The organism is Myxococcales bacterium (assembly GCA_016703425.1).
Lineage (GTDB): Bacteria > Myxococcota_A > Polyangia > Polyangiales > Polyangiaceae > JADJCA01.
In genome coordinates, this window is the sequence record JADJCA010000002.1 from 1,089,609 (window position 1) to 1,182,516 (window position 92,908).

The 92,908-nt window shown below is 67.6% G+C and carries 70 protein-coding genes and 1 pseudogene (1 of these 71 running past the window's edge); 26 read left to right on the plus strand and 45 right to left on the minus strand.

Annotated elements, in window-relative coordinates; translation table 11 throughout:
* The 15 genes and pseudogenes from IPG50_11095 to IPG50_11165 all read right to left on the minus strand — a co-directional run.
* On the minus strand, positions 1–2,075 hold the 5' portion of the coding sequence (locus IPG50_11095) for a hypothetical protein (protein MBK6692739.1). The gene continues 1,330 nt to the left of window position 1, outside the view; the window shows 2,075 of its 3,405 coding nt (coding positions 1–2,075); the start codon lies at positions 2,073–2,075; the stop codon falls past the left edge of the window.
* 113 nt (positions 2,076–2,188) lie between these two features.
* Positions 2,189–2,788, minus strand: a complete 600-nt coding sequence (locus IPG50_11100) for a DUF4276 family protein (GenBank protein MBK6692740.1) — start codon at positions 2,786–2,788, stop codon at positions 2,189–2,191.
* Positions 2,785–3,870 (minus strand): AAA family ATPase, encoded by a 1,086-nt coding sequence (locus tag IPG50_11105; protein ID MBK6692741.1) that lies wholly within the window; start codon positions 3,868–3,870, stop codon positions 2,785–2,787. Before IPG50_11105 ends, IPG50_11100 begins: the two co-directional genes overlap by 4 nt.
* A gap of 170 nt (positions 3,871–4,040) precedes the next feature.
* Positions 4,041–5,870 (minus strand): AAA family ATPase, encoded by a 1,830-nt coding sequence (locus tag IPG50_11110; protein MBK6692742.1) that lies wholly within the window; start codon positions 5,868–5,870, stop codon positions 4,041–4,043.
* A complete protein-coding gene (locus tag IPG50_11115) occupies positions 5,867–8,680 on the minus strand; it encodes a hypothetical protein (protein ID MBK6692743.1) in 2,814 nt (937 codons plus the stop codon). Before IPG50_11115 ends, IPG50_11110 begins: the two co-directional genes overlap by 4 nt.
* A gap of 8 nt (positions 8,681–8,688) precedes the next feature.
* Entirely contained in the window at positions 8,689–13,725 is a 5,037-nt protein-coding gene (locus IPG50_11120; protein MBK6692744.1) for a glycosyltransferase, read from the minus strand.
* A 41-nt stretch (positions 13,726–13,766) separates the two neighbouring features.
* Positions 13,767–18,001 (minus strand): annotated as a pseudogene (locus IPG50_11125) (N-6 DNA methylase).
* A 38-nt stretch (positions 18,002–18,039) separates the two neighbouring features.
* A complete protein-coding gene (locus IPG50_11130) occupies positions 18,040–21,210 on the minus strand; it encodes a DEAD/DEAH box helicase (GenBank protein ID MBK6692745.1) in 3,171 nt (1,056 codons plus the stop codon).
* 304 nt (positions 21,211–21,514) lie between these two features.
* Positions 21,515–21,874: a hypothetical protein gene (locus IPG50_11135; GenBank protein ID MBK6692746.1), complete on the minus strand. Its 360-nt coding sequence runs from the start codon at positions 21,872–21,874 to the stop codon at positions 21,515–21,517.
* Positions 21,875–22,025: 151 nt separating this feature from the next.
* A complete protein-coding gene (locus IPG50_11140; GenBank protein MBK6692747.1) occupies positions 22,026–23,063 on the minus strand; it encodes a hypothetical protein in 1,038 nt (345 codons plus the stop codon).
* 587 nt (positions 23,064–23,650) lie between these two features.
* Positions 23,651–25,414 (minus strand): S8 family serine peptidase, encoded by a 1,764-nt coding sequence (locus IPG50_11145; GenBank protein ID MBK6692748.1) that lies wholly within the window; start codon positions 25,412–25,414, stop codon positions 23,651–23,653.
* A gap of 459 nt (positions 25,415–25,873) precedes the next feature.
* Positions 25,874–27,667 carry a DUF2723 domain-containing protein gene (locus IPG50_11150; protein ID MBK6692749.1) on the minus strand — a complete coding sequence of 598 codons (1,794 nt, stop codon included), beginning with the start codon at positions 27,665–27,667 and terminating at the stop codon, positions 25,874–25,876.
* A gap of 4 nt (positions 27,668–27,671) precedes the next feature.
* Positions 27,672–28,433, minus strand: a complete 762-nt coding sequence (locus IPG50_11155; GenBank protein ID MBK6692750.1) for a hypothetical protein — start codon at positions 28,431–28,433, stop codon at positions 27,672–27,674.
* Between the two features lie 149 nt (positions 28,434–28,582).
* The gene (locus IPG50_11160; protein ID MBK6692751.1) at positions 28,583–30,022 is read right to left on the minus strand and encodes a B12-binding domain-containing radical SAM protein; all 1,440 of its coding nucleotides are present in this window, start codon (positions 30,020–30,022) and stop codon (positions 28,583–28,585) included.
* An 86-nt stretch (positions 30,023–30,108) separates the two neighbouring features.
* Entirely contained in the window at positions 30,109–30,690 is a 582-nt protein-coding gene (locus tag IPG50_11165; protein ID MBK6692752.1) for a hypothetical protein, read from the minus strand.
* 340 nt (positions 30,691–31,030) lie between these two features.
* On the opposite strand from IPG50_11165, the gene IPG50_11170 reads away from it, so the two are divergent.
* The 4 genes from IPG50_11170 to IPG50_11185 all read left to right on the plus strand — a co-directional run bounded on the left by IPG50_11170 (position 31,031) and on the right by IPG50_11185 (position 36,571).
* On the plus strand, positions 31,031–33,235 hold the full coding sequence (locus IPG50_11170) for a hypothetical protein (GenBank protein ID MBK6692753.1): 2,205 nt from the start codon (positions 31,031–31,033) through the stop codon (positions 33,233–33,235).
* Between the two features lie 405 nt (positions 33,236–33,640).
* Positions 33,641–35,014 carry a CotH kinase family protein gene (locus tag IPG50_11175; GenBank protein MBK6692754.1) on the plus strand — a complete coding sequence of 458 codons (1,374 nt, stop codon included), beginning with the start codon at positions 33,641–33,643 and terminating at the stop codon, positions 35,012–35,014.
* A 47-nt stretch (positions 35,015–35,061) separates the two neighbouring features.
* Complete coding sequence (locus tag IPG50_11180; GenBank protein MBK6692755.1) at positions 35,062–35,409, plus strand: hypothetical protein; 348 nt, start codon at positions 35,062–35,064, stop codon at positions 35,407–35,409.
* Positions 35,372–36,571, plus strand: a complete 1,200-nt coding sequence (locus IPG50_11185) for a metallophosphoesterase (GenBank protein MBK6692756.1) — start codon at positions 35,372–35,374, stop codon at positions 36,569–36,571. The genes IPG50_11180 and IPG50_11185 overlap by 38 nt, the downstream gene beginning before the upstream one ends.
* Before the next feature lie 53 nt (positions 36,572–36,624).
* On the opposite strand, the gene IPG50_11190 is transcribed toward IPG50_11185, so the two are convergent.
* The 3 genes from IPG50_11190 to IPG50_11200 form a co-directional block, all read right to left on the minus strand.
* Positions 36,625–38,034 carry a hypothetical protein gene (locus IPG50_11190; GenBank protein ID MBK6692757.1) on the minus strand — a complete coding sequence of 470 codons (1,410 nt, stop codon included), beginning with the start codon at positions 38,032–38,034 and terminating at the stop codon, positions 36,625–36,627.
* Between the two features lie 135 nt (positions 38,035–38,169).
* Positions 38,170–38,958, minus strand: coding sequence for a hypothetical protein (locus IPG50_11195; GenBank protein MBK6692758.1), 789 nt, complete (start codon positions 38,956–38,958; stop codon positions 38,170–38,172).
* 147 nt (positions 38,959–39,105) lie between these two features.
* Positions 39,106–40,017 carry a hypothetical protein gene (locus IPG50_11200; GenBank protein ID MBK6692759.1) on the minus strand — a complete coding sequence of 304 codons (912 nt, stop codon included), beginning with the start codon at positions 40,015–40,017 and terminating at the stop codon, positions 39,106–39,108.
* Between the two features lie 98 nt (positions 40,018–40,115).
* Here IPG50_11200 and IPG50_11205 point away from each other — a divergent pair, with 98 nt between their 5' ends.
* The 4 genes from IPG50_11205 (at position 40,116) to IPG50_11220 (ending at position 42,904) form a co-directional block, all read left to right on the plus strand.
* Positions 40,116–40,799 carry a redoxin family protein gene (locus IPG50_11205; GenBank protein MBK6692760.1) on the plus strand — a complete coding sequence of 228 codons (684 nt, stop codon included), beginning with the start codon at positions 40,116–40,118 and terminating at the stop codon, positions 40,797–40,799.
* A 143-nt stretch (positions 40,800–40,942) separates the two neighbouring features.
* Positions 40,943–41,245 (plus strand): hypothetical protein, encoded by a 303-nt coding sequence (locus tag IPG50_11210; protein MBK6692761.1) that lies wholly within the window; start codon positions 40,943–40,945, stop codon positions 41,243–41,245.
* Between the two features lie 55 nt (positions 41,246–41,300).
* Positions 41,301–42,128 (plus strand): DUF692 domain-containing protein, encoded by an 828-nt coding sequence (locus tag IPG50_11215; protein MBK6692762.1) that lies wholly within the window; start codon positions 41,301–41,303, stop codon positions 42,126–42,128.
* On the plus strand, positions 42,128–42,904 hold the full coding sequence (locus tag IPG50_11220; GenBank protein MBK6692763.1) for a putative DNA-binding domain-containing protein: 777 nt from the start codon (positions 42,128–42,130) through the stop codon (positions 42,902–42,904). Before IPG50_11215 ends, IPG50_11220 begins: the two co-directional genes overlap by 1 nt.
* A gap of 39 nt (positions 42,905–42,943) precedes the next feature.
* On the opposite strand, the gene IPG50_11225 is transcribed toward IPG50_11220, so the two are convergent.
* The 7 genes from IPG50_11225 to IPG50_11255 all read right to left on the minus strand — a co-directional run bounded on the left by IPG50_11225 (position 42,944) and on the right by IPG50_11255 (position 50,963).
* Positions 42,944–43,939: a ketoacyl-ACP synthase III gene (locus IPG50_11225; GenBank protein MBK6692764.1), complete on the minus strand. Its 996-nt coding sequence runs from the start codon at positions 43,937–43,939 to the stop codon at positions 42,944–42,946.
* Positions 43,940–44,068: 129 nt separating this feature from the next.
* The gene (locus tag IPG50_11230) at positions 44,069–45,655 is read right to left on the minus strand and encodes a hypothetical protein (protein MBK6692765.1); all 1,587 of its coding nucleotides are present in this window, start codon (positions 45,653–45,655) and stop codon (positions 44,069–44,071) included.
* Positions 45,656–45,844: 189 nt separating this feature from the next.
* Entirely contained in the window at positions 45,845–46,438 is a 594-nt protein-coding gene (locus IPG50_11235) for a hypothetical protein (protein MBK6692766.1), read from the minus strand.
* A gap of 1,444 nt (positions 46,439–47,882) precedes the next feature.
* Positions 47,883–48,080 carry a hypothetical protein gene (locus tag IPG50_11240; GenBank protein MBK6692767.1) on the minus strand — a complete coding sequence of 66 codons (198 nt, stop codon included), beginning with the start codon at positions 48,078–48,080 and terminating at the stop codon, positions 47,883–47,885.
* Positions 48,081–48,218: 138 nt separating this feature from the next.
* A complete protein-coding gene (locus IPG50_11245; protein ID MBK6692768.1) occupies positions 48,219–48,830 on the minus strand; it encodes a hypothetical protein in 612 nt (203 codons plus the stop codon).
* Positions 48,831–48,928: 98 nt separating this feature from the next.
* Positions 48,929–50,104 carry a choice-of-anchor L domain-containing protein gene (locus IPG50_11250; GenBank protein MBK6692769.1) on the minus strand — a complete coding sequence of 392 codons (1,176 nt, stop codon included), beginning with the start codon at positions 50,102–50,104 and terminating at the stop codon, positions 48,929–48,931.
* 202 nt (positions 50,105–50,306) lie between these two features.
* Positions 50,307–50,963 (minus strand): hypothetical protein, encoded by a 657-nt coding sequence (locus tag IPG50_11255; GenBank protein ID MBK6692770.1) that lies wholly within the window; start codon positions 50,961–50,963, stop codon positions 50,307–50,309.
* Between the two features lie 279 nt (positions 50,964–51,242).
* Here IPG50_11255 and IPG50_11260 point away from each other — a divergent pair, with 279 nt between their 5' ends.
* The 3 genes from IPG50_11260 (at position 51,243) to IPG50_11270 (ending at position 53,543) form a co-directional block, all read left to right on the plus strand.
* Positions 51,243–51,956, plus strand: a complete 714-nt coding sequence (locus tag IPG50_11260) for a sigma-70 family RNA polymerase sigma factor (protein ID MBK6692771.1) — start codon at positions 51,243–51,245, stop codon at positions 51,954–51,956.
* On the plus strand, positions 51,953–52,255 hold the full coding sequence (locus tag IPG50_11265) for a hypothetical protein (protein MBK6692772.1): 303 nt from the start codon (positions 51,953–51,955) through the stop codon (positions 52,253–52,255). The genes IPG50_11260 and IPG50_11265 overlap by 4 nt, the downstream gene beginning before the upstream one ends.
* Positions 52,256–52,445: 190 nt before the next feature.
* Positions 52,446–53,543 carry a hypothetical protein gene (locus tag IPG50_11270; GenBank protein MBK6692773.1) on the plus strand — a complete coding sequence of 366 codons (1,098 nt, stop codon included), beginning with the start codon at positions 52,446–52,448 and terminating at the stop codon, positions 53,541–53,543.
* A gap of 64 nt (positions 53,544–53,607) precedes the next feature.
* Here the strand turns inward: IPG50_11270 and IPG50_11275 are convergent, their stop codons facing one another.
* Positions 53,608–54,369 carry a Stp1/IreP family PP2C-type Ser/Thr phosphatase gene (locus IPG50_11275; protein ID MBK6692774.1) on the minus strand — a complete coding sequence of 254 codons (762 nt, stop codon included), beginning with the start codon at positions 54,367–54,369 and terminating at the stop codon, positions 53,608–53,610.
* Between the two features lie 119 nt (positions 54,370–54,488).
* Positions 54,489–54,743: a hypothetical protein gene (locus IPG50_11280; protein MBK6692775.1), complete on the minus strand. Its 255-nt coding sequence runs from the start codon at positions 54,741–54,743 to the stop codon at positions 54,489–54,491.
* 167 nt (positions 54,744–54,910) lie between these two features.
* On the opposite strand from IPG50_11280, the gene IPG50_11285 reads away from it, so the two are divergent.
* Positions 54,911–56,101 carry a serine protease gene (locus IPG50_11285; protein MBK6692776.1) on the plus strand — a complete coding sequence of 397 codons (1,191 nt, stop codon included), beginning with the start codon at positions 54,911–54,913 and terminating at the stop codon, positions 56,099–56,101.
* An 82-nt stretch (positions 56,102–56,183) separates the two neighbouring features.
* On the opposite strand, the gene IPG50_11290 is transcribed toward IPG50_11285, so the two are convergent.
* Positions 56,184–57,563, minus strand: coding sequence for a hypothetical protein (locus IPG50_11290; protein ID MBK6692777.1), 1,380 nt, complete (start codon positions 57,561–57,563; stop codon positions 56,184–56,186).
* A gap of 170 nt (positions 57,564–57,733) precedes the next feature.
* Here IPG50_11290 and gluQ point away from each other — a divergent pair, with 170 nt between their 5' ends.
* Complete coding sequence (gluQ, locus tag IPG50_11295) at positions 57,734–58,690, plus strand: tRNA glutamyl-Q(34) synthetase GluQRS (protein MBK6692778.1); 957 nt, start codon at positions 57,734–57,736, stop codon at positions 58,688–58,690.
* 3 nt (positions 58,691–58,693) lie between these two features.
* On the opposite strand, the gene IPG50_11300 is transcribed toward gluQ, so the two are convergent.
* From IPG50_11300 to IPG50_11320, 5 genes are read right to left on the minus strand one after another with little or no spacing between them, the layout of a single operon-like run.
* The gene (locus IPG50_11300) at positions 58,694–59,815 is read right to left on the minus strand and encodes a serine/threonine protein kinase (protein MBK6692779.1); all 1,122 of its coding nucleotides are present in this window, start codon (positions 59,813–59,815) and stop codon (positions 58,694–58,696) included.
* Between the two features lie 18 nt (positions 59,816–59,833).
* On the minus strand, positions 59,834–60,745 hold the full coding sequence (locus tag IPG50_11305; GenBank protein MBK6692780.1) for a LysM peptidoglycan-binding domain-containing protein: 912 nt from the start codon (positions 60,743–60,745) through the stop codon (positions 59,834–59,836).
* Positions 60,742–62,037, minus strand: coding sequence for a serine/threonine protein kinase (locus IPG50_11310; protein MBK6692781.1), 1,296 nt, complete (start codon positions 62,035–62,037; stop codon positions 60,742–60,744). The genes IPG50_11305 and IPG50_11310 overlap by 4 nt, the downstream gene beginning before the upstream one ends.
* Before the next feature lie 14 nt (positions 62,038–62,051).
* Entirely contained in the window at positions 62,052–63,590 is a 1,539-nt protein-coding gene (locus IPG50_11315) for a 2,3-bisphosphoglycerate-independent phosphoglycerate mutase (GenBank protein ID MBK6692782.1), read from the minus strand.
* Positions 63,591–63,602: 12 nt separating this feature from the next.
* Positions 63,603–64,610 (minus strand): formamidopyrimidine-DNA glycosylase, encoded by a 1,008-nt coding sequence (locus IPG50_11320; protein MBK6692783.1) that lies wholly within the window; start codon positions 64,608–64,610, stop codon positions 63,603–63,605.
* Positions 64,611–64,657: 47 nt separating this feature from the next.
* On the opposite strand from IPG50_11320, the gene IPG50_11325 reads away from it, so the two are divergent.
* The 4 genes from IPG50_11325 (at position 64,658) to IPG50_11340 (ending at position 68,318) form a co-directional block, all read left to right on the plus strand.
* Positions 64,658–65,401, plus strand: a complete 744-nt coding sequence (locus IPG50_11325; protein ID MBK6692784.1) for a ribonuclease HI — start codon at positions 64,658–64,660, stop codon at positions 65,399–65,401.
* A gap of 46 nt (positions 65,402–65,447) precedes the next feature.
* Positions 65,448–66,530 (plus strand): hypothetical protein, encoded by a 1,083-nt coding sequence (locus tag IPG50_11330; GenBank protein MBK6692785.1) that lies wholly within the window; start codon positions 65,448–65,450, stop codon positions 66,528–66,530.
* A 95-nt stretch (positions 66,531–66,625) separates the two neighbouring features.
* On the plus strand, positions 66,626–67,423 hold the full coding sequence (locus tag IPG50_11335; GenBank protein ID MBK6692786.1) for an SDR family oxidoreductase: 798 nt from the start codon (positions 66,626–66,628) through the stop codon (positions 67,421–67,423).
* 19 nt (positions 67,424–67,442) lie between these two features.
* Entirely contained in the window at positions 67,443–68,318 is an 876-nt protein-coding gene (locus tag IPG50_11340; protein MBK6692787.1) for a hypothetical protein, read from the plus strand.
* Between the two features lie 4 nt (positions 68,319–68,322).
* On the opposite strand, the gene IPG50_11345 is transcribed toward IPG50_11340, so the two are convergent.
* Both IPG50_11345 and IPG50_11350 read right to left on the minus strand, forming a co-directional pair.
* Positions 68,323–68,979, minus strand: a complete 657-nt coding sequence (locus tag IPG50_11345) for a hypothetical protein (GenBank protein MBK6692788.1) — start codon at positions 68,977–68,979, stop codon at positions 68,323–68,325.
* A 1,345-nt stretch (positions 68,980–70,324) separates the two neighbouring features.
* Entirely contained in the window at positions 70,325–70,498 is a 174-nt protein-coding gene (locus IPG50_11350; protein ID MBK6692789.1) for a hypothetical protein, read from the minus strand.
* Positions 70,499–70,590: 92 nt separating this feature from the next.
* Between IPG50_11350 and IPG50_11355 the strand changes: the two genes are divergently transcribed.
* The 3 genes from IPG50_11355 to IPG50_11365 all read left to right on the plus strand — a co-directional run bounded on the left by IPG50_11355 (position 70,591) and on the right by IPG50_11365 (position 74,507).
* Positions 70,591–70,935 (plus strand): hypothetical protein, encoded by a 345-nt coding sequence (locus tag IPG50_11355; protein MBK6692790.1) that lies wholly within the window; start codon positions 70,591–70,593, stop codon positions 70,933–70,935.
* A gap of 428 nt (positions 70,936–71,363) precedes the next feature.
* Complete coding sequence (locus tag IPG50_11360) at positions 71,364–73,205, plus strand: tetratricopeptide repeat protein (protein ID MBK6692791.1); 1,842 nt, start codon at positions 71,364–71,366, stop codon at positions 73,203–73,205.
* Positions 73,206–73,400: 195 nt separating this feature from the next.
* Positions 73,401–74,507, plus strand: a complete 1,107-nt coding sequence (locus tag IPG50_11365) for a hypothetical protein (protein ID MBK6692792.1) — start codon at positions 73,401–73,403, stop codon at positions 74,505–74,507.
* 8 nt (positions 74,508–74,515) lie between these two features.
* Here IPG50_11365 and IPG50_11370 read toward each other — a convergent pair whose 3' ends face one another.
* Positions 74,516–75,010: a 2TM domain-containing protein gene (locus IPG50_11370; protein ID MBK6692793.1), complete on the minus strand. Its 495-nt coding sequence runs from the start codon at positions 75,008–75,010 to the stop codon at positions 74,516–74,518.
* A gap of 177 nt (positions 75,011–75,187) precedes the next feature.
* On the opposite strand from IPG50_11370, the gene rfbG reads away from it, so the two are divergent.
* The gene (gene rfbG / locus IPG50_11375; GenBank protein ID MBK6692794.1) at positions 75,188–76,462 is read left to right on the plus strand and encodes a CDP-glucose 4,6-dehydratase; all 1,275 of its coding nucleotides are present in this window, start codon (positions 75,188–75,190) and stop codon (positions 76,460–76,462) included.
* Between the two features lie 52 nt (positions 76,463–76,514).
* Here the strand turns inward: rfbG and IPG50_11380 are convergent, their stop codons facing one another.
* Together IPG50_11380 and IPG50_11385 are read right to left on the minus strand one after the other, a co-directional pair.
* Positions 76,515–77,492, minus strand: coding sequence for a galactokinase (locus IPG50_11380; protein MBK6692795.1), 978 nt, complete (start codon positions 77,490–77,492; stop codon positions 76,515–76,517).
* A 316-nt stretch (positions 77,493–77,808) separates the two neighbouring features.
* The gene (locus IPG50_11385; protein ID MBK6692796.1) at positions 77,809–78,912 is read right to left on the minus strand and encodes a serine hydrolase; all 1,104 of its coding nucleotides are present in this window, start codon (positions 78,910–78,912) and stop codon (positions 77,809–77,811) included.
* A gap of 351 nt (positions 78,913–79,263) precedes the next feature.
* Here IPG50_11385 and IPG50_11390 point away from each other — a divergent pair, with 351 nt between their 5' ends.
* Complete coding sequence (locus IPG50_11390; GenBank protein ID MBK6692797.1) at positions 79,264–80,070, plus strand: cytochrome c; 807 nt, start codon at positions 79,264–79,266, stop codon at positions 80,068–80,070.
* Between the two features lie 439 nt (positions 80,071–80,509).
* On the opposite strand, the gene IPG50_11395 is transcribed toward IPG50_11390, so the two are convergent.
* Together IPG50_11395 and IPG50_11400 are read right to left on the minus strand one after the other, a co-directional pair.
* A complete protein-coding gene (locus IPG50_11395) occupies positions 80,510–81,241 on the minus strand; it encodes a hypothetical protein (protein MBK6692798.1) in 732 nt (243 codons plus the stop codon).
* 58 nt (positions 81,242–81,299) lie between these two features.
* Entirely contained in the window at positions 81,300–81,497 is a 198-nt protein-coding gene (locus IPG50_11400) for a hypothetical protein (protein MBK6692799.1), read from the minus strand.
* An 85-nt stretch (positions 81,498–81,582) separates the two neighbouring features.
* Here IPG50_11400 and IPG50_11405 point away from each other — a divergent pair, with 85 nt between their 5' ends.
* From IPG50_11405 to IPG50_11415, 3 genes are all read left to right on the plus strand, one after another.
* Positions 81,583–82,221 (plus strand): metallophosphatase domain-containing protein, encoded by a 639-nt coding sequence (locus IPG50_11405; protein MBK6692800.1) that lies wholly within the window; start codon positions 81,583–81,585, stop codon positions 82,219–82,221.
* A 96-nt stretch (positions 82,222–82,317) separates the two neighbouring features.
* Positions 82,318–83,754, plus strand: coding sequence for a malate dehydrogenase (quinone) (gene mqo / locus IPG50_11410; protein MBK6692801.1), 1,437 nt, complete (start codon positions 82,318–82,320; stop codon positions 83,752–83,754).
* Positions 83,755–83,983: 229 nt separating this feature from the next.
* Entirely contained in the window at positions 83,984–85,414 is a 1,431-nt protein-coding gene (locus IPG50_11415; protein MBK6692802.1) for a hypothetical protein, read from the plus strand.
* Positions 85,415–85,439: 25 nt separating this feature from the next.
* Here the strand turns inward: IPG50_11415 and IPG50_11420 are convergent, their stop codons facing one another.
* The 3 genes from IPG50_11420 to IPG50_11430 form a co-directional block, all read right to left on the minus strand.
* Positions 85,440–85,922: a hypothetical protein gene (locus IPG50_11420; GenBank protein ID MBK6692803.1), complete on the minus strand. Its 483-nt coding sequence runs from the start codon at positions 85,920–85,922 to the stop codon at positions 85,440–85,442.
* 83 nt (positions 85,923–86,005) lie between these two features.
* On the minus strand, positions 86,006–86,461 hold the full coding sequence (locus IPG50_11425) for a nucleotidyl transferase AbiEii/AbiGii toxin family protein (GenBank protein MBK6692804.1): 456 nt from the start codon (positions 86,459–86,461) through the stop codon (positions 86,006–86,008).
* Positions 86,462–86,755: 294 nt separating this feature from the next.
* On the minus strand, positions 86,756–88,747 hold the full coding sequence (locus IPG50_11430) for a hypothetical protein (protein ID MBK6692805.1): 1,992 nt from the start codon (positions 88,745–88,747) through the stop codon (positions 86,756–86,758).
* A 167-nt stretch (positions 88,748–88,914) separates the two neighbouring features.
* Between IPG50_11430 and IPG50_11435 the strand changes: the two genes are divergently transcribed.
* Positions 88,915–89,694 carry a class I SAM-dependent methyltransferase gene (locus IPG50_11435; GenBank protein ID MBK6692806.1) on the plus strand — a complete coding sequence of 260 codons (780 nt, stop codon included), beginning with the start codon at positions 88,915–88,917 and terminating at the stop codon, positions 89,692–89,694.
* Positions 89,695–89,701: 7 nt separating this feature from the next.
* Here the strand turns inward: IPG50_11435 and IPG50_11440 are convergent, their stop codons facing one another.
* Together IPG50_11440 and IPG50_11445 are read right to left on the minus strand one after the other, a co-directional pair.
* Positions 89,702–91,741 carry a hypothetical protein gene (locus tag IPG50_11440; GenBank protein ID MBK6692807.1) on the minus strand — a complete coding sequence of 680 codons (2,040 nt, stop codon included), beginning with the start codon at positions 91,739–91,741 and terminating at the stop codon, positions 89,702–89,704.
* 2 nt (positions 91,742–91,743) lie between these two features.
* Positions 91,744–92,908 (minus strand): hypothetical protein (locus IPG50_11445; protein MBK6692808.1); only part of this gene is annotated, 1,165 nt, incomplete at its 5' end.

Genomic DNA, 92,908 nt, shown 5'->3' on the forward strand with positions numbered 1-92,908 from the left:
GTCCCGAGCGGACCTGAAATGAGGTGAAGCTCGTCCTGAACGATGAGCTCGGGAGGCCGAAACCCGGAGGGAACCAGCGTGGCGCCCTTTGGCGCCTTGTCCATCGGGCCGAAGCAGCGCTTGTCGTCGCGAGCGTGGACTCGGCCGAAGAGCATGCCCGTCTCGCCGCGCCAGGGCAGCATCGCGAACTTGTCGACGGTCGCCACGATGAAGCACGGCAGCTCGCGGTAGATCTGCTCGTCGACGAACACGACGGGAATGCCTTCGCGGTTCTTCTTCGGACTGAACTCGCACGTGCTGGGCGCCTCGCCGGCCGGCGACACGCAGCTCACCACGACTTCCTCGGGTGAGCTTCGGTTGGGCCCCAAGACGAGGCTGTCCTTGCCGAGCGCCCCGCCACACCACGGGCAAGTCGAGAGCGGGAAAGGCGACGACGCGCTCTTCGAGGCGCTGTTCTTGTATTCGATGACGAGCTTCTTCACTTGCTCCATCGTGTTGGCCGTCGCCGAACGGCCGACCCAAAGACCCACGGAGAAGCGAACGTCGCCGAGCTTCTTTGGCTCCGCTTGCCTCAAGAGTTCGAGCGCGCAGATGAGCGTCGCCGCGCGGCCGAGTTGGTCGAGCGTGAGGAGTCGGAGCGTGTAGCGGAGGAGAACGGCGACGCCGAGGCCGCCGTCGGGTCGCTCTTGCCCGCGGAGGCGTCGAAGAAGGAGCGAGAAGCCGATGACGCCGAGGTACGCCTCGGTCTTGCCACCGCCCGTCGGGAAGAAGATGAGCTCGACCTCTTCCCGATCAGGATGCGTCTCGTTCGCGACGCCCACGAGGTTCATCAGCACGAACGCGAGCTGAAAAAGGCGCCACGACGGCTTCTTGTCGCCCACGTACCGATGGGGACTTCGCTTTCGCGCGGCCGACGCCATCGCGCGGTTCATCAGCTGGAACGCCTCGCGGACCTCGGCATCGTCCGCGAGGAGCGCAATGCCCGCGCGAATGCGTTCGTTGGCGCGCTTCGCGTTCTGGAGCAGCGACTTGCGCCGAGCGTTGCGCGCGTCACCCTCGAGGGCGATCGTCGCCTGGCCCTCGATCCATGCGCCGTAGGCCATCACGAGCGGCGTGAGTCGCGCCGTCAACTCGGACGGCGGTAGCTCCGCGAGGTCGTCCATGTTGGTGACGACCTCGGGCTCGTCGTGGGTCACGACGGGCGCGACGGCGCTCTCGGGCAGCCACGTCGTCCGAAGCCGCGTGACGCGGCCGTCGCCATCGACGGCTGGCGCTTCCACGGCGACACCATGTCCGACGCCCCACTCGAAGTGATTGCGGAACTGCAGATCCGACGTCTCGTCGTCGGCTTCGCCTGTGCCTTCGCCTTGGCGGTTGGGGCGCGCGAGAAAGCCGCTCTCGCAGCTCAGCTCCATCGCCACCTGAAACATGAACTGCTCGTCGACCCTGCCCTTCTCACCGGGCTGGCGTTCGTTGACGACGAAGACGGACAAGGCGCGCGCGCCTGACATTTCGGAGAGCCCGGGCGCGTCGACGAGCTCGAGCTTGCCGCAGACACGAATCGACGGCGTGTCGGGCAGACTGATCCCTTTTTCGATGCTCGCGCTGTCGAGTGCCAATCGGACGGTGCGGGGTGGCTGCGGCACACGGCGCCACGCGTAGCGCCGCCTCGGCGCGTCGTCCGTCTGCGCGCCTTGGTCCCGGTCTTCTCGGATGTACTCGGCGAAGGAGACGGTGACGGTGACGTGGTCCGCCGCCGCGCGCCCCTTCGCCCCGGCGGGGAGCAGCACCGATAGGCCCATGGAGGCAGGGAAGGTGGCCTTCTGCTTTGGCTCCTGCTCGGCGGCGGGTTCGTTCTCGTCTTCGTCGGTAAGGGTCGAGCCCGGCGTGTCGTCCTGATCTTCCGGGTCTTTCGTGTCGCGGTCGGCCTGCGGCGCGAGGAACCCCGTCAGGTACCAACGCGAGGGCGCGATCGGGAGAAGCTCAACGCCAGACCCCGCCACATCGAAAGGACCGATGAGATCGGCCTTGAGCGCGGCCACAAGAGACGCACGGATTTCGGTCGACGTCGGCATTCGGGCAAGCGTCGCCCAGGTGGCGGGGAAGGACAATGCTTGCGAGGGGCCTTCGCGGGCCTACGCAGCCTCGAGCGCCGCTACCCAGTCGCCAAAATGCGGGCACTCGGCCCTTAGCTTGGGGAGTCCAATCGCCTGCGTCCCCTGCACGCCGTGGAGGACCTTCTGGTAGTCCGGAAAGGCCGCCAGGATTCGCTTCGATGGCGCGGTCGAGGACTGTCGTTGATGTGCTCGGGCGTCAACGCCCCCGCGCGGGCGGAGGCCAAGCGTTTCGCTGCTCGTGCCTCCAAGAACGGGCAACGTTCGAGGTCCGCGAATAGTGCGGCTTCGAACTCGTATATCGAGAGATAGGCTCGAAACCTTGGATGCTTGAGATCCGCCTCAAGCTCCGCCTCCACATGGCGCGCACGGTCAAAGGATGGCAGACCGGTTGGCCGATTGGCCATGCCTGGAAACGTTGGGGGCAGCGCGTAGTAGTCGAACATCGTCGTCACGAGCGCCGCGCTCGAATCGTTCAGAAGCCGCTGGAGGTCCCTTTTCACCTTCTCGTACGAAGGAAAGCCGCCCCTGCGACTGGCTTGGCCTCGCACCACCTTGGTCACGACCACCGTCGGTATCACACTGACATTCACGGGCAGCAGCGCGGGGGCGAGCACCTGATTGACGAAGGCCTCTTCCGTCTGCCCTTCGACGAGCAACAGAACCTTTCTCACTTCGGTCGGCCCCCAAGGAGATTCTTCTCCCAGAGTTCGTCCAAGGCGTAGTCCTCGAGCCATGCCGCGAGCTCGGCCTCATTCGGTCGGCGGAACGTGGACCCGTGAGGCTCCCGATCGACGACGATGAGGTCTTCCGGCACGAGCTGATTCACGAGTGTGACCGACTGCGTCGACACGATGATCTGCGAGTGATGTGACGCCGTCTCCAGCAAAGCGGCCAAGACGTTGATGGCGTAGGGGTGGAGGCCGAGCTCCGGCTCGTCGATAAGAATGACGCTCGGCGGCTCGGGCTGAAGAAGGAGCGTGGCGAGGCACATGAAGCGAAGGGTGCCGTCGGACAGCGAGCTGGCGTTGAAATACGCATCCGTGCCCACGGCGGCCCACTCGAGCCGGATCTGCTCGTCAGCCGACAGCCGATCGGGCTCAAGGCTAAAGTCGTCGAAGAATGGTGCGACCTGGCGGATGGTCTCCACGATCTGGCGGTAGTCCTTGGGCTTCGTCTTCTGGAGCTTATAGAGGACCGCGGCAAGGTTGCCCGCGTCGGCGCGAAGCGCCTTGTTGTCGTGAAGCGAACCAGCAAGCTTCACGCTGGCAAACGCCGACGTGTCGTGGAAGTGAAAGACGCGCCATTCGCGCATCCTGTGGAGCGCGATTGCAGCGATTTTTCGTTCCGTTGCGAGCAGCGCGCTTTCGGTGTGACCTGCGCCGAGGTCCACAACGAATGGCGCCAGACCGGGCGTCCGGTGCCACCTCGCCGATTCGTGCTCAAAGTGCAGGCTCCCGTCCGCCTCGCCGGCGAGACGAGCCTTGTACTCGTCCCTCGCAAACGAAACGTCGATCTCCAGGTGTTGTGTGCGCTTGAGTCCGTTCGTGAGGATGGCGTCTGCGCCGCCCTGCGCTTTGATGCACGACTGAAGTTTGCCCTCGACGAGCTGACCCAGCAACGCAAAGAGGCCGACGAAGTTGCTCTTGCCGGCACCGTTCGCGCCGATGAGAACGTTCAGCGGCCGCAACTCCAGGTCGACCGACGCGATCGACTTGAACCCCTTGGCGCGGAGGCGGTTCACGGTGGCGGGCATGGGTGACTCTTCGTCGTCGAGGCGGGCTGCGAGGTTGTCCACAGTCCTCTCCTTCGGCGGTGCCGCGGGAAAGGTTGCGTGGATTCGTCACGGTAGCATGGCGAGCCGGGGCGGCGGCCGGGTGGGCGAGCAGGGAACGCGCGCGCCAAGCCGGCAGGGGTCGCCCGCCTTCACACGCCGCGTAGGGCCTTGAGGGCCTGTTCCAACGGTTCCAGACGGGTGCGCACAGTCGCCGCATGGGCCGCTTCGGGACTCTTCAGGTAGAACGCCATCAGCTTCTCGAGGTCGTCGAGCTTGGTGCCGTCGTTGTCGTTTTCGCCGAGGAGCTTGGCGTGCAGCGCCCGGATCGCGGTGCAGCCCTTGCTCGCCTTGTCACCCGTCTCCTTGATCCGCGCGAGGAACTTGCGGATCACTCGGACCGACGAACTTGAGCTAGTGCCGCCGCCAGCGAAGTAGGCCGAGAGAAACCGCGCGTCGCAAAAGCACGATTCGAGGTCGTTGCCATCTTGCCCCGCAAACACAACCCCCAGCGGACTCATCTTGCGAGGGTCGCGGTCGCGTTCCAGCTTGTCCCACGCGGCCTCGTACGTCGCCTTCTTGTCGGCGTCCAAGACGAGGACCGCAGGGGTATGGATCCCTGGCCCGCGTGCCTGCGCGATCACGGAGAAGTAGCGCCCAAGCTCCGACTTCATCGCGTCCGCCTCGCGCAGTGGAACGAAACGAACGTCGGGCGGCGCACCGACATGCCGCGCCAGCATGCGAAGTGCGCCGACGTCCGACGGCCCCTCAACGAAGACGACGGCTGACGCGTAGAGGACGTCGCTGGGTCGTACGAACGGACCGAGCACGCTCTCGATCCCCGCCCCCGCAGGCAGCGTCTTGAACTCAAGCTCGCCCTTCGCTCGGTCGCGCCATCCGAGGACGTGCAGGGTTCCCTGCTCGGCGGCCGCGTTCACGAAGGTCGGCGAGTGCGTGCTCATGACGATCTGCAGCGGCTCGTCGTCCCACTTCTTGGGGTCCACTAGCTCCTCGACGAGCAAACGTTCGAGCCCTGGGTGAAGGTGGAGGTGCGGCTCGTCGAGGAAGAGAACGCGAGCGCCCGTGGCCTTCGCCGAGCGCGCTGCTGCCATGATGCAGAGGAAGGACCACACGCCGGCACCGACGCTTTCGCGCGCTAACGGAGCACGCGGCCGCGTCGGCAGAACAAACCCTGGTCGGTAGGCAAAGGACGACCCGGAATCCAAGAAATCGATTCCGTTCAGCTCGGGCAACGCGCGGCGGACAGCATCGTCGATCCGCGTGAACTCTCCGGGGAACTTGAGGCGCAAGAACGTCAGAACCTCCTGAAGCCGGTCCTCCCGAGTCCCAAGACAGCGGCGGGTCACGGGTTGCTGCAACCAGTCGTCGTTCACGGGGTTGTGTTCCCAGTACGCGAACGTTGCTGCAGGCAAGCGGCCGCTCTCGAGCGTCTGCCATGCTGCGTCGAACCAGCCGTGGTCTGCGCGCGCCTGTCCGCTGCGTTTCCCAACGACTGCCGTTGGCACGTTCCCGGGGGTGATCTCGACGTACGCGCCGGGGTCGCCAAGCAAGCGCAGTACGCGCTCGACCGAGCCGCCAGCCCATCGCATTCCCAGCTCTACTCGGGGCGCCTGCTTCCAGTTCGTGAACTGACCGCAATGATGGAGGGGCACATCCCTGCCTCCATTGGGCACGAGAATGTCGTCCACTCGCGCCAGCGTGAAGCCGAGGAGCCCCGGGACCTCGTCCGCGCTCAGCTCAAGTTGCACGGCGACAGCGCACGATCCGCCGGCGCTCCGGGCGAAACCAGCAATGCCACCCATCGCGCGCGATGGCGGGACACCGAGGAACGGCGCACGCAGGAGGGTGGTCTTCCCGACGTTATTGGGCCCCATGAGCACGGTGAGCCCGGCGTCTATGGGGACAACGTGCTCGCCTGCGAAGCCGCGGATGTCGACCAATCGAATCGCGGTGAGCCTCATTGCTCGCTCCCTTCCTTGTCGTCTGGCGATTGCGAGGGGATGGAGGCTTTCGCCGCAGACGGCCCGACGTACTTGGCTGCATTGAACAACGCCTCAACGCGGGCCTTCAGCTCGGGCGTGGCGTCGTCCATTGAAAGCTCCTCGCTCGGGAGCGCACCAAGCACACTCGCCGCATGGCCAAAGAGCTTTTGCGCCTTTTGCACCGAAAACTGGCCAGTCGGCTTTGCCGCATCGGTGAGGACGCGACTCTCGACGTCCGTGACGAGATATGCGACCTGCCTGACCATCGTCTGTGGCGCAACGCGCACCGCCTCTACGACAGTGGACGCAAACGCGGGCCACTCGGCGAACGGGAGCGAGTCGTCGGGGATCCGAACCCGGTCGATTCCCCACGTGAGGTATGCCAGGAGCACATCGCCGCGCTTCGCTAGCGCCGCCGCGAGCAAGGCGGGTTCGCCCCGAAAGTGCCGAACGAACTCCTCTTCGAACCCGCGTCGAACCAGCGAACGACCGGCGGGCGTCAACAAGGGTCGAACTGTCTCCTCCTCCGTGGCGAAACGGTAGAGAAGCTCGTGCGCCAGCAAGAGGTCGGACGGAACCGCGGCACGAACCCGGGAGCAAAGGACTGTAGCCGCTGCTGTCTGGTCCCAGGCGCCGGAGGTGCGCTCGGCCCGAAGACACAGGCGCCACGCTGCGAGCAGTGCGCGCTGGTCGCGTCGCTCTTCAACGAGCGGCTTCGGCAGCGCGTCCAGCACGCACTCGAGGAACCGAAGGGTCGTCGCCCCGTCGAACCGGGCGAAGTGCTCGAACTGGTCCGCCATCGGGCCGCCCGCTAGTGCGACAGCGGGCGCGGCCTTGGCCGGGAACGCTGCGACCGCTTGCAACACGGCCTGGTCAAAGAGACCCCCGTCCGAGCCTTGAGCAAGGTAGCGGCGCCAATAGTCCACCGGCTCGAGCACGTGAAATCCTTGAGGCACCCCGTCGGGGGACCTGAAGATCCTGGAGACTAACTGCACTAGACCCGCGCTCATCGCAGGCGGAGCGACGCTAGTGAGTTCCTGCAACGCCACCGAGCCGACGTCATCCGGGCGCGACGAAAAAGCCGAGTCGCGACGCGTGCGCAGCCGGTCCACGCGTACGGAGACCTCCCCGAAGAAGTGCGGTGCTACGTGCCGCACTAGACTCACCGCGAGACAGTGGTCGATGTCCACTTCACCGGGTAGCGCGGCAGATGCCTCCGCAAAGGCCCGAAGTCCTTGCTTGAGTGCCCTCGGAGTCCTAGCCAATGAAGCCAGCATGCCAGCCCACTCATCTCGGCCCCGAAGGTCGACCCCCCAGCGCGCCGCAGTTGCCGAATCCATCCGGAGGGCCAACTCGAACTTCGCGCGAACCTCGGCGGAGGCTGGATCGATTACCCCCTTCTGCTCCCACTCCTTCAGCACCATCTTGCGGACACCGCGAATGACCTCGAGCGCCTTCTCGGGCGCGATGCCGTCGATGTCCTCGATGTAGCGGGCGATCTTCTCCAAGTCGAAGCCACCCAAAAGTGAGGTCGTGGCCACGACGACACCGATGCGTTGGGTCTCCTGGAGCTGGTGGAGCAGGGCTCGCACGGGCGCTAGGCGTTCTCGCGCCTTTTCGTCTTCCTTCGCTCCTCCGTCGGCGCCGACGCCGGCGAACCGTTCAAGGTCCTCGATCCAGAGGATGACTGTGTGATCGACGGCAACAAGCACCTCGTCGACGGCTGCGAGCAACCGGTCAGGCCGGACGGGCTTGCTCCAAGCTCTGAGAAGTGAGCCCAGCCCCTTCAAGGCGTCGAAGCGCTCCGACACGCCAACCACGGCGGTGACGTACTCCTCCGAGAGAGTCCCGAACGCGGGTGTGCCCACCGTCGCCTGCACCGCGTTGGACAGCTCTTGGAGCGCTCCGGCCAACAGCGCTGACGTCGTCTCGTACGGCCATGCCGAAATCCGGACGACCCGAACGCGCGCATGGTTCTTGAGGTCAGCTTCCACGAGCGCGCGCACCGTCGACTTGCCCGCCCCAAGGCTACCCACGACGGCAATCGACGGCGGTTGACCCGGCCCTGAGAGACGGCGCGCAATGCGCCGAGCGACGGCTACGTGACCGAATGCGTCCTCGCCTGCGGTGCCGACGGGGGTGTCGAGCATGAGCCAGCGGCGCAGTTCGTCGGGCGCTGCGGGCAGTTGCCAGACCCCAGGGCTCGCCGTGCCCGCCAATTGGTTGGCTCCGCGGGACCGAAGACGTTCGCGCGCTACTGCAATGAGGACGCCGGCGATGACGCAACCACCCACGATCAGAAGGAAGACCACGGGGGCGATGGCGTCCCAGCCACCTCCAACCCCAGGCTTCCCCAATCCCGGGTAGTGCGCGCGAACCATCTGCGAGGCCGCGTAGAACCCAAAGACGAATGCGAGACCGAGCGCCACAGCGATCCAGGTAGGCGGGTACGCACGAATGGACCTTGAGGTGCCGACAACACGGCGAGCGCGGATGGCTAGACCGACCAATGCGGCGCCGCCGACAAGCATGGCAACGGCCCGGTCAATTGGCGAGCTCGCCCACAAGGCCTGCGACACAACGTTGTAGATGGGCTCCACGATGCGAGGGAGCACCACGAGGCTCACGCTCGCGGCGACCGTCGCTTGCACCAGAACATCGAGCCAACGCTTCAGGGTGGTCTTATGGCGCGCGAGCCAGGCGACCACGCGGCCTGCAGTTGCTTGCGCGCGACCTTGCGTCGCCTTGGCGGCCTCGTCGGCCTTCGCGTTCGAGATGTGCTCCTCCACGCCGCCCTCTACGCCCATCGCCGGCGGCGCCGCGGGGGCGCAGCGCCTGGCGCTCTCCGCCCGTCGATCGCTGCGAGTGCGTCACGCGCGCCGTACGCGTTGTGCTCCAGCAACTTCTCGAAGAGCAAGAGCGCGCCTTCGCGAACCTGCTCGCCGAGTCGACCCAAGGTAAGTGCAAGATCGACCAGCGAGCGCCCATTCGCGAACAGGACGCCTTGGTGGCGCTGGGCCGTCTCATCCACTAAGGCGTTCGCAACCTTAACGACCAGCTCCGGCTCGCACACCATGAGGTCGCGGAGTGTGTCGACGACCCAGCCGCCGGTGGCGAAGCCAAGCGCGCGCGGCGCCGCGCAGAACGCGTTGAGGACCTGTCGCGACGCGGCGTCACAATACGCGGGCTCGGCGAACATTCGATGCAGCGCGCCAGCGATATCTTCGTGGTCTACGCGGGGCAGGAGCGCGACGATGTGACGCGTCGCGATGGCTCGACGTTCAGGCATGTGCCAGATCTCGCCGAGAACGTAGGCCACCCCCAGAATGACCTCGTGTTGGGCATGGTCGTCATCAACAGCCGCTCCGACCACCCTTGCGAGCTCATCGGTCATCGCGTTTGGCGCCCCGGGCCGGGTGGCCGCCCAAGTCAGCAGCTCACCGTACGCCTGGCCCGCAAGTGGCCACTCCGCCGCGCGCAGTTGGGCGAGCCATTCAGAGAAGCGCTCGACGGAAAGCGTTGGCGCCAAGCGCGCGATCTGACGCACCCCCGACTTACTTGCAAGGACGGCCGGAAATGCCTCAAAAACGCCGGCGAGCAGGTCGCCGGCGCTGTCGTGACGGACAAACGCTCGCCATTCGTCGCGCACGACGCACTTCCAAACGTGCGGGTCTTCGCGGCGCGCCAAGTGTTGGCGGACGAACTGAGCCCACTCATCGGGCCGGGGTTCTGGCGTAGACAGGTAGCTGCGCGTCAAGAGTTCGAAGAGGGGGTAGTTCCCTTCCGGGAGGCGCCCACCGGAAGGCCCAAACAGAATCGGGGCGGGGCGCTCCGGTTGCGCGGGCCCCCGAATGTCGGGAGGAGGCGCATCACCATCGCGAACCCAGCTTCTGACGAGGGTCTCGGTTTCCGGCGCAAGGCGCCCGCCATTCCAGATGCGACGTGCCAGCGTTCTCGCTGCGTCCACGCGAAAACGCTCAGACGCACCAAAGCCGCGCTCAGCCAGCGAGCGAACCAGCTCCTCCAACCGAGCTTGCTCGATCACCTCGCCCAGCCCGGTGATCGCATGAGCCACGGGCTGGACATGGGTGGCGGGGTGGAAGGCCTGGAGCAGCGGGATCGCACGCTCCGGATTGGCCTTCGCAAAGTCAGCGAGTGCCTGCGACAGCTGGATGCTTCCGCCGACCGTCCAGTCGTCTGGGTCGTGCCAGCCCGTGCTGTCCGGCAGCCGCGCAAAGGTAGCGACGATCCGGTCGTTCGGGAGCTTTGCCAGCTCATCAGCGGTCAGCGGCGAACCAATAGCGCTGGCGCGAACCGATGGACTCGGCTCGAGGAGGTCCGCGGGCAGCCGAGCGCTCTGGACGGCAACGAAGGTTTGGCTCGATTGCGAGAGGCGAGCCGAGCCGAGGGCGCGGAGGAGGCGCACGCGATGCGCGGCGTTGCTTTCCTCGGCGTAGACATTCCTCTGCTCGTCCGAGCCAGGCAGAGCTTCGTCGATCTTCGACTCGAGTACCTTGGCTTCGAGCCGACCGACTGCATCCGCCGACAACCGTTGCGCGAGCGAGCCCAACAGCTCGACCGACTGCTCCTCGCGGTTCTGGTGGTTGCCAACAACGAGCCGTCGCGGATCTTTCTCAAGGTATGCCAGCGCAACTTCCGACTCGCTGGACGGCGCAGCGAGCAACGCGATTTGAAGGAAGCGATGAACGGCGAGTGCGCTGCTGGATTGGTACTTAGCCAGGATGGCCTGCAGCGTCATCGGCTCGCGGCCGACGGCCTCGGCGCCGACGTGCAAGGCGGCAGCAAGCTCGTGAACCGCACCGAACTCCGACGTGGGGCGAGTCTCGTCTAGCTCGTCATCCGCATAGCTGAGATCACTCCGAGCCTCCTCCACAAATGCCTCGACCGCCCTCGCGAAGATGGGAAACACCCTCTCGAAGAAGAGAGCGGGCGCCGCGTTCGCCGCGTCCACGAGAAAGTGAAGCCGTCCACTCTGCTCAATCGCGCGTCGATAGGCCTTAGCGGTGTCGGACGGCAGCTCCGCACAAGCCTTCGCGACGAGCGTAGACACCTGATGCTCCACGATGTCGATGGCGGCCTCAGGACAACGCTTGATCGCAGTGTAGAGCAGCCTCTCAACCATGTCGGCGTCGACGCCGCCAGCCTTGAGGATCGCGCCGAGCCACGGGACAAATTGGGCGGGCCAGGGGTCCTCGCACACCCATAGGAGCGTAGCGATCGCCCTGTGTCGCCCCGTTTCGCGGAGCCAGTGTTCCTCAACCAAAAAGGCCACGCGCGGCAAGGAATGCGTAAGCCCAGCAAGGAGCAGCCCGCCTGCAAGATACGGATCCGGGCCGCTCATCATCGTGGGAAGTTGAACGTCGTAGAAGGCATCGAACCAGCCGCGCTTCTTCTCGACGGTGCGCAGCAACACCTCTCGAGCCCAACCGGCCTCCCCCAGAGTGGCCGTTGCGAGGACGAGTTCGTCGGGTGTCGGTGCGTCCGCGGCCCCCACGACTTCGAGCAGCAGCGCGCGGACATGCGCTCGCGGCGGCATAGAGAGGAGAGCACGCAACTCCTCGTGGTAGCGCGCCGGAGCCGCAGCACGAAGATGCGTCAATGTTGCGCGAAGGTGGCCGCGCACCCCAAGGCTTTGCTCACGCCCGGTCACGAAGTTCACCAAGCGCCCGCCGGTCCGGAGGCAGTCCCGGGCGAGGGCAAACTCGAAGACGGTTTGATGCACGAAGCTGATGCGCCCGTCATCACCGCGCGCGAGGATGTTGGCCCGTTCGAGTGCAAAGACCTGCGGCTCGGTCAGTTCGGCGACGGCTGGGTCAATCCGCAGCTCCTCGCGGGCACTCATCTCTCGTGCGACGGCGCAAGCGACCGCTTCCAGAGCCAAGTCGGTGTCACCGGGTGAGCCAAGCTCGCTGGCCCACAGGCGAGCAAGCATCAGCTGATACGTCTCGACCGGCGGCTGCGCCGCCGCGCCGCGACGAATTTGCAGAAACACGGTGAGAGCTTGCGGCGACCGCAGGTGTTCGAGCAGTTCGGCGGAAACCGGTGCCACGCCCGCTCGTTCGAGCACCCGCGCCACTTCACTTGCGGGAGGCAGGGCGAGGGTCACGCGTGGCGCGGACTGCAGTCTGTCGAAGCGTATGTCGTGAGCGAGATCGACCGGACGCGACGACACCACAACCCGGACCCCGGCACGCGCAACGTGTTCGATGAGGTCGAGGCATACGCTCAGCCGCTCGGTGCGGTGGTCGACGAGGTCGGCCAGCGCGTCAAGTTGGTCGAGAATCAGAATCGTGGGCCCGGTCCCCACGAGACCCGCGAGCGTGGCGCCGACATCGCCGACGAAGCCGATTGCCGTCGCGAGCGTAGTCGCGTCATGCACCGTTGACGGCAGACGATCCGCCTTGATGGCCAAGACCGTCGCGCCAGCGTCGAGCTCTTCCGCCGCGAACTTCGACAGCAGTGCAGATTTTCCGCTACCGGGATCACCAACCAATACGACGATTGGGTGGTCGGGGCTCAGAAGCGCCGCGAACTCTGGGCGTTTCAACCAGCTTTCGCCGTCCGCCATTTGACGCCACATCAGCAGGGGCGCGGACGCGCGTCGGAGGTCCACCTTGCACTTGTCTAAGAAGCTCTCCACAACGGGCGCCGCGCTGCCCCCATCGCGGCGGGGGAGCGACGCCTCGCCGCCCTCGATAACCCGCAACATCTCGCGGACCGAGCGGGCCCAACTGAAATGTGACTCCATGTCGTTGCGCAATCGGCGCACGCGATCATCTGCGCCTGCCGGGTCCCTCATGATGCGAGCGATGGCGCTTGCAAGAACTTCCGGGCCGTCCTCCGGGTCGACCACGTATTCGCCGGCGGATTCTCGGAGGACGCGCTGCAGCTCTTGCGCCAGACCGCTCGTCTTGCCCAGGAGAACGGGTACACCTTCGGAGATGGCCTCCAGCCCCGTCAATCCGAACCCCTCCTCACGCGAGGTTGCCAACACGACCGTCGCGGCACGGATGTCACCAAGGAGGACGTTCGCGTCGCTCGTGTACGTCAAAACTCGGACCCTCGCCCTTCCGGCGAGCTGTTGGACTCTCTCTCGCACCTGATGCTCGGTGCCGGGCGCGGCGCCTCGCAATCGGAAGGTGCTGTTTCCGAGGTCTGGGTGCTTGACGACCTCCTTCATAGCGAGGGCCGCGAGGTCGCAACCTTTCAAGTTGAAGTCTTCGAGTCGGCCGAACAGTAGGCAGTCGAGCTCGGCTGGTGCCCTGTCGGCCAACGTGCGTGGGAAGAGCCCAGGAACAAAGGTGTGAAGGTGATGCTCTCGTGCGGCCAGGCAAGCGCTGAACGCCCTCCGAAGCTCAGGTCCGACCGCGAAGACGACGTCGGCGTGCTGGCTAAGGTTGCGTTCGAGGTCGTACCGCGTTTGCGCGCGGGACTCCTGCTCGGGTCCGGCCACTCCCTTCAAGGGTTCAATCGCGCCCGGGTCCATGTGAAGGAAGTGCACGTAGCGGGCATTCGGAAAGTGGTCTTGCTTCAAGACCAGCGCCGCAGGCCCGGTGATACGGGCATGGCCAACGATCACATCGACGTCCGCGAGGTCGTCCGGCTTCCGGCTAAGCGCGAGCAGGTCGTCGCCGAGGGTGCGTCGAGCGCCGACGAGGCGCACGTTGACGGCACGCGCGCGCTCTTGCTCATCCGAGGTCGGCCGCGGCACGAGACAAACGACGTCTTGCCCCTCCTCCGCGAGGGTGCGCGCGAGGTGGCGATTGAACGTACTGATGCCGCCATGGGATGAGTCCCATTCGGTGGCGACCAACAGGAATCTCTTCCCGCTATTCGCTTTGCCCCCCGCCTCGCTCATTCCTCGTCGCCCTCACTCCCCAAGAGCGACGCCTGCGCTGGGTCGACCTTCTTGCCCTTCCGCTTCTTCGCCGGCGTCGCGCCCACCACTGCGGCCGGCGCATCGGTCGCGGTCGCCGCCGCCGCGTCGCTCGCCGGTGCCTTCCCCGCTGCCTTCGTCTCCTTGCCCGTGTTCGCCGCGGACTTCGTCCCCTTCGACGCGGGCTCCTTCGCCTTTGCGCCTTTTTGCTTTGGGCCGAGGCCGGCGAGTTTCTCTTCTTCGGCGCGTTTGGCGTTGAGCACGAAGAGGCGGTCGATCACCCCGTCTTCGAAGGCCTCGAGCTTCTTCTTGTCGGCGTCGTTCATTGGGCAGAACGGTGGCACGGCGAGATCGAGCCAGCGGCCGTCGGCGTCGCCCTCGGCGTACGCCTCGAGGACTTTCTGGTCCATCTCTTCGTGGAGCTTTCGCAGCTCGAGGATCCGCGGCTCGGTGCACGCGGGATCTTTCAGCCGGTTGTACGTGACGGTTAGGCCGACGTTCTCGTCGACCATGTACTTCGCACGGAAGTCATAGAGCCGCTGCCCGATGTCCTCGAGCGCAGGGATGACGGCGCGCGGATCGGGCTTGGGAATGGGAAGGTCTCGAAGCAAGATGAAGCCCTGTAGGTTGGCCGGTCCTCAAGTGACGAACCTTGCATAAGCGCCCACGCGCAGTGAGCGCGCGACTGCAAGACGGCAAACGGACCGCAGGTCTCAAAGGGAAACACAAACAGGCGTTGATCGAAGACGGCACCGCACGGCGAGAAGCTAAAGCAGCGGTGCTTGGAGACTGCACTCGTAACCAAACATCGAGCGAGCGAACCGATCGCCTCGTAGAGTTCGGGGCGAATGCCGTCAAACTGCCACCAGATCCGCTTCCGTCTGAGGCTGGTGGAGTTATTGCCCTGCTGCCGGTCTCGCTCAGGTTTGACCCGCTCCCGGACGATTTGGATTAGGTCGCGCCACTGCTCCGCCGTCTCTAGCCCAAGCGCCCCGAAGTTGATGACGTACCTGCTGGGCTCGTGCGTCGGACTTGAATTCACGTCCTCCCCGCCCAGGTAGGGCGATATTCGCTCCTTGTTCTGAGCTGATGCCATGAGGCGCTTCGTCTCCGCGTTGTCGAGCACGAAGCCCGCTCCGAGCACGATGGTGCCCTGGTGAACGAGCCCCGAGCTATTGCTCGCCAAACAGGAAGCGTCTTGGCGTTCAAGCCCCTCACGAAGCCGCGAATCAATCGATCCGACGTCAACCCCGTCGAGGCGAGCGAGCCCTGTTCGGGCCACAGGCGCCCCGACCGCAAGGTGCACGACCGCCACGCTCACGGCGGCCTCGCCAGGCCAGGGCAACGAACTGGTTGCTTCATAAATGCGGGCCCCGTTGTCGCACAGAGCTTTGAGCCCCACTGCTCGGGTGTCGCCCTGGCCAATAGTGTTGGTCGCAATGAACCCAAGACAGCCGTGAAATCCGAGGAGTGCGTGTCCGCGCCGGAAGAAATAGGCCGAAAGGTCGCAATTTCCGCGCACCCCCGTGTCCCCCTCAAACACTTCGCGGAGCCAAGCCGGATACCCGGGACCGTTCTCCTCAACAATCCTCGTCTTTCCCGCGAAAGGCGGATTGCCTAGAAGGGCGTCCATGTACGCCCCGCGGTTCACTTGGCCGTCATCTAGCGGGTCCGGCCGCTCCGCGTAGAACACTTCTGGGAACTCGGCCATCCAGTGGAACACCGGCAGCTTCGCGCGCACGTCGCGCTGCATGGCGAGGAGCTCATCGCTCGGCGGGCCGCCGCTACCGAGCCAGTAGCGCACCAAGTCTTCGCGTCGTCGCCGCTCGGCCTCGCGATCCTTGTCCTTCTCGTGCGCGAAGAAGGCGCCCACGACGAGATCGCCGATGAGCCGCACGCGATCGAGCGCATCTTGCGCGTCCCAGAAGAGGCGCGCCTTCTCGCGATCGTCGACCGGTGAATCGCCCAGATCGCCGATCTTCTGCCTTAGCAAAATCGCTTCGTCGAGGGCTACGGCGATCTCGCGACCAAAGAGCTCGAGCTGCTTCGGCGCGCCCTTGCCCTTGGCGCTGCCCAGACCGGCACCCTCGCCGTCCGCGCGCTTCCAGTGGAACGCGCGAATCTGCTCGAAATCGAGCCCCACCAGCGAGTCGCCGTGGCGAAGCGAGTGGTCCAAGAACGTGAACGGCAACGTCTTCGACAACGTCACGAGCCACAGCGAGAGTTTCGCCAGCTCGACGGCCGCGTCGTTCTTGTCGACGCCGTAGAGGCACCGCTGCGCCACGAGTCGCCGCGCGTGCAAGAGCACGTCGCCGTGCTCCTCCGCGAGCGCGATGATCTTTCCTTCCCGCGTCCACGCCGCCACGACGTGATCCGCCAGAAACCGACACGCCTCCACCAGGAACGCCCCCGAGCCCATGGCCGGATCGCACACCTTGAGGTTTAAGATGCGCTCCGATGCGGGCGCCTCGCCCATCACCGCGAGCAGCGGCTCGAGCGTGCGGCACACGATGGGCGCCGAGAGGCTGCGCGGCGTGTAGTGCGAGCTCGTGCGCCTCCGCTCGGTGCCCGGCTGGAGCACGAGCTGCCCGGCCTTCGCGCGCGAGAGCGACGGATCGCCCCTCTTGGTGCCCGCCTTCCCGCCCGCCGCAAACGCCGACAGCGCTTCGAGCACCGCGTCGTCGTCGCCAGCGTCCTTGAGCGCGTCGTTCAGCTTTTCGGCCTGCGCGGTCGAGAGACCGATGGTCTCCTTGAGCCACTTCGCGCGGCGCGCCGCAGGAACCTCCGTCACCTCGGCAGCCGAGATCCACAACCGATCGGGCTTGGTGCACACAGCCGCCGTCGGCACGCGCACCACGTGGTAGCCCATGAGGGCCTCATAGACGCTGCCGATCTGCTCGACATCGAGCGCGCGGTACGAGAGGCGCTGGCCTTCAAAGACGAGCAGTTTCTCGAGCATGTGAAACACGGTCTCGTCATCGACGCTCGGCACGCGCACCGCCGCGCGATCTTCCGCTTGGGTGATGGGAGCGCTTCCGCCGGGGCCCCAGCCCTCGAGGAACGGGTATTCGTGCGGGTTGAAGAGCGAGCCGCGTCGCGCGGGCATGTGCACGTCGCACGTGGCGCTCGCGTGAGAGACGCCGAGGTAGATGGCGCGAAAGAGCGCGACGAGGCGGCCCCACGCGCCGAAGCGGCGAGACATCGAGTCGGGGTACGCGCCGACGTCGGCCTGAAGCTCCTCGAAGAGCCCGAGCGCCGAGAGGTTCTTGGCATAAAACGCCCGATCCGTCGGCAAGAGCCCGCGATCCTCTGCGTAGAGCACGAAGACCAAGCGGAGGAGCACCGTGAGCAGGCCCTTGGTGACGTGATCGGCGCCCCGCGCGAGCGCGTCGTCCATGAGCGCCTTGGCGTGCTCGCCGTCGCGCTCGGCGGCGGCCTCGAAGCCGCGGAGCAAGATCTGAAGGGCGGCGAAGACCTGATCGGCCAAGTCGTTCGTGACGTTCGCCTGGCGCTTGCGGCTCTCGGCGAGCAGGGCGGGCAGGGCGCGCTCCTCGGCCACGCCGAAGAAGCGGCTCGCCGAGAGCAGCATCACGAAGGCGTCGAGGATGGGCCGGCCGCCCACGCTCGCCATGTCGTCGATGCGAAACGTGATGGCGCCGGACGACTCGCCGTGAGGCGCGTACACGAGCCGCACCACCTCGCGGTTCGTGAGGAGGCCCACCGGCACGCGCGCATGGCGCAAGAGCCGCTCGAACTTCGCGCTCGGCGGGTAGTCCCACGGGCCGGTCACCGTCTCGGGCTTGTCGAGATCGAGGCTGCGCGCCTGGCCAGCCCCGGCGCCGGCGCCGATGTCCCAAACGAGCATCTCGTAGGTGGTCTCGCCCGCGGCCGCCGAACCGCTCGCGGCGTCCGCGCCCAGCTTTCTGAGTCCCAGCGTGGCGCGCACGGTCTGCCTGCCCTCGGGCACGTAGAGCGAGAGCGCCTCCGGCAGCGCGTCGCCGACGTCGAAGGCATCGGGCGCGTAGCCGAGGAGACCGGTGAAGAGCGCCAAGAGGTCGGCCACGGCGTAGCCCTCGGGGCCCGCTTCGCCTTGCCGCGTTGGCGGGCAGAGTTCGAGGAGCGTCGCCTGCACGTGGGGCGGCTGCCGCTCCATGCATTGGGCATCCACGAGGACGGGGATCGAGACGACGAGCCCATCAATGGGCTGCACCATCCCGAGCCAGGTCTCATGAAAGCGGCGATCGAGATCGGTCATCCCCTCGTCTCCGGCCACAGGAACACCAAGCCAACGGGCTCGAGGCGGCGTAGCGCCACGCGGTAGAGCGCTTGAATTTGCTGGGGCTCGCGCTCTAGCTCCAGCTGGATGTCGACGAGGCGATCGCCCATGAAGGCCTGCTCCTTCTTGAACTGATCTTGCTCGCGCTTGTCGAGGTTCAGGTCGTCGAAGGAGAGCTGGGCGCGCCGTTCGATCTCCGCGATGATCGCGGCGCGCTGCGTCGCCAAGATGCCGCGTAGGGCTTCCGACTCTTCGGTACCGCGCTGCGTCAGCTTGCGCTCGGCGTCGTGTGCGACGGCATCGGCCTCATCGCGGATCTGCTTCCACAAGCTCGAGAAGACCTTCGGGCTCGCGGCGAGCAGCTTGTTCTGCACGGCGTCAGACACGCCGTCCAGCGTGGGTGACTCGGCCAAGACCTGTTCGAGCATGTCGACGGCCTTGCGATCGGCGTCCTCGGCGAACGGCTTGAGCTCGTCTTCTTTCCCGTCCACGAAGCGCGCCGCCACGCTGATGAGCTGATCGTGGAGCCTCGTCGCGCCGGGTCCGAAGAGCGATAGCCGGCCGAAGGCGATGACCCGCGTGAGGGCGTCGTGCCTCGTGCGCACGACGGTGACACGGCTTAGATCGTGCGCGCTGAAGCCCTGCGAGAGAAAGCGCCCCAACACGCGCTGCACGAACGGGTGCTGCAAGTGCAGGTGCGAAAGCTCGCTGTTCACCTTGGGCGGTGGCCGGAAGACAACGGGCTGCGGCGCCTTCTTGCGAAACTCCCATAGGTATTCGTTTCGGCCGCGCGCCGGCCGCAAGCTGTCCAGCGTGGGCTGCCACGAGGCCGGGAGTTCGGGCACGGTCCACGCGTCGGCACCATCGACCTTGCTCGCCACTAGGCGCGGCGCGCCAAGCAGCTCGAGGCCGACGTCGAGCGCGTCTCGCAAGAGCGCCGGGTCGAAGTCCATCACCTTGCTCGATCGGTTGAGGAGCACCCCGGCCTCTTCGATCTCCTCCTTCACGCGCGCAAGCTCGCCCCGTTGCGACTCCAGCTCGTCGGTCGCGGCCTTTTTCAAGGCGCCGGCTTCTTCGGCCGCTTCGAGCTTTCGCGCGGTCTTGTCGTCGATGCCCGCGTCCATCACTTCACCGAAGCGATCGAGGAGGACCGAGCCGATGGACCCTAGCTCGCGCTGAATGACGTCGACCTTGGCGACGAGCTTCTCGAGGACGATGTCTTCGGTGCGGTCAGGATAGAGAAAGTAGTGGCAGCGCACCTCCGGCTCCGGCTGGAGCGTGCGGTCGATGCGGCCGTTTCGTTGCTCGATGCGCGCCGGGTTCCACGGCACGTCAAAGTGAAAGAGATCGGCGCAGTGCCCCTGAAGATTCACACCCTCGCGCGCGGCGTCGGTCGCCAGGAGGATCCGCACCGGGTGCTTGTCTGGCGGCGAATTGAACGCGCGCTGCACCTCGTCGCGCTGCTCGTCCGACATTCCACCGTGAAGCTCCATGATGCGAGCGTCCCCATCCTGGGTGCCGTCAACGGCGCCGTTGAGGAGTGTCCGGAGGTAGCGCTTCGTATCGCCGTACTCCGTGAAAATAAGGACCCGCCGATCGCTCCACTGGCGCTCCGTCTTGGTCGCCTTGGCCGACGGCCCGCCGACGGCCACGGCCGAGCACTGATTCTCTCGAATCCACGACACCAAGCGCTCCACCTTCGCGTCGGCGGCGCCGCGACGTTGTCTCCCAGCGGTGAGCATTTGCTCGAGGAGCGCTTTGGCCTTGTCCGTCGGACTCAACTCCCGCGACGCGGCGGCCACGCGCGCGCCGTCGGCCTCGTCGATGTCGTCGTCGTCGATGCCGTATTCGTCGTCGTCGACGAGGAGTGGGACCTGAATCGCGACCTTCGCGCGCCCCTCGAGGACCGCGCGGTGATGTGCCTCGAGGGTCCGGTAGAAGGCCTCAACGCTCGAGAGCAGGCGCTTCTGAAGGTTGATGAAGACGAGCTTGCCTCCCAGCCCGCCGCGCTCGGGTTTCACGAGCGAGGTGTACTCGGCGAGCTGGCGCGCCAACTCGAGCTCCGGCGAGGCGGGCTCGCCGACGGCATGCCGCACAAGGAGGCGCTTCGGGAATTGCTCGACCCCGAGCTGGCGCAAGTCCTCCTTGAGGCGGCGGACCATGATCGCGTCGAGCTCCCGCCGACCCCGAACGGGCACGCCGCGCGTGAAGCGCTGCGGATCGAGCAGCTCGAGGAGCGCGGAGAAGCTGTTCGAGTGGCCGTTGTGCGGCGTCGCGCTGAGGAAGAGGCGATTCTCAAAGCGCCTCGCGACGTCGCGGATCACGTCGGTGATCTTCGAATCGACCGCGTAGCGAGTCGCGCCAGCCGGAGCGGCCACGTGCGCCTCATCGAGGATGAGAAGGCTCTTGGTCGCCTTCTCGCCGATGTGTTGGATAAGCGGGTCGCGATACTCGGGTCGCCTAAGGATGGGGTGCGAGACGATGAAGCGCGTGTGCGTGCTCCAAGGGTTCACGCCGAAGCCGCGCTCCTGGCGACGCCGCCCGATGAAGGCGCGGTTCATGACCTCGAAGTGCAGGCCGAAGCGCTTCTGCATTTCGTCGCGCCATTGGAGACAGACGGAGGCCGGGCAGACGATGAGAATGAACTCCACGCGCTGGCGCAAGAGCAACTCTTGCGCGATGAGGCCCGCTTCGATGGTCTTGCCGAGGCCGACGTCGTCGGCGATGAAGATGTTGGCACGTGGGAGCGAGAGCGCCTTACGAAGCGGCGTGAGCTGATGGTTCATCAGCTTGATGCCGGCGCGAAAGGGCGACTGAAAGAGCTTCGCGTCGGTGGCCGAGACGCCGCTCCACTTGAGGGCGTGCAGGTACGCGGCGAAGTGACGCGGCGGATCGATGCCGGCGCCCGCGCGCGCGCCGAGCCCGTGCGCCTCGGGCTGAAGGACCTTCGCGCCAAGCTCGAGCTCCCAGGCGACCTCGAGGTTCCGCCCCTGGTTGTCATCGTCGAGGCACACGAGCTTAACGAGAGTTGCGTGGCCTTCTTCGGGAGGCGGCACGACGCCCTCAACCAGCCACTGCCGGTGCCGCACACGAACAATGTCGCCGGGACGCGGTGCATAGCGAGGCACGGCGTTCGCCGTGAAGATGGGCTTGGGCGGCGCAGTCTCGGTGGCGCCGTGCGCCTGAAGGAGGCGTGCCGCGAGCTGGGGACGCGCGCGGCCCGAGTCGTCGAGGCCATGGGAGCGACACGCGGCCTTGAGCTCGTCGCGCCCGAGCGCCGCCAGCAAGTCGCGAAAGCGGATGACGCCGGCCTCTACAAGGGAGGCTACCTGCGCCTCACGCGTCGCGCTCGGCGGCACCGTGACCGCAAACGAGCGACCGAGCTCCTCGAGCCGAGGCTTCGGGAGGGTTTCGAGGATGGTGCGAGTGGAGGGGGTCACGAGGCACGCTTCAAGAGAGAGCGCCAACCTCGCCGCGACCTTGCCGCACGCCGACCGCAACGTAGCCTTCGGTCTCCACCAAGAGCACGATGGGGAGCTGGTCGGGCGGCGTCGTTTGGCATGCCTCGCTCACGGCCTTCCGCTTGTCAGCGGCGAGTCGCGGATCGCCTCCGAATTGGCGTGCGACGTCGATGCGCCGCGCGCACCCCATCCGGACGCGCCCGTCAAAAGCGCGCTGAACGACGACGGCGAGATCACCGAGCGCATGACCGTTGTGGAGCGCGCTCGTGACCATATCGCTGATGGTCTCGGCGGTGGCGTTGAGCGTGGCGTCGATCAAGGCCTCGTCGTGCGTGGTGCCTGCGTTCATCGTGTGTCCTCCCGGGCGTTGGCGTTCGGAAGGTATCGCTTCGGGCGCCGTTGTCGACGGTCGGGGCTCTGGGGCGACCCGGAGGAGCGGCGAAGTCGCGAAGGATGAGAGATGACGGGGTCGATCGCGTCGGCCATACCTTCGTGCCCCCTCACCGCGCCTGGCTGATGCGCTCTTCGCTCACGAGCTCGGCGCGCACTTGCCGCGAAGCACGCGTGCCGATCATCTCGGGAGCGCAGCCGCCGGAGATGGGCGCGGGGCCAACGCCCAACGTGAGCGCGAGGCTGCAAACCTTCCCCTCGAACTTGAGGGTCGCCTCGGGCAAGACGAGCTTGGACTCCCCCGCTCCCGCATCCGCGCGCAGCGCAAGCCTCGTCGACACCGCACCGTGCACCCCAAGGTCTTTCGCAGGGCGGCCATCGGGGAGGCGCAGCTCGGCTTCGACGCGGACGACGACGCGCAGACCTTCGCCGGACGGCGGCAACCGGACCGTCTTGGCGCGCGCGAGCGAGTCGATCGTCTTGGCGAGGCTCGCCCAACCGGCCGCATCGGAGGAGGCCTCGACGAGCCGCGTTTGCGCCGGTGTCTTTGGGCCGACGGTGATCTCGAAGAGCGCGACGCCAGCCATGGGCGCCGACGCGCCGCGCGCGGCCTCGGCCACGGCAGAACGCAGCGGAACACCGCGACCGTGCCCGGCTTCGCGCTCGACTCGGTCGAGCGCCTCGAAGAGCGGGCGCATCGGAGGAGCCGGCTCTGCGCCGGCCGTTTCATTCACGATGCCGCTTTGGCGAGCGAGCGCGCCGGTGCGTTCTCCGAGACCGAGCGCGCCGAGTGATGCGGGAGCGGGACCAAGGGCGCCGAGCGACCACGACTCGTCGTCCGGCGAGCTCGGCGCCGGAGGCACGACGGGCGGCACGATCGGCGACGCCTCTGGGCCGGTCTCCGCCACGCGGCGCGCCGCCAGGCCGGACGCATGAAGCGGCGAAGGCGCCCGCAGCGTCGCGAGCCGAGCCGCCGTCGGACCTGGAGTCGGACCGCTGGCGGGCGGCAACAGCTCGACCTCGAAGGTGGACTCCGTCGCGAGCGCGCGCCGCGGCTCCAGCTCCGACGGCGGCCCAGTCGGCGCGACGGAAAGCGCCACCGCCGCGACGGCGTGGGCCGCCAGGGCCAAGGCGAACGGCCGTCGCATCGCGTTCATCGCATGAACGTTGCCCCGGCGCTCGCCAGCATTCAACCCCGACGCGCTCGCGGGCCGTCTCATCGGCGAGCCCTCACCGCGGCGCGAGCCTCTCGACTCTCAACCGGGCCGGCGCGGAGAGTTCTAGGGGCAGAATCCAACGCTGCGTATCTCAAGGTCTTCCGCGTCCGTGCACGGGCGATTCCCCGCGACCTCGAGCGGCGGGGGCCGACTCACGCTGGTGCGAAATAGCATCAACTGGCCGTCTCGCTCTCTCACGCTGCAATTTCCCTCGGGTGGTACCCCGACATTCTGAGGTGGTCCACACCACGCGCGAACCCTGCGAAGGCAGTTGGCCGCGCGGTCGAGGAGATCAGCGGGCTGCTCAACACAGCCCGGCGGGCAGGCGCTGGTTGCCGGTGCGTTCCAGCAGACGTGAGAGCTGGCCGGTGCCGAGTCGACCGCGGCGTCAACGCTTCCATCAAGTGAGCCCGCGTCGGCGGTAGAAGCGTCGGCGAGATTCGGGGCGGTAGCGGACGTGCAGTTCGCGCACTGGATGAGCCCAAGGCTCGCGACGGCGAGCCCGACGCGTGCCCGCCTCACGGGTCCACCCCGTTGTGCCAGAGCCACGCGTCGTACAGACGCAGCGTCTTGCCGGGGGGGAAGGCGACAGGAGCGACCTTCACCCGCAACGTGCAACCGGGCGGAACGTCGGTCCCGAGTGTGTGGAGTCGCTTGCGGGGGTCGAAGTCGGCGTGCGCGCGAATGAGAGTCTCGGTTCCCCCGCAAACCCTGTAGGCGGCAACATCGACGTCCGAAAGCGCATCCGTCGATTCGCCGTACCAGGTCAGCGCGTACCGATGGTGAGTAAACGGCGTAGCAAGCTCGCCGATGCGGACGTCAGTACTTCGGAGGTCAAAGCTACCTGCGTCGAACTGCCACGCTTGCCCGGGAAACGCGGCATTCGAAGGAAGGCGCATTCGCAATCGGCCGGCCCCCGAAACGTCACTCATGTCGGCACGGATGTAGGTATTGGCAACCCCGTCAGCCACGTGCGCGAAGGAATCACCCATGACGAGGGCTAGCGGAATGAGTTCTTTTGCGCTGAGCTGCCGGCCTCGCAGCCCGTAGAACCCCGACTTGAGCAGCGCAAGGGCGCCCGTCAAGACGGGAGCGGATGCCGACGTACCGGAGAAGGGATAGTAGACCTTCAACGGGTCGGCGGGGTTGCCATAGGCGTACCCGACGTGATAGGGGCCGAGAATATCCACGCCTGCGTACGCGCTTGACGTACCAGCGAAGGTGCGCATCGCCACACCGCCTCGAGCAGTGCCGGTGATCCCCCCTCCGTCAGGGTAGTAGTTTCCGGCTACCGGCTTATCAGCCAGCACCGTTTGCCCGTTCCAGGACGAATCGTATCCGCCAACGGCAAGGGTCTCCGGCAAGATTGCCGGGTAGCCTTGCGTGCAGGCGATGCCCGCGTGACCGTCATTTCCGGCCGCAGCAACGACAAGCAGACCGTTGTTGAGGGCATTTCGAATTGCGCCGTTGATGAACCCGCAGTCATAGCCGGGCGTGTTCGCGCCGCACCGATCGCAAATGGTGAACGACATGTTCATTAGGTCGAGCGCGAGCGTGCCCACCCCATCCTCTAGGCCTCGAATGAGTGCCTCGGTCGTTCCAACCAGGTAGTAGTGCATGGTCGCGCCTGAGGAGACTCCGCTGCGGGCGACTTCGTCTTCTGGCGTGTAGATGAACGGGCCGCCAAACCCTTCGATCGACCCCGCAACGAAGCCAGTCGTCGCTGTCCCGTGACTCGAGTAGCTCGGTAGCCAGCCCGAGCTCTCCGCGCACAGCGCCGCAGAGCAAATCCGCGCGTTCAGCAAGCGGCCCGTGACCAATCCGGGATGGTTCCAAGAGACCCAGTTGAGCGCGCTGATGTCCTGCCGTTGGAACTCCATGATTCCAACTCTGACGGGGGCCTGGCCGGCATACGCTCGCGACCCCGACTGACCTCGATAGCCGGCGTCTATGTAGTCGTTGAAGCCGGCCGCCGCACGAACGTGCGTCATGTCCCAGTACACGGTCGCGTCGCGACCGTCGGAGCGAACTTCGTCCCAGTCCAGAACGCCAGGAATACTCAGCGCCGCGCCAAGGCGCCCTGCGGGCAACGTGAGCCCAACCAAGTTGTCGATCCAAAATTTCGAAATGTCTTTTGCGCCGTGCGCGCGGACCGCTGCCTCGAACCCATCCTGAATCGGACGCAGGCGCGAGGCTCGCCCCTGCACCGAAGTCGCCCGCTCGATGTCGCTCAGGTCTTTCGCCATGGCGAACACTTCGGGGTCGGGCAACTTGGCGATCACGCGAACGAGGGTACTGGGCGGGAGGCCTTGCGCCTTGTCGCGAAGGGCCTCGACACTCCGGCGCACCGGCCAGGTGCCTGGTGGCAACCCGGTACCTTCCGGGCCAGGATTTCTGCCCGGTGTGCCGCGCTGAGCGTCGACGTGGAAGCGGTCCACGCCGAACTCCCCGAGTCGAGTAGCCGCGGCCCAACCGAGAGCGTGGCCGTGGTTCCAGAGTTCCCTACGGGCCCCGAACTTTCATCGACGGGCCCACATCCGCCGAGAAGTCGCAAAAAGCCCCCCCCGAGAACGCCAGTCCACGCCCGAATCAATTGACCCATTTCGACCCCCTCTGGACCGCCAGTTCAGCATTGGACCGCTCCACGCGCAACGCTGAAGCATCGCGATGATGACCTGCCTCACGCACGTTCTCTTGGACCGCGGGGGCGCGCATCGCAGGCAACGGTGCCTCGATGGTCCTCACCGCGGCGCGAGCCTCTCTGCGCGCTCGGCGCATTCAGCCGCGAGTCGCGGGGATTGCGCGAACGCCAACGCGAGCGCGCGCCAAGGCCGCGCGTAGTCGTCCGCCAGGGAGCCCGCCCAGGTTCCACGAAGAGGCGGCGCGTCCTCGAGCCGCATGCGCCCCATCAGCTCGTCGTTGTAGCGAAGCACCTCGAGCGGCGGCGGAACGTCGGCGCGGTCCTTCACCAGACGAAGCACCGGGCCAATGGGAAAGCTCGGGAACTGCTCCGCGAGACCGGGAGCCGGCCAATCGGTCACGAAGATGGGACGCTCCGACCGGACGAGCTGCATCAGAAGCGCGTGAGCGTCGAGGGTCCCGTTCACGGGCCCCACCAGCGGCATGCGAAGGCGCTCGCTCATGCGGCGATGAATCGCGGGCGAGAGCAGGAGCGACGGTTGAAGAAAGACGACGTCGCGTCGGATGCCGCGGGCCTCGGCGTAAAGGAAGCTCCCGGCGCGGTGGTCGCCGCCGCCCACGACGATCGCGCCCTCGGGGAGCGTCATGAGAATGTTCTCTGCGTAGCGCTCGACGGTCGGCCGATGATGCTCGGGGAGCGCGAGGAGCGCGAACGTCGACGATGACGCGAGCGCCACGGCGAGCGCGATGCGCGCATAGAGCGGCCTTAGCGCGTCGAGCCATCCGTTGAAGGCCGATGCGACGAAGACGAACAAGAGCGCCGCCGGCAAGAGATGAAACCGCTCGACGATGAGCGCCCCGACGCCCTTGGGCGGGATGTTGAAGCGCGCGACGAAGAGCGGCCCCGACACGACGATCGCGAGAAGAAGTGCCAGGCGTGGACGACGGAGCGACGAGGCCGCTGGAAGGACGACGGCGCGAGCGACGAAGAGCGACGCCGCAAAGACGAGCGGCAGCGCGACGAAGGCGGTCATGAGGGTCTTGGCCAGGAACGTGAGTTGCGCCAGAGGCTCGCTCGCGCGGCCGCTGGCGCCGAGGCTCGTGGTGCCGTAGTCGCGACGCAGGAAGTGGTGCACGAGACCGGACCAAGTGCCTGTGTCACCCCAACCGATGACGTCGGCGCCGAGCGCGCCGCGGCCCGCGAGCCACGGATACGCGTAAGGGAGAAGGCCCAGCGAGAACCCGAGAGTCGAGCCCACCACGAGGCGGGCGAGGCTTTGCGTCTCGCGAACGGCGGCGAGCAACGCCACGACGCCGAGCGGAAACACGAGGACAATGGAGTGGTGGTGCGAGACGCCGAGGCCCGCCGAAAGCGCGAGGAGGAAGGCGCGCTCCGAGCCGCGGAAGCGCGCGGACGGTGCCGCTAGCCAAGCGATGGCGAGCGCAAGGCACGCGTTGCCAACAAACACCTCGGGGTAGGTCGACAGGGCCCACGTGAGCGGCGACGCCGCAAAGAGCGCGGTCACGAGGAGAGCCGCCCGCACGCTGGCGCCGTAGGCGACGCTCACGCGGAAGAGGAGCCACGCGGCGAGGCCTCCAAGGAGCGCCGCGGCCAGTGACGCCTTGTGCGCCGCGCTCACGCTCGGGATCCACGCGAAGAGGGTCGCGAAGGCGCGCAGGTACAAGACGAAGAGCGGGTAGCCGGGCGGGTGCGCCACGCCACCGCTCAGCGAGAGCGCGGCGAACTCGCCGCCGTCACCGCCGAGGGCGCTCTTCGAGGCCGTGGCCATGTAGGCGCCCGTGGCTGCGACCCAGACGAACGCTCCGGCGCGACGGAAACCGGCGGCGGTCGCGTCAGAGGCTTCGGCGCTCCGTTCCTCGCGGCGCTCGTTCACTCGCTCAGTAGTACTGCCATTGGAGGATCGTCGACATGCCGAAGGTGGTGCGATCGCTGTAGAAGCCTGGGAAGGCCTCGAGCACCACGCCAACCCAGTGGTGGCCACGCGCGAAGAAGCCGAAGCCCGCGCGGCCCGTCATGGCGAACCCCGCTTCGAGCTTGGGCAAAGGTCCCGTCCGCTCGAAGAGCGGGCTGACGCCAAAGAGGCCAAGGCCAGCTCCACCACCGACGAACACATGGTCGTTGACGAAGACCTGAATCGTGGGGCCGTAGAAGCCATTGAGAATCTGAACGAGATCGGAGTGCGAGCGAAGGGAGGCCCCCGCGCCCGCGATCTGCAGGCTCGGTGGCGCATCGACGAAGAAGCTCGTGCCAGCCATGCGAGCCGCGAGGGCAACGCGCGACGAGACGAAGCCGCCGAGCGAGAGCGAGAGCGGCGCCAGGCCGAAGCCGCCGTCGGCGGCGGGCGTGTTCGACACGGTCGTGTAAGAGGCGCCCACGCCGAGCTCGAGGGTGAAGCCCCGACGCTGAGGCCAACTCGGCGGCGGCGCCGGCTCGGCGACGTAGGCCGGTGGCGGCGGCGCGGGCGCGTTGGCGCTTGCGGGCGCGGGCGCTTCTGCCGCGGCCGGCGGCGCGCTCTCGACCGCGGCCGGCGTCGGTGCGGCGCTCGAGGGCAGCGGCGGCGGCGCGTCGGCCGCCGCGGCGAGGGAAGCGACGAGGGCAGCGGCGAGCGCGAACGGCAGGGAGAGCGTCATGCGAGCCATGGGCTTGGCGTAGCACAAGGACGCTCGCCGCTCCGCTCAATCCGTCGCGTCGTCGCCGTGTCCGAGGGCGGGAGTGGAGGCGGGGCGCAAAGCGGTGCCGACCGCCGAGGCGGCTGCCGCAGCTAGCGCCACGTGCATTCTGCATGCACTCACAAAGCGCGACGGGGAGATGAGACCCGAAGGGGAATGACCTCCCCTTCGCCACCGCGGGCGCTCTCGCCGCGGAGCGTGCTCGGACGAACGTCATCGGGCGCGGCGTGCGCGATCGCCTTGCCCCCGACCGGCGCGTCACGCGGTCCGTTTCCCATGAAAGCCTTGGCGCCGTAGAACCCGTTCATCGCGAGGGCGAGTCGAAACGCCCCGGGACGAAGCTTCGCCGCCCGCGCGAGCCGCTCCGCCACGAGGCTCGGCGAAAACGCTCGGCGCCACATCGCGCGATGCGCACCAAGGAGCGCCTCGGGGCTCATGCGGGCAGGCCGAAACGCCACGTTGTACCCGTTGTAGTGGCCCCAATCACGATCGCGAAGGATGCGATCGCTGCGGAGGAGATCGTCGTAGAGCGGCGTGCCGCGAAACGGCGTCATGATGCTGAGGAACGGCACGTCGACGCCGATCGCATTGAGCCGGTCGGCCGTGTCGGCGATCGACGCCTCGGTTTGCGCGTCGAAGCCGGAGATGAACCCCGCCATCACCGCGATGCCGCGGTCGTGGAGCTTCTGGATGGCTCGCGCGTATTCGTTCACGTGGTTCTGCCGCTTGTCGACGCTCTCCAAGTTGACGGCGTCGAGGCTCTCGATGCCCAGGAAGATCCCGATGCAACCTGAGCGCTCCATGAGATCGAGCAGCTCATCGTCATGGGTGATGTCGATGGACGCTTGCGTGAGCCACTCGCGACCGAGCCCGCGCATGGCGCCGAGGAGCTCCTTCGCCCATCGCCGCTTGACGAGCAGGTTGTCGTCCCAGAACCAAGCGAGACGCTCGTGCCAAGGCGCGTCTTCTGGTGCCGTCGACAGGTCGCGCAGCACATCGTCGATGGGGCGGACGCGAAAGCCCGGATTCAAGTCGGGAACCGTGCAGAAGCGGCACGAAAAGGGGCACCCGCGCGTCGCCTGCAGCACGTGACGAACCACGAACGAGTCCTCGAGGAGGTCGTAGCGCGGCGTGGGCAATCCACGCATCGAGTGAGGCCCGCCTCGGTAGACGCGCTTCAGGCATCCGCGCGCCGCGTCCTCGAGCACCCGAGGCCAGATGTCGTCGGCCTCGCCGATGACCACGGCGTCGACGTGCTCGAGCGCCTCGTCAACCCAATAGGAGACGTGAGGCCCGCCGGCCACGACGGGCAGGCCGCGCGCGCGTGCTCGGTCGGCGTGCGCGTAGGCCGAGCGGGCGAAGCCGGAGAAGAACGAGAGCGCGAGCAGGTCCGCGTTCCCGTCGTCGGGCACGGCGCGCACCTGCTCATGAACGAGCTCAACGGAGTGCTCTTGGGGCGTGAGAGCCGCGAGGTGGATCCCGGTGATGGGAGGTACGAAGTCGACCCCATGACCGCGGCGGTAGCGAGGCTGGTAGGCCACGACGATGCGCACCTTCATGACTGACCACTAACGCGCGCAGGGTTGCTTCTCTTCCGCGGCGCGCGCTCAAGGTAACACGCGCGCCTCGCCTCGGGCCGCGTGGCTCAGGTGTAGACAGCCTGCGTCGAAATCGCGATGAGCTTGCCCGTCGTCCGCGAGATGCCCACGTAGACGTAGACCACGGGGCCGTCTTCGTCCTGATCACCGGACGCGTTGGTGCCGAAGGTGTAGCCCACGACGCCGCGAAGCTGCTCCTTCATGTATTTGACCGCGAGGCCAGCCTGCCTTGCATCCCGCTCATCGGGATCGGTCAGGGCAGCGTCGGCGAGCACGTCCGCCAAGGAGAGCTTCTCAGCGCGGCAGGTGCGCTTGCTGATGTCGCGCTCAGCCTGGGTCTGGATCTCTGCCTTGAGACGCGTGCGCAGCACCGTCGACGTGAGCTTGCGTGCACCACCGCTGTCGGCCTCGAAGACGGTGTACGGATAGTCGCCTTCGCTCATGAAGACCACGTCGCGAAGGAGGTCCGTGAGCTTCGCCTTGATTTGCGCGTCGCTCTCCTGGTTGCGGCGTTCGAGGGCGCCTTCGGCGGTCTCCGCGCCGCTCGCCTCTTCGCCTTGCCCAGAAGCGCAGCCCTGAAGGCAAGCGACAGCACCCATGACAGCAACCCAGGTACCCCATCGATTCATCGTCATCACCTCGTGCCGGCGACGTAAGCGAGGAGCGTGCCGAGAGCGACCTCATCAGATTTCCCGGCGGGGTGAGAGCACGTCACACGTCCGTCACGGTCGACGGTGACTCTCGGATCCACGATCGGATCACGCCGAGGTGAGCGCGCCAGGGTCGCGAGGGGAGCCAATCCGTCGCTGTCGCTCGCGCGAGACGGTGGCGGAAGGCGATCCACACCCCCATCGGCCCACGCGGCGGATCTTTCCAGCAGCGTCACCGGTGAGACAAGGAATCGGTCACTTGCGGGCGCCTCGCGCCGCGACGCTCCGTGGGCACGACGTGTGCGATGCACCTCTCGCCATGAAAAAGTCGCTGCCCCGTTTCGCGATCGTCGTCGCCATGCTCACAGCTTTTGCCCCCGGCTGCTCATCGGGAACAGAAGCCGAGGAAGAAGACTCGGAAGACGCGCTCACGGACGCGAGCAAAGAAGGTCAATGGGTCGTCGACCTCGCGAAGGTCACGCAGCAGTACTGCGGAGGCACCGCGTGCACGTCGCCCCAGTTCTTCGGCTTCGACGCGAGCAGCATGCAAGGGCTGCCACCCAACGCGGGCGTCGTGTGGGATCAGGCCTTCGCCTATGACCTCAACAAGCAGCCAATCGCGAAGGACAAGAAGTACTTGGCGGTGAAGAACGGCAGCGCGCTCGACGGCCCGACGGGCAAGCGCATCAACATCATCCCGTTGCTCAAGAACACCGACCCGTCGAAGCAAAAGCACATCATCGAGTGGCTCGAGGACGGCGACGTCCTCTCGTACTTTCATCCTGAATACCTCCGGGCCGACACGCTGAACGAGCGTCGCGCGAGCCACGTCGCCATGCACTACGAGGTCGAGGTCGGTGGCAAGACTCACGTCCACCACATCGACAACCCGAACAACTACGGCCCCCGCTACAACCACCCGCCGTCGAAGCAGATGCCCTTCCACGTGTTCCGCTACCGTCCCAAGGGGATGGCCGCCGAGACCTCGAAGAAGTTTGGTCTCTCGGCGCGCAACTGGGGCCTCATCACCGACGACATCTCGCCGTTCGCGAGCTTCCACGATCTGCGCCTCACCAACGTCGACGACCTCGACAAGAAGTTCTTCAAGCCGGCGCTCCTGGGCCAGAACATCGATCAGCTCTATTGCTCGGGCCTCGCCTACGCGAACCTCAACCTCGGCGTGAACTACCCCCTCAACGCAGCCACGCTCGGCGCAGACTGGAGCGGTTTTCTCTCCCGCTCCTTTGCCCGCGCCGAGTCCGGCGGCAGCGTCAGCGGCTCCGACCTCGTCGCCGCCGAAGAGCTCCGGGCGCCAAAGCGGGCGCTCGTCTTCGAGCCCTTCACCCCCAGCGACATGATGACGGCGTGGCTCGACAACACCTTCCAGAACCTCCCGGTGCCGGTGCGAAAGGCCATCGCGAGCCAACCGCAGACCCATCAGTCCATCGCAGGCGGCTTCTCGGCGCTCCGGTTCAGCGACCAAGCCGAAAAGGGCGGCTCCGCCGCGACGCCCGCGACGGGCACGTCGCAAGCGGTGGCGACGGCGAACAACGTCAAGGTGTGGAGCGAGGCCTACGGTCTCACCCCCGAAGCCACGGCGGCGTTCGTCGCCGACGCGACGCGACGCCTCGACACACCGGCGGGGCCGAAGTCCCTCGCGGACCTGGTCCGCGAATCGGGCATCGACACGGCGAAGCTCAGCCCCATGCAGGTGCTCCGCGCCCTCGAGGTCAAGTACGTCAAAAACCAGTACACGCCGCCGCGCATCTGGCTCGACGAGGCCGACCGCGCCGACTCGCCCATGGTCTACGTGGGGACGGTCCTTCACTGCGAGCTGCTCTCGGCGGCCGACGGCTCGAACGCCGACGCGTGCGCCGACGGCGATCGCGGCACGAGCGAGTTCTCTGAAGGGGCAGCCGACACGTCGACGTACCCGCACTACTTGGTGAGGAACGGCGGGGAGCGGACCCACCGGCGCTTCGACAGCACACCGGGCCCCGAGACGATGGGCCAAGGCACGACGGTCAGCGTGCGCGCGACGGCGGCCGACGTCTCCGACGTGCTCTTCTTGTTTCACACGCCCGAGATGTACGCGGGGCAGGCGACGGAGCTGCGCTCGCTGGAGATGATGGCCTACGACGGTCGGTGCACCGAACTGGCCAGCGAAGGCAAGAGCTGCGCGCCGGAGCAGGGCATCGTCCTCGATCCGAAGGCCTTCGCCGCGCAAGGCACCATCGAAGATCGTCCGTTCCGGTTCCCGATCTTAGGCGAAGGCGGCGTCTGCCGGATCCAAGACGCGGACACCATGCTCTGCCCCGTGGCCGAGCGCTCGGGCCAAGGCTGGCGCACCGTGGGCGAAAAGGCCGTGTCACGAAGGGGTCGCGGTCTGGTCGCCTCGACGATGATCGACCTGGCCGCCAAGACGGAACCGGCCGCGTCACTCGCGAACGCCGACCGCTGCACCCAGTGCAGCACCGGCGGCGCGCACTTCAACAACTGGCACGTCGCCATTCGAAACGAGTGACGAGCTCGGGGCATCGCATTCAGTCGAAGGTGGCTCGTGTAGCGCACGGGGAACACCGCTTCGAATGAGCTGTGCGGTGCGGCGATTCAGGTGGACAGGCGATCCTCGGCGCTGGATCGGAAGTGCCGTGGTCCACGGGCGCTCCCGCCCGAGAGGGAGCGTGTGAGGGCACGCCGCGCCCGCAAGACGCACGAAGCGGGGGTGAACGCGTTGCCGTGACCCTCTGCTTCGATCGGAAAAGACCTGCGGCGGTCGACCGTAAACGGCACACCGATTGCTCACCGGCACGGCATGCCCCCGACCTTACGCTCTCGTGCGACCGCCCTCCTGGGCCTTTTTGCCGTCATGGCGCTCGCTGGTTGCGCTCCCGCAGACGAGGTCGTGCCGGATTCGGAAGGGTCCGCGGTGACCTCGACCGCGACTGGCGAGCAGCTCTGGAGCGACTCGCAGACGACGGTCTTCAACGAGAAGACGCATGCCATCTCGATCAAGCTCAACAGGGCTACGTGGGAGCAACTTCACAACGACGAGAGCGCGAACGGGTGCGTCAAGGGCGACGACGTCAAATGGTGGCACGCACGAGGCTTCACGGTGGACGGCAAGGAGTTCCCCGATGCGGCCATCAAGGTGAAGGGCAACACGTCGCGCTGCGTGCCTCGCTTGCAGTTCTCCGTTCGCCTCGACAAGACCAAGGGCGTCTTCACGAAGACCGGGCGTGGCGTCGAAGAGCTTCAATTCGACGCGCCGACGAAGCGCCTGCTCGAGGAGAGAACCCTCGCCGGAATGACCTCCTTCAGCCTGCGTCGAAGCGCCAACGACTCGAGCGCAAAGGACGACTATCAGCAGGGCATGCTCGCGCGTGAGTCGGTAGCGACGTGGGCGATGGCGCAGACAGAGGACGTCCGCCGCACGACGAAGCGCGGCGCCCCCGTCTACCGAACGGCCTACACGACCGTCGAGTTTCGCCTTTGCGATGGCGACCGTGACAGCGCGTGCGCGGGCGCAGGAAACTTCACGCGCGCCTACCTCATCGCGGAGGACATCAACCCGGACTTCTTCAAGCAGCGCTACGACGACAGTGAGCCGACGGCCTTCAGCATGAGCCTCGGATGTGCGCTCAAGCTCGACGGCCAGGGCAAACACGCGTGGAGCGCGAAGTGCCTCGAGCCCGAGTTCGTCGACGGGAAGAAGTGGAAGAGCGACGACGCCGGCGCGGTCCAGGCGGCGGCGGCCATGTTCGACGGGCCGAACGGGCTCGTGACCCGACTTCAGGCGGCCCGCTCGAAGGAAGACGTCGAGCAGGTCGTCGAGTTGGACAGCATCCTCAACTACGCAGCCGGCGCGACGGTCACGGGGCACTGGGACAGCGCCTACGGCAACTTCAACAACGACGTCCTCTATTTCAACAAGTCGACCAAGCGCTGGCGAATCGTTACCTGGGACATGGACAACACCTTCGACTTCGACAACGCCATGGGCGCGCCCTCGAGGAGCTACTCCTACAAGGACGGCGAGGGCCACCGCGCGCTCTTCGACCGCATATTCGCGATTCCCGAAGTGGACGGGCTCCTCAAGCAACGCATCCGCGACTACCTCGCTCGGCTGCACATCAACCGGGATTCAGGACCGCTCCACGCGAGGCTCGCTACGACCGTCGCGACGGTCAAGTCGCTCAACGACAAGCTCCACCCAGCGGAGACACAGAACCTCGCGCTGTCGCGCGAGATGGGAGACTACGCGCGTGTGCGCTTCGACGAGCTGACGAGGCAGGTCCGCTAGCGGAGGCCCGCTGGCCACTCCACGCACTGCGTGCTAAGCGACGCGGAATGCCGACGCCGTCGAAGAGCTGGCTTGGCGCCATTGCCGGCGGGCTCCTCGCCGCTGGTCTGAGCGTCGCAGCGTGCGGCGACGACCCCGCCACGACCGACTCGCCTCCCCCCGACGCGGCGCCGCGCGCCGTCACCGTCCCCCCCGCTGACGGCGCCCCCGGGCCCGCCGACGCCGCCGACGGCGGGGACGCCACCGACGCCGCCCCCCACGCCAAGCCTACGCGGTTCGTCCTCCTCGGCGACTTCGGCTTCGACGACGCCAACGAACTGGCCGTGGCCGCCCTCGTGAAGTCGGGGCCCCGACTTCATCGTCACGCTCGGCGACAACAGTTACCCCGCGAGTAACGCGACCACGATCGACGAGACCATCGGCAAGTACTACGGCGACTACATATTTCCCTACCGCGGCAAGTACGGCGCCGGCGCCACCGAGCAGCGCTTCTACGCCTGCCTCGGCAACCACGATTGGCAGAGCGGCTCGATACAGGCGCACCTCGACTACTTCGACTTGCCAGGCAACGAGCGCTACTGGCAGCTCGCGAAGGGGGCGGTCCGCTTCTTCTGCCTAGACAGCGACACCAAAGAGCCCGACGGGACGACGGCGACCTCCGTGCAAGGTCAGTGGCTCCAAAAGGAGCTCACCGCGGCCGCGGACCCTTACCGCATCGTGGTCTTTCACCATCCGGCCCACTCGTCGGGACAACACGGCTCGCAGGCGTACATGCAGTGGCCCTTCCAGGCGTGGGGAGCCAGCGCCGTCTACAGTGGCCACGATCACGACTACGAGCGCTTCGACTTCGGACCGGGCACGATCCCATACGTCGTGCAGGGGACCGGGGGCGCCGACCTCCGACCGATGTCGACCTCTCGTGCGGGGAGCGTCATCGCGTACTCGGAGAAACACGGGGCGACGTTCGTAGAGGCCGACGAGTATTACGCGGACTTTGCGGCGGTCACGGTGGCCGGCGAGCGCATCGATGAGCACGTCGTGCCTTCCAAGGCGGAGGCGGCACGCGCGACGGAGGTCCTCTTGCCCAGCGGCTCGGCGCTCCGCTACCTCGACGACAGCGCTCCGCCAGCGGGGTGGACGGCTCCGTTCTTCGATGCAACGGCTTGGAAGGTCGGAGCGGCGCCGCTCGGGTACGGACAAGGCGGCGAGGCAACGACGCTCGCCAAGGGCCTCGCTCACTACTTCCGTGCCACGTTCACGCTCGTCGCTCCGAGCGCAATCGATCATGTGGTCGTGTGGCTGCAGCGCGACGACGGCGCAGCTGTCTACGTCAACGGCCAAGAGGTCTCGCGCTCGAACCTCCCGGCGGGGTCGCTATTGCCGACGACCCTCGCGCTCCAGACCGTTGGCTATAGCGCCGAGCAAACATGGGTGCCCGTCGTGGTCCCGCGACAGCTCCTTCTCGCAGGGCAGAACGTCGTCGCCGTGGAGTTGCACCAAGCGACCGCCGTGAGCTCCGACGCGACCCTCCATTTGAGGATCGAGGCGAAGAAGTAGGCGCGAGCCGTGGCGAACAACGCAGGCGCATTCCGAGACGATGGGTCAGCGGCTCATTCGCACGCCGTCGCGTCACGCGTGATGCACAAGGCGCCGGCTTGATCGCGGAGCACGAGCCGGCCGTCCGCCAAGAGCGCGAGATCGCGCGCCTTGCGGCCCGTGTCGTGCACCGTTTCGCTGGCCAGATCCAGCATGCGCAACGGTGCATCGGGCCCAGCCGCGGCCAGCGTGTAGACCGTGCGCCCTCCGGGGAGCTGCACGAAACGGTCGAGCGAAGTCCGGGGTCCCTGCAAGGGTCGGAACGCGCGCGTCTTGACGTCGAGCACGCCCAGCAAACTGCTTGCGGGTGTCGACTCGAACAGGCCGATACGAACACTGGGGCCCGACTGCGCGAACGACAGCAGCGTAATCCTTCGCTGCGCGATCACCGTCGAGTCGACGAGCAGCTTGGTGCCGTCTGCCGAGAAGGCGAAACGCGGCAGATCCTGTCCGATGGGCTGGAGCGAGAAGCGCTCGGTCCTGGGCTCGATCCACATCAAGTGGTACCGGTCCGCCGAGGGTCCAGGGACCTGGCTTGGATCGTCGAAGAGCTTTGGGTCGAGCCGCTGCGCATCGAGGAAGGCGATGGCGTGCGCGCCATCGGCGGAAAGCGTGACGGGACCGAACCCCGGAAGGTTGCGCTTGAACGAGGGAGCGCCCGAGGGCGAGATGTCGATCAGGCTTACGGGATCCACACCGAGGCCCGCACTGCCTTGCCATTCGGCCTCGAAGGAAGCGCCGCGCTGACAGAACGTGGGCGAGACGAACACGCGACTGTCGTCGTTCAGCACGGCGGGTGGCGCCGCGCAGTTGGGGATTTCGATCGTCGTCGCGTCGCCGGTCTCGAGGTCGACGGAGGTGAACGGCGTCCGCGGCTCGGTGTCGCTCGCCCACCTCGTCTCGGCGACCACGAAGAGGCGCTTGCCGCTATGGGAGACGGTCGCGAACTGCGGGAACTCCCCGATCGGCGTTGGTAGCCCCTTGATCTCGCCGGTCTGGGTATCGATGCGAAAGACGCGCCGCACGTCACCGGCGACGAGCACCCTGCCGCCCTGTGCGAGCCGGAAGAACTGGGCGCCCGCTTCGCTGTAATACGCCGGAAGGAGCGACCACTTCTCGGCGCCGCTCTCGAGATCCACGGCGACGACGCCGCCATAACCGGGCCGGCTCACGTACGCGATCGCGCGCGCTCTCTCGTCGAGCCCAAAGGCGAGTCGGTCCCAGCGCTCGGTCCGAACGTGCTCTTTGCGGGTAGCGATCTCCACGACAGTGGTCGTCGTGGCGTCGTGGAGCACCGCGAACCTGCCGTCGGGGCTGAGGGACATGGAGCCAATCGTCGTCTTCTCCCCGTCGACGGTGTTCGTCTTGTCCGAGAGGTTGGCGCCGCCCGTGATGGGTCCAGTGGGCTCAGGGTCTCGGCGCAAGCGGAAGCCAAGGCCGAGGTGACGCACGCGAGAATCAGGGAACGGACGCGGGACATCGAGGGGATGGACGGGGGCGAGCCTGGGGGATTCAGGGGCCTAATTACGCCGCCCGGCGCGCCGCTTCGGAGCTGCCCTTCAGGGCGGTGGCGGGCAGACGGCGCGCGGCGCGGGCTCGCAACGGAGACGGCCGCCTATGCGATCGCAATGGCCGTTTCCGCAATCGGCGTCACGCGTGCACTCTGCACCGTATTCGCAGTGCAGGGGCCCCGTGTAGGTGGGGCCGCCGAGGCCGCTGCAGCCCCAGGGACTGCAGGTCGTCGCGGGTCCCACCGTCGTGGTGAGCACGCAGGCGCCGTTGGGGGCCTGCGTGCAGTCGCTGTCGCGCAGGCACTCGTTCTTGGCGAGGCAGTAGCGCATTCGTTCACCGGCGCCGCGCGGCATGCAGAGCCCCTTGGGGCCGCAGTCCGCGTTCGTCGTGCAGGCGTCCTCGATGCACGCGTTGTGGGGCACCATGAAGGCGCCACCGCACGACGTGACGAGCGAGCAGACGCCTTGAGCGCAAGAGGTGCAACACTCGTCGGCGAACGGCCCCCCGCCGCCAGCGTCGGTGCAAAGCTGGGGGCCCGGCGGCTCCGTCGAGCAGACGCTAAAGCCACCGGGCGTGAGCTCGACGCATGTGCCGCCAGGACAGTCGAGGTCGGAGGCGCAGTGTCGGTGCCTGCTCGCGACGCTTGCATCGGCCTTGACGAAGGACGCATCGAGGGACGCGCCACCGGCATCGCGGCGCGACGAGGACGATGACGCGGCGGGCTCCGACGGAGTGGCCATCGCTTCCTTTCCACCCTGGGGCATCCGCTGGTCGGCCACGACGCCGCAACCGGGGAGGAGCACAAGGAGCGTGTAGGCGGTCGCAACGCGGAGCATCGTCGCGCGACACGCACGTCTCGCGCCAAGGTCGCTAGCGTCGGCGAGCGCGGTTTTCCTTGGCAACGCCTGGGCCAACGTGTGCCGCGCCACGACCGGTACGCGTGGGCGCGGACGACTGCACTTCGACTGCCGTCAGGCGAGCGCTCACATTTTGAGTGCTCGAACCGCGAGCCAGGTGAGAATCGTGATGCCTTCGCCGGGGTCTGTCGTGATGTGAGTCCCATCCGCGCTCACGTGGCCCCGGGCGGCTCGCCGGGCGCGGCCCGTCGTCTCAGGTGTATCGAGGTCTAGGCCGCCCATCGCGAGCAACTCGACCGCGGCTCCGGCCGCGAGCCCGCCCGTCTCTTCGATGCGAACGGCGATCGGCTTGTCCGCCTTCGCCTCGAAGGGGGCGAGCGCATACACGAGCGCAGCGTTTGCTGCGAACTCCGTCGCACGTGGGCCAGTGATTTTGGCGAAGCGAACGAGGCGGCCGGACTCCCCATCGGCCCCGTCCTCCGCGGAGAGTTGCCACCCCGTGCCGGCAGGAATGTCGAACCTCAGAGGCCCCACCGCCACGCTTGACGCGGGACCGCCGTCCACTGGCAAGCGTGCGCTCGCGGCGGAGAAGGGGCTCACCACGATGGGGTCCTGGAACGCGAGCCGTGGCGGCGGCGCATTCGGCAACGGGAGAAGGAAGCTCGCGTGGGTTGGGCGAGCGTGAACGAACAGCGCGTAGTGACCGTTGGGCAGCTCGGCGCCCACCGGGATCGAAAACATCCCAAGGGCATCGGTCGTGGCTGCAAAGCAGGCCCGCCCGCATACGCTGACGCTCACCGCCGAGAGGCCAGCCCCGGCGACGTCCTGAATCGAACCGGACACCTCCTTGACGCAATACGCCGGCGGATCGACCCCGGGCTCCCAGCCTCCGGGCGGGGAAGCGCAATCGCCGCGGCCCGCCTCGAGAGTCCCGGCCTCTGGGCTCGGGCCGATCCTGGAGCCGGGCGCACCGCCGTTCTCGGAGGTTGCGCAGCCCACGGCGACCGATGCGGCGAGGACAAGCGCGGCTCGAAGCATGAGCAGCAATACGGGGCCGAGCCCAGAGGGTTACAAGAATCGTCTGACGATTCTTCCGGCCCCATGTAACCAGAAGCGCCTTGTCTCGTACGGGACCTATGCGCCTCCCCCCTTACTTCGCGTCCGTAAGCCTCCTGCTCGTCGCCTGCTCGGGCAATACGAGCCCTCCGTCTTCCGGCGACCGTGTCTCCGGCGACCAAGGCCTTCTTGATGGCGGCGCCGCTCAAAGCGCAGCCGCCAGCGGCACGGCTGAGCCGCAGAAACCTCCTGTGGGGAACGGGACGAACCCGGCGTGGGGAGCCGCGTGTGCGCCGCCCGGGGCGAGCGTTGGCTTTGAATTGGGTGACTCGCTCGGTGACTTGGGGATCAAGGACTGCGACACGGGTGCCGCGGCAACGGTCGATGAGGTCTGCGGCGCAGACGCTGCGTGGATCTTCGCTGCGCACACGCACTGCCCGACTTGCCAAGCGACGGCCGCCTTCACGGACGACGTCGCAAAGGCGGTCTCTGACAAGAACGTCGCGGTCATTCAGCTCGTCTACGACGACAACGGGACGAGCTGCGCGGAGTGGCGCGCGAACTACGCGCTCGCCGGCATTTCGAACGTCCGCGTGTACGCCGATCCGGGAGGCAAAGCGTTCGGCAAGTTAAAGAGCTCGAACTTCACAGCTGCGAGCGCGTTCATCAACGCCAATCGCGTGGTCACCCACAAAGAGCACGGGCTCACGAAGACCAAAGTGCTCTCGCAGATCGAGGCTGCGCTGAAGTCCAACGTGCGCTGAGGCAAGGAGCGAGGCGCGGCTGACTTGAGGACGACAATTCGCTGAAACCAACTCGCGAACGCTCCGTACTCCTCCCCGCAACATGCTCGCGGCCGCTCCACACCGGAGCGCAACAGCCGTCGCGCATCGCGAAAGGAAACGAGATGACGAGCACGAAGAAGACCTTGGGCGCGGGACTCGCGGCGACTGTGGCCATGGCCCTTGTGGCCTGCGGCGGTACGACTCCTGGAGCGCAAGGCCCCGGCAGCGCGACGACAACCTCAGGCATGATGTGCAAGGAGAAGAACTCGTGCAAGACGCACGGGAGCTGCGCCGGCTACGCGCAGGGCCAGAAGCACAGCTGCAAGGGACACAACGGGTGCGCCGGCAACATGCGGCCCATCTCCAAAGCCGAATGCGACGCCATGGCCGGCGAGTTCATGCCCTACACGCCTGCGGGCGGCTGAGCCACGGTCGGCACCGAGCGCGCATCGTGAGCATCGTGAGAACGACGGAGGCACCGTGAGGCGAAGTCTTGGTCATGGCGTGGGCTTGCGAGCAACGCACTTCGACGCGTGGCGCAGCGGCGCCGTCAACGTCGATTGGACCGAATGCATCACGGAGAACTTCCTCTCCTTGGGAGGAGGGCCCGCCGCCGTCCTCCGCTCGGTGCGCGAACAGATGCCCGTGGTGCTACACGGCGTATCGCTCTCCATCGGAAGCACCGATCCGTTGGACGAGCGCTACCTGGAGGCCGTTCGTCTCCTCATCGATGAGGTCGAGCCCGCCTGGGTGTCCGACCACCTGTCGTGGTCGTCCGTTGACGGACAGCACCTCCACGAGCTGCTCCCGCTACCGTACACGGAAGAGGCCCTCGTCCACGTCGCGCGACGCGTGGACGAGGTGCAAGAACGATGGCAGCGGCCGCTGGTGCTCGAGAACCCGTCGAGCTACCTCACGTACGCCGAGTCGGTCATGCCCGAGTGGCAGTTCCTCACGGAGCTCGCACGGCGGACCGGCTGCGGCGTGTTGCTCGACGTGAACAACGTCTACGTCAGCGCGGTCAATCACGGGTTCTCCGCGGAGACCTACATCGACGCTGTGCCCGCCGAAGCCATCTGGCAGGTTCACCTCGCGGGGCACTCGAACGTCTCGGGTCATCTCATCGACACGCACGACGGGCCCACATCCGCCGCCGTCCTCGCGCTCTACAGACGGCTCGTGGCGCGATGCGGAGCCTTGTCGACGCTCGTTGAGTGGGACGAGTCGATTCCGTCGGTTGAAGCGCTCGTCGCCGAGTCGATGACGGCACGGGCCGTCGAATGCGAGACGCTCAAGGCGGTGGCCTGATGGCCTCGCTCGTCGAGCTTCAACGCGCCATGCGCAGCGCCTTGCACGCGCGCCAATCATACGCCGCCCTCCCTCTGATCGCTGCGACGGCGTCGTGGTCGGCGGTCGACCGACTCCACGTCTACGAAGACATGGTTTGGGTGCGCCTCGTGCGGGCGCTTCTCGAGGACTTTCCCGTCGTGAGCCAGCGCCTGGGGACCGAGCTGTTCGAACGCGTCGCAGCGACGCATATCGCGCGGCGGCCCTCGACCGACCCCTCGTTGGCGTGGCTCGGGCGGGGGTTCGAGGACACGCTAAGGGAGCTTGGTCGTGAGTTCGAAGCGAGCCTAGCCCGGCTCGAATGGGCGCGCGCTTTGGCGTTCCTGGCAGGCGACGCCCCCGCGGCCTCGGCGGCCGAGCTTGGCGCCCTCGGCGAAACCTTCGGCGATGCGGTGCTCGCGTTCCACCCGTCGCTGCAAGTCGTCGCGGTCCGTGGCGGCGTGCTTGCGGCGTACGGCGATCCGGTTGGTGGAGCCGTCGATGACGAGCATGAAACCCACGTGGCCGTCTGGCGCGCCGTCTCGCACCACGGCGCGAGCGTAAACCATGAGCGGCTCGAACCGATGGAGGCGGCGGCCCTTGCGTGCGCCCTCGAGGGCTGCTGCATGGCCGCGGTATGCGATGCGTTCTCGACGTCACCCTCGCCGGCCGAAGACGCCACTCGAGCGGTCCTGCGGTGGATCGCCGCGGGCTGGGTGTCCGGCGTCCGCATGCCGCCTGGGGCGAACGCGCCATGAGCGCCACGCCGCGAGAGTCCGCGGGTCGCGCCTTCGCCGTCAGAACCTTACGACGGCGCCGGCCCAGGTGAAGCCGGCCCCGAAGGCCGCCAGCAAGACGCGCGTGCCAGGGGAGAGACGCCCCTCGGCCCACGCTTCGCTGAGGCCAATGGGGATCGTGGCCGCCGTCGTGTTGCCGTAGCGCTCGATGTTGTGGACCGTGCGAGCTTCGGGGATGCCAAGCTTCGCGCCCACCATCTGGTTGATGCGCATGTTCGCTTGGTGGGGCACGAAGAGATCCACGTCGGCGGCTGCGAGGCCCGCCTTCGCGAGCACTTCGTTGGCGACCTCGGGCATCTTGTCGGTCGCGGCGCGGAAGACGGCCTTGCCGTCCATCTTCGGGTAGTGGCGGCCTTCGTCGAGCATCTCCTTGGAGAGGCGCGGCATGACGCGGCTCGCGGGCGCTTCCACCCAAAGCGACTGGGCGCCGGCGCCGTCGGCGTGGAGCGCGAGGGAGAGGACGCCCTGGTCGTCGCGTGTCGACTTGCCGACGAGCACGGCGCCGGCCCCGTCGCCAAACAGCACAGCCACGTCACGACCGCGTTCGGTGAAGTCGAGACCGGTTGAGTGGACCTCGCTGCCCACGACGAGGACGTTCTCGTAGACGCCCGCACGAATCCACGCGTCGGCGACGCTCAGCGAATAGAGAAAGCCCGAGCACTGGTTGCGCACGTCGAGCGCCGGCACGCCGCGAAGGCCCAGCTTGTCGGCGAGGAAGCAGCCGGAGCCGGGGAAGTTCACGTCGGGCGAGAGCGTCGCGAACAAGATCGCGTCGACGTCGCTCACCTTTCGCTGCGCGCGCTCGAGGGCCGCGTGCACCGCCGGCAGCGCGAGATCGCTGGCTCCGACGTTGCCCTCGACGTAGCGGCGCTCGCGGATCCCCGTGCGCTGCACGATCCACTCGTTGGTCGTGGGCATCAGCTTGGCGAGGTCGTCGTTGGTGACGACCTTGGGGGGAACGTAGTGACCGGCTCCGAGGATGGCGCTTCGCAACATCGACGCGTCATGGCGCGTTTGCGGCGGGAGTTCAACGGGGGAGCGTGGAACTCGGCATCGTCGGCGACGGAGCAGCCCGCGCGATGAAGGCCGCCGACCAACTCCCGATGACCACGTACTTGGTCGGCCTCAAGGGAACTCACGCGAGGGCCCTGGGGCCGCCCCCGCTGGCGCGGAGCCGCCCTTACCGAACGCGCGTTGCGAGTCGATGAAGACCACCTGCGCGCCGGCGAGCGGAACGTAGGTGAACGACGGGCCCCCGGCGCCGGGGCCACCGGCCTCGCCGCGACCACCGCCGGCACCATCGCCACCTTTTGTGCCGCCAGCGATGGGGCGATTGCTCGGCGCGGGCCTCCCGCAGCAAGTGGACCAGTTGCCTTGCTTGTAGCAGCCGCAGGCGGGACAGACGCCGCACACGCAACAGTCCGCCGTCCAGCACTCGGCGTTGGCGCCGGCGATGCCTGCGGAGCCAGGGCCGCCAGCGCCGCCGGTGCCGCCCGGCGCCCCGTCGCCGCCGTTGCCCGCCTCAATCTTGCTGTACTTTACAGTCACCGTTCCGCCGACCGCGACGATGCCGACGGACGCGCCGCCGCCACGCCCCGCGGCACCAGGACCGCCGCCGGTTCCGCCGCAGCCGCAGCGGCCTACTTCGGACACGACGGTGCCCACCTTGGAGTTGCAGCTGCTCCCATTGGCCGCGCATTGCCCATCGACCTCGCAGTCGGTGCGCGAATTGGCGGCTCCGCCGGGAGCCCCGTTCTGACCGGCGCCCCCAGACTGAGCGCCCGGTTGCCCGTTGGCGGGCGCAAAACCACTTGCCGTAAAGGCTCCGTTGGTGGTCGCGCCGGGAGCGACTCCGCGGTCTGCGCCCGCCGCCGGCACCGCCACGCACGAGACCGAACTGACACACGATGCGGTGCCGTTGGTGCCGGCACTTGCGGCGCCCCCGCCCGTTGCGGCGGCGGCCACCACGTGGACGTTGTCGAGCGCGACGACGCTGGCTTTGGCAAAGACCGCAATGCGTGACGCTCCCGGCTGGTTGGGCAGCGGCGGCAGCGGCCCGCGCGTCGTGATGGCGAGATTCGACAGCGTCGCGCCGGCGGCAAGGTCGCTCACGGTAACCGCCACGTCGTCCGGTGATTGGATCAAGGTGAGATCGGCGCGCTGGGGCGAGCAGTCGCGGCTCCAGACGGCGCCCGTGCGCTTCCACGAGCCGTCGATGCGAATGGCCTTGGAGAAGTTGGCGAGGTCGACCCGCTCGGCGTAGGTGCCTTCATCAAGAACCACGATCGGCGCGCCAAGGGCTTTGGCGACGCCGAGCGCGTCCTTGATGCTCTTGAAGGGAGTCGACGGTTGGCCCGACCCGCCTCCCGCGGCGTTCGTGCCGGTCTTCTCGCTGACGTAGATACCGGTTCCGCCGGCAGGGGGAGGGACCTCTAGAGGATCGCAGGGGGCGATGCCTGCGTCGCCGACCGAGCCGCCATCGTTGGCCATGGCGGCCCCATCGTTGCTCGCGTCGGGTGCTGTGCCATCTCTGGCTGCGTTAGCGTCGACGACGCCCGTGTCGACCTCGCCGTCAGGCCCGCTCAAGCCCCCATCGACACCCCCGTCGGTCACCTCGGTCGAGATCTCGAAGTCACCGAGAAGCGTTGCACATCCGCCTGTGGCGAGGAGGAACGACACCAAGGTTGGGGCGACCGCTCGGACAGACCACATGAGGCTCCTGTGCGGCAACGCCGCGCCGAGCGCGTTGCCACGCCTTGACCGTATGCAGCTTGGCGCGCGAGTTCAATGGGGGACCCGCGGCCTCGGAGTTTCCGAGGCTCCCCGTGGAATGCGCCCCCGTCGCACCTCGTGGTCACCCCGAAGGGTCTCGGAAGACGCGACAAGAAGAGGCCGAGAAGCTCACGCCCGCCGCGGGCGACGCCTTCTTACCGCGAGCGGCATCAGCCGCGAGTCCGCCGCGAGCGCGAACGGGTGTCCGCGCCATACGATGCGAAGGCTCACGAGCGCCCGCGCCCAGCAGAAGAACATGACCACGCTCTTGATGAGCTCGAGCGGCAGGTACCGCCACGGCAACGTGGTTCCGCAGAAGAACCACGAGGAATACGCCGACGTCGCCATCTTGAAGGGGACGAGCAACGCAAACGTGGGGGCGCTCGTGGCACTCGGCAGGACCGCGAGGAAGGCAGCGCGAGCAGGAAGCGGATCCGCCAATGGCTCGAGGAGAAACGGGACCGGCGCGATGGCGCGCCGCATCTTGGCCCAGCGCGTGTGCCGCTCGACGGTGCGCGACACGTCGCAGTCGACGTTGCGGTTCTCCACGGGCGCAAAGGACACGCGCACGGCGAAGCCGGCGTCGCCGATCCTCCGACCGAGGAGGTGATCTTCCGCGAGCACGTGCCCCACCGCCTCGAAGCCGCCGATGGCCGAGAGCGCCTCGCGGGCGATGGCCATGGACTTTCCGACGGTGAACGGGCGCGCAAATAACGCGCTCATTGCCACGGCGGGAGCCACGAAAGGTTGTAAGATGCAAGTTCTCGAGGGCGGCCCCGAGGCTGCGCTCGCCGCGCCGACGAAGAGGCTGGTGACAGGCCGACGGGGTGCGCGCCGGCCGAACGCTCGGGGCTCAACGCGAAGGCGTCGTCGAGGCGCGCCAAGTAGTCGGGCGTCACGCGGACATTGGAGTCGGAGACCGCGGGATCTCGCCTGCGGCTGGGCGGCGAGCCCGATGAGCTGCGACACCTTGGGGTTCTGCGCGGCCCGCGGGTCGGTCACGACGAGGCGTGCCCGAAGCTCCGTGTGCCTCCGCATGAACGCGCGTGCGATGGGCGCCGCCGGGTCGTCCGGCGAAGCGACGCCAAGGAGGATCTCGAAGTCGGGATGCGCGATGGCTGCGAAGGACTCGGGGTTCCGCAGCTCGTCGTCCTCGCCGGCGAGCGGCAGGGATGCTCATGGATGGGCGCCGGTGCCCCGGTGCGGTGGCGGCCCATTGCGGAGCCGGGCGCAAAGCCGGGCGCGCGTCGCTGCAGCGAGCGTCACGGCGTGGACACACAAAGGGAGACTGCGACGAGGCCCAACCCAATCGTGCTGGCTTCCACGGGTGTCGAGCTTGCCGGACCCGGCGACACGGCACTGACGTCCCCGTGACTTTCGTGCAACCTACACAAACAGTGGCAAGGTGCAGGGCAACTCTCGGTAGCGTCGCTCAGAAGGCCTGCCAGACGGGGCCCCCCTCGATCATGTGGTGGTTCGGGTCCGTTGCCGGACCGGCGTCCACGTGCCCGTGAGCGCTGCCATGGGGCGCACCGGGAAGCGCCACGGGATCTGGAGCACAAGCAGAGACGGACACGTACAGAGCGGCCCCCGCATGCTCGTCATGCTCATGCTGCTGCGGCCACGGCCGCCACGGCGTCCGCGTCCGGTCGACGACGGCACCAACTTCGCCCACGAATCCCGCCACCACATCGTTCAAGGGCACCCCACGAAGCGAAGCCTCCCGCTCGCATCCACTCGCGGCCTAACGCGGTCGACTCCTGGCCCCCGCCGCTGGCTCCAACGCGCGTCGCTCCGAAGACTCGCGTCGCCGCGTACGCCCGCGCTCCGACATCCTGGTGATCGCCATGAAAGATCGTGGCCACCATGCCCCCAGCGCCACGTCGCCGGGAACGCGTTGGCGCACCGGCTCTTCCTCGACGCGGGCTGTGGGCCATGCGGCGACGGTCGGCGCTGCCTCCGCATCCGGGTAGTCCCGGCACGGATTCTGGCGTGGGTGTTGACGTTGACGCCAAGGCGTCCTGCGCGATAGCCACGTGGACCGCGAGCGCTTTGCTTACGTCCTCGCAGCGAGCGCCAGGACCGTCAGGTCTCTTTCTGACCGTCGCGTGCCTCGGTGCTGACGTGGCCGACGAACACCACGCGCCCTCAGTCGCGCGCACGCCTCCTAGAAACGGCGAACAACCGTGCCCGGCTTCCCGTCGCCATCGGGGCGAACGTCCACGCCGAGGTCTGCGAGTGCTTGGCGAAAGGACTGCGCCTGCAAGCACTCCGCTTCCTGAACCTGAAGCGCCACCGCAGGGCGCTGGGCTTCATCGGCGTGAGCAAGGCTCGCTACGAGCGGGACGAGACTGACGATCGGCATGAGGGGCGCAAAGCGCATACGCCTTCATGACCGGAGGCGGTCAGCCCCGTCATCGGCGGACCTGCGTTAGCGAGAAAACTTCCGAAGGAAGTGCGAGGCGACACTCACGCGAAGCGCCGCCGCGCTCGTATTGCCCGTTCAGCGCTCCATCTTGCTGCAGTTCCACATCTTGCCCTTGTCGATGGAGCCGTTGACGCTCTTCTTCGCGGCGTCAAAGCGCGCGGGGAACGAGCCGGTGGGCTTGCCTTCCACGATCCAATCGCAGGTGTACTTGGTGGGCTCGAGGCGACTGCATATGGCGCTCGAACCTTTGGCGCCGGCGATCCTCACCTTGCCTGGAGCGAACGACGTGAACGTCAGGCGCCCGAGGCGACCGAACGCGTCATCGCAGGCCTTGGGGACCTCATCGTTGGCCGACGCAGCCGCGCCGGCATCCGCCGCGGCCGGTGCCGGGGCAGCGGCGTCGACCACCGCAACCGCGGCCCCAGCGTCGACCGGCGCGGGCGCAGACGCGTCACCGGTGGGCGGCTTTGCGGGCGCGTAAGCGCGCGGCGTGGACCCGCCAGCCACCGCGACTGCGGCCGAGGCTGACGCCGCAGGGGCCGAGGGAGCGGCCGGCGCCGAGAGCGCGCTCGCAGAGGCCGACGGCTCGGTCTTTGGGGCGTCGCCTTTGGAACATCCCGAGCCCACGACCAACAGACTCGCCGAAAGACTCAGAACCCATGCGGTCGCCGACCATGCCTGCTTCATCACCTTCGCTCCTCGCCATCGAAACGCTCACCGCGGGTGAAGCTAGTCCGACGAGGCTAAGTCAGATGGCGTAACCGGGAAAGAACTTGGCGCCGGCGTCACTTGGGCCGTTCCGTCCGAGTCTCGGTGTCCGCGACCTGCCATCGAAGGTTGTCGAGCAGGACGCTTGAGTCGAAGTTCGAGTCGCCCGTGTCCCAGATGAGAAACTCGAGCGTGATGACCTCGCCGGGCACGACCGCGGCCTGCGACGTAAGCCATCCCGTCGCGCCGCCGGCACTCGACGCCTGCTCGCCGCAAAAGAAGTCGCGCGCCGAAAAGCCGGTGCCCGCGAGCTCGGTCTCTCCCCCTGCGCAGAGGGAGGTCTTGGGCACGGCCGGTTGGCCTCGGCATCCCGTGAGCGCGCCCGCGGTGCATCGATCGAAGTAGACGTTGTTCACGCTGACGGGGTTGCGAAGCCCGTCGAAGGAGATGTTGGTGGGCACGCCGCCCGTCGCGCGCGACGTCAACATCGCCAGGAAGCCGTCGTTGTAGCGAGTGCACACCCACTCGGGCCACTCGCCGGAGTAGTAGTTGAAGTCGAACGCGACGCCCTTCGCGTTGGCGGGCACCGCGATGTTGAGCTTCACCGTGGCGACGTCGAAGACGCTGCTGTCGATGACGCAGCCCTCGGCCGGCTGCGGGTAGCCGGGCGGAAGCTGTCCCGGTCCCGTCATGGCGAGACCTTGCTTGAAGGAGGCGCCAGCATTGCCGTTCCACTCGCGCGCCACACCCGAGCTCAAGACGCCGAGCGACGAGCCGTGACGCGGGCGAATGGCCGACCCGAAGCGCGGCAAGATTCCAGTTTGGCTCGGGTTTGGGACGTACTCGGTTCCGTAGCTCCCGCTGTAGCGGGCCGACACAAGTCCCCAGCTCTCGGTCGTTGCGCGATTGCAGAGGCCGATGGCCTTCGCAAAGTGGTCCGCCGTTCCGTTTTCCGGGAGGTCGGCGTCGCAACGCGGCACGACGTCGACGAGCCCGTCGCCGTCGTCGTCGCAGTCGTTGCCGGGGATCTCGAAGTTCTTCGGCGACGAGACGCAGCCTCGACTCACGACGCCGGAGTCGTTCGTGTCGAAGGCGGCACGGGGGCTCACGCCACCGTCGGCTCCTTGCGCGTGCGTTTGCCCGTCACCGCCGGCGCATCCCAGCGCGGTCGCGAGGACGACGACGGTCGCGGCCGGGAAAAGCCGCCTCGGCCGCCACCCTTCTTCCGCTGACGCGACCGAACGGGAACCCATGGGCTCCTGCTCTTGCACTTGCCCGGCCAAGTGTAGGCGCCTGTATTCTTCGCGGGATCCGCCGGATTACGGTCCCACTGGATGGAAACCGGTCCGTGCCGATCCAGCAGCCTCGACCCCGCCACCTGGTGAAATCGCTACGATTTGTCCTGGCCCTAGCCGCTCACGGGCGGAACGTGCAGGCGGAACGTGCGGCGGAACGTTAGAGGGCGGTGACGGAGCCGACCCAGCCCTGCGTGCGGTGCTTGAGGCCGTCAACGAAGTCGTAGGCGCCGTCGCGAAGCTCTTCGTCGATCATCGACTGGGGCGCCGGGATCTTGGGGACGAGGAGCACGTCGACCTGGAGGAGCGAGTGCGTGGCGCTGACGGGCTTGACGGTGATGACCGTGCGACCGGCCTTCATGTCGCCCTTGATGCCGTTGCCTTCGATGACGTGAGCGCCACCGCTCGCGCGCGGCGAACCGAAGCGCATGACCTCGTAGAACTCGATTTTCATCGGGCCGATCTGCACCGGATAGCGCATGTAGACGTCCGTCGAGTCGCCGTCTTTCGCGATGACGCGAGCCGTGGCGAACTTGCGATGAAGCTCGCGGTAGCGATGAAATTCGAAGGCCGCCTTAGCGACCTTCTCGGCGGGCGCGGCCACGAGCGCCTCGGCGTGACCGTAGCGGCCATCGCGGCCTGAGTAGTTCCACTTCACCGTCGACTTCGCGTCGAGGAGCCGCGCGACCGTCGGATCGAGCGCCGGAGCCTGAGCTTGAGCGGGAGCCGGGTTCTGGCTGCTCGCGCTGTCGGCGTAAGCGACCACGGGGAGCGACAGCGCAGTGAGCGATCCAAAGAGGAGGGTTAGAGAACGCATCCGAGTGACTCCGAGAGGTCTGTAGCACTGCCTGTGCCGCGCGAAAGGTCAGACGAAGAAATTTGAAAGGCGATGGAGCTTTCGGGAAATAGCCCCCTAAACGCCTGAAATTGCTTAGCGCCGCTCCAATCTACGGAAACGTGCCGAAAGCGCCCGGCGCCGTAAAGGCACACCCGGGACCGTGACTCTGGGGTCACGATCCCCAGGGCAAGGGCCCCACGTCGGGGGCGCCTTCCCAGTTTGGAACCTCGCCAGCGGATCGCTGTCTGGCCCTTCACGATGAGGCGCCCACCCCCGGCTTGGGAGTCGGCGGACGCCGACACGACAGAACCTGAGGCGGCGCATTCTTTCGCTTTCTCCGGTGAGCCGGTGGCACCATGGCCCGAAGTGGCCCTGCCCGACGACCTCGAAGCGCGGCTCGTAGAGCGCCTCATCAAGCGCGACGAGCGCGCCTTCAACGAGTTCGTGAAGCTCTACGAGCGACGAGTCTTCGCCCTCGTCTTCCGCATGCTCGGCAACCGGGCCGAAGCGGAAGATCTCGCGCAAGAGGTCTTCGTCCAAGTCTTCAAGGCCATCGGCACCTTTCGGGGCGAATCGAAGCTGTCGACGTGGGTCTACCGCATCGCCGTGAACCTCTGCAAAAACCGCCTCAAGTACCTCAAGGTTCGTCACGAGGGCGACAAGGACCCGCTGGAAGATCTGGCGGAGCGGATTCCCTTCACGGAGGCCACCGCGACGACCGTGGGCGAGGTCGAGCGACCCGACGAGATGGTCGAAGGCCGCCAGATCGAGCTTATCGTCCAGCGCGCCATCTTGAGCCTCGACGACACGTTCCGCGAGTGCCTCGTTCTGCGCGACGTCGAGGAGCTGAGCTACGAGGAGATTGGCCAGATCACGGGGCTCGCAGAGGGAACGGTGAAGAGCCGCATTTTCCGCGGCCGCGCGATGCTTCGCGAGATCGTCGAGCGTAAGCTCGGGGAGAAGATCGGATGAGCGAGGAAGCACCGAAAGAGGCGCTGCACGACGAGGGCGAGCCGGAGCCGCCGGCCGACTTCGATGACGAGGCCGATCCGATGCGAGCCCTCTTGCGCGGCGCCATCAAGAAGGCGGAGCCGGCGCCCGACGCGGCGCTCTTGCCCAACGTGCAACGCAAGCTACGCGAGCGCTCGCGCGGTAAGTTCTACGGCGACGGCTGGAGCACGACGCAACAGACGACGAGCTACCTGCTCGTGGCGGCGCTCATGCTGCTCGTCCTGGGCGTCGCGTATTACGTGCTCGGGTCTGTGAAGTAGCAAAGGCCCGCGAGGCCCCGGCGCTCGGACAGCCGCTGGCTCACGGGCATGGACGAAGGCGCGTGTCGCGAGGGATCACGCCGGCGCCCCACCGCAAGAAAGGGCGCCGAGTGGCCCAGCGCACACGCCGCGCGACAGCGCTCCGAAGGCGGCACGACTCCTGCGGAGGGCCCCACCAGAGGTGCTTCCCATGCAGATCAATCGCGTCACGTTCTTGGCTCTCGCAGCATCGCTCGGGGCCGTTGCCTGTGGTTCCTCAGCCGTCGACGTGGAGTCCGACGAGGGAGCCATTCAAGCCAGGCAATGCACGAACCCCGGAGACGAGGGTCCTACGCCCGATAGCCGCCTCGGGTTCTGCACCGACTTCGCCACGAAGGCCGCGGCCATGGGAGAAGACTTCCGCAGCATCGAGAGCGTGTGCCGCGGCTACCTTATGAATTTCAAGAGCGCGGCGGCGGACCGTGCCCAGAGCTGCATGAGCAAGCTCCGCAAGGTCGACATCGAGCAGATGGGACCATCCTTCGACTGGACCGGCCTCTACGAGTGCGGGTACCTCGCGCTCACGGGCACCTGCGAGCTCAGCGACGCGGCGGAGGTTTGCCAAGGCGCCATCACGGACCGCCATCAGCAGATGACGTGGACCGACATGAGCGAGCCGGAGCTCGTTCAAGAGGAGTGCCGCGCGTTCATCTCGGGCCTCAAGAAGAGCGGCGCCGAGCAGGTCATCACGTGCGTCACGCGGGAGAAGTTCCCCGTCTACAGCTGCGTCGAAGGTCTCGAGGGCGATGTCACAGCAAAGAGCGTCTGCGTCGACACGAAGCGGCGTGGCGAAGAGACGCGCCTCCACATCGCCGAACGGTGCACGCAGGGCCTCGACGCTGCGGCCCAAGCCGTGTGCCTAAAGTTCGTCAAGGCGACGCGCGTCGCCATCGCGGAGCGCTTCGTGACCGAGGTCCAACAAGCCGGCGTCGACCAACCGTCGGCGCCGAGTGCGTCGGTCGTTCACAACATCGGCGTTCGCGTCTTGCGGGAAGGGTGTCGTCTGCCCAGCGAGGTCGACGCCACGTGCGCCGAGGTCGTCAAGAAGTACACGGCGGCGGGCCGAAGCAACGACGGAGGGCGCATTACGCGCGAGTGCCGGGCGATCTTCCCGGGCCTGCTCAAGTCGGCGCGCGATCGCGTGCTCGCGGGGCGCGTGCCCGCCGACGGCCGCATCAGCTCGGCCATCGTCGCGCTACCGACGGCGAGCGGCGCGACGGCGGAAGAATTCCCGGAAACTGCGGAGTGACGAGGTCAGAGGTGCGCTTCGGCGCGCAGCGAAACCCAGGGTTGCTTCGCCTCGCGGGGACGCGTCACGAGACCCAGCGCGCGAGCACCACGGAGATGTTGTCGGGGCCGCCGTTCTCGTTGGCGCGTTGAATCAGGCGCGACGCGGCGGTCTTGAGGTCGGGCGCGTTGTTCACGATCTCGAGCATCTCGGGATCGGTGACGGGGCCCGAGAGACCGTCGGAGCAGAGCAGGTAAGTGTCGTCGGCGGCCGGCTTTTCGAAGCGCGTGTCGACCTTGACCGTGTCCTTCATGCCGAGCGCGCGAACGATGACGTTCTTGTGCGGGAAGTTGGCGATCTCCTCCGGCGTGAGGCGCTTCATCTTGATGTAGTCGTTGAGCAGCGAGTGATCTTCCGTGAGCTGCTCGATGCCCGTCTGGCGCAGGCGGTAGACGCGCGAGTCACCCACGTGAGCGACGTACACGCCGTCTTCCACGGCGAACATCGTCACGATGGTCGTGCCCATGCCGCGCTGCTTCGCGTCGCGCTGGGCGCTCTCGTAAATACGAAGGTTCGCGAGTTTGATGGCGGTGATGAGGCGGTTTTCCTCGTACCCCTTCGACCGGTCCATCTTGTAGGGCCAGGTTCGTTCCGGGTCCGTGGCGGTAGCTTGGAAGAACTCTCGCATCGAGTCGACGGCCATCTGGCTTGCCACCTCGCCGGAGGCGTGGCCGCCCATCCCGTCGGCGACGATGTAGAGCCCAGCTTCCTCGAGGATCGAGAAGTTGTCCTCGTTGTGGTTTCGCTTCATGCCGACGTTGGTCTCGCCGGCGACTTCGATTCGCAGCGCCACGGTGGTCCTTCAGGAAGCAGTTCGAAAGGCGTTAGGCCCCAGCCAGGCGGCGGACGGGCACGAGACCGGGCGATCGTCGCCGGGATGGACCGACGATGTCAAACGTAGCGCGATCAATGACCGTGACCGGCGTGGGGGTCGACGGCGGGACGACCCGGCTTTGCGGTCTGGGCGGGGGCCGGAGCTGTTTGGGCGGGGGCGGCCTGCTCCGGCGCGGGCTCGGCCTGGGCCGGCTCCGGCGTCGGGTCGGGGGCGCGGCTGCCCCACCAGATGCCAGCCAAAAGAAAGAGGAATGCGCCCAGCGCCGGCAGCCAGAGCGGCGTCTTCGGCTCTTCCAGGACGTGTGAACCGTGGTCGTGGGACCCCATGGCGACGCATTCACGCTTTGCCGGCCGGTCCTGTCAAGCGTCCTCTGATTCCGAGGGAATTCCGTGGCCTCGTCGAGCGCTGAAAGCGGCGGTTCGAACGGAACGGGCCGTGCATACCTCCGCCATTCGCTACCATCCTTCCTCGTCCGGCTTCGGAGTACCCCCGCATGCGCTTGCCCCTTCGCCCCATACACCTTCGCGCCCCCGTGGCCATGGCCCAGCGGCGACCCCTGTTGTGGCCCTCGGCTATTCCCGCTTCGGTGGCGCTCGCGCTCCTCGTCGCCGGTGAAGGCGAGGCCCGCGCCGACATGCCCATCGGCCCCAGTGGCCCGGCACCGGTGGGCGTGGGGACGGCCCCGCCGTCGCCTGCGCCGGTCGGCGCACAGGCCGCGCCCGCAAGCGCCGACGAAAGGCCCGCCGTTCGGCGCGGCCTCATCGCCGTCGAACAAGGCGGACGCGTCGCCGGTGTCGGCATCGTGCTGGGCTCCGACGGTCGCATCCTCACGTCGCTGTCGGCGCTGAGCGGCGACGACGTCACAGTGAAGCTGCCCGACGGTCGCAGCGTGAAGGCGCGCGTTGGCCACAAAGACAAGGCGTCGGACCTCGCGCTTTTGTTCCTCGTGACCGGCAAGTGGACCGAAGGCCTCCGCGCCAGCGAGGTGGACCCGAGCACCGTGCCCTTGCGGGGCGTCGTAACGACCCAGAGCGGCAAGGCCACGACGATGCCGGTTACCTTGCGCGGCCGCATCGACGCCAAATCGAAAGACGGACAAGACGGCGTGGTGGGCGCGCTCGACATCGAGCTCCCGAAAGGCGCCGCGCCGCTCGCGGGGGGACCGCTCTTGGACGATCAAGGCAACGTCCTCGGGCTGTTCGTCCGCGCGTGCCGGCCCATGAGCGCGCTCGCGCCGCGCGATGGCGCTCCGCTCGGCGCCCTGTTCGCCGTCGCCCCCGTCGACGCAGGCGGCGGCGCGGCCCGCAACGCGAAATGCGCCCCCACGTGGGTCGGTGCGCCGGTGAGCTGGATTCGTGCGTTCCTCTCGAAGACACCACGAGAGGCGGTGGCCCCTTCGCCTTGGCTCGGCATCGCCGGCGAGACAGGGACGTCGGGCTCAACGGCTGGCGTGCGCGTACTCGCCATCGCGCCCCAAAGCCCCGCCGAGAAGGCCGGCCTCAAGAGCAACTCGGAGCGCGCCAAGGCGCCGCTCATTGTCGCCGTCGACGGCGTGCCCGTGGCCACACCCGAGAAGCTCTCGGAGCTCATCGCGAGCCACGGCATCGGCGACACTGTGAAGCTGCTCGTGCTCGACGCTGAGAAGCTCAAAGACGTCACCGTGACGTTGAAGGCGGCGCCCTAGACCTCGCCCTGAGATCGATCCATGCAGAATGCAAAGGCCCACCGGACATCGTCCAGTGGGCCTTCGCGTTACGGAGCTCGCACTAACTAACGGGGGCCGTAGCCGCCGCCTCCGCCACCACCTTGCGGGTTGTAGCCGCCGCCGCCGGGCGGCATTCCGCCGGGCGGATAACCACCGCCAGGAGGTGCGCCGCCGGGGGACCGTAGCCGCCACCGGGGGGTGCGCCGCCGGGAGGAGGACCGTAGCCACCACCGGGAGGTGCGCCGCCGGGGGGACCGTAGCCGCCGCCAGGAGGTGCGCCGCCGGGAGGACCGTAGCCGCCGCCAGGAGGTGCGCCGCCGGGGGGACCGTAGCCACCACCGGGAGGTGCGCCGCCGGGAGGACCGTAGCCGCCGCCAGGAGGTGCGCCGCCGGGAGGACCGTAGCCGCCGCCAGGAGGTGCGCCGCCGGGGGGACCGTAGCCACCACCGGGCGGTGCGCCGCCGGGGGGACCGTAGCCGCCGCCGGGAGGTGCGCCGCCGGGGGGACCGTAGCCGCCGCCGGGAGGTGCGCCGCCGGGGGGACCGTAGCCGCCGCCGGGAGGTGCGCCACCGGGAGGACCGTAACCGCCGCCGGGCGGCATCCCGCCACCGGGCGGACCGTAACCGGCGGGCGGCGGACCGCCGTAACCGCCAGCCGCCGGCGGAGCGCCGTAGCCACCCGGCGGGCCATAGCCACCGGGGAGTGCACCCGCGGGCGCGAAGCCGCCGGGCGCCATGCCGCCGGTGCTCTGGCCTGAGATGCGGAGGTAGATGAGCGCGAAGGCCACGCCCGTCACGAGCTGCACGACGATGCCAGGGACGTAGCAAAGGATCGTGCCGAGCAACTGCAGGACCCACGTGACGAGGAAGAACAGGAAGAAGCGGCCCTTGAAGCCGTTCATGGCCTCCCATGCGCGCTTGAGGGCGTCGATGGGACCGGCGCCGTCAGCGACGAAGAACATCGCCGGCCACAGGCCGCAGAGCAGAATGATGCCGGGAACGATGAGCAGCATCGCGCCGATCATGTACGCGACCGTCAACAAGAAGCCGGCCACGAACATCGGGACGACGAGGCTGCCGCCCGAGAAGAGAACCCCGACGGTGGGGACCTCACCGCGCGCCACGGCGAGGTTGATCTTGACCATGCCGGGCATCAAGAAGAGCACGACGCCCAGGGTGATGAGGCCGCCGATGCCCGAGATGATGGCGCCCACGGTGTCGCCGACGGCGGTGCCGATAAAGACGATGATGTATGGCACGAGCACGACGCCGACGAAGGCGAGGATCGAGAGGACGAGCGGTGCCCAAGCGCCCTTGAAGCGCTCCCAGGCGGTCTGCAAGATCTCGCCGATCTCCCAATCCTGGGGAGGGCCACCGGCACCGCCGGGCGCCGGCATCGGCGCGGGGGGCGCCTGCGGCGGCGCGTAGGGATTAATGTTCACGTTCGAGCTCCGGGCGTAGAGGTGGACTGGTTCGGCGGTTGCTGCGGGCGCGAGAGTATCCCAACGCGGCGGTCCCGTTCCACGATCTTGCGTCCCGCGATCTTGCGGCGGGCGCCGCGTCGCTGCACATTCGCGAGCGATGGGGCGCGGGTGATGCGACAGTGCCAAGCATGAGCGAGGTGGCGACGCGGTTCGCCCCTTCACCGACGGGCGATCTCCACCTCGGCGGCGCGCTGTGCGCGGTCATGTCGTTTGCGGCGGCGCGGCGCCAAGGCGGCCGCTTCGTCGTGCGGATGGAAGACCTCGATCCCCCGCGCGTGGTGCCGGGCGCAGCGTTGCGCATTCTTCAAGACCTCCAATGGCTCGGCCTCGACTGGGACGAGGGCCCCGCCGCGAGCGCGGGCGAAGCGGAACGAGGTCCTCACGGGCCCTACGTTCAGTCGCTCCGCTCCTCGCACTACGAAGCCGCCATCGCGGAGCTCACCGAAAAGGGGCTCGTCTATCCTTGCGACTGCTCGCGCGCCGAGATCGCGCGCGTCGCCTCAGCGCCACACGCCGGCGAGGAGCTCGTCTACCCGGGCACCTGCCGAGACCGCGACCCGGCGCGTCCCATGAAGCGCGCACCGGCGCTTCGTGTTCGCGTCCCGCGGCGCACGATCGCCTTCGACGACGCGCTCCGCGGCCATGTTGAGCAAGACCTCGCCGAGATCTCAGACTTCGTGCTCATGCGCGGCGACGGTGTCTTCGCCTACCAGCTCGCCGTGCTCGTCGACGACGTGGCGATGAAGATCACCGACGTCATTCGCGGCGACGACCTCCTCAGCTCGACGCCGCGCCAGCTTTGGCTGGCCGAAGCCCTGGGTCTCGCCCAACGTGCGCCGCGATACATGCATCTTCCCATGGTGACGGACGCCTCGGGTCAGCGGCTCGAAAAGCGCTCGCGCGGCAGCAGCATCGCGATGCTGCGCGACGCGGGAGTCGCCGCGGAGGAGGTGCTCGGCGCCCTCGCTCACGCGCTCGGCCTGACGGATCGGAGCGAGCCCGTGTCGGCGGCGGAGCTGCGACGGCTCACGCCGCAGCGGCCGCCTCACTCCATGCGGGTCCCCAGCGCGTGGGCGACGCGTTGACGGTCAGCGCGTCGCCAAAGAGAGATAGACGCCGCCGCCCACGCCCACGAGCGCCGCGATGATCCAGAGGACGACCCAGAGGGTGTGCCCTTCCTTCGAAGACGTCGGCAGCGGCGGCGGTGCCGACGACGCCAGCGGCGCGCCGACCATGGTGATGGAGTGACCGTCGGCGGGACCTTCGAGCGGCGTGAGCGACAGGGGGCGCACGCCGATGGCGTCGTTGGGATTGGCTGAGGCGTGAACCAACGCGGCGGAGAGCGCTGCCGCGCTCTCGTAGCGGTCGCGAGCCTCCTTCGCCATGGCCGCGAGGACGACCGTCTCAAGGGCCGGCGTGATGGCGCGCTCGGGGGCGCGCTCGCGTGGCGCCTTGGGCGTCTGCGTGAGCGCCGCCGTGAGCACGTTGAGCGGCGTTGCGCCGGCGAAAGGAACGGCGCCGGTCAACATCTCGTAGAGGATCACTCCGGCGGCGTAGACGTCGCAGCGACGGTCGAGGTCGTCGCCGCGCGCCTGCTCGGGCGCCATGTATTCGGGGGTCCCGAAGACCATGTTGTGTTGCGTCAAGGCGGTGGTGCCGGTGCCAGCGCCGGTGATGATCTTCGCCATGCCGAAGTCGACGACGGTGACGTGATCATCGGGCGCCACGATGACGTTGTGGGGCTTCAGATCGCGATGAATGACCCCGTGGCGATGCGCCTCGTCGAGGGCCGCGCAGACTTGAACGGCGAGGCGTAGCGCGCGGTCAATGGGCAAGGGACCTCGCGCGAGAAGCCGGTCAAGGGACTCGCCTTCGAGCTTCGGCAGCGCCAAGTAGAGGAGCGGGCTCGAGGTCCGTGAAGCTCGGCCGCTGCCTGCCGGATCGGGCATCTCGCCGAACTCGACGATGGGGCAAAGGTGTTGCCCGTCGAGGCGCCGCAGAATGGCGGCCTCGCGGGCGAAGCGACCGCGCACCTGGGGGTCGGTCAAGAGCTCGCGATGGATGACCTTGAGCGCGAAGCGGGGCCCGTCGGCTTCGCCGCGACGATGGGCCTCGTAGACGACGCCGGTAGCCCCCTCCCCGAGCTTGCCGACGATCTCGAAGGGCCCATCGGGGCGCTCGCCGCTCGCTTCGCCTTCATGCCCCTCCATGAGGGCCCGAGTCTACCTTCAACGGGCGAGGCACGCGGCGCGAACCTTGGGAGACGTCCGCGCCGCGTCGAGGCGCGCGTCTTTGTCGAGGCCGCGCCAGCGGGCGCAGGCCCGCGCCGCCGCATCAGGAGCCGCCAAGGCGACGTACGCGACGACCAACGCGCGCTGGAAGGCGGCCTCCTTCTTGTCGACCAAGAGACCCGAGCCAATGGCCCGGTTGGCTCGCTCGACGACTTCGACGTAGCGACCGCTGCGCAAGAGCGGCTGCATCTCCGCGGCTTCGAGGTCAAGGCGACGCTGCGCTTCCAAGACGGTACCGTCACCCGAGGCGGCCGCTTCGCGCAGACTCTCCTTGTAGTCGGCCTTGCCGCGCTCGCTGAGCACCAGCGACGGCAGCGGCACGAGGAGCACGTCGCCGCGTTTCACGGGCTCGTCCTTGCGGCCGTTGTAGGCGGCTAGCTCCCAGGCCCGATTGGCGTCGCCCCAGAAGCGCTTGGCCAACGTGTCGAGTCGGTCGGCATCGGTGGCGACCACGGCGAGAACGTAGGGAATGACCACCTCGGTCCCGCGCTCCGGCGCGATCCAGGGCACGGTGCCGTTGGCGCGCGCGAGCACGTCGGAGCGCGTCTCGGCGCCGAGCGCGACCTTCGCGATGGCCGGCCACGTCTCGCCGGCGCCCACGCGGTGGTAGGTTGGCGCGGGGATTTCGAGGCGCATGCCGGGCACCGGCGCCACGCCACCCTCGGCGTCGAGACCGTTGGCTGCGGCGACGACGCCTTCAGCTTTGGCGTCGCCGTACGCCCGCGTCGCGATCGACGCGAGCGAGTCGCCGGCTTGCACGACGCGCGGGAAGGCCGCCGCCGGCGTCGCGTTGACCGACGCCGCGACCCACGCGGCGGTAACCGCGACACGGCTCCTTCGGCCCATCATCCTGCGCCTCCCTCTCGAACGGCGGCTGAATCGGGTGCTGCGTCTCCGGACGTGGGCTCGGGCAACGCCATCACGACGTCGACCGTCTCCTCCGCGCCGCCCGTGAGCACGAGGTCGCGACGCACCTCGGGCGCGTCGGGATGGCGCAAGATGAGAGCGTGCGGCCCCGCGGCGAGCTCAAGCGGCCGCGCGAAAGGTGTAGTCTCCACGTGTTTGCCGTCGACCCAAACCTCGGCCCACGGCTCCGCCAAGACGCGGAGCCGCGCCACCTCGACCGTCGCGCGTTTCGGCCCGTCGACGGTGCGAAGGCGAGCGGCGGCGCGAACCGCGAGGCCGACCGCGGAGACCAAGACGAGGAGCGCGGCGACGACGACCGCGACGACATAGCGGCGCGTCCCGGGCCCAGTGCGCGACGAGGACGGCGACGGCCCCGACGGCAACGCCTTCGGTGGCTCCGACAAAAACGCGGCAAGAACGACCTCCGGCGCCCTCGTGCTCCGTGCGCGCAGCGAAGCCGCGAGCTCCGACGCGGACGGGCGCTCCGCGGCCGACGGCGCCAGGCAACGCGCCACCTGCTCCGCGAGGCCAGCGTCGACGTGGGTGACTTTGTCCGCGAGCGGCGGCGCGACGGCGAGCTTCGCGCGCGCGCCAAAGGGCCGCTCGCCGCTGGCGAGCTCGAAGAGCACGACGCCGAGGGAAAAAACGTCGGCGCGACCGTCGACCTCGGCGCCGAGGATTTCCTCCGGTGCCAGGTACGCCGGCGTTCCAAAGGCGAGCTCGCCGTCGGACCGAGAGGCGCGCGGCCGTGCCCCGCCGGCTTCCGGGAGCGCCGGCGTCGATGCGCCAAAGTCAAAGAGCTTGAGTTGACCGCTCTTGGTCACGAGGACGTTCGACGGCTTGACGTCGCGATGCACGAAGCCGCGCTCGTGCACGTGAGCGAGCGCGTCGGCGAGGACGGCGCCGACGGCGATGGCGACCTCGCTCGTGACCTTGCCGCCGGCCCGCGAGAGGAGCGCGTCGAGGCGCGTTCCATCGAGGTACTCCAGCACGAGCGCCAGCGACTGCTCGGTCTTCACGAGCTCGTAGAGGGTGACGACGGCGGGATGCTGCAGCGCGCTGAGCGTCACTCCCTCGTTCTCGAGGGCCCGCGAAAAGGCCGAGCCCGCCTGCACGACGTCGCGCAGGCGCTTGATCACCGCGAGGCGCGGCAACGCGTCGTGTTCGGCGAGCTCGACGACGGTGGCGACGCCGAGGTCGAGCTGGCGAACGATGCGGTAGGGTCCGACCCGCATGGTGGCGGCCGCGATCAGCGTCGCTCCAGGAGATTGCGCCCCGTCATCGAGGGCGGCACCGGGAGGCCCATCAAGGTGAGAATCGTCGGGGCCACGTCGCAAATGCGACCACCGGCCCTGACGGATGCCTTCGTGTCGGCGTCGTTCATGTAGAGGAGCGGGACGGGATTGAGTGTGTGGGCCGTGTGCGGCTGGCCCGTGGCCGGGTCCTTCATGAGCTCGCAGTTGCCGTGGTCGGCGGTCAGAAAGAGGACCCCGCCGCGCGCACGAACGGCGTCGGCGAGCGCGCCCACGCCGATGTCGACGGCCTCGACGGCCTCGATGGCAGCGCCCAGGTCGCCGGTGTGACCGACCATGTCGGGGTTCGCGAAGTTGACCAAGATGAAGTCGAAGCGGCCCGAGTCGACGGCGGCGACCACCGCCTCGGTCACGGCGCGCGCGCTCATCTCGGGCTTTTTGTCGTAGGTGTCGACGTCTTTCGGCGACGGTAACATCTTGCGCTCTTCGCCCGCAAAGGGCTCCTCGCGACCGCCGTTGAAGAAGTAGGTGACGTGGGCGTACTTCTCGGTTTCGGCGCAGCGGAACTGCGTCATGCCGTGCGCCGCGAGGACCTCGGGGAAGATGTCGGGATACGTCTCCTTTGGGAACGCGACGGGCAACGCGAGGCGCGTGTCGTAGGTGGTCATGCACGCGTAGATGGCCAGCGGAGGGATGTTGCCGACCCGCTCGAACTCGGCGAACGAGGGGGACGCCAGCGCGGCGGAGAGCTCCCGCGCGCGATCGGGGCGAAAGTTCGTGTGCAAGCCGGCGTCGCCGGGCTTCACGCCGCCGTAGCCGTCCACCACGAAGGGCTCGACGAACTCATCGGTCTTTTGGGCATCAAACGACGCGAGGACGCCGGCGCGTGCGGTGGCGAAGCGGGGCCCCTTGGCTTCAACGATGGCGCGGTACGCCCGTTCGACGCGCTCCCACCGGTTGTCGCGATCCATGGCGTAGTAGCGCCCCGAGACGGTGCCGATGCGACTGCCAGGCATGCTCGCGAGCTTCTCTTCCAGCGCCGCGAGGTAGGTCACCGCGGTGCCCGGCATCACGTCGCGCCCGTCGAGGAATGCGTGCACAACACATACGATGCCGCGGGCCCTCGCTTCCTCGAGAAGCGCGAGCATGTGCACGAGTGAGCTGTGGACTCCGCCGTCGGAGACGAGGCCGAAGAGGTGAAGCCGCGCACCCTTCGCGGCGTCCATCACGCGGGCGATGACCGCGTTTTTTCCGAGCGACCCGTCGGCCACGGCGACGTCGATGCGCGAGATGTCCATCATCGCGATGCGGCCCGCGCCAAAGTTCATGTGGCCCACTTCGCTGTTACCCATCTGCCCGACGGGCAGGCCTACGTCGGGGCCGCTCGTGCCGATGAGGCCATGCGGATAGCCCGCGAAGAGCGCGTCCATCCGCGGGCTCTTGGCCATGCGTACGGCGTTGTCGTCACGTTCGGCGCGCTCGCCGAAGCCATCGAGAATGCAGAGAACGACGGGGCGAGGACGTGCCGAGCTCATGGGAGGGCGAGCTTACGTTTTTTTCCGAAGGCGCGCTCGCTCGGGCGTCGCCGCCGGGCCGGCGGGCACCGGCACCGCTGCAGGGGCAGCTGACGCGGCCGGCTGACGCCGCTCCTCGAGCTCTTCGAGGGTCTTCGGCCAGTCTTTACCGAGGAGCCGCGAGAGCCCCCGATCGGCGAGCAGCTTGCCGCCCGTCTGGCAGGTGGGGCAGTAGTTCGTCTCGTTGTCGGCGTAACGAATGCGCTGCACCTTCGTGCCGCAGCGCGGGCACGGCGCTCCGTACTTGCCGTGCACCGCCATGCCGTCCCGGAAGGCCGTGACCTTCTCGGGGAACTTGCGCTTCGACGCTGCGACCTCCCGGCGCAGCGTGTCGGTCCACATCGCGAGCACCCGCGTCGTCGCGGCGAAGAGCCTCGCCCACGCGTCGTTGCTCAGGTTCTTCGTTTGTTGCACCGGCGAGAGCCCGGCCTCGTGGAGGATCTCGTCGGAGTAGGCGTTGCCGACGCCGCTCAAGATCGTGGGATCGGTGAGCGCGCGCTTGAGCGTGTGGTTCTGGCGACTCATGGCGTCGCGAAAGCTCGCCAGTGTGGCGCCGAAGAGCTCGAGGCCGCCGCGATCGAAGGTGGCGAGCGCCTCCTTTCCGCGGACAACGTGGAGTGAGGCGCGCTTCTTCGTGCTGGCCTCGGTGAGGACGAGCGTGCCCACCGGAAAGTCGATGGCGAAGAGGCCCACCTTGCCGGGGATCTTTCCCGGTGGCGCACCGGCCTCGCGCTCGAGCCACTGAAAACGTCCTGCGACCATGAGATGGACGACGAGGAAGAGCTCCGCCTCGAGGGCGAAGACGATGCGCTTGCCCATGCGGCGAACCCGGCAGACGACCTTGCCGACGACCTCGGACACCGGCGGCACCGCCGTGCGAAGCACGAAGGGGCTAGCGAGACGCACCGCTGCGATCGGCTGATCGACGACCCTCTCGGCGAGGCATTCGACGTAGACGGTGACGTCCGGAAGCTCGGGCACAAGGCATCGTAGAGCGGGAAACGCCTCTTGGGGTACGCTCGCCGCCGATGCCCTGGATCGAAGCGCGCCTTCGTGGCCAAAAGGTTCTCGCACGAGCGAATCCCGACGGCTCGCTCCACGACGAGGAGGGCCGCGTCGAGATTCGGTACAAGCCCAACGACGGGCGCGCGTATCGTGCCGGCGTTCGGAACCTGACGATCATCGGCGAAGGCGTGCTCCCGGAAGAGACCTGCGGCCCGGCAGAAGTTCCGGCGCCGAAAGACGACGCCACCTCTGGCCAGAAAGCTGGCGACGGCGCGACGCAAAAGCCCAAGGCCCCAAAGACGAAGAAGCCGTCGGCGCCGGAGCCGTCAGCGGCGCCTAAGGACGCGTGGATCGCCTATACAGACGGCGCGTGCACCGGCAACCCGGGGCCCGCGGGCGCCGGCTTCATCGTCATCGGTCCCGACGGCGGCGCGCCGCGTGAAGGCTTCGAGTGGCTCGGCGAAGGCACCAACAACGTCGCGGAGTTGACGGCGGTCCTACGTGCCGCTGAAGCGGTTCCGCTCGACGCGCCCGAGGTCGTCATCCACACGGACAGCAAGTACGCCATCGGCGTCTTGTCTATGGGGTGGAAGGCGAAGGCGAATCAGGCGCTCATCGCGAAGGCGAAGAGCGCCCTCAAGGAGCTCCGCAAGGTGCGCTTCGTCTACGTGAAGGGACACGCCGGCATTCCATTGAACGAGCGCGCCGACGAGCTGGCACGCGAGGCGATCGTGGTTCGTCGTTCGATGTTGCTCGGTCGCTCGTAGCGATCGAACTGCGCCGTCCAGCGAACTTTGGTAGTCCTGCCAGGCGATGCTCGACCTACTCTCAGCCGAGTCCGCAAACCTCTGGGACGGCCCCGTGACGGTCGGCATCGTGGTGGTCGTTCACTTGCTGCTGCCGCTCTGGACCGCCGCATCGGCCATGCGGCGCGCCGCGCGGGCCAAGCGTGAGATGGCCGAAGCAGCTGCCCAGTTCTTCCCCGGGGCGTCGCTCGTGCCGGGCCCTCGGGCGGTGGTGCACGGCAAGGTTGAGTACGCGCCCGGCGAGAGCGCGGCGCTTCGCGTCGAGATCGAACAGGCGGGAACGGAGGAGGAGACCAAGAACGGTTGGTATCACCGCTGGAACGAGGTGAGTCGTCTCAGCTTCCCGCACCCCTTTTACGTGCACGACGTGCGCGGCACGCGCGTGCGCGTCGAGCCGGATACGCGAACGCTCCTCCTCGACAAACTCGACCGCGTGATGCCGAGCGGTGACAAGCGCCGCACGCGCATCGCTGAGCTCTTGCCCGGCGAAGAGGTCTTCGTGGTCGGCGAGCTCGCGGTAGACGCCGCGGGGACCGCGTACCGGAGCGCCACCGAGCCGACGATGCGGCCGCCAACGAGGGGTCCGATGGTGGTCGCCTCGGAGCCGCTCGAGGAGCGGTTTCGCCGCAGGCACGCCGACGCCAAGAAGGCCGCCCGCGGCCTCGTGGCGCTCCTGGCCTGTTTGATGCTGGTCGACCTCGGCTTCTACGTCCGGGTTGCGTTGGCTCGCCCCGCCGTCGCCGAGGTAACGGGGGCGCGGCTCGTGCGCGGCAAGAACGTTCGAACGAAGTGCGCACTCGATTTGGTGACTGAGAGCGGAGTCACCTTCCAAGACACCTCCTCGGCGGGCGTGTGCGCCCAGCTTCATCCCGGCGACACCTTCAGCCCAGGGCGACGCGTGCCGATCCTCGATCCTGGTCTCGGGGGCTGGTTCGCTCAAGTCGGGACGCGGCCGGGGCTCCACTTCGCTGCGTTCTGGACCGCCAGCGTGCTCGCCGTGGTGGGCCTGTTCGTCTACGGACTTCGCGAGCGGCCCTGGTACGAGGGGTCCGTCATCGACCTCGGCAAAGGCCGCTTGCCGACGCTGTGACCTCGACGCTGACCTCGACGCTGTGACCTCGACGGCGCGCGGCATCGAACGCGCGGCGTCGCTAGAAGGTCCCGCTTGCGTTACCGTGAGCCTCGATGTCGTCGATTTTTCGTCCCGGGCTCTTCGCGGATCAGGTGGCCATCGTCTCGGGCGGCGGCAGCGGTATCGGGCTCGCCATCGCGCGGTCGCTCGGGACCTTGGGCGCGAAGGTCGCCATTTGCGGTCGCAAGCCGGAGCGCCTCGAAGCGGGCAAGAAGGCTCTCGAGGAAGCCGGGGTCACGGTCTTCGCGGCAACCTGCGACATCCGCGAGATCACCCAGGTGGAGTCCTTCGTCGACGCCGCCGGCGCGGCCCTCGGCCCCGCGAGCATCCTCGTGAACAACGCCGGCGGGCAGTTTCCGATCTACGCCGAGGATTGCACCGCCAAGGGCTTCGAGGCCGTGGTGCGCAACAACTTGAGCGGCACGTTCTTCGTCACGCAGACGGTGGCGAAGAAGCACATGTTCGCCAAGAAGAAGGGCAGCATCGTCAACATCACCGCCAACGTCGCACGCGGCTTTCCCGGCATGGTCCACACGGGCGCCGCTCGCGCCGGCGTCGAGAACATGACGAAGACCTTGGCCATCGAGTGGGCGAGCCGCGGCCTTCGCATCAACTGCGTCGCGCCCGGCATCATCAAGTCGACGGGCACCGACCAATACCCGCCGGAGCTCGTGGAGATGAGCCGCCAGCGAACGCCCATGAAGCGCTTCGGCACGCCCGATGAGGTCGCCGACCTCGTGACGTTCCTCGCCAGCGATGCGGCCGCCTACGTCACCGGCGAGGTCTGGTACATCGACGGGGGCGCTCACCTGTGGGGCGACACGTGGGCGATCGCGGAACCAACGAGCTGACGCCGGCGAAGGGTTAGCTGTGCCTTCAAGAACGTCAGGCCCGCTCTTCTTCGTGCTCTTCGCGAGCACGCTGGCGTCGTGCATGTTCTTCCGTTCGCTGGGCGAGCTCTCCCAAGATGCGCGCGACGGTCGCGCCGACGCCGACGGTCGCGCCGACGCCGACAGCCGCGCCGACGCGGAAGCCGACGCGCCGCCTGTCGACGGTGGCGCCGATGCGCCGCTCGCCATCGATTCTGCCGGCAGCGACGCGCACCGGCCGAGCCCCTGTGGCATCGCCCACACGCTTTGCTCCGACTTCGACGTAGGCGACATCCTCGCCGGCGGTTGGGCCAGCGTCGACCATCACCCGACCATCGGCTCGATCGAGCTCGTGACCGCTAACTTCGCGTCGCCTCCGCGTGCCCTTCGCGCCGTGCACCCGCGCCGCGCGGCGGCCGCTGGCGACGTGCGAAACGTCATCGATCAGACCTGGTCTGGCGTTTTCACGCGGGCGCGCATGGAGCTGGATGTCTACGTAACCGCGCGACCGACGGACGCGGGGAGCTTCGGCGTGGGGCTGGTGCTCATCCTGTTTCGTTCCGACTCAGGAGACACGGGAACCGTGCTGTCGATCTCGGAAGCAGTCCCGTATCTTTCGGTCGAGAGCACCGGAGCCCGCGAGTACTTCGATGTCCCGCCTTTGCCTGATGGCCGCTGGGCTCACGTGTCGCTCGACTTCAGCCGGGGCGGCTCGCTCTCTTACACGCTCGACGGCCAGACGGGCTCGCGGTCCTTCGCGCCGGTGACGATGGCCGCGAATCCGCGGGTCTCGATTTCGATTGGCCTCCACAGTTTCAGCGGCGACGCGCCGCCGGTGGCCGTCGACCTCGACAACGTGACCGTCGACCTCGAATGAGCGATCAGTCTTCGTCGGGTTGCGTGAGCTTGTACACCTTGAACACCTGCTTGCCGGGATTGGCTGAGCTTCCGCTTTGGTCCGGTCCGGCCCGCTCCCAACTCGCCTCGAGCGTCGTGAACCCTTGCTCGCGGGCCCACGCTTTCGTGGCGCGGATCACTTCAACCATGTCGCGCGCGCCTTCTTTGCCTAGCCCCACCTTCGCTCCCGAACGATCGTAGAGGGAGACTTCGCCAACGCGGAGGGTGCCCCCACTTACGGAAACGTCGTTCGCGCTCACATCGAAGACGCGGTCACGGACCGCGATCTCGCCGGTGATCCAACGCTTGTCGGTGTTCGGATTGTGCTTCAGGGCGAGGTCCGCTCGAGCCTCGAGCGGGCGCTGCCTGCCAATGCGAGGCCGCGCGGGCATGGCAGCACGGGGCGTGGCTCTTGCGCCCTTGCCAATGCGGCCCGGAAGCCGCTCCCATACGGAGAGCTGACGGTCGATGTCCTCGGCCGCGCGCTGGGCCGCCGAGGACCTAACTTCTCCGCTCCACGGAGAGAGCCCCTGGGTCGGGGCGTTCGGCGCCGGAGAAGCGGGGGCGGGGCAACACGTCGAGCAGGCGGGCTCCGGGAAGACCCGGTCGGCGACGGTGCGCATCCACGGCGGCTTGTCCATGTGTTGAGACAAGCAACGACTGGTCCCGCACGGACCTTCCGAGTTTGCTGCGCGCGCCCCGCTTTCGACCGGCAACGGCTTGTGAGTTGGCGCAGGGGCGGAGCTTTGGCCCCAAAAGATGGCGCGAGCGCATTCGCCAGATTTGGTGACGACTGGCGTCAGCGCACGTCGAAAATTCGTGCCACCATTGGAGCATCGTGGGGGGATGGTCTCAAACAGTCAGGTCCTTCATCCTCGGTGCTTCGCTGGTGGGGTGCGGTGGCCACGTTTCGCCGATCAGCGTTGGCGAGACGTTCGACGCGGATACGTCGGCAAGGGACGCCGCACCGCCGGGGCGCCCCGAAGACGCAGCACCGCCGAAAGCCGACGGCGGACACGACGGCGACGACGGCTCAACGACAACGCCCGCGTGCGTGGTTGGCGAGACGCGGGAGTGTTACGGCGGGCCGCCAGGCACCCTTGACGTGGGCCCATGCAAAGCGGGGAAGCAGCGCTGCCGCGACGACGGCTCGGGGTTTTCTCCATGCGAGGGCACGGTGCTGCCCACCCTGCAAGCGTGTAACAGCTCCATCGACTCGGACTGCGACGGCGCGATCAACGACGCGGACGACGGATGCTGCGAACCTGGAAGCTCGGTCAGCTGCTACCGCGGCCCGCCAGGAACCGCCGGCGTAGGCATGTGCCATGCGGGTGTGCGCACCTGCCCAGCGTCGGGCTTCGTCTCCAGCGACTGCACCGGCGAGCAACTTCCGACGCACGCGGAGAACTGCGCCCTCGGAGGCGACGAAAACTGCGAAGCCACTGCGCCTGCGTGTTGGACAAAGGAGTGGAGCCTTTGGATGCCAGGCCCGTACATCGCCGAGGTCGTCGGCATTGAGGACGGTGTCGTTGCGCGGTCGGCCGCGCAGCCCAGCCAGATGGGGTACATCGCTCGTGTGACTGATGCGGGCTCCGTCGTCTGGCAGGTGGACACCAACATTGACGTGATGACCTACGCACGAATGGGTCGGTATCCCGGGACAAGCGCCGACATGTTCCTCGTGGGCTCATGCAACGCGGGGCTCGTGTCTCCCGGTGTGAACATCCCTTGCAGCAAAGGTCAACTCCGCGTCAGCCGACTTGACGGGAGCGGCGCGCTGGTCTCCGGGCGTGCCCTCGGGCTCAGTACCAACGACGTTCGACTTGAGTCCGCGATCGCTGACGCAGCGGGAAACCTCTACCTCTTGGCTTCGTATTTCCTCAGCGCCGTGATTGACGTCTACGTGCCGCCGACGATCGACGGCGAGACGCTCCCGGCACCAACAAGCAGCGTCGGCGCTGTCCTTATCAAGCTCGACGCAGCTGGTCAGGTTGCATGGATGAAGACGTTCGGCGAACCCGTCGGATTGTCGACGCTCGCCTTGACGGATTCCGGCCTCGTGTTGACGCTGGGGTCATCAACCGGTCCGACCGTGATGAACATCGGCGGGAACGGCACAACCTTGTGGACGACACCCATCGCCGATGGGGGAACACTCATGCGTACGGGAAATGGCGGCGACGTTTGGGTCGGAGGCGGCGGCGGCCTCACCCGACTGAACGCATCGGGCACGATCGTAGGTTCATGGGCTCTTGGAGTTCCCCCTGTTGGGCGACTTCCGGGTGAGAACCGACGGGCACGTCCTCTTGATTGGAACGATCGAGCACCAACCGCTCGACCTCACCGTGGGCCACTTTTCGGGTCAAGACTGGCACAGCTTCTTTGCCGAGGTGGACACGACGGGTGCGTTTCAAGCGCTATTGCCGGTGCGCGGGAGCGTCACGGCGCTCGTCGAGCGACCGAACGGTAGCGTCGTACTCGGGGGCTTCGCCGATTGGCTGTCGGGGCCAAGCCCGGGTCCGCTCGTCGTGGGCGATGAGAGCTCGATGCCACCGGCGGCCGACAAGAACGGATTCCTCCTGATGCGCAATCCATAGTCGCTGCCCGAGGCGCGGCGCTTCACCTGCTTCGCCAGCCGGGTGAGCAAGCGGCCCTCGCAATTCGGCCCTCGCGCAACGAGGCGCCCTCGCACTAAGCTCCCGGCCAAGGGCGAAGGGCCCTCAACGGAACGATGGCGGACCGCAATCTCGAAAACGACGGCGGCCAAGGCGAGCCCGCCGAGAGCGGTTCCGCCACGGATGCGACCGACGCGGCGCCCATCGCGACAGCTCCCGTGGGAGAGGCCGCGCCGGTCCCGCACGCGGAGCCGTCTTCACCGGAAGCCTTCATGAACGCGTCCGACTGGGAGACCGAGGCGGGCCCGGGCCGCGAGAAGCCACGGCTCGAGGACACGCAGGCGAAGGCCTTCGTGGTGACCCTTCGCAGTTGGTTCCGTGACTTCTTCGCCGAGCCGCCTCACTTGCTCATGGCGTTCGTCGTCTTGGGCGTCTTCGCGGTGGCGCTCTTCACGCGCAACCCCATCCGAACGAACTTCATCTTCGACGAACAAGAGGCGCTGCTCGCCAACCCGTACGTACGCAGCATCGCCGACCCGATGCCGAAGTTCGGGTGGCTCGACGCCTTCCGGCGCGACTTTTGGGGCCTCCCGCCGGATCGCAGCATCGGCTCCTACCGGCCCATTCCGAACCTCGTGTGGCGCGCCCTCTGGGGCATCGGCGCGCGGCAAAATCCGTTTCTTCATCACCACGTCAACGTCCTCATCCACGCCTTCTGCGGCGCCATCCTCGTCGTTGTGGTCTATCGATGGACCAAGGACCGACTGAAGGCCTGGATGAGCGGCGCCACCTTCACGGCCTGCGCCCTGCTGACGGAAGCGGTGAGCGGCGTCGTCGGGATCGCCGACGTGCTCGGCGCGCTCGGCGTGCTCTTGGCCATCTTGGCGCTGTCGTTGCCGCTCTGGGCGATGCCGCTGGCCGTCTTTGCCAGCGTCTCCTTCGGCCTCTATTCGAAGGAGAGCGCGCTCTGCGCCGTGCCTTTGGTGCCGCTCGCAGCCCTCCTCACGGCTCGTTACGATCACCCGGACAAGCCGCGCGCGTGGCTTCGCGGCCTCGTGGCCCTCATCGCCGCCGCTGGCGCGTTCGTGGCTTACGTCGAAGCGCGGAGGCGCCTCTTCCCGGTCACGCTGCCAGCGAGCCTGAGCGCGGAGGCGAACGCTGCAAAGCCGCTCTTGCCGCGAGCCTTCGCTGGCATCCTGCGTTGGTACGCGCAGCCGGTCTTGCCGAAAGACCCCATCAACAATCCCCTCGCCGAGGTCGACACGCCGCTGCGCATCGCCGGCGCCTTGCGCGTCTACTTCCGAGGTCTCTTGCAGCTCTTGGTGCCCTACCCGCTCTCCGGCGACTATTCGGCGCCGCAAGAGCCCGCGCCGACCAAGCCGCTCTTCCTCGAGAGCATCCTCGGTGCGGCGCTCATGGTGCTGCCGCTCGCCCTAGCCGCCGTGCTCTCGGTCCTGGCGGTGCTGAGGCGGCGGACGGCGATGCTCCGCGGCTGGCTGCTCGATGAACGGTTCCCCGACGAGCGCCCCATCCTCGCTCTCTCGCTCGTCTGGATCGTCGTCGCCTTCCTTCCGGTCTCGAACATCCCGGTCGTCTTGCCGACGGTCCGCGCCGAGCGGTTCTGGTACTTCCCCGCCATCGGGAGCTCGATCGCCATCGGGCTCTTTCTCACCTGGCTGATGCGGCGCCTGAAACACGACGGGCTCCCGCGCGTGGGTCTCGCGTTCTTGGTGGTCTTCCTGGGAGGCCACGCCGTTGCAGCGCGGCTCCACGCCAACGACTACTCGGACGATCTCGCCTTCTGGAACGGCACCCGCAAGGCCGCGCCCCGCAGCGCGAAGGCTCACCTCAACTACTCGGTCATGCTGGGCGCACGACACAACCTCGAGGGACGCCTGGCCTCCAACCGGGTCGCCCTCGAGCTGGCGCCGCGCTGGCCCATGGCCAACGTTTACCTCGGCGACACTCTATGCAGACTGCACCGAGCTACCGAAGCCTGGCCGCACTACAAGCGCGGCTTCGAGCTGGCACCGAACGACGTCAACCTCATCTCGCTCGCGGTGCAGTGCATGTGGGACGAGAAGGTGCTGCTCACGGAGGCCATTCGGCCCGAGATCGAGCCGATGGTCGAGGCGTACCCGGGCACGTGGCTCGCCTACCTGGTCCGCGACACGCTCGACAACGGCGAGACCAACAAGGGCGTCGACCCGAAGTACCGACCGCGCGGCTACAACGAAGGGCCGAAGGACTGACGGAAGCGTTCACCGCTCGATCTGAGATCGCGGACTGGGCGGCGGGTGCGACGGCGCGCGGGAGACTAAGGCGTCGACGCCAGATCAGGCCGGAATGGCCTCGATGTACCGCTCGTCCCGCGCTGGCACGGGCGGTGCTTCCCCTTGGGCATGCGCTCTTCTCTTAATGTGGCTGCGGTCCTAATCCTTGCTTCGATGTCCGCCTGCTCGGCGGCGCCCGAGCCTGAAGAAGCGGAAGACGAGGGCGCGCTGATGGAAGACGCCAAGCCGGTCCTCGACCTCCCGTTTTACGTCGGCGTACCCAAGCGTGAGCTCTTGCCGCTGTCGGCGACTCAATCGGGCCGTCTGACGGTGGCTTGGGTCCCGTCGTCGGCCACCCCGTCCGTCGGACTCCGCATCGTCGCCGTGGCGAGCGCGGCAGAAGCGGCCCGCCTCATTGGGACGCAGCCCGGTCAGGAGACCCTCATCCGCACCGGTGACGTGCTCCTTACCTTCCGTCCTGAGCTCGCCTCGTCGTTGCCGCTTCACCATCTGCAAATGGCCATCACGAACGCAGACCTCGCGGGGCGTAACACGGGCAGCTACCTGCAGGACGTCAAAGCCTTTCACGTGGTGCGCGCTCGGTCTCTCGCCTCGATGACCAGCGACACTACGCTCCGGTCGAACTTTGGGCGGTGGCTCTCGCTCGCTGGCGGCGCAGCGCCAACAAACTACGACGTGAGCATCCCTTCCCGTTTGGCCTCCCCCGCCCAACTCACCGCCTTCGGCAAGCAACTGCGGCTCGGAGGGGTGACCGGCCTCACGAGAGCCGAGGTCGCCTACGGCGTGCTCGCGCTCGCCAACTGCTCCGAAGCGGACATTCAGAACGCGACAGAGCCGCCGGCGTGCCTTGCTGCTCCCTTCGTGGCGGAAGGCCTGGTCGGCGGGGCAGCGGCGGGCGGCTCACTCGAAGGGCCGCTGCTCACCGCTCAGGCCGCGGGCGCCAGGCTCCCCTTGGAGTCTGTCTTCCAACAGGGCAACCTGGCCAATGCCACGAGCGGATTCGTCGCGGCCTCACGCGCCTTCGAGCAGTCGCCCCTCTCGTCCATTCTGCGAACCGTCTACGCGGCTCGCGCGACGAAGCCAGACGCGCCGCTCCCGGGTGCGCCTCCGGAGTTGACGGCCCCGCAGACGCAGCCGTCGTCGTTCCTCGTCGAAGCGCTGAAGAGCAACGCGACGCGCCGCATGGACTACGTCGCGACGGTGCTCATCGCCGACGCGGCGCAGCTCGCTCGAGCCAAGGCCGCCGCGAGCGCCAACTGATCGTCTAGCTACCGAGTGCGTCGTCGTTCGTCGCGCGTGGCGGTCTCTTCGTCCTCCGCGTCGGCGAACGACACGGGGCGCGCCTTTGGCTCCGGCGTCTTCACGCGGACGCGCTCACGCTGGCCCTGGCCCTGGCCATCACCGCGCGAGCGCGACTCACCTTCGGCGCGCGGTGGACGCGACCGTGGACGACGCGAATCCTGGAGAGCGTCCGCCACGAGGCCGAGCGCACCGGCGACGACCTCCTTTGCCGCATCTTCGACGCTGCCCTTGCCGCGCTCGCGGCGGAGTCGCTTCTCCTCGCGCTCGCGTTCGCGCGCGAGCTTCCTTTGCACCTGAGCTTCGAGGGCGTGCTGATCCGGGAAGAAAGCGCTTCGGCCGTGCAAGACGAGACCGATGCCCCAACCGAAGAGGGGCCAGAAGAACCAGTAGGGCCCGCCCGTCTGTAGGTTCAGGAGCACGAGCATCGTGTTGACCAAGACGTAGGGCACGAGGTGGCTCACGAAGCTGCGGCGACGCGCGCGGAGGCGCCCCTCGACCTCGCGCTTGACGACGAGCGAGTCGCCGACGGTGCGGGCCGCGTCCTCGATGGCGGCGTCGGCGATGCCCAGCTCGCGCGCCACGGAGAGGAGCTCCTCGTGCGTCAGCGACTCGGCGCCATCGTGGCCGCGTTCGAGCGCATGGGCGAGAATCGCCTGCACTTCGTCGGGAGAGTAAGTTCGCGGCGGCACGGCGCCATTGTGCCACGACGGCGCCGTTTTTCGCCGCCGCTCCACGCGGCGACGCCTGGTATCGTGCGCCGAGGCGAGGATGGCATCGTGAGTTCAAAAGAAGACGCTTCCAACCGAGGGCTTCGCGCAGGCATTTCAGCGGCGTTGCTCGAGCGCACGTACCGCGGCGCCAAGGTCCTCGTGACAGGTCACACCGGCTTCAAGGGCTCGTGGCTGACGATGTGGCTCGCGCATCTAGGCGCCGAGGTCACCGGCCTCTCGCTGCCGCCGGACACGAAGCCCTCGCTGTTCGAAGAAGCCGGCGTCGCGGAGCTCTGCCGGCACGAGCTCGGCGACATCCGTGATCTCGGCCGCGTCACCGAGGTCGTCAAGAAGTCTCAGCCCGACTTCGTCTTTCACTTGGCCGCGCAGGCGCTCGTTCGCAAGAGCTACGCCGATCCGACGGCCACCCTCGCGACGAACATCATGGGCACGGCGCACGTGCTCGAGGCGGTCCGCACGACGCGGCTCCGCACCCACGTGGTCGTGGTCACGAGCGACAAGTGTTACGAGAACCGCGAGTGGGTCCACGGCTACCGGGAAGAAGATCCGATGGGCGGCCACGATCCCTACTCGATGAGCAAGGGCGCCGCCGAGCTGGTGGTCTCGAGCTACAGGCGCTCGTATTTTCATCCTGAGGCGTTCGATAGGCACGGCGTGGCGCTCGCCTCGGCGCGCGCTGGCAACGTCATCGGCGGCGGCGACTGGGCCGAAGACCGGCTCGTGCCGGACCTCGTGACGGCGCTGTCGGCAGGTCGTCCAGTCCCCGTTCGCAATCCCGCCTCGGTGCGGCCCTGGCAACACGTCCTGGAGCCACTGGGCGGCTACCTGCTGCTCGGCGCGCACCTTAAAGCCGAGCCGACGCGCTATTGCGCCGCTTACAACTTTGGTCCCGGCTTGATCGGCAACGTCACCGTCAGAGAGCTCGTCGAGGCGCTGCTCGCCGCCTGGGGCGAGGGCAGCTGGGAAGATCGCTCCGAGCCGGGCGCCGTTCACGAAGCGCACCTGCTTCGCCTCGCCATCGACAAGGCCAACGCCGAGCTCGGCTTCGTACCGCGTTGGGACGCACGCGCGACCATCGCGGCGACGGTCGATTGGTACCGGTCACACGCGCGCGGCGCGAAGGGGAAAGACCTTCGCGCCATCACGCTCGCGCAGATTCGCGCCTACGCGGAACAGGGCTGAACGCGAACGCCAGAAGCGCGGGCGCCGCGCTCGCATGCCCTGGCCTCCGCGCCTACTGCAGGATCTTCGTTCCTTCGTAGTCAAACTCGAGGCTGACCTCCATGAGCTTCTCTTGTCGAAGGGCGCGGCGCAGGCGATCGCGCTCTTCGGTGTAGAAGAGCAGGAAGCCGCCGCCGCCGGCGCCGATGAGCTTGCCGCCGAGGGCGCCGTTCTCCATCGCGAGGGCGTACCAGCGGTCGATCTCCTTGTTCGACATGCCGGCGGAGCGCTTCTTCTTGTGCTCCCAGTGCTCGTGCATGATCGCGGCGTAGCGCTCGAGGTTGCCCGTCTCGAGGGCCTCGAGGCTCTTGTGGCCGAGCTCCTTTACGTAGTGGAGGTTGTCGATCATCGACTGATCGTGGGCCTTGCTCTTCGAGTCTTGCTCTTTCAAGACCTCCGACGCGGAGCGGTAGAAGCCCGTCGAGACCATGACGAAGTTGTGCTGCAGGCGGTCGATGGTCTCTTCCGACAGCTTGGCCGGGCGCGCCGACACGCTGTTGTCCTTGTTGAAGTCAAAGACCGTCACGCCGCCGAAGGCCGCGATGTATTGGTCCTGCTTGCCGACGGGCTCCTTGAGCCGGTCGATCTCGATGTGGCAGGCCATTTCGGCGAGCTCGCGCGGGTGGATGAAGGCGCGCTGGAAGTTCGTCAGCACCTTGAGCAGACACGTGGTGAAGCTGCCCGAAGACCCGAGGCCCGTTCCGGCGGGGATGTCCGCCATGCTCGTGATCTCGATGCTGGGCCCCTTGATGCCGGTCAAGGTCAGCGCCTCGCGGACGATGGGGTGGCGAATCTCCTCCACGGTCTTCACGCGCTCGATCTGCGAGTAGCGGATGACCATCTCCGTCAGCGGCGTCTCGTGCATCGTCACGTAGACGTAGCGGGTGATGGCCGCAGAGATGACGAACCCGCCGTGGTCTCGGTAGTAGGACGGGAGATCGGTGCCTCCTCCTCCGAGCGAAATGCGAAGCGGACTACGGCCGATGATCATGGACTCCTCCGCGGGACGAGCGGCCCGTACCGGACCGCGGTCGCGCCGCGCGCGGCAACATATCAAAGGCCCCGGGCGATGCACCCAGGAAGCGCTGCGCTCGCTCGCTAGAGCGCAGCCTCGGACCGCGGCGCTTCTTCTTGCGGGGACGCGGCGGCCGCCGGCACCCAGTCTTCGACGGGCGCGATGGGGAAGCCGTCGAGCACGAGGTCGACCTCGACCATGGGCCACGCGCTGCCTTCGTCGGCGCGGTGGATTCGGGCGGGGCAAGGCGCGGCCCAACCGGGTGCCCCTATGCGCTCGGCTTGCGCTCGGCCTACTTGGCGAAGCGCTTGAAGAGGACGTTCTCAACCTTCTCGGCCGCGTCGCGGATCGTGGGCGTGTCGGCGTTCACCGCAAGCACGAAAATGAGGCCCTTGGTGGGCGCGAGCCATGTGCTCGCAAAGAAGGTGCCGCTGGTGCCGAACTGGTGGAGCGTGACGGGCCCCGCCCACTCGCCGGGCTCGAAGGAAAAGCCCGAGGTGGTCTTCCGGTCGAAGGCCGGTGTGTGAAGGCGGTCAAGCGAGGGGCGCGAAGCGAGCGTGCGTTGGCCTTCGGGGATGGGCAGGTGCCCACGAAGGAACTTCGCCCAGTCGGCAAGGCTGCAATGAACCGAGCTTGTAGGCGCCATGGCCGGCGCGATGCGCGCTTCGGCGCCGGGCCTCGCGGCTTCGAGGCGCCCATCCTTGATGGCGTGACCGAAGGGCCGCGCCGTTGCCGGCGTCGGTGGCGCCACGAGCGCCGGCGGCCCAAAGCCACACGACGACATGCCGAGAGGGACAAAGAGCCGCTCAAGCGCGAGTGCTTCGAAAGTCTTGCCGCTCGCGACCTCGAGGGCGACACCAAGGGCGAGGTAGGCGACGTTCGAGTAGGCGTACGTGCCTTTCGGTTGCGGGCTCGGGAGCGCGAGGAGCTTTTGGACGAGCGCCCTGCGGGCCCGCGAAGGGTCCTTGGAGGCCGCCACTTTCTCGAGCGACGCTGCGTCGGGATCGCGCTCCATGCCGCTGTGATGCTGCAGGAGCATCTCGAGCGTGATCTTCGCGCGCGTGGGATGGATCGAGGCCTCCGGCAGGAGCTTGTCGAGGGGCGTTTGCCAGTCGAGCTTGCCTTCGTCGACGAGCATCGCGGCGAGCGTGGCTGTCATCGCCTTCGAGCAGGCGCCAAGGACCCATGGATCGGCGAGCGAGGCCTGCGTCGCGTCGCCGAGCTTGCGAACGCCCGTGACGCCGGAGCCGAGGAGCGTCTCGTTCTTGTAGACGGCCACGGCCATCGCGGGGAGCTCGTAGCTGCTCGCGATCGGGAGCAGCAGCTCGGAGAGATCGGCAACGGGCGCGTTGGTTGACGCCGCGGGCCCGGCCCCTGACGCGGCCCCACGAGCCAAGATCGGTGCTGCGTTCGACGGGACCGCAGACGCGGCCGATGACGGCGACGCGGAAGCCCCCGCGGGCGACGACTCGCGCGAACAAGCCGAGAGCCCAAGAAGAGTGGAAAGCGCCGCTGCCGCAGGAAGGGTCAACGAGACGCGCGAACGATCACGTCGCACCGACACCGTCATGGGTGCGAAAGGTAGCCGACGACGCGCCCCGCATCGCGGCCGATTTTCGCGCAGCGTCGTTGCGCCCGTTCTGCTCCGTCTCGAAAGTTTCGCTTCGAGCGTCGGGGCGGGACTGCCATGCGATGCGTCGCTCGCACGGCGCGCGTGCAGGTGCTCGCTCGCGCGCTAGGCTACGCGATGCGCTTTTTCGGACTCGCCACCGGCGCGGCGCTCCTCGCGCTCGTCGGTTGCGTCGTGACAGACGCCCAAACGCCGGCGCCGAAACCTGTCGCGGCAGAGGGTCCGGCGTCCGAGCCTCCGTGCAACCCGGCGCGCGAAGGCCTCGCGCCGCTCAACCACGAAGGCCACGGCGATCTCGCGGTGCCACTGCCGGCCGAATACCACGAGCGCGTGAACCCCTGCCCGCTCACGCCCGAGGTGGTCGCCCGCGGGAAGAAGATCTTCGATGACCATTGCGCGAAGTGCCACGGCGCAGGCGGTGATCCGACCACGGCGCCGCTCAAGGACCTGAACCCGCCGGCGAAGAAGCTGACGGTGGGCGGCTTCTCGGCGGCGTACCTCTTTTGGCGCGCCAGCGAGGGCGGCGCGATGGAGCCGTTCCGATCGCAGATGCCGGCCTTCAAGACCGTCCTGCGCGAGGATGAGATCTGGATGGTGGGCAACTACGTCATCGGCCTTCGAGGCACAGATATCGTGCCGCTCTCGCCCACGATTCAGAGCGTCGAGCCGCTCCCGGCCGGTGACGGCGGCGCCTCGCCGGGCCTTCGCGTCTTCTGGCGCCTCGCGTCCGAGTGTCAGTCGCTCAAGCTCGAACGCAAGAAGGACGCGGCCGCGTACGCGCTCGCTTACACGCTGACGGGCTTCGTGACGGAGCATGAAGACTTCGCCGTCGCCGCGGCGCCGGGTCAGTACTGTTACCGCGTGTCTTGCGAAGGCGTAGGCCGTGTGTCGGCGCCGTCGAACGAGATGTGCAATCCGCTGTGACCTGTAACGGGGCCGTCGACGGTTCCGGTGCGCCGCAACGTTCAGCGTGCCTTCCGGACGAGCGCTTCTTGGGGCCCTGGATTAAAGTCGACACCGGCGATGAGGAGCCACCTCGCGCGCTCGTGCCATGCTGTCACGGGCCCGACGGCTAGGCCGGCGATGGAGCGAAGCTCGTAGCCTTTGATCTTCCGCCAGCGGCGCATGGATGAGCGGGCCCGAGTCATGTCGGAGCCCTTTCTCGGGCACGTATGTGGCGACCGTGTGGCGAAGGCGCGACGATGCGTTGGCTTTGGTGCCCAGCGCGCGAGACAGATTGCGAACCGTTGCAGAGAACGTTTGGATCTCCGCTTGTTCGCCTGAGTCGAACCGCCAGGTGCTTGCGCTAGCTCTCTGCTTGGGAGAGGACTCCGCCGCCCCACGATTCCGCTACCTGCACGCCTCACGGAATGGCGTCCCAATACGCTCGTAAACACTGGTCCGCGTCGCCGCATTCGTCGGGATCGCCGAGTTCGCGCATGATCGACAAGAACGTCACGATGGCGCGATTTTGCGCGGCCGAGAGAAGAGCGTAGTGACGTTCGCGATCGTAGGCGCTGCCTCGCAGTGCGAACCACACGCCGCAAAGCCCCGAGTAGGTCGCAGACTCGATGTGTCGCGCGACGAGGCGCATGTACGCCGGGATGTAGAAGCGGAAGCCCTTGGCGTCGAGGAAGACGAGCGACATGCCGAACGACATCAGCTTCGAGTCCGAGACCTCTCGCCATGCGACTTCCGGATCGCGGCTCGCCGCGATCGCCAGGTCTGCGGGCGAACCGTAGCCGTCGAGCACGTCCATCTGGTGCAGCGTGACGCCACCGTCTCGGAGGACACCGCCGAAGGCGTCGTCGAGCACGACCTCCAGGTGAGCCAGCGCCTCCTCGCGGCGCGTCTTGATGGACTTCCAGTCGCCGGGTCTCTCCTCGAAAGCCGCGGGGAGCCGACAGGCCTTGACCCACGCCTCGGCGCAGGCGCCGAGCTGCGCGTAGTTCTGCTGCCCTTGCGCGAGCGTCATGCGATTCGATTTCCAATCGTCGCCGGGCACGTCTTGCCAGAAGCAGACGGGGCATGTCTCCCAGCTCGGCGAGCCGTTTTGAAGTGTGCGGTGACCGCAGCAGGCACAGGGGAAGCTCACGACCTTTGCATACGCCTTGAGTGGACTCCCCGCGTTTCGATAGGCGTGCCGACGCGCGTTACGGGCGGCGGAGGTGGTCTTTGCCCCAAACGTTGCCCAAGACGACGCCCATCAGGAGCGAAAAGGCGATGACCTGAACGACCGTGTTCCCGACGGCGCAGTGACGACAACCCCACGCGAAATACCAAAGAAGCCCCACGGCGAGGCCGACGGCTCCACCGACGGAGGACAACATGAACCGGTCTCGCGGGGACACTCGCTGAGTCTAGCGCGCCCGGGGCCCTATCGCTTCGACCCTTCTCTCGACGCACGGCTCGGCCGCCGGCAGGTGCGATGACGAGCTGCGCGTGCCGGACGGAGACGTCTTCATCCACGCCGGGGACTTGTGCCGTGGCGGCGAGGTCGACGAACTAGACCTCGCCGCGCGCTGGCTCGCGTCCCTTCCTCATCCGACGAAGGTGGTCGTCGCCGGAAACCACGACTGGGCGTTCGTGAAAAGCCCCGCCGAAGCGCAGCGGATCCTTGGTCCGACGGTCGTCTACCTTCAAGACTCGGGCGTGCTTCTTGGTGGCCTGAGGTTCTGGGGAAGCCCGTGGCAACCCGAATTCAACGACTGGGCATTCAACCTCCCGCGCGGGCCCTCGCTCCGCGAAAAGTGGGCGCTCATCCCCACCGACACCGACGTGCTCGTCACGCACAGCCCACCCCACGGCATCGGCGATGGCGGCGGCCCCGGCGACGGTGGCTACGGCGGTAAGCACCGGCTGGGGTGCGAAGACCTTCGCGCCAGGGTGCTAGAGGTCAGACCGATGCTCCACTTGTTCGGCCACATTCACGACTCAGGGGGCGCATGGCCCATCGGCGCCACGACTTTCGCGAACGTCACCACGTGGGAGTGTGAGCGAGGTCCAACGGTATTCGACATCGACGTGCCGCTCCGACGGGCAACCGCGGTCTCTGTCCCGCCCGCGAAGCGTTGAGCATCGGTCGGGTGCTAAAAAAGGCCGGGCGCCCCGACGCGGCCCCCTCACTTAGCCAGTCGCGCGCGCATCGCTACGTCTTACGCTTCGAGTCCCATGAACGACGCGGACACGGTCGACTTCGCGCTCATTGGCGCCGGCATCATGAGCGCCACGTTGGGAACGCTCCTTCGTAAGGTCGAGCCCACGGCGGGCATCGCCATCTTCGAGCGACAGAGTGGCGCCGCTGCCGAGAGCTCCGACGCCTGGAACAACGCCGGCACGGGCCACGCTGGCTATTGCGAGCTCAATTACACGCCGCGCAAGGGCGACGGCTCAATCGACTGCACGAAGGCGCTTCAGATCGCCTCGCAATACGAGACGAGCCTCGAGCTATGGCGCTCGCTGGTGGCCACCGGCGCCCTTCCGCCGGCAGAGTCGTTCTTACGGTCGATTCCGCACGTCAGCTTCGTCTGGGGTGACGCTGACGTCGCCTTCTTGAAGGCGCGCCACGCGGGCCTTCGCGGCAACGCAGCCTTCGCCGACATGGAGCTGTCGGAGGCTCCCGCGCGCATCGCCGAATGGGCGCCGCTCGTGATGGAAGGCCGCACGCGCGGGGCACCGGTCGCCGCCACGCGCGTGGCCCACGGGACCGACGTCAATTTCGGCGCACTCGCGCGCAGCATGGTGACGACGCTCGCCGCCCACCCATGCACCTCGCTGCACCTGTCGCACGAGGTCACCGCGCTCTACCGCGACGGCGCGCATTGGGCCCTCGAGGTTCGCGATCGCACGACCGGCGAAGGGCGCACCGTGCACGCGAACTTCGTCTTCATCGGCGCCGGGGGTTACTCGCTCTCGCTGCTCGAGAAGAGCGGCATTCCCGAGGCGAAGGGTTACGGCGCGTTCCCCGTCAGCGGGCAGTGGCTACGGTGCAAGAATCGCGACGTCATCGCGCGCCACCACGCGAAGGTCTACGGCCGCGCCGCGGAAGGCACGCCGCCGATGTCCGTCCCGCACCTGGACGCGCGATGGATCAACGGCGAGCCCGAGCTGCTCTTTGGGCCCTACGCGGGCTTCACGACGAAATTCCTCAAAGAAGGTTCGTGGCTCGATCTGCTCAAGTCCATCGGCGTCCACAACGCCGGGGCCGTCATGAGCGCGGGCCTCGAGAACCACGACCTCACGCGGTACCTCATCGGCCAGGCGATGCTCTCCGTCGATGAACGCGTCGCGCTCCTGCAACGCTACTACCCGACTGCAGCGCCCGACGACTGGGAGGTGCAGGTCGCTGGCCTTCGCGTTCAGATCATCAAGGCCGACGGCCGCGGCGGCGGCGAGCTAAAATTCGGCACCGAGGTCGTCACGAGCGCCGACGGCTCTTTGGCCGCGCTGCTCGGTGCATCGCCGGGCGCGTCGACGGCGGCGGCGATCATGCTCGAGCTCTGCGCGCGGTGTTTCCCAGAACGCTTCGCGAGCGCCCCTTGGCAGAAGAGCCTCGGCGAGCTCTTTCCTTCGCGGCACGCGCGAGCCGCGAAGCCATCGGCAGATTGAACATGGGCGGTCCAACTTGCGCAGCCGTGCCGTGGCGGGGGCTCGTTTTGCGAGAACGCCAAACCGCGCAGGCGGCGAACACGGCGCGACGAAGTGCCGTATGCGGCAACGGCGGCGCAACGGCGCGACGCTGATCCGAAGGGTTGCGGCGTAAGGACGCGGGCACGACGGGTGCCTCTACTCTCAAGACCGAAGCCGCGCGATGGCCTGCGGCTCGGAGAACCTCCTGATGAAGATCGCTCGAGCCGCCTTTGCACATGCCCTCGGCGCCGCCGCTTTCGTAGCCGCGCTGGCCGGTCCACTCGCGCGGGAGGCTCATGCCCAAACGAGCTCGCCGTACTCGGACGTCAAGAAGCTCGGCATTGCGCAGAGCAAGACGAAGGGCGGCGCGGCTCACTTCGGTCACCTGCTAGCGCTCCCCGGCGTGAGCGCGAACGCGGAACACGTCCGAGAGATCGAAGGGCACGCAAACGCCGTCGCGTTCTTCTTCGAGGCATCGAAACCGTCCCGCCAAGCGAGCGTCATCGAAGCGCTCGGGCCAAAGGTCGCTGGGATGGTGTTCGTCAACGACGTATTCATGAACGCCGACGGTGCGAGCAGAACGCCCACGGCGATCGCCAAGAACCTGGCCGCGCTCAAAGCGCGCCTTGGCCCGAAGCTTGAGGCCGGCGCCATCCCCTACCTCGCCTTCGACGAACCGATGTGGCTCCGTCAGATGGGCGTCTGCGCGAGCGCAGGCCACACGGGCGGCGCCCTGGCAGACTGCAAGGAGAACGGGCCGCGTCCCGAGGTCGTCGCCGAGATGCGCCCTAAACTCGAAGCGTGGATCGACCAGCTCCGCGGCATCAGCACGCAGAAGCTCGCCATCGTCGTGATCGAGGCGCATCCGATGATCCGCGATGCCCTCGAGCTGCCCGTCAACGCCGACGTCTATGGGTACGACTGCTACGAAGACTTCGAGCAATGCAGCCGCGACCGCCGCAACCCGAAGGTCGCCTACTCGAATCGCCAGCTATGGAACGGGCTGAAGGCCCGCATCGAGGACTTCAACAAGCGCTTCGGCGGGCACCGCCGAATGGCCCTCACCGTTCCCACCACCAGGGTGTTCTCGCGAGCGAACGTCCGCGCGGAGACGGGGATGTCGGGCAGCGCGCAGCTCGTCCTCGACCGGCAACTCGCGGCGCCGACCGAACGTCCCGACGCCGCGTCGGCGGCGCTCGCGAAACGTCACCTCGATGAGTTTGCGAGCGATCCGATGACGCTCGTCATCGGGAATTTCATGTGGAACGCCGGCCAAGGGGGCGACGCCATGTGGCTCGGCGCGCGCGCTTTGCCGGAGACGCGAGCCCTTCTTGAGCAGACGGGACGGCGCATCCTCGGCCGAAGCGGCGGGGCCAACGCGACCGCCGGCGCTCCGATCGTCGACTTCGTCGTGCAGAGCGGCGCCATCGCAAAGCGCACGGGAGCTATTTGGACTTGGTCCAGCACCAACGCGACGACGTGCAAGTCGTTGTCCGATGCGAGCCTGCCTCCGCTGGCGCCCAACGGCGCTCTTTATCGTGGGCCCGACGCCGCGCCCACGAGGCTCAGCTACACGATCGCTTGCACGGGGCCCGGAGGCACGACCAAGGCAACGGTGAACTACGCGTCAACACGATAGCGGCGCGCCGCTCCAGGGCGCGGGGTCAGGGCGCGGGAACGGGGTAGATCTCGCCGGTCCAAAGCTCGTTGCCTTGGAAGTCGACGACGCGAGCCTGATACCGCGTGCCCATCTGGAGGCGGCTCGGGTGACCGAGCTGCTTGGTGATCGGTGCAAACACGGGCTGCGTGTACTGTACAGATTTCGTCCAGGTGTCGACCTTGACGGTGACGACCTTCGTCGTGTTGTTCACGGTGGTGCGGACGCTGGTGCTGAGCGCCGGGAACTGCTTGGTGTACGTGAGTTCGAGGCCCATGTAGCAGGCGCGCCCGTCGGGCATGCGAATGCCGCATCCGGGCCGCCAATCAAGCTCGGCCGAGACAGGCGCGAAGTGATGTTTCGCCGTGAGCGCGCCTTCGGCGTCGCTCGTCTCCTCGCTCGTCTCATCGTCGCCGACGCTGGGATCGCCGGAGCAACCGACGGCAAACGGGGACACGGCAACGAGCGCGGCAAGGACGGCGAATCGCATGGGGAAACCTCAGTTGGCGCCTATGTAGCACCAGGTAAGCCCTTGGCGAGCGGAGATCCGCTTTCGGCCCCGTCCGTCGCGGATCACCGCTGCCGCTGAAGGAACGCGACGTCCGCCAGATCTTGCGGGCGGCCCGCCGCGAGCTTGTTTGCGATGAGGTCGTCGCGGGCGATGACAGGACACGCGACGCCGCCAAGGTCGTGGACTTCGCGCCTTGGCCACGCCGCCGCGAACCCAACTCCACTGATCTCGGTCAAGAGCTCGATGCGAAAGGGAGGCTGCCCCATCCGGTAGCCGAAGCCGGGCCGGCTCAGATCGGCCTCCGTCAAGTCGGCCAGAGGCGCCCCAAACGCGCGGAGCGCCGCGATGACCTTGGCGGCGTTCTCGGTCGATGCCTCGATCCAAAGGTCGAAGTCCTTCGTGGCCCTTGGCCGACCAAAGAGACCAACAGCGTGGCCCCCAACGAGCAAGTACTTCGCGTCAGCGCCGTTCAAGGCGGTAAGCAGATCGAGGAAGTCGGGACTCCACGCTGCCGCCATCGGATCCTCCGTACTGAGCCACGCTTAGCTCCCACACGAGCGCGAGGCGCTCGACCGGCGTGAATGCCGCCCACTCACGCTCGGCGTCGACTTCGAGGCGCGCGAGCGCGTCGGGGCCGCGGAAGACCTGACCTTGCCAAGTCTCTTGCCGTGCTCGCCGCCGCGCGGCCGCGTCGTCCATTGGGGAAAGGTAGCCGAAAGGCGGGCGAGCCGCACGCTCTGGGCTGCGGCAATCCGTTCCTCGAACTGTCTGGCAGCGGCCGCCGGTATCGGAACCGGTTGGCGCGCGCGCCTTCATCGAAACCGGTAGACCGTGCGATCCGTGTCAGCGTGAACCTGCTCGGCGCCGAGCGCCGTCAAGAGCGCGTGGCGGCGCGCGCCTAAGACGTCAGCCGCTTGTCCCCGGCGGCCGGCGGCTAGCTCGAGGGCCGCGCGATGGCCCACGAAATACCGGTAGTTTCCGTCGTGAAGCGCCGCGCGCATGACGCGCTGCTCATCCAAAGACCACGCACCTTCGCCGCCTTCGAGGTCCACCAGGGCGCGATGCAACGGGGCGTCGACGAACGACTTCTCGCGCACCGGCAGCCGCGACTGCCGCGCGATGGACACGGGCCGCCGATGGTGGAGCTGCTCCCACTGGCCGAGCACGTGATCCGTGAAGACGGCGACAGCGCCCGGCTCGTCGCGCATGACATCGAAGATCGGAGGCAGGCGCGGAACGACGGCCATGGGCAAGGCGACTGACTTCGTCTCGGCGTTGACCCAAAGGGCGAGGCCCAGCGCAAGGGCGAAGATCGGACGCCCCGCGGCAGCACGACGGCGGAGCAGATGAAACGCCCCAAGCGACGCCAGCGCAGCGAGCGCGACTTGTGAAAGGAGCAGGAAGCGCACGGGCATGCCACCGCGGCCAAAAAGCGGCACGACGTGTTTGAAGAAGAGGTACGGCAAGGGCACGGTGAAGGTGGCTGGCGCGTCCCAAGCCGTGATCGGTAAGGCGACGGCGATGAGGGTCACGAGCACCACGCCCACGCGAACATCCCTCGCGTAGGGCTTCGCCGCGAGCGACTTGCTCAAGAACGCGAAAGCGACGAGCGGTACGAGCGCGAGCTGCGCGGGGAGCAAGTGAATTCCCCCGACGTGCAAGTGCGTGCCGAGCGACAACACGGCGAAACAGGCCGCGATGCGCCACCAGACGCCAACGTCGGCGAGACGCGCGCGAATCGCGACGACGGAAAGGAAGACGGCGCCGGCGCCCAAGAAGAGACCGCCCTCGGGCTCGTTGAGGATGCCGTTCTGAAGCTTCGAGAGCGGCCGGGCGATGCCCGACGGAAGGACCGACTGCCAGAGCGAGAGGCCGTCAGGCATGACGAGCAAGATGGGATCGGCCGGGTAGTCGCTGTCGCCGTGGTGAAGCGGAAGCGCCGCCGGACGAAGGTGCATCAGCAGCGGCAACACGGCCGGCAGGCACGCGACGGCCGCCAGCGCACCGATCCAAAGACTCCGACGCACCTCTTCGTGCTTGAGAAGGTCGCGCGAGACGAGCGGCCCCGTGCGCCAGACGCGAAGGGCGACCCACGAGACCGACAAGAGCGCCAGGTAGTAGACGTAGTAGAAGTCGCAGAGCGCCACGTAGCCGGCGCTGAGCGCGGCACCGACGAGGTCGCGACGCCGCCCCGTCTCGAGGGTGCGAAAGAAGAAGAAGAGGTAGAGCGGCAGGCCTTCGAGCGAGGCCAGGTTCATGTGCGCGACGGCGTGGCACAGGTGGTAGCGCGAGAAGTTGAAGATCGACGCGCCCACGAAGGCCGCCAAGGCCGCCTCCGTATGGCGAGCCCCTTGCCGTCGCAAGACGTCGGCGAAGAGCCAGAAGCTGGTCATGCCCGTCAGGATGAACGTCGAAAAGATGACAAGGTTGTAGGCCGCCGCCGCACCGACCCACGGCACGAGCACGAGCCCCCAGAGGCTCTTCGCCGGCGAGAGCGTGTGCCAATAGAGCTCGGCGCCGAGCGGCCAATGGAGACCGTCGGCGAAGAACGGACTTTTCCCAGCGAGGACGGCGGAGCGCACCCAATCGAGGTGCCAGACGTTCATCCACGGATCTTCGTGCGCGCCCCCGGCGAGGTGCGTGCGCCAACGCGCCGCCATCGGCCAGGTGTGCACCACCGCGAGCAGCACCGTGGCCACGAAGGCCGCCGCCTGCGTGCCGCAGCGAACCTTGAAGTTGGCGCGCGGGCCGGCATCCACCGGCGGCTCCGGCTGGCGCGGCTCTCGCTCGGTTGAGCGCGTCATGGCTCGCCGCTTATAGCGCCCGACGCGGAAGGGGCGCGAGCTTTCCATGCGGACTCGGGTGGCCGTAACCCGAGCCCGCCCTAACCCTCGCCGTGGGCCTCGCCCTCCGAACCCTTGCTCGTTGACGAGCGACGCCCCGGCAATCCCCTGATAGAGTCCCCCTCCCCATGGCGGCGGACTCGCGCGAAGCGCCGAAGGCACCCGGGTTCGACTACACGGGCATCCCGAACGGCTATTACGACCGGATCCTCAGAGACGGTCACCCGATTCGTCGCCTGTGGCACGTCTCGAAGTTCGAGCGCGTGCTCGACTACCTCCCCGCGGAAGAGGGCGGCGCCATCCTCGACGTCGGGTGTTTCGCCGGCTCCTTCCTGTCGATGGTCCCCCGGTACCGCTTCGAGCGTCAGGTCGGCGTCGACATCCTCAGCGAGCAAGTCGAATACGCCAACCGGCACCACGGGAGCCCGTTCCGCTCGTTCCACTACCGCCCCTCGGTCCTCGAGCTCGGCGACATCGGCGAGCCCTTCGATTGCGTGACGCTCATCGAGGTCATCGAGCACTTGCCGGCGCACGAGATCCAAACGTTGTTCGATCACTTCCGCCGCATGATCAAGCCCGGCGGGCGCCTCGTGCTCACGACGCCCAACTACGCGAGCACCTGGCCGCTGCTCGAGCTGATGCTCAATCGGTTTTCCGAAGTCAGCTACGAGGAGCAACACATCACGCGCTTCACGTTCTTCGACTTCGAGAAGAAGCTCGCGAGCATTTGCCCCTCCGTGTGGAGCGATTTTTCCCTCGAGCTAAAGACCACGACGCACTTTTTGACGCCGTTTTTGGCGAGCCTCTCCTACGAGATCGCCCGCGGCCTCTCGCGCGTCGTGCCGCACCGCAGTTGGCGCCAGCCCTTCGGCAACCTCTTGCTCGCCGTCTTTCGCCGCGCCGATTGAAGCGCGCTTAGGGATTCGGTGCCGGCAACGGCGGCACGGGCCCGTCGAAGCGCCGCCTCGGCGGCCCGATGCGCCAGAGGCCCTCTTGCTTGTCGACGAGCTCGGCCGGCACATCCCACGCCGCGTAGGGCCACTTGAAGCGGCCGTCGCGCGGGAACACGGCAAAGATCGGTCGCTGTTCGTCGTTCCACTCGTCGATGAGCTTTCGGAAGTTCTCCCAACCGTTGGCCTCGACGAGGTCGATGTAACGAACGTCACGCCCCACTCGCAGCGAGAGCACGTTGGTGAGGTCGGGCTCCCAGCCCACGATGGCGAAGCGGTCGGGCGTCTGGTCGCCGATGCGGCGAATGCGCCGGTCGACGTCATGGGTGATGAACCCCAAAATGGTCGTGTCGACCCCCAACGTTACGCCCACGCTGAGACCCGCGGCGATGGCGCTCGCGAAGGTCGCAGCGCGGGCGAGCCGCGCACCACCGCGCAGGCGAGCCCCGACCGTCAATAGAACAGCGACGGCGGCGAACGCCAAGGTGACGCGGAGCTCGACGTAGCGCCGCCAAAACGGCGAATCGTCGAGGCTCGAGGCGAAGAGTACGACCGTGCCCACCGCGACGACGACGCCAAGCGCGATCGCGGAGCGACGCCACGGCAGCTCGCGGAGGCTATGAACGGCGAGGACCGCCAAGAGCGGAACCGCCGGCAGCGCGTAGCGGAGAAAGAGGAAGGGCGTGCCGAACTTGTCGCCGCCGGGGAAGCGCGCGAAGAGGCCGAGGTATCCATAGAGCGCCACCGCCGGGAGGAGCACGATGAAACGGCGAGCCGCGGTGCCATCGCGCGAGAAGCCGCCGGCGAGCGCCAGGGCGAGCACCGGCGAGTGCTGAAGCAAGGACTTGAGCGTGCGTCCCCACTGCACGTTGCCGAAACCGTCGGGGGGGCGCACGTAGCCGATGTCGACGCCCGAGAGGTCGACGGTGAAGCCGTAGCTGATTTCGAGAATCTGACGGACGCGCTCGCTCATGAGCGAGGGCGGCGCGAGCGCGAGCGCCGCAAGCCCCAGGATGAGCGCCAACGCGCGGGGGCTGCGGAGCGAGAAGAAGACGCCGATCGCCACGACGCCGAACCACGGCAACGCGGGGCGCGCGAAGGTCAGGAGATCGCCGGCGCCAAAGCCCTCCTTGGCGATGAGCCCTTCGCAGAGGCGCCAGATGCACGGCCCGTAGCTAAGGGGGTTCATGGTGCCGAAGCGCATGCGGTTCAGAAGACCGAGCAAGGCCAGGACGGCGGCGAACGGCACGAGCGCGGCGGCGAGCCTTAGCCAACCGAGCTGCGTGGGCGCGGTCGCCCTGAGGAATCCGAGCGCGCCGGCGCGGGCTCGGGGCGCCGGCCGAAGGTCGGCGATCAAGAGGCCGCCCATGAGCATCAGCATCATCGGGAAGCCAAGGAGGTGCGTAGCCACGGCGAGACCGCCGGCGAGGCCGCACAGCGCGGCCCGGACGAGCGTGCGCCGGAAGACGCGCGTCTCGATGGACCGAACCGCCGCGAGCGAAGCGAGCGTCACCACGAGGACGAAGAGCGGCTGCGCCAAGGTCTCGAAGGACGCGATCCAAAGGGGCGCGCCCAACACGACGAGGACGCTGGCGGCGGCAGCGGCGAGGCCGTCGCGCGCCACACGACGCGCGAGCGCGAACGTCGCGATGGCAACCGCGCCGATGAGGAGCACGTTGAACTTGAAGACGAACATCAAGCCGCCAAGCGCCGCGGCCGGCGCCGCCAGGTAGGGGAAGAGCGGCGGGTATTGGCCCCACAGGCGCGCGCCGTTCGGGACGTTGAACGGCGCGCTCACCTCGGGGTAGCGGCTGAAGTCGCCGTTCAGGGTGTAGGGCAACCCGTAGCGGCGAACGCCGTCGATCATTTCGGCGTAGGTGCGGTTGTCAGGTCCCCAGATGGACTTCCACGGGAGCCAAATGGCCACGACGACGACGAAAGCGAGCAGCGCCATGAGCACCAGCCGCCCGAGCCGCTCGTGCCGTCTGGCTCTGAGGAGGTCCACGATCAGACCCACCCGCAGAGGTGCGGCGCGTGCTGGCCCATGTAGCCGCAGAGGTCGACGTTCCAGTAGTGCCACGTCGTGAAGGCGACCCAAGCCGCGAGGGCCACGGGCCGGCGCTTCAAGACGACCGCCATGGAGAAGAACAAGGGCACGATGACGAACCAGTAGCGATTCATGCCGGCATAAGCGAGGCCCGCGGAGCCGACGACCGAGATGCCCAACGTGAGCGCTAGGACGAAGAACCAATAGACGCGGTCGGTGAGCGCGAAGCGCTTCATGGCCTCACGGAAGCCGAGGCCCAACCAGACGAGGCCCATCAGCAAGAAGACGCCCTCGTGGAGCCGATCGCGACCGATGCCCATGGCCCAGATCATGCGCCCGCGGTCGGGCCAGACGGCGTCGAGGAGCGAGACGCCGTGGGCGTAGGCCTGCTGATGCGCGTGCACGTAGAGGAGCGGATCTTTGTACTTTGCATAGAAATACGCGAAGAGCGCTAGCTGGCCCCAACCGGCGAAGAGGCCGCCGACGAAGAGGCGCGCGAAGCGCCCGCTGAGGGAGCCTTTGGCCCGCGCGTAGTGGACCAAGAGCATGATCGCGTAAGCGAGCCCGATGGCGCCGCCGCTGACGCGCATGGCGCCGGCGCTGCCGGCCACGAGGGCGCCGGTGAGGAGCCAGCCGCGTTTGTAGAGCACGTAGGCGCCGAGCTCCGCCGCCAAGACCAGCGGCTCGGTCTGCATCGTGACCAGCGTGAAGCCCGTCGTGAAGGTCGAGAGCAGGATGAGCGTCAGGTACGCGGTGCCCGTGCCGAGCGCGTCGCGAATCTCCTTCGAGGTCGCGAGGTAGAGGAAGATGAGGCTGGCGAAGAGCGACACGCCCAAGAGCGCGTAGTCGACGGGCGCGCCCGTTGCGCGCATGACGAGGCTCGCGATGAAGGGATAGCCGGGGTAGAAGTTGAAGCCGCAGTGGACCAGCATCGGCGGCAAGCTCACGCCGCGCAGATCGCCCGGCGGACAGTGCTGGTAGCCCCGGAGCGCGAAGGCCGCGTAGTGCTGCGAGTCCCAGCGGGCCGGGAGCAGGCGATTCCACGCTGCCGGCGCGCGAACACCGATGACCGGTTGGTCTGCCGGATGAAACGCCGGCACGGTCTTCGGCTCGGCGTTGAAGGGG

Coding starts and splice junctions, on each gene's coding strand:
- IPG50_11380 (MBK6692795.1), bottom strand. CDS start 77,492: ATGATCATCGGCCGTAGTCCGCTTCGCATTTCGCTCGGAGGAGGAGGC.
- IPG50_11335 (MBK6692786.1), top strand. CDS start 66,626: ATGTCGTCGATTTTTCGTCCCGGGCTCTTCGCGGATCAGGTGGCCATC.
- rfbG (MBK6692794.1), top strand. CDS start 75,188: ATGGGCGAGAATCGCCTGCACTTCGTCGGGAGAGTAAGTTCGCGGCGG.
- IPG50_11135 (MBK6692746.1), bottom strand. CDS start 21,874: ATGAACGCAGGCACCACGCACGACGAGGCCTTGATCGACGCCACGCTC.
- mqo (MBK6692801.1), top strand. CDS start 82,318: ATGAACGACGCGGACACGGTCGACTTCGCGCTCATTGGCGCCGGCATC.
- IPG50_11160 (MBK6692751.1), bottom strand. CDS start 30,022: ATGAAGGTGCGCATCGTCGTGGCCTACCAGCCTCGCTACCGCCGCGGT.
- IPG50_11360 (MBK6692791.1), top strand. CDS start 71,364: ATGGCGTTCGTCGTCTTGGGCGTCTTCGCGGTGGCGCTCTTCACGCGC.
- IPG50_11205 (MBK6692760.1), top strand. CDS start 40,116: ATGCGCCTCCCCCCTTACTTCGCGTCCGTAAGCCTCCTGCTCGTCGCC.
- IPG50_11110 (MBK6692742.1), bottom strand. CDS start 5,870: ATGAGGCTCACCGCGATTCGATTGGTCGACATCCGCGGCTTCGCAGGC.
- IPG50_11235 (MBK6692766.1), bottom strand. CDS start 46,438: ATGAGCGCGTTATTTGCGCGCCCGTTCACCGTCGGAAAGTCCATGGCC.
- IPG50_11265 (MBK6692772.1), top strand. CDS start 51,953: ATGAGCGAGGAAGCACCGAAAGAGGCGCTGCACGACGAGGGCGAGCCG.
- IPG50_11425 (MBK6692804.1), bottom strand. CDS start 86,461: ATGGCGGCAGCGTGGAGTCCCGACTTCCTCGATCTGCTTACCGCCTTG.
- IPG50_11155 (MBK6692750.1), bottom strand. CDS start 28,433: ATGGCTCGCATGACGCTCTCCCTGCCGTTCGCGCTCGCCGCTGCCCTC.
- IPG50_11105 (MBK6692741.1), bottom strand. CDS start 3,870: ATGCCCGCCACCGTGAACCGCCTCCGCGCCAAGGGGTTCAAGTCGATC.
- IPG50_11260 (MBK6692771.1), top strand. CDS start 51,243: ATGAGGCGCCCACCCCCGGCTTGGGAGTCGGCGGACGCCGACACGACA.
- IPG50_11230 (MBK6692765.1), bottom strand. CDS start 45,655: ATGTGGTCTGTCCGAGCGGTCGCCCCAACCTTGGTGTCGTTCCTCCTC.
- IPG50_11310 (MBK6692781.1), bottom strand. CDS start 62,037: ATGCGGGTCGGACCCTACCGCATCGTTCGCCAGCTCGACCTCGGCGTC.
- IPG50_11300 (MBK6692779.1), bottom strand. CDS start 59,815: ATGGAGGGGCATGAAGGCGAAGCGAGCGGCGAGCGCCCCGATGGGCCC.
- IPG50_11240 (MBK6692767.1), bottom strand. CDS start 48,080: ATGCCGATCGTCAGTCTCGTCCCGCTCGTAGCGAGCCTTGCTCACGCC.
- IPG50_11140 (MBK6692747.1), bottom strand. CDS start 23,063: ATGCGACGGCCGTTCGCCTTGGCCCTGGCGGCCCACGCCGTCGCGGCG.
- IPG50_11390 (MBK6692797.1), top strand. CDS start 79,264: ATGCGCTTTTTCGGACTCGCCACCGGCGCGGCGCTCCTCGCGCTCGTC.
- IPG50_11420 (MBK6692803.1), bottom strand. CDS start 85,922: ATGCGATTCGCCGTCCTTGCCGCGCTCGTTGCCGTGTCCCCGTTTGCC.
- IPG50_11280 (MBK6692775.1), bottom strand. CDS start 54,743: ATGGGGTCCCACGACCACGGTTCACACGTCCTGGAAGAGCCGAAGACG.
- IPG50_11435 (MBK6692806.1), top strand. CDS start 88,915: ATGGCGGCGGACTCGCGCGAAGCGCCGAAGGCACCCGGGTTCGACTAC.
- IPG50_11350 (MBK6692789.1), bottom strand. CDS start 70,498: ATGAGTGTTCCCCCATCGGCGATGGGTGTCGTCCACAAGGTTGTGCCG.
- IPG50_11345 (MBK6692788.1), bottom strand. CDS start 68,979: ATGGACAAGCCGCCGTGGATGCGCACCGTCGCCGACCGGGTCTTCCCG.
- IPG50_11195 (MBK6692758.1), bottom strand. CDS start 38,958: ATGCTCCGCGTTGCGACCGCCTACACGCTCCTTGTGCTCCTCCCCGGT.
- IPG50_11165 (MBK6692752.1), bottom strand. CDS start 30,690: ATGAATCGATGGGGTACCTGGGTTGCTGTCATGGGTGCTGTCGCTTGC.
- IPG50_11430 (MBK6692805.1), bottom strand. CDS start 88,747: ATGACGCGCTCAACCGAGCGAGAGCCGCGCCAGCCGGAGCCGCCGGTG.
- IPG50_11330 (MBK6692785.1), top strand. CDS start 65,448: ATGCTCGACCTACTCTCAGCCGAGTCCGCAAACCTCTGGGACGGCCCC.
- IPG50_11255 (MBK6692770.1), bottom strand. CDS start 50,963: ATGCGTTCTCTAACCCTCCTCTTTGGATCGCTCACTGCGCTGTCGCTC.
- IPG50_11365 (MBK6692792.1), top strand. CDS start 73,401: ATGTCCGCCTGCTCGGCGGCGCCCGAGCCTGAAGAAGCGGAAGACGAG.
- IPG50_11250 (MBK6692769.1), bottom strand. CDS start 50,104: ATGGGTTCCCGTTCGGTCGCGTCAGCGGAAGAAGGGTGGCGGCCGAGG.
- IPG50_11325 (MBK6692784.1), top strand. CDS start 64,658: ATGCCCTGGATCGAAGCGCGCCTTCGTGGCCAAAAGGTTCTCGCACGA.
- IPG50_11170 (MBK6692753.1), top strand. CDS start 31,031: ATGAAAAAGTCGCTGCCCCGTTTCGCGATCGTCGTCGCCATGCTCACA.
- IPG50_11220 (MBK6692763.1), top strand. CDS start 42,128: ATGGCCTCGCTCGTCGAGCTTCAACGCGCCATGCGCAGCGCCTTGCAC.
- IPG50_11285 (MBK6692776.1), top strand. CDS start 54,911: ATGCGCTTGCCCCTTCGCCCCATACACCTTCGCGCCCCCGTGGCCATG.
- IPG50_11415 (MBK6692802.1), top strand. CDS start 83,984: ATGAAGATCGCTCGAGCCGCCTTTGCACATGCCCTCGGCGCCGCCGCT.
- IPG50_11270 (MBK6692773.1), top strand. CDS start 52,446: ATGCAGATCAATCGCGTCACGTTCTTGGCTCTCGCAGCATCGCTCGGG.
- IPG50_11315 (MBK6692782.1), bottom strand. CDS start 63,590: ATGAGCTCGGCACGTCCTCGCCCCGTCGTTCTCTGCATTCTCGATGGC.
- IPG50_11210 (MBK6692761.1), top strand. CDS start 40,943: ATGACGAGCACGAAGAAGACCTTGGGCGCGGGACTCGCGGCGACTGTG.
- IPG50_11200 (MBK6692759.1), bottom strand. CDS start 40,017: ATGCTTCGAGCCGCGCTTGTCCTCGCCGCATCGGTCGCCGTGGGCTGC.
- IPG50_11225 (MBK6692764.1), bottom strand. CDS start 43,939: ATGTTGCGAAGCGCCATCCTCGGAGCCGGTCACTACGTTCCCCCCAAG.
- IPG50_11305 (MBK6692780.1), bottom strand. CDS start 60,745: ATGATGGGCCGAAGGAGCCGTGTCGCGGTTACCGCCGCGTGGGTCGCG.
- IPG50_11180 (MBK6692755.1), top strand. CDS start 35,062: ATGCCGACGCCGTCGAAGAGCTGGCTTGGCGCCATTGCCGGCGGGCTC.
- IPG50_11245 (MBK6692768.1), bottom strand. CDS start 48,830: ATGAAGCAGGCATGGTCGGCGACCGCATGGGTTCTGAGTCTTTCGGCG.
- gluQ (MBK6692778.1), top strand. CDS start 57,734: ATGAGCGAGGTGGCGACGCGGTTCGCCCCTTCACCGACGGGCGATCTC.